This window comes from Pedobacter sp. CFBP9032 (genome assembly GCF_034045265.1).
In the GTDB taxonomy this organism is placed as follows: Bacteria; Bacteroidota; Bacteroidia; order Sphingobacteriales; family Sphingobacteriaceae; genus Pedobacter.
This window is the reverse complement of record NZ_JAXCWE010000009.1, coordinates 1-115,343: the sequence shown is the minus strand read 5'-3', so window position 1 is coordinate 115,343 and position 115,343 is coordinate 1. Positions and strand designations below refer to the sequence as shown.

Genomic DNA, 115,343 nt, shown 5'->3' with positions numbered 1-115,343 from the left:
TCCCGATATTATTTTATTTCCTCGCAGCAATCGTGTTGGATATCAGAACGTATATGAAAAAAATGCGATCGAGGATTTGGGAGTAGGATCCCACTGCCGTTAGATGAAAACTTCATTATGCTCGTTCACACCCAGTAGTTCGAAAATTAATTTACCTAGTCTATTTATCGAATGCTAAAAGAATCTTCTATCTATGAGTTGTTTTTCGCCAATAGAAAAATCATGCTGATAAATTAACAGCTAAAGCTTAGGCAGATTCGTGAGGCGTCCACCTGTAGGCGAAAGATATGAACACAAGGTTTTACTCTCGGCTTTCGAGGGGGGCGTACCCTCTTTACGAGCCTAGGCAGTTAATCCTCTCTTAAAATTTCTGCTATTTCGTTAAAACCTTTCTCTGCAGCTAAATCTGCAGGTAACTTTCCACCTTCCATCCGTAAACCTACTTCTGCACCATGTTCCAGAAGCAGAATAATTAATTCAATATTTCCGAGTTGTGCCGCAGTATGTAATGGAGCCAAACCTGCTTTCTGGCAAACGTTTGGATATGCACCTGCGTCTAAAAGCATTTTTGTAATCCCTAAATTATTAGCTGCCACAGCAGAGTGAATAGGAAAAACATTAAAGCCATTTTTTGAGGCCAGGTTAACATCAGCACCCTTTAATACAAGAAATCGGGCTAAATCTTCATGTCCGAAGTAACATGCCAAACCAAGTGGCGTGAAACCGTCTTCAGAAAAGGTATTAATGCTTCCGGGATTTTGAAAAATAAGTAACGTAGCGGTATCAAATTTACCCACAGCACAGGCTTCAAACAACGTTAGATCATCTGTAAATTCAAGAATCAAATCAGCAATTTGTTGCTTTTTATAATAGCAGGCTAATAATAATGGTGAAATTTGATGAGACGTATTGGTATTCGCCAGTCTGGGGTTTTCGACTAAAATTTCTTTAACGGCCTGAAAATTTCCCATCTCAATCTGTGCTTCAAGTTGCGCGATGTCCATATTGTAGAATAATCTAATGTAAAAAACCGACTTAAATTAATAAAATATAAGTGATTATCTAATTTCAGAAACTATTTGTTGGTTTTTTTTTGAGGATTGAATGGATATTTACTGTATTATCTTTTTTGGTAAATAAAAATTCCGTTTAGCTTCTCCAAGCTAAACGGAATAAAACCTAAAACAAAATCCGTTTCATGTAAAACGTACAACTTGTGTGCTGTTGAAATAATAGACAGGATTTTTTGTGCAAGGTTTAAGTGGTAATTAATCTTTTATTTAATTTCCTGTGGATTTAAAATCACGATAGATACAACTATATATTTTATATTTGTTCGTTAATCAATATTAGGATAGAAAATGGCGGTAAGGGGAAACCAATTTAAAACCAATACATTCAGAGATAAAGGTGCTGAGAATGCATCCGGCAGGCCATCTTTTAATCGCCAGCCAAAAGAAAAAAGAGATTACTTGCCAAATTTCGATTTGCAGGATGGCCGTGCAATAAAAATTGTGGGATTGTTTTTCGTTATTCTTTCACTTTATTTCTTAATTGCTTTTACCTCCTACTTATTTACCTGGCAAGATGATCAGAGTTATGTAATTGATGCCAATGGTGGCTGGGGCAACTTATTTAAAACATCAGAAGAATTAAAAGATGCTGGCGTAACTACACCTGTTGTGCAAAACTGGTTGGGTAAATTTGGTGCGTTATTATCGCATCAATTTATTTACGAATGGTTTGGCGTTGCATCTTTTCTATTTGTTTTAGCATTTTTTATTATTGGCTACCGCTTATTATTTAAAGTTAAAATTCTTTCGATTTCAAAAACACTCGGTTACAGCTTCTTCTTTTTATTGTTTATTTCTTTAACCTTTGGCTTTGCTCATAGTTTCTGGACAGAATCTCCACATTATGTTGAGGGCGAGTTTGGTTACTGGAGTAATAAATTGTTAGCGGCTCAGATAGGTGCGGCAGGCGTAGCCGGTTTTATTGCTTTTGCTGGTTTAACCATCCTGATTATCGCTTACAACATCGATTTTAAATTTCCTGAACGTAAAGAAAAGGAAGTTTACCTGGATAATGAAACACCAGATTTCGTTAACGAGGTGAGAGAACAATTCGCTAATAAAAGAGAAACAGAAAACGAAAGCTCTTCCCCGATTGAATTTCCTGTTCGCGAAAAGCCACTTGCAGTAAAGGAAAGAAAACAGCAGAACGTAGTGTTACAGCCAAACAGATTTGAGCAGCCAGAGGTCGAAGAGCCATCAACTGCTCCGGTGGTTTTATCGCCAATGGCTACTAATTTACCCATGGCTGTTTCTGCATCAGCGGCTATGCCACTTACTGTAGAGCCGATTATCGAAGAAGAAAACGAGCCTACCTTCACCATAGAAAAAACGGAAGAAGAGAAAAAGTCAGACGATTTAGTGGAGCAATTTGGCAATTACGACGAAAAATTAGACCTGTCTGGTTATCGATATCCAACAGTAGATTTATTAGAGAACTACGGTACCAATAAAATTTCAGTTAATGCAGAAGAACTGGAAGCGAATAAAAATAAAATTGTAGAAACCCTCAATCACTATAATATTGAAATTGATAAGATTAAAGCGACTATCGGTCCAACGGTAACACTTTATGAGATTATCCCTGCACCAGGAGTTCGAATTTCAAAGATCAAAAACTTAGAAGATGATATCGCGCTTTCATTAGCAGCGCTCGGAATCAGGATTATTGCTCCAATGCCAGGGAAAGGAACAATCGGTATCGAAGTTCCCAACCAACACCCTGAAATGGTGCCGATGAGAAGCATTTTAAATACCGAAAAATGGACTTCCAATACCATGGATCTTCCAATTGCTTTAGGGAAAACCATCAGCAACGAAGTATTTATCGCCGACTTGGCCAAAATGCCCCATTTATTGGTTGCAGGGGCAACTGGTCAAGGTAAATCGGTTGGTATCAATGCTATCTTAGTCTCCCTGTTATTCAAAAAACACCCTGCGCAATTAAAGTTTGTATTGGTTGACCCTAAAAAGGTAGAGTTAACGCTGTTCAACAGAATTGAGCGACACTTTTTGGCTAAGCTTCCGGGTGAGGCCGATGCCATTATTACGGATACTAAAAAAGTTGTTAATACCTTAAACTCGCTTTGTATTGAGATGGATCAACGTTATGATTTGTTGAAAGATGCTCAGGTAAGGAATTTGAAGGAATACAATGATAAATTTATTAAGCGAAAACTTAACCCAAATAATGGCCATCGGTTTTTACCATTTATTGTATTGGTAGTAGATGAATTTGCCGATTTAATGATGACGGCTGGTAAAGAGGTAGAAGCGCCGATTGCCCGTTTGGCACAGCTGGCGAGAGCGATTGGAATTCACCTTGTTTTGGCCACTCAGCGTCCTTCTGTTAATATTATTACGGGTACAATTAAAGCCAACTTCCCGGCCAGGCTAGCCTTCAGGGTTTTATCTAAAATTGATTCGCGTACCATTTTAGATAGTGGAGGTGCCGATCAATTGATTGGTAGGGGAGATATGCTTTTATCAACCGGAAGCGACTTGATCAGGCTACAGTGTGCATTTGTCGATACACCAGAGGTGGATCGCATTTCTGAATTTATCGGTAATCAACGTGGCTATGCTGATGCTTATCAATTACCAGAATACATTGATGAAGCTGGTGAAGGAAGTAAGGCAGATTTCGATCCTAATGAAAGAGATAAACACTTTGAAGATGCTGCACGACTAATTGTAATGCATCAGCAAGGTTCTACATCCCTTATCCAGCGGAAATTGAAGTTGGGTTATAACCGTGCAGGTAGAATTATAGATCAGCTGGAGGCTGCCGGTATTGTTGGTCCGTTTGAAGGAAGTAAAGCCCGTGAAGTTTTGTATCCTGATGAATATTCTTTGGAACAATTCTTGAATGATATGAAGAGCAAAGACTAGATTAAACCAAAAGGCAAAAATCTATTCTAACCTTTCAAATAAATTTAAAAAACACGAGATGAAGAAATTAATTTCAGCAGTAATGGTTGTTGTTGCTTTTACAACGTCAACCTATGCTCAAACTGATGCAAAGGCTAAAGCAATTTTAGCAGAGGTAAGTAAAAAATATAAATCATATGATGTTGTTAAAACCGATTTTTCTTTCACTTTAGATAATCCAAAGGCCAAAGTTAAAGAAACACAACAAGGTACATTATACGTTAAAGCCAATTCAAATAAGTACAAAGTGGCCATGACGAATCAGGAATTATTTAGTGATGGTAAAAGCCAATGGACATATCTGAAAAAGGACAAAGAGGTTCAGGTTAGTAATGTAGACAATAGCGGCGAGGGAATTAATCCTGCAAAAATCTTCACTGTTTATGAAAAAGGATTTAAATACATTTATACCGGAGAGCAAAAGGTTGGCGCTAAAACTTATCAGATGATAGACTTAACGCCTGTTGATGCAAAAAAAGCGATCTTCAAGGTTCGTTTAAGTATTGATAAGGCGGCAAAACAAATTGCAAACGTAGTGTTATTTGATAAAAATGGGAATAAATACACTTACAATGTGAAAACTTTTTCACCGAATGTAAAGGTTCCTGAAACAACTTTCGCTTTCGATGCTAAAAAATATCCAGGTGTTGAAGTGGTTGATTTAAGATAAATTAATCATTATAAAATATTTATTAATGGCCCGGCTGCTTCAGTCCGGGCTTTTTTTGTTTTCAAATTTAAGATCTCACCTTAAATCTCTAAAAATTATGATTTAATAGTACTGTATTTTTAGTAAGTCATTTAAAGTACGGGAACGTTTGCATAGAAAAACATTTCTTTAGATACTATATTGTATTCTTATGATTAATTTCACTATTAATATTAACCAAATATAAATCTAATCATGAAAAAAAAATCAGGTATTCTCGTACTCGGGATGGCTATTGCTATGCTGGGATGCAAAAAAGACAACGCTTCCATTGCTGAAGTTGAAAATGGTCAATCTATTGTTCAGTCAAACAAATTAGCTACAAATGCTGCCGCTGCGGTAAGTGCAACCGTAACTACAGAAGCGGCCTTAAAATCTGCCATTTCTAATGCACAACCAGGAGACGTAATTACAGTTAGTGGTACTATTTATTTAACCAGTACGCTTCAGCTACTTAAAAGTGGTAAATCAGGTTCAAAAATTAATTTCACGGGTGGTATACTGGATTGTTCTAATGTATCTGGTGCGAACTGGGGCGTTAAAGTGAACGGAAGCTACTGGAACATCACTAACATGACCATCAGAAATGCACCAGACTGTGGTATCGTTTTCCAAACTGGAGGTTACAATTATGTAAATAACGTAACCACTTATGGCAATAAAGATTCAGGGCTTCAAATTTACAATGGCGGCCACCACAACAGCATTAACAATTCTACTTCTTATGATAACTATGATGTTGCCAACGGTGGTGAAAACGCAGATGGATATGCCTGTAAATTATCTGCAGGTGCAGGTAATAGTTTCAATTCATGCAATGCTTATCACAATTCTGATGATGGTTGGGATTTATACGGACAGCCTTCTACAGTGGTAATTAACAATTGCACCGCTTCCAATAACGGTTATGGTTCTAACGGCGATGGGAATGGTTTTAAATTGGGTAGTGCCGGACAAAATGTTACACATACCGTTACCAATTGCAAATCCAACAACAACAAAGGAAGTGGTTATGATGGAAATGGAAATATGGGGCATATCACCACAACAGGTAGTGGTGGTTCTGGTAATGTGAAAGGACTTTTTAACCGCATTTTCTAATTATATCATATCTTGATACAAAAGGTTCAGCTGGAAACGGCTGAACCTTTTGTATTTACCTGTTGTTGATAGGTGTAGGCTGTGAAAATATTTTAGCCTTAATATTTCTTTTAGTAAAACTAATCTTCATTTTTTTAAACGGTATTTATGAATGCTGCGCAGATTTCTCTAAGTTTGTTCTAATGTCGTTGCCTTTAACAAATCATACTTTGGAGAAATTGGAACTACTGCTTTTAGCCATGGGTTTTAAGGTTAGGTACGAAAAAGGAAATTTTAAAACAGGTTCTTGTTTGTTGGAGCACAACAAAATTATCGTCGTTAATAAGTTTTCCAGTTTGGAAGGTAAAATTGCTGCTTTGGTAGACCTGGTGAAGCAAACCAATCCAGATGAGAATATGCTTGATGAAAAACAGCGTCAGTTCTTTCATTCGTTACAACAAACTAAATTATTTTGATGGTTATAAACTACTTGGATTACGCATTTAAAAAGGAAAGTTTAAAAGGATGAAGGTTACTTTTTTAGGTACCGGTACTTCTCAAGGTGTTCCGGTGATTTCTTGTAATTGCGAGGTTTGCCAGTCTGATGATAGGCGTAACAATCGTTTGAGAACTTCAATACTGGTAGAGCTTGCCGACAAAATTCTTGTAGTGGATAGTGGTCCTGATTTTCGGTATCAGCTACTGCGTGAAAAGGTAAAGGATTTAGATGCGGTACTTTTTACCCATGAACATAAAGATCATATTGCAGGGCTGGATGACATACGGCCGTTTAATTATTTGCGCCAAAAGGTGATCGATGTTTATGCTACCGAACGGGTACAAACGGCATTGAAACGGGAATTTTATTATATTTTTGCCGACACTAAATATTTTGGTTTACCACAGATCAACTTACACACTGTAAATAATGGGGAAAACTTCGAAATAGGAGCAAATACCATTATTCCTTTCGAGGTGATGCATCATCTGCTACCTATTACGGGCTATCGGATTGGTGATTTCACGTATATTACAGATGCTAAAACCATTCCCGATCATTCTTTTGAAAAAATAAAGGGTTCTAAAATATTAGTCATCAATGCCTTGCAAAAGGAGCCACATATTTCTCATTTTACATTGGATGAAGCGATTGCATTTGCTGAAAAAATCGGTGCAGAAACCACTTACTTAACACATATCAGTCATAATTTAGGCTTGCACGAAGAGGTAGAGAAAGGTCTCCCTGCTAATATCAGACTGGCTTACGATGGCTTGAAAATAGAATTGTAAAATTGCTATTTCCAAACTCTAAAATTAAACTATATTTGCATCATAAACCTAGGGGGCAATCCCGATAGCTATCGGGATGGTAGACACCTTCGGGAATGATTAAGTAGTAAATACCCAGGTGGCGATCCCGATAGCTATCGGGATGGTGGACGCCTTAGGGAATGATTAAGTAGTAAATACCCAGGTGGCGAAATTGGTAGACGCACCAGCTTGAGGGGCTGGCGCCTGTATGGGTGTGGGAGTTCGAATCTCCTCTTGGGTACTCAAGCAGATTGAGTGTTTTTTAAAATGCTTAATCTGTTTTTTATTTTATAGTAAGCTTTTAGTCTGTTAAATAACTAAAAAAGGAATAGGCAAATGACTAATACTTAATGACGATTTTTATTTCCTGTAGCTCGATACTCAGGCAGCGATATCAGTCTATGGGAGAATTTCAAAAATAAACTCATCTAGTATTAGGCTTTTCATCTGAGCACGGCTTAACTATCGATTGCACCAATATAATCATGTGTTATATAGTGCCAGCCTATAGGATCGCCATTGTCTATCGCAAGTTTTGCTGAAAGAAAAGGCTGCATCACATCTGCTGGACTGGTTCCATGGTAATCAACCGGATAAAACCTGGAAATTTTGGCAGCAATCATTTCTGCTAGAATGGCTAAGTTTTCTCCAGTTGATGATGCCATAAAAACAAAATTATCATTTTCAATTAATGGAATATGAGGTTGTCCGTTGAGTTTAACGATACATGAATCATTTGATATAATCATATCCGGTAAGCTAAAAGGTCCGAATCCTTTGACTCCAATATTCTTTTGAAGGAAAGCATATAATTTATTTCTCAGGGACTTTTCATTTTTTAATCCATAATAACCGAAAACTACGCGCGTTGGATTGTTAAATTGAGTTAACAGCTCGTGAAATATAAATTCATTTTGTAGATCTAATTTCGATGCATCTTCATAACTGTTAAGCCATATTCTAGTGGATATTGAAAAAATTTTTCTAAACTCCAACCAACAAGAGCTATCCAGACCATTAACATTTCTATCAAATTCCTGAATTTCTTTCAAATGACTATAGGCTTCTCTAAGATCATTTGTAAAAAATCTCTTTTTAATTTCAAAGATCATGAGGACATCAGATACAGAATAAACGTGCTGCTCCTTCGAGCCGGGCACTTTTTCTCCTTCACCCTTTACCAACATGCAGTCGATCTGACCAGACAATTTAAAATCCTTATTACCTATAAAGCCTGTTACAACCCTTAAATCAGAATCCGGTGGGAGAGTGGCATCAATGCTATTCAATAATGCTGCTTCATATTGGTCACCGATACTGGGCCGATGCTCCATTTTATATTTAAACTTGCCAATCTTTTGAACTTCAAAAGCTAGTACTTCTTCAATGATTTCTTTAATGCTTGTAACCTTCATGAGCGATAATTTATTTTTGGGGTAAGGATAGAGGTTGTTATTGGACTTTTGTATGCTGAGCTTTGGCTTTTAAATTACTTAATAGCCAATTTGAGTAATATCTTAAAAATGGCAATAACTCATTCGCTTGGAATCTGGCAACCTCATATCCCGCACCCTTCTCTTCATCATAAAAGATGATCTCATTGATCAACAACTCTTCAGAATGCGATTCGACTTTAATCATAAAGTGGGCTGCCAAATGGCGAAGCGCAATAATCAATTCTTTAATATAGGTAAAATCCGGATTGATGAGCACGGCATTTAATCCCATATCCTGTTTTATTTTTGATAATAACCTTTCATTAGGAATAGCATCTATCGTTTTTTCCTTTGGAAGAACAATAAGCCTGGTAAGGCAATTAATTAGTAAAGTATAATTGTACTGCTCATTAAAAGCAAATTTATGCTAAATACTTTCATACTGTTCGATCAGTGACATTGTTCTTTCGACAAATTCATATTCCAAATCTTTATAATAACCCATTGTCTTTTTTTAGACGCAAGGTAAGAAAATAAAATTGTGCGATCATAGAGTGAATGCTAAATTATAGATGTACAATCTTTGAGGTATAGATAATTACCATGCGGATGTTTCACAGGAATATCTCATTATTCCGCAGGCTTTGGTTTTTTATGAGCGTCCAATTTTCCCATCAAAATTGGGGCAAGCGGTAATTGGGTTAACAGTTTACAATTTGTATCTTTCTTACCAATGTTTACTAAGTTTTATATTTTAGTTATATAGTCTTTTTAGCTCATTATCCCTGTGGTATTTTATATATTTGCAGTCAATTAATCAAATGCGTGCGATTTTTACTAGTTACAGCGTTTCTCTAATATGATAAAATGCAATTCTCATGTTTCAAGTGGAAGATATCATAATGCATTGGCACAGATATTTGGACCCTCTCTTTTGAAGAAAATAACTAGTCAAGAGTATGAGTTGCAACTTAAGAACCTTTTGAAGCAAAGCAATTTATATGATCCTCTCAAACCATGGAGTTTACTGGATGGCCTGTCTGATACTTATAACTATTTAAAAAAATTCTATAGATGTGAATACATTTATAAAAATGAGATCGCCAATCAGTTACTGTTAAAATATCATAATGATAATTCTGCAACGATGCTCAAAGAGGTTAATTCGCATTCTTGCATTGCTGATGTAATAATCATAAATGGTTCTACGGTAGCATATGAAATTAAAACTGAGCTAGACAATTTTGAAAGACTTCCGAATCAAGTAGCATCATTTTCGAAAATATACGATCAACTGAACGTGGTAACTCACTATAAAGCGATTCCATCTTTGGAAGCTTTTTTACCCGAAAATGTAGGTATAATGTATTTAGATGACAAAGGTATTATCAAGAGCTACAAACCAGCTGAATCAAATGTCGAATTGTTTGATCCAACTGTTTCCTCTCTTACATTACGTCAATCAGAACTTATGATCGCTTATAATAAGTATGAAGGACCAATGCCTAGAATGGGAACTGCTCTCATACATAGGTATTGCATTAACTGGTATCAAAAACTGGATTTAACAATTTCTCGTAGAATTTTTGCTGAATCCCTAAAGGCGAGAAGACCTTCAGATCACCAGTTTGAAACGATGATGCAATGCCCTCCATCTTTGCGGTCGTTAATGCTGGGCGTAAATTTTTCAAAAAAAAATTGTAATGATATAAAAGAGAAAATACTTACATTGGTGTAGACCAAATTAACGTTCGTATGTATTTTCCTTTTTTAAGAGGTAAACAATTTGAGCTAGAAGCAATAATTGAATTACCCAACCATGTATTTAACAATACAATTCCAATTATTGAACCAGTAAATCTGCCAAAACGCAGCTTGTACAGTCAAATTTGTCAAAGAAATTTTCCAGTCATTTTGATCATCAACCCGTATCATCCACAAGGGAGTAGAAAATCAATGGATGAAATTCAGTCTCTGATTGATGATAAGCTAACCAATCAATTAAACGTAATCGTTGGATTTTTGATCGATGGAAGATTCAGTTTAACCGATTTCCAATTATTCATAAATTCGAACCCAAATCTTAGTAAAGCAGTTATCTTCAGAAGCAATCCTGTGAGAAATGATCTGCCGGCAATTCAAGCTGAGTTACGGCAGAATCCAGTTCGGTATCTTATTTTTGACGGTAACAAAACCACTCAAAGCACTAAAAACGTTTTCGCATTTCATAATGATCATGTATTATTATATGATGGATTTCAAAGACAAGATAAAAATTTGAACTACCCTGTTGCAAGCGCCTTTGATTCAATATTTGATACATGGAGAATTGCTGGCTTAGCAGGTTGTGGAGATTACGTTACAATAGGCGATTACTTCATGCCAGGAGGAGGTCAAGTGCGTGTAGTTACTATACATATAACCGTAAATACTGAAAACGGCCTCGAGGTAATACATTTCTCCTCTACAGTAAATGCAGGTGTATCTGGACTAGCAGCTGAGAAGGTGGTAGAGGCGATAGATCTTCTGGTTCATTCCCCTTCTGTAAGACCTCTTCAATCAGTTGGTTTAGAAATATTGCGCTCTTTCCATGCATCTGGACACAACCCGCAGTTAGGTGCATTGAAGAAGGCTTCTATTATGCATCATATTGAACTTATGTCCTCAATAATCTAAGTGTATATTTTTTTTTGCTATTCCCTCAACACAATTAAGTTGGATATTCACTTTGTTATACCAGGTTTTTTTTGCGTGAGTTCAACAGAAGTAGCCGAAATATATTACCATTCTGTCCGTAGGGTTGAGCGTAAGGAGACTGCGAATATCGGAGAAACCAAGTTGAGTTTAGAAACTCAACACTATGCCATAATCCGTGGAGTCGCTGTGCTTAACTCTACGAACAGATAGGTTTTTTTTATTCCTATTGATTTGGAACTTTAGTAAAATGATTATTGCGATAATTAATTTATTGAGTTTTGAAAGCGGGATTGGTGAAATGAGAAAAACTAATTCGGTAAATTCAAGTTATTCAGTTAGATAGTTTACTGTCGCTTTCATAAGATGGATTGTCATTTAATTTTATTTAACAGTTTTTATTCATTTTTTAATTATTTTTAAATTAGATTTGTCAACCAATTAATGAAGGAGTTTACCCACATAGCTAAATTTTATTCCATTCCTTGCTATTTCAACCAGCAAACAATGGAAGTCAAAGGCACGAATTTTTTCTACGATAAATTGATTGATATAAGAATATTTATAGAAGACATTTTTCCATCTGAGAATGGATATAAAATAGAAGTTGTTAGAGCAATTTAAAACATTATCATCCAAAAGGTGTTGTATTTAAAAAGAAAAGGCCAGCACTGACCAAGCGCCGACCAATCTTTCAAATTAAATGTCCAGTTTAATTTGGCCTATAAAGCCACCTCGAAACGGAATACTCCGCCTTTTGGATGATAGATACGTTTCCCTTTTCGGGTAATGTATCTAGTATAAATCACCTTATAAGCTTTTCCATCTTTGTATATGATTTCTTCATTCATTATTGCGTCCTCCTTTCTAGCAACTTAGATTTTGGACAAGCCACTTTTAAAACCCTTCTCGATTTGGTCTAAATGTTCTGTTCAATCGAGCAACCAGAACAAAAATCCTTCTGCTCCTTCCGTTTTCATGTTTTTTTTGTTTAAATTTTGATCAGTTGACGCAAATCAATGTAAATCATTGTAATAAAATGGAAACCAAATATAAAGATTAACTTATACATTTTAATAACCACTCTTTTAATGTTGAAAACTTGCAGTATTATTAATACGTAAAATTTATTTATTTAAAATTTTCATATGTAGAAAATAGTAATTATGCGGTTTTTATTTTTCTAGCTTTTGCTATACTGCTTTATACATAATCAGCAACCAACTTCTGAATGAGCGAGAGGCTTATCCAAATTTGACCTATCACATCGGTATCCCCTTTTAGTCAATATTAAGCCCTAACCTCCGCAAGGGCTTAATTTGTATATTTATTTTACTCACTCAAAACTTCCACTCCCATCTGCAACATAACTGTAAATCACTATATATTCGGTTCCGTTCTTTTGAAAAAGCCCAATAGGAATATCACCTTTTTCGAAGTAGGCCGATTTACTTTTGAATGGAATACCGCAATGAATGGTATTGGGTTCTATTTGATGATAAACGACATCGTTTCTGTTGTTTGCAATGGCGATTAATGCTGATAAATTTTTGCTTGATCCTTTTTGGTTGTATTTTGGATGATGCGGGTGCTGATTGGCTAATACCCAGGCGCCGGGCGTCATCGGTTTATAAAATTTGTCCAAGGGGATATCGAACCTGCGTGGCGAAAAATAAGAAGCTATTGTTCCATTGGTGGTGATGGCTCCGGTTTCTATAAAGAAATGACTTATTTTAATCCAATGCCTGGTGAGCTGATAAACGTATTCCCGGATGGAATTTTGCCCGTCTTCTAAAAATTCTGCCCATCCGGTATAGCGAGGCAAAGTCATCATGATTTCAGAAATATTACCATCAATATGATGTAAGGTTGCCTTTACCGCACAAATGGCAGGTAATACATTAGTGTTGGCTGATTCAGCTGCAACCTGAGCAGGGAGCTGTGTGTTTGGGTTTTTACTTTTGGTAGTTCGCATAACCGTAAAATAAAGTATCCTGGTCGCTGCGAACTACCAAATAACTCTTCACAGAGAAATTGAAAATGTGGGGCTACCACTCGACCAGGAATATTGTTAAAGAAATTTAATTGATTTTAGCTCTGTGTTTAAGTGAATGATGATATTAATTAGTAATTCGCATAAGCAATTTAGAAATAATATCTCAAAACAAAAAGAAAAATCTTAATTATTTAATTTGGTTTATCATCAGCGTTTAAGGTAGCTTCGGTTATCTTCTTTTGTTGCTGTAATTTCTTCATGTGGGTCAATACTCCAATCAATTATCTCACCGGCATAAGTTTCATTATACAGTTTGGATTCTTTTTCAATATTAACGACTCATCGATTGTTTTCTTTAAATTTGAAGTATGACCAATTATATCGAAGAAATCAGAGGTATATTAGCTGCAGCCAGACAAAAAGCTTACACAGCTGTGAACGCGGCAATGGTGGAGGCATATTGGCTGATCGGAAAACGTATTGTTGAGCAAGAACAGCATGGTGAAGAAAGAGCTGTTTATGGTGAAGGTATTTTGAAAGAACTTTCCAAAGCTTTGACAACTGAATTTGGGAAAGGTTTTTCATACTCCAACTTGCGTAATTTTCGCCAATTTTACCTCACCTACCGTGATAATGAGATTTGCTACACACTGTGTAGCAAATTGACATGGAGCCATAATCGGTTAATAATGAGGGTTGAAAATGAGGCTGCAAGAGGATTTTATTTAAACGAAGCTGCAGAACAGAATTGGAGTGTTCGAACGCTGGAACGTAATATTAACACTTTCTACTACCACAGGCTTTTATCTTCGAATGATAAGGCTATAAATCAGGTAGATAGTAAAATATTAGAAACACAAATACCTGAAGATTTTATTAAAGACCCCTACATCTTTGAGTTTCTAAATATAGCGCAACCCGCAACTGCAAATGAGTCGGAAATTGAAACAGCATTAATAGAGAATTTACAACAGTTTTTACTTGAACTGGGAAAAGGATTCTCTTTTATTGGCAGGCAATTTCGAATCAGTACAGAGATAGACCATTTTTATATTGATTTGGTGTTTTATAATTATTTGCTTAAATGTTTCGTGCTAATTGATTTAAAAGCTGGGAAACTTACCCATCAGCATGTGGGGCAAATGGATATGTATAGACGGATGTTTGATGACCTAAAGAAACCAGAAGGAGATAATCCAACAATAGGTATTATTCTTTGTACAGAAAAAAGTGAAACAGTAGTTAAGTATTCCGTGATCAACGATAATCCGAGACTCTTTGCAACTAAATACATGCCTTATCTACCTACGGAAGAAGAACTGATTGCAGAAATAGAACGGGAAAAGTTAAAACTAAACCTTTTTAATAGTTAATAATTACAACATTTACCCAATAATAGCATGGTTAAAGAAAACCGCCGTATCGGAGATAGACGGTTTTCTGTTGTTGTGTCACCGTACCCTATATATACCCAATATTATTCGGTTACCTTTAGGGAATCGATAAGGTTGTCCTTAAAGCCAAAATTGAAATTCAGCTTTACCGGACTTCCCGGAAAGGTGCCCGAAACATTTGCTGTCAGTATACCGCTTAAACCAGTCTGCTCGAAGTTGAGCGGTTCCAGCTCAGATTTATAGGCATCCATTGCATGTTGAATCCATTGATGGATTTCTTGTTTGCCATTATGGGTTTTCCCCTCGTCATGAACGATGGCAGACTCGGTGAAACAATCCGCGAAAGCCTTGCTATCGTAATTGTGCTGCGTTTCTATGAAACGAGATACTACTTGTGGTAATTCCATGATTATATGATTAAGTTGTTAAATAGTCGGTACCGTTCCGCCATCAATGACGAAGTTTGTCCCTGTTAAGTAATTGGCTCTTGGCGAGACCAGAAAGCCAACCAATTCGGCCACTTCCTCTGGTTGGGCCGGCCTGCCGAAAGGTATCCCTCCCAGTGCATCCATTACACTTTGCTGAGCCTGCTCTATGGTGCTATTTGAATTTCTGGCAATTTCACCCAGCCAGGCTTCCGATGCTGTAGTATTTATCCATCCGGGGGAAACAGTTAGCACACGTACACCTTTTGGCGTAACCTCATTTGATAAACTTTTACTGTAATTAATCAGGGCTGCTTTTGAAGCTGCGTAGGGCAATGTGGAATCGTAAAGTGGCAATTTGCCCTGGATGGAAGCAATGTGAATGATAACACCATCTTTACGATCGATCATCTGTGGTAAAAATCCCTTGTCAAGTCTTACTGGGGCAAGTAGATTAGCTTGCAAGGTAGATATCCAATCTTCATTACTCAATGATGAAAATCCACCGGCTGGCGTGGTTGAACTGCCAAGGTTGTTTACCAGGATATCCAGCCTGCCATAGGTTGACAGTACCTCGCTAATTACTTTTTGCGCATCTTCTGATCTGCTCAGGTCTGCAGAAACAAAATAAAGATCCGGATCTGGTTGTTCGGATCTGTTCCTCGCCGTAATGATCACTGTTGCACCAGCTGCCTTTAAACGTTCTGCTATTGCTTTACCGGTACCTTTGGTTCCACCTGTTACAAGGGCGATCTTTCCGGAAAGTTCATTGCTGTAATTGATTTGCTGTGTCATATTTCTAATTTTGACTAAATAGATTTTGTTTACAATACAAATCTAGGGACTGTGAATGTTTAGAAACATAGCCAGATACGGCCGAAATATGTTCAGATTTCCTTTCCATATTGATGTAGTATTTCAGATGATATGCTAAATTATTGTTATCTTATGTCAACCTGCTGCAAACAGGAAAAACGCCTGGTTCATAGTTTTATCGGTATTATGAAAAATAAGAAAAAACGTATTGAGGAACTGACCCTTGATCTGCTAAGGTCCCGAATGGATATTAATACCAAATTTAAGGGGCTGTACGTTTTTGATACCGATTCAAAAGAAATGGACACATCCTCAATCTCACCATATCGTGCCGATCATAATTCGATTCACCTGATCACTGAGGGAGAGGTCAATGTAAAGATCAATCTGCTAGAATATACGTTAAGAAAAAATGATCTTGTACTGTTTACAACCAATACTATCCGTCACTTTGGTACGGTTACCCCAGATTGTAAAGCGACCAATCTACTCTTCTCAAATGACTACTTATTGAACTCAGCCATCCCCTCAAAGACCGCAGAGGCTTATGATTACCTTACTGGTATCATTAGCCCGGTGTCCAGGCTTAGCGAAGATCAGGTTGACTTGTTCAAGGGGCAACTCTCCGTACTAGCGCTAAAGATGAAGGACACGAGAGCGAATAAGTTTTATGCGGAGGATATTTTGCGACACCTTTTTTCGGCTATTATTTTCGAGATTGGTGCACTGTATCAATCAGAGGTTCAGCCATACGTGGTATCTGGCAGCCGAAAGGAATATGTCGTACATCAGTTCCTTAAGCTTGTTATGAAGAAATTTAAAGAGGAAAGAAGTGTACAGGCCTACGCTGACATGCTAAATATCACTCCAAAATACCTAACCACTGCTACGCGTGGGCTTACGGGAAAAACCGCAGGAGAACTGATCGATGAAATGCTCATTACCGAGGCAAAGGTACTATTAAATGAGTCCGGGTTGCCGATCGCGCATATCGCTGAATCATTGAACTTTAGTGACCAGTTCGTATTCAGTAAATTTTTCAAGAAACATTGTGGACAAAACCCAAGCAGCTATCGTCGTAATACCTGATCGCATTCAATCGATTAGGTGAACGATAGTCACAAAAAATTATTTAAAGGATTCAATAAATACCTTTAAGTACAGCTTTACCCGAGATAGCGTCTGGTAAAATTTATTCTTGCATCTGCACAAACTACAGGTTAACTGACGCCGTATAGCTATTTTGGGGGCATATTGGTCAAAATAATTACTGGTAGCTGTATGTAGCCAGTTTTATTCTGTGCGCCTCAATACACCTCCCCGGACCGGTGTTTCTCTAGTAAAGGTAAACAGCCGGGGGAGCTTAACTAACAATATATCAATATTTTGCCGCTTATTGGTAATATTCGATCAGAATGACCGTCTTTTGTTTTGTAGATTTAAACATTCAATACTGTAGTTAACGAGAATCTAGTGGCCTCACGCTTCAACGCTTTTGTTCTGAATATAGAAATGTATTGTAATATCTGATGTTTTAAGTATTAACCCATTATAAAAATATTTTTCACGAACAGCCTTTTGACTTCTGAGGGAATTAACTACCCGAAGATGAGTTTGTTCTGTGATAAAATTTAATCAATTTATAAACCTAATCAAACAGAAACTAAAATGAAGAAACAAATTTTATTATTCCTGATCATTGTATCGTTATCAGGCTGTAAAGATGAATTTAACTCCATTCAGCCCGCTCGGTTAACCAACCCACAAAAGCAGGCTAAAACAGCCGCGGTTGCAGCTGCTGCGCCGGATGTTTATATTCCACAGGAACTAAGCTCAAATGATTTTAATAATTCGGCTAGCACATGGAGTTGGTCAAGATCCCGCTCTTCCGATCACTTTATTGTTTTCTGGGCAAAAGGCTATGGCACTAACGACCCAAATTCAACTGCCGTGCCAGCCACATACCGGGTAAACATTACTGATCTGCTGACCAAAGCAGAAGGCTTTTTTCAGTTAAATATAACTGAATTAGGTTTTGCTAATTTAGCTACATCCAAGCTAAGTAAATATAAGATGATGATCTTTATAAATTATCAAACGGAATGGCTGGCTACCGGTGCTGGCTATGATAATGTTATTGGTGCCCTGTGGGTTAGCCCGGCTACCATGCAGCCGGTTGGTCATGTAATCGGTCATGAGATCGGCCATTGTTTCCAATACCAGGTTTTTGCTGATCAGGGTGTTGGCGGGTTCCGGTATGGATTTGGCGGTAATGGCGGTAACGGCTTTTGGGAGCAAACTGCAAATTTCCAGGGATTCCAGAGCTATCCGTCGACGGTTTTTACCGCATATGACTTTACTGTTTATAAGGATAACTACCATCGCCATGTTCACCATGAATGGTACCGTTATGCCAGTTACTTTATCCTCTACTATTGGGAATTTAAAAGAGGGCGCGATTTTATCGGAAAATTATGGCGCGAGTCTCGCCAACCGGAAGATCCTATTCAAGCATACATGAGGCTCAATGGTATTAATGTGGCTACTTTTAATGGAGAAATATATGATCAGGCGGTAAGATTTGTTACCTGGGATATCCCTTCACTCCGGTCTTACGGGACCAATTACCATGGCGCCCAAACTTGGAATTACACAATGCTGACTGACGGAAGCTACCAGGTAGCATACGATCATGCCCCGGGTACTACCGGTTACAATGTTATCCCTTTAACCGTTCCGGCCGCAGGCACAGTTGTGTCGACCGTTTTTACGGGTATGGTTAATGCGCCTGGGTATAATCATGTAGCAAATCCGGCAAGAGCAGGTTGGCGCCATGGATATGTTGCGATTTTAAATACAGGAGAACGCAGGTATAGCGGCATGTGGACCAACAACGCTACTAGCAGCTTTACCGTGCCAGCTGGTACAGTAAAATTATGGTATGTAGTGACTGGAGCCCCGACTACCTATGCACCACATCCATGGGATGAAAACGAAGCCAATGATGACCAATGGCCTTTCAAAGTAAAATTCACGAACAGTTCCGTGTTGTAAGACATCGCAAAATAATACATTGCATTAAATTAAGATTGGGCCGTCTCAAGCTTGTTGAGGCGGCTTTTTTACATTAGCCTGGCTGCCATTCTATTTACAATCAAAAAGATAGACAACATGTCTGAAATCAAACAAGTAATCACTCACGCGGCCATACGTGTTGCCCGGGTAGGCAATAGTCCGGATGAATATTTGCTACTGCCTGATCTCATTAATGAACCAATAACCGATCCCGGTAATTTCCGTGACGCCGAGGGACGCATCAGGCGTTAGGCACCAACCGGCAGTTGCTTAAGATATCTTTGTGTAAGGAAAATAAGCCTGTTTGAAAAGGGACAGTCTTATTTTTTATCTAAAATAAATTGTCGGTAGTTTTTTACGTCAAATTGGTATCCCATATATGTCAGCGTTCAAAGTATTCAGTACAGCGGCTCTTATTTTGCTTTTTCCCGAATAAAAATATAATCAACACTTTTTCCATTACCTGAAATCACCGCCTTTATATGATTGCCGTTTCGGATATAGGTTATTTTTTTAGGAAAGTCATGTTCTGGGTTTTCACAGGTAAAGCCATTTTTGTTTAATGCAGTTAATTTAAAATAAACAGGTTTCTCATCTTCAGCAAGGGTCACTTTGTAAAAAATATCACTGTCCATAACTATGAATTCCAGGTTTTCAATAAAAATGACCTCTTTACCTTTTAAAGTAACACCTTTGCCGCTCAACTTTAAATCAGAAACCCTTTCCCAGGTTTCATAACCGGATTGCCCTGCTTTTGCATTGGTTCGTGCCCATTTTCCAGTTAGCCATTCCAGTTTTTTAAATTTCTGTTTGTTATGGTCCTGTGCAATGGCAGCATTCACTACTAATAACATGGAAATCATAAAGATTAGTTTTTTAGCTTTCATTTTTTTTAATCAAAAATAAGGTTGCTTAACTTTTCAATATTGTACAAATCCGACCTATTTAGTTATTTTTTCAAAAAGAAGTTTGCCATATTTTTTTCCTCGAAAAAGTAGGATGAGGGATCTTCGCCGGTAAAGGATTTGAAATTGCGAATAAAATGCGATTGATCGTAATATCCGGCCAGGTAAACAATGTTTGCCCAGGAATTTTTTTTTGATTTGATCAATTGAAAAATATGATTGAACCGTATAATCCGGGCATAGTATTTTGGAGAAAGGCCAATATATTTTTTAAATAAGCGTTCTAGTTGCCGTTCGCCAATTCCGGCCGATGCGGCCATTTCAGCAACATTAGCCATTCCATTTGAATTCAAGATAAGTTCAAGCGGTTTTTTTATTGGATTTACTAAAGCAGTATGAATAAGTATGGTAAAGTAATCGTCTAAAACTTTTTTAATAATCGACTCTTTTTTATTCTCCCCATTATTGCATATTGCCAATATCTTTTCTTTTAATTGTTTAAGTGCTACGTGTGGAAAGGAATCCAGGTCGACAATTTTATCCACATACTGATCCATACTCAAACCAAACAACTGGGTTAATGCTGCGGGTTTTAATTTAATGGCTATAGAGCCTGTAGTACCTGTGTTTTGAAGGTAAAAAAAAGTTCTGAGTTGCCCCGCTAATAAATTTGGCGATTGCAGATTCCATTCTTCATTAATTTTAGATTCATAAATGTCTCTATAATTAAAAATAATCTCTGTAAAACCATCGGGTATGATTTTCTCAACTATTGGCAGTGTGTTGTCACTGTACATCATCCAATAACACTCAATAAATTCGTCTAAATCAGGATGAGGCGTAATTTTGGTGAATTCCATTCGACTGGTTTTAAATGGTAAGATAGATCTTTTTTAAAATAAAAACCATTAGCTTTAATGGATAAGCTCAAAGGATTGGTCATTTTTGATCAATCTTCTTTCTATTAATGTATTCTCTTCTGTTATAAATCATATCCAGAATACCCTGGTTTTTAAATAAAGATTGCCAATTTATAGGCTAATCATCATTTTGATGCAGGTATTTTTTTTAAAATATTACCATCCGAATCCCTAAATTGGCTTGAGGTTTTTTAAAAATCACTTAACGCCAATCCATTACTAAAATAACGTATGAATTTATCTAACATTCAATCTCCCGGTGTTTACATCAACGAGCTTAGTGCTTTCCCTAATTCAGTAGTTCCAATTGCAACCGCTGTGCCCGCATTTATTGGTTACACACCTCAGGCCATGTATGAGGGAAGGTCTTATGCCAATGTAGCGCAAAAGATCAGCTCATTTTCAGATTTTAAGGCTTTCTATTGTTATCCTGATCCGCCGGCCCCGGCGAGTCCGGCGAAACAGTATAGTCCCGAATATTATGTTGTGCAGCAGCAATCAAAGCCAGTTGATCCGGACTATTTAATCATTGATGGCAATGACTATGCTATTCTTCCTGATCCCAATACCATTTATTACCTCTATAACAGCATTAAAATGTTTTATGATAATGGTGGTGGCGATGCTTATATCGTTTCTGTGGGTACTTATGGGCCGCCATCCAAAAGTCCTCTGCCTTTAGGTGCGCCTTTGGTCAATCCTAATGTGAAACTGGCTGATTTAACTGCCGGGCTACAATTGTTACTGAATGAGCAGGAGCCAACCATGTACATCTGCCCTGAGGCAACTTTATTATCTATAACGGATAATGGTACGCTAATGGAAGCTATGCTGCTTCAGTGTACAAAAATGCAAACGGCTATGGCTTTGTTTGATGTGATTGGCGGTAGAAATCCTGATCCAATTTTATATACACAGGATATACAGACTTTTAGAAATAATATCGGAGTGGTGGGACTTGATTACGGGGCTGCTTATTATCCGTTTATCGGTACCACTACTATGCAGGTATCAGATATAGATTATACAAACCTGTTTGGTGGAGATGCGAAACAATTGGCACCACTTTTAAATCCTACCAATCATCCAAATGCTGCGGCAGCACAAATTTTGGTCAATATAAATAATCCTTCAGCTACGCCTTTAACCGTAACACAATATCATAATGCCTTGCTAAACGCGAGCAAAACTTATACTGAAATTATTAATCAGGTATTAACTATAGCAAATGTTTTGCCCCCTAGTGGTGCAATGGCTGGTGTAATTACGACCACTGATAACCAGATAGGGCCATGGCAGGCACCTGCTAATACGAGTATTGTAGGTGCATCATCACTGCCCATCAATTTATCTGAAAGTCAGCAAGGCAACTTAAACATGGATGCTGTTTCGGGTAAATCCATTAATGCCATTCGCTTTTTTAATGGCATAGGTATTTTAGTTTGGGGTGCACGTACACTGGAAGGCAATAGCCAGGATTGGAAATACATCAATGTGCGGCGGACCATGACATTCCTGGAACAATCGTGCAAATTGGCCTGCCATGCATACGTCTTTCAACCCAATGATAAAAATACCTGGGAAGCGGTAAAATCGATGATTAGTAGTTTCCTCACTTCAGTATGGAAAGAGGGTGGATTAATGGGCGCAACACCTGCTGATGCATTTTCTGTAGCCTGTGGTATGGGTACCACCATGACTGTAAATGGTGTGCTGAATGGCATCATGACTGTGGTGGTAAGAGTAGCCCTTGTTCGTCCGGCAGAGTTTATTGTATTAACCTTCCAGCAGGAAATGACAATAGCAGATTAGTGTTTAGTCAACACAATTATTTTTCACTTTAAAAATATAAGATTATGGCAGATGATGGCAGTAAACAAGGCTCAACCTGGCCAATGCCCAAGTTTAGGTTTGAAGTAGACTTTGGTACAGCATTAAAAGGTGTGGCTTTTCAGGAAGTTTCCGGAATGGATGTAGAAACTCAAATTATCGAATACCGCGCAAGTAATAGTCCGCTTTTTTCTACGGAAAAAATGCCTGGTATTTCCAAATATGGTAATGTGACGATGAAAAGAGGCATTTTCGTTAACGACAATACCTTTTGGAACTGGCATGCAGATATTAAGATGAATACCATTAAAAGGGTAACCATCTTAATTAAGTTGCTGGATGAAGTTGGCAAGGTAACCATGCAGTGGACACTAAGCAATGCATGGCCCGCCAAAGTTACCGGTACCGATATAAAATCTGACGGCAATGAGGTAGCGATTGACACCATTGAAATTGCCTACGAACAAATAAGCACTACCAATGGCAAATAAACAATATGCGGCATGTTTTATTTTGAACTTTCTTTTAAAAGAGAAAATGCCGCCGCTCAGGAAGTAAGCGGTATTGTTAAGGATTTGAATGTAGAAGAAGTAGTATGTAGTGGCGAACATTAACTTCAATCCAAAACAGAAATGATTAAAAGAAAAACGCATGAATTTATGATCAACCAACCGGAAGAAATGTTTAAAGGAAGCATTCCTGTCAAAAATGCGGGTCTGGTATTAATTAACCAATACATTCCTATACTTTTTGAACGCTTAAACCTTATAGACGATAAAAAAGTATTCGAGCCTGAAAAGCAGGCTGCGGCTGTTCATTATCTTCAGTTTTTAGCATGGGGCCAGATGGAGACTAATGAACCAGATCTGGTGCTGAATAAAATATTATGTGGCATCCCGCTTCTCGAACCCATTACAAATCAAACAATCATCAGCCCTGCTGATAAAGAAATGATGATGCAACTGCTGCAGGCCTCGATTGAGTATTGGACAGCCATTGGATCAAGTTCTATTGATGGTTTTAGGGCCAACTGGCTCATCAGGGATGGCTTGTTAGGCGAGCAAGATGATCGCTGGGAACTATATATTGAGAAACGGACATATGATATCCTCATTAATCAATCACCATTTAGTTTTTCGATAATCAAATATCCCTGGATGACTAAACCGCTATACGTACAATGGCCTTACTAAGTCAATTGATTATCAGAATGTTAAGTTAAAATATGCAAAGAAAAAACGACAGTGGTTGAGCTTGTTGCGCTAAACCCATCAAGTAAATTACAGTAGAATTTTAACACCATGGATGTCATAAAATAGCTTCCTATTGAATTGGATAGTATCTCGGAACTTGTGATAATACCCAAGCTCTTATTTACGCAACACATAGGTTTGATAAAATTTGCAACAATGATACAGTAGAAAAACAAAAATCATCCATAAGAGATAAACTGCTATAAGTGTGTAACCATAATTTGATAATTCATTTCCTTTTACATATGATTTAGGGGTAATAACCATAGCGGATAAAGGTTGATTGATGAAGAAAAGCCCCACCATAGCGGCGAGGTGAATCATCAAAGTACTTAACAAATAGGTAAACAGTGGGGAAGAACCAAACGTAACGAAGAAGTTTGTCAGTCTATTTCGGACACCTTCAATATAGTGAAGAAAGATAAACATCGGTCCCAATGTAATCAAAACAAAATCTGTAGATGCAGGATACTTCGTTACACTAAAAAAGGAAAGCATAGTTTTTTCAAAGGTTTCCTGTTTAGACCATGGCTGGAGATCTCCGTAAAGATTGATCCTGCGGAGGATAAAGAATAAACTTGTTAGCACAATACCTGCTGTTAAAAGCCATTTTTTTTGATAAAGATGCCCAATGGCATAGCCTAAACTGAGTATGGCAAACCACGGGATAATGGTGTAATTTATAATAAAAAGCCTTTCTCCTGCTGGAATGTATTTTTGCTGATGGAATACCGACCATAAAATCGTTGTTGATGATTGACCAGTTAATACAAACCCATCTAATAAATGGTGGCCGATTAAAACCAGCATACTAAACACGATCAGTAACTTTTTAGGCATGAACTGAAGAAAAGCCAATAAGAAAATACTTGAACCTAATGCTCCGATAATAAACAGACCAATGGTGCGGTATTGTAAATCAAATGTCCAGAAAAAGTTATTAATCACCAGTTCAATCGCAATCAGCAGGAAGGCTAACAATAGCAGGTTATAAAAAATCTGTTGACTGGATTTACGCCGACTCCATTGAAACAGGTAAGTGCCTGTGATGAAAAATACAACTGGGGCAAAAAAGTGAGAAATAAAGCGGGTAAAAAAGAGGATAGGGGTAGTATTTTCCAAATCGCCTGGATTGGTATTCCAATAATGAAAGAAAAGCCGGGTATGATCTAAAATTGCAATGGTAAGCAAGATTCCGAGTATCAATTGCTTGCTATAACTTTCAGTGTCAAACGGTTTTTTAGATATAATCTGGTTCTTCATTAGCTATTTTTAAGTTAAACTTGATTTAAAAGAGGCTCACAATTACCACATACATAGATAATATGGTTGGAGAGATATGCCATTGGTGAGCCTCTTATTTTTATTTTTTAGAATTTAAAAGTCAGGCTGGCGAGGAAGTTTACCGGTTTCTGCGGACGAGAATAAAAACCATCAGAGATCCAGTATTTTTCATCCAGAATGTTGTTTGCTTTAAAGCTGACGCGGTATTTCGGCCTGTTGAAGAAAACTGTAGCATCAATAACGGTGTATTTTGGCAATACGAAGGTATTTGCTGCATTCGAAAAGGTATCGTCTACATAGATGGCGCCTGCACCGAAGCCTAAACCTTTCGCACCGCCATTTAATAGGGTATAACCTAACCAGATGTTGGCAACATTTTTTGGCGTTCCAACGCCACGTTTGCCTGTTAATGCCGGACTGCCATCTTTATATTTATTGTCATTATAGCCGTAGCCCGATACGAAATTGAATCCAGGGAAAGGATTACCAATAAATTCGATTTCTATTCCTTTACTTTCCTGTGTGCCATCTTGTACCGTAAAATTTTGATTGTTGATTGTAGTAACCCTGGTGATATTTTTAACCGAAATATCATAATAGCTAATGGTAGCGTTTAACTTTTTATTCATCAGATCCAGCTTTATTCCACCTTCCCACTGGTTGGCTTGCTGCGGTTCAAAGACAGAAATGGAACCATCCGGCTGTGTGGTGTTTGCAACGTTTCTAAAGCCATTCATATAGTTCCCGAAAATGGCTACCTTATCCTTTATGGGTTGATAAACTATACCCAGCTTAGGCGAAAAAGCAGTTTGATTATAATTACCTGCTTTCACCTGGGTCAGGTTGTTTATCGTACCCTCATTCATAAATCGATCTGCACGTAAACTAAACATTGCCATCAGGTTATCCGTAAAATTTACCACATCAGAAAAGTAAGCGCTGTAGGTATTTTGCTTGTTTAAACTTTGTGGTGTACTAATTGTACCCAGTCTATTCTCTACCTGTTGCAGGCGAATATCTCTTACAGGCGTATTGAGTGTAATGGTATCCAGTTGCAAAGCGGTAAATTTAAAGTTCCTGAATTGAGTCATATAATCCAGTCCAACCACCAGTCTGTTTCTTAAAGTCCCGATTTTAAAATCCCCTGTAAAATTTTGCTGAATTTCTTTTCTTCCGGATTTTTCTGGCGAAAAGACACTGATGGCCCTGGCAATAGTAGTATTGGTTAACCAGGTCTGGTTGAAATAAAGGAGATCATTATATTCCCCATTGCTGAATGAATAATTGGTTTGTGACGTCCAGTTGTCAGAAATTTTATATTCAGCTTGTGCATAAACATTATTCGAAAGCTGGTTTCCAACAAATGAGTTATCAATTAACGAACGCTTATAATCAATTGCTAATTGATCATAACTTGTTGCAGTTACCCTGCTTCCGGTAGCCCAGGCCGTAGATGAGGTGCCTTTATAAGTTTGTAAATCTGCATCAAGCCTAAAAATCAAGCGGTCATTTACCTGGTAGGAAATACTTGGCGCTACTGCATAAGTTGTTCCAAGTCCCTGATCCTGAAATGAGTTTTCCTTTTGCGTAGCAAAATTCATTCGGAAAAGCAACGTTTTATCCTTATTCACTGGCGTATTAATGTCTGCCGTTAACCTGCTTAAATCAAAACTTCCCTGCACGTAAGAAATTTCACCCCCGAAGGTATCGTAAGGTTTTTTAGTCACATAGTTTACCAATCCACCGAAAGAAGTCATTGCCGCACCAAAAAGCGTTGCTGATGGCCCTTTGATGGCTTCCACACGGTCAACCATAGATAAATCAATTCCCGTTCTTAGAAAGGTAGCCATACCATTTCTAAAGTTTTCGCTGGTTTGAAACCCCCTGGAGAAAAAAGCGGGCATTCCTGCGCCAGTTTTAGCAGGAGCTGCACCTGGAATATTGCGGAATGATTCCTCCAGGGTAAGTGCCATTTGCTCCTTTATTAATTCTTTATCCACTACAGAATACACCTGCGGATTCTCCAAATTTTTCAGCGGTAACCTGGAAACGTATCTGCTTTCTTTCCTGGATGATACATTATATTTATCCCCAACAATCAGCACCTCATTTAAATCTTTAGCGGTTGATGAAAAGGAGAAGTCTGCGGTAATGTTTTCTCCTGACTGAAGTACAATGGTCTTCAGTTGTGGCTGCTGACCAACAAAACTCACCTTAAGCATATAGGTTCCCGGAGCCAGATTTTTAAATTGGTAAACTCCGGATTTGTCGACACTTACATCTGTTAATCCTTCCAACGAAACCGTAGCAAATTCTGCAGGTTTTTTGTCACTGGTGGTAATTTTTCCAGAAATAGATCCATTTTCCTGCCTGCTGTATTTAGCCATTGCAGCTGAGGAAGTGATACACAGTATAAAGACTGCGGTAATTAAAGACCAAAAGTTTAAACATAGACTCGTCCTAGCCGAACGAGCGGGGTAAAATTGTTTCATAATATTCATGTCTGGTTTATATATAATTGTGTTTATTCTTTTTGGTTGCCCGGATCCTTGGGGTTGGAAGTTCCGTGTTGGTAGGGGTAGATTGGATTCTTCATATTTCCAATGTAAGGGAGGTCTTGAAATGGATTCGCCCGGTTTCGCAACTGGCGATTGTTATTAAGTTGGAGCCTGTTCAGTGCATCAGGACTAAACTCCTTGACGAAAAGATCATATTTTTGATAGTCTTCATTAAATTTGGGGTGTTCTTTTTGATAATCAAGAATGCAATCTGCAACCAGCTTCCAAAACTCATTTTCGCTGAAGTCACCATGCTCCACCAGAATGGCTGAGATAAATCTAAAAATGGAATCAAAAATTTGTGTAAACAGTGGCAAAGTTTTAGCAGCCTCATGAACGGTTACCGATAACCTTAAGGCGGCCTCAGGAACAGGATGTATAGTATTGAGTAAGGAAACTTCTTCACCAATATCTTTCATAATCGCTCGAACAGGAATGTGGTTTTCCAGTACCATAATCAGGTTTTCACCATGTGGCATAAAGACCATATCCCACTTATAGAAGCAGTGAAGCAGCGGACTTAAATAACAAGCAAAGTAAGCCTTCAGCCAATCTGAGGTGCTTAAACCGGAAGCGTGGATAAGCGTAGGCAGATACGCATTCCCATTATTATCAATATGGAGCAATGCGGCCATTGTAATTAATCGCTGGTTTTCCTTTAATTTGCTTACCGGACTTTCCCTCCATAAACAAGCGAGCATTTTTTTGTAGTGGCTATCTTCGTTTATAGCAGCTTCATAATATTGATGGGCGAAACTTACACTGGCTATTTCCCTCAAGATAAGGAACTTTTTTTCCTGCAGGTAGCTATCATTTTCTACCAAATTGTAAATCCACTCATTTATGGGCGGATTAGTCTTCATAAACTTTGGAGACAATCCACGGATGTAGCCCATGTTAAGCACGGAGAGCGCCGTTTTTACATAAAATTTCTGTGGATTACTTACATTGAAAAATGTTCTGATAGATTGCTGTGGCAGGTATTGATCATTGCTATAGCCAAGGCAAACCAACTGTTTTGTGGCAATATCAGCAGCGAAAATGTTCGCCAGCTTATTAAACCATTGCCATGGATGCACAGGGATGAAGAAGTACTCTTCCGGATTCAGTTTTTTATTGATTAAAATATTATTGAAAAGCTGTAAGTTTTCTGATCCGAGTTCCTGCAAAATTACCTGCTCATAATCCAGTGTAGAAATGGCGGTGAATATTGCAGTATTGCTGTGGCCAGCCAGCCAAACCAATGAAAAAGGTTCGGCTGTTTCTGGTGCATATTCCCGGTAATCGCTGGCATCAAAACCAATTCTGCCATTGTTTGCGATGAAACGTGGATGCCCGGTCATGGTCGATTCTGTTTGCTGATACCCGGATGTCAGCAAGTCTTCGGAGGTTGGTTTGCCGTAAAAGTTGAGGTAAGCACTTCCACTTAATGTGCTACAAACCTCTTCCAGGTAAACGGGGAATGATTCATCCGGGATGCCAAGCTCATCTTTAAATTCAATTAAGAAACTCAGGGCATCAATTTCTGCAGGGATGCTCGCTACATATTTTTCCAGCGAATCCGTATCAATATACCAGTGGTTTAGCGCAAGAATTTTAGCACGGAAGGTGTAAGCAATTTCCGCTGTTTTATCCCGCAAAACATAGTAATTCCAGTTATTTTCTTCAGCAGTATGCTCAGGGGAGATAATGCGCTCATGAGCAAATTCTGCAATTATTTTTCGAAGGTGAAGTCTGTTTATGTGATCCCAAACTGGTTTTTCGAGGTGCAAAGCAACTTGGGTAGGCGTAACCATTGTTTGTATGTTCATGTTTTTGAGATTTAAGGTAAATAGGTGGGTTTTGAATGGTTATTTCTGTGAGAGGTTGATCTGGTAAGCAGCTAACGGATTTTTCAGGAGACCAGCAAACTTTTGGTTTTTAAATGGATCAGCTCCATCAAGCATTTTCTGGCTATTCTGCATCTGCAGTCGGTTGGAACAGGTTTTGATGATTTCTGTAGCAAACAGATCATATTTGCGATATTTTTCTTCAAGTTCGGGGTATTCGCATTGGTATTCGGTAATGCAATCTGCTACCAAACTCCAAAACTGTTCTTCTGGAAAGGCTACATGCTCAACCAGAATATGGTTTAGAAAGCGGAAGAACGAATCAAAAATCTGCGTAAAAATAGATAGGATTTTAAGGTCTTCCGGAACGGGAATAATGATCCTCTTTACAATTTCCGGCAATTCTTTTTGCTGATTAACTACAGCAACCTCTTCGCCAATATCTTTCATGATTGATCTTACCGGAACATTATCCTTAAATACTAGTATCAGGTTTTCGCCATGTGGCATAAAACGCATATCATGATAATAAAAACAATGTAAAAGCGGGCTCAGATAGCATTGCAGGTAACTTTCCAGCCATTGCCTGGTATCCAGGGGAGAACTTTTAATTAGTTCCGGTAACAGTGCGTTTCCATGGACATCAACATGCAATAACGCAGCCATCGTCATTAAACGTTCACCGGGTGCTATTTTACCCATCGGGCTTTCCCGCCAAAGTGTAGACAGCATTTTTTTATAGGGGCTATCCACTTTAATCGCTTTTTCGATGTGATGATTTGTATAACCTACGGTGGCAATTTCTTTTAAAACGGTGAAGCCTTTTTTCTGCAAATAAGCATCATTCGTCACAATGTCTGATACCCATTCATTAATGGCTGGTGTGGTACGCATGAAATAGGGCGACAAGCCCCTCATAAAGCCCATATTCAGAATAGAAAGTGCAGATTTTACATAATATCTACTGGTATCGCTAACGTTAAAAAATGTGCGTACAGATTGTTGGGGCAGATAATGGTCTTTGCTATAGCCCAGGCAAACTAGTCTTGCAGCTGCAATATCAGGAGCAAAAAGGTGAATTAATTTGTTGAACCACTGCCATGGATGGATCGGGAAGAAGAGGTAGGATTTAGGATCTAAGCCTTTCTTAAGTAGTTCATCGTTAAAGAGCTGAGTGGTTTCTTCATCTAGTTCTTGCTTTAAAAGTTGTTGATAAGTGAGCGGAGAAATGCTCGTAAATTCTGTACAATCTACCTGTCCGGCTACCCAAATCAGCGCAAGTGGGGCTGCTGCTTCAGGACTGTAATTTTGGTAATCTATGGCATCAAAACCTATCCTGGCACTATTGGCAATAAAACAAGGATGCCCGGCAATCATTGCATGTTCCGTATCGGCATAACTTGCTGCGGTTAGATCTTTAGCCGTCAATTTTGTATTTGCATGCATATAAGCGCTACCGTAAAGGCAGCTGATGATTTCCTCCAGATAGGTTGGCAGATTAACTTCTGTAAAGCCGAGCACTTTTTTAAATTCTATGATAAAAGCGATGGCATCTAGCGCTACAATTTTCGTATCAACGATTTTCGTGACAGAATCGGTATCAATATGCCAATGGTCTAATCCGAGTACTTGCGCCAGAAATTGATATTCTTTTTCTCCATCGGCAGTGGCCAAAGTATAAAGTCCCCATGCGCCATGAATACGCTTCAGTTTTGGAACAAGTAATAATTCATGCGCAAATTCACAAAGCATTTTTCGCACTTGCAAACGGTTTACTTTCTCCCATATTTCGGGTTCCAAATGGGCAATGGCAGTTTCGGGCGATAACTGATTATTTATGGAGCTATTGGTATTAGGTTGTGTTTTCATAGGTTGAATTTGATAGGATTATTGTGCGGTGATTACTTTGCCATAATGATCTTCCATAATTAAAAATGGATTTTCGGGGTGTGCAAGCGATTGCATATGAATTAAACTGCTTTTACTCATCATGCGAAGCATCTGTCTGCGTTCGCAGGATACAATCTCTCCATCAACAGCCCGAACACCTGCCTGGAAAGCGGTACGGCCATGGGCACATAAATGATTGTTTACAAAAATCAAATCTCCGGCATTGGGAATAAACTGATCATAGATGAGCAATTTTGCCTTGGCCCAAAACTGTTTTAAAATGCTTAATGCTTCAGGTGTCTGATCGGCTTGTTCATTATAAATTTGTTCTGCAGCATCAAACCGGATGAAAGGGCGTTTGGCATTTCCGTATAAAATAGAGGTGGTTTCCTGTTCTCCCTGCGCCTCTTCGATATCAAAATTGGCGTCCTTAGGGCATTTATAGATGGTTCTGAAAAGTTCTTTCATCAGCTCATCAGGTTCTCCATGCGAGCGGATAGAATATAAAGTAGAATTTACCTGCTCTTCATTTCTGAGGTATAAAAAACTTAAAAAATCTGCCGGATGATATAAAAAAGCATCTTCGGTGTGTACAAAAAGATCCGTTTTTGAACCTGCCCCAGTCTGCGAAAAGCACATGTTTTCTTCGGGAATGATTGCATGCAGAATGCCTCCTCCTTTACGTTGAACATAGTATTGAACAGGCTTGGAAGGAACCGCACCATGAAGCAGGGTGGATATAAATCCGTATAAATTTAATTTGCGATCATCAGATTCTTTCCAGGATGCCGGAGTAGGGCCTAAAGCATCCTGATCTACATCAACCAGACCTATAAAAACAATAGCGCCATATTGACTGCTGGAAAAATCATTGCTGAGGTTACTAAGTAAAGCGGCAATTCGCTCGGGCAATAATGCATAAGCATTCTGGTGTAGGGAGGTGATATATGCTGGCGACTCATAGTGCTCAAATTCTTTCTGCAACTGCATGGCAGAACTCTTAATAATGGCACGTTCGATGGGCAAAACCTCAATAATCAAGGGAACCATTGGAGGCAATTGCCGGGTTAATTCTTCGTTTTTCAATTCCATTTTAGTAGGTTTTTTAGGTAGAGGTTAAAGGTATTTGGTTAAGCTAGGTACTGGTAATGAAAAGGTAATGTTTAAGTAAGTGTTTGATAATTAGCGTTCTAAATTTTCAAAAAAATGATTTTTAAAATAATTATTGTTTTAATCAACAGAACATTTACATTTGCTATTATCTTTAATTAGTCTAAATAAGCATTGGCATTGGCAAATCTATTTTTATTTAGTTTAAATACCAACTAATTTTTCTTATTTATTTTTTACCGTTTAAAAATCCTTCATCTACCATGAGAAAAGAGATTAATTTTACCGAAACGGAACTGGTCCGAGATAGCGGAGTGGTTACCCATTACATTCAAAAAAGACAAAGCATTTACGCCGATCAATATCTGGGTGGTACCATCCCTGAGGCGGAGTTGTTAGAAATTCTCACCAACGCAACCCGGGCGCCCACGCATAAAATGACCGAGCCTTGGCGTTTTGTGGTGTTAACTGATAGTCAATTGCTTAAGTATGGCAGGTATATGAGTTCCTATTACGAGCATTTGTATCAGGATATACCAGATGCAGAAAAAAAGCTGGCGAAGTACAGTTACCTAAAAGATTATCCGCTCAAAGCAGCCTGCATGGTCGCAATTATTTTTATAAAAAGCAGGAAGATAAATATTCCAGAGTGGGAAGAACTGGCAGCGATATCTTGTGCAGTACAGAATATGGCTATTAGTGCCACTTCATTTAACATCGCTTCTTACTGGGCAACTGGTGGATCTGCTATAGATTATGTGAAAACACTTGGCTTAGCCGAAAATGAACAGTCGCTGGGCCTGTTTTTTATGGGGTATACCGATCTTTCCAGTATGCCTGTAAAGAAAAAACGAACACCAATTGATCAGAAAGTAACCTGGCGATCTTAACCTAAAACCAACCTCCATACCATGAAAAATATACCTTATTCAGATCTGACCGCAGATCAGACTTTAACTGTTATGGCCCAGCCATCCGGTTTTCCAGACCTGTTTCATCAACAATCTGCAGATTCCTATAGTCAGGCCATAGACCAGGCCAAGGCTATGGTACTCAAATTTCTTGATCAACAGCAAAAACCCTTCAGTGGCATTACGCCACATCAATTGGGTGAACAGTTTAAAAAGATAGCGTTCGATGTTCCCCTGGCTGATTATGACGCACTTTTTCAGGAAGTTCAGGAATTGTATGTAGACCATGCTACTGCCTTTCACCTTCCTAATTACATCGCACACCTTAATTGCCCGGTGGTAATCCCCGCACTTGCGGCAGAGGTATTAATCAGTGCAATCAATTCCTCGCAGGATACCTGGGATCAAAGTGCTGGCGGAACGCTGATGGAACGTAGGTTAATTGACTGGACGGCTGAGCAGATTGGATTCAGCGAGCAGGCAGATGGCGTTTTTACTGGTGGTGGCTCTCAAAGTAACCTCATGGGTTTGCTACTGGCGCGAGATTGTTTTGCACAAAACAGGCTTAACCATAATATAAAAGTGAGTGGAAATCCTCCGGAAGCCAACCGTTTCAGGGTTTTTGTTTCGGATAAATCTCATTTCAGTAACCTGAAAAATGCCTCACTTCTTGGTTTGGGAGAGCAGGGGGTGATTCAGGTCGAAACCGATAATCGCTTTAGGATGAAGGCTGATGCTCTTGAAAAAGCAATTGAGAAGGAGCGAGAAAGAGGGAATATTCCTTTCGCCATTGTCGCTACAGCCGGAAGCACCGACTTTGGTAATGTTGATCCATTGGAAGCCATCAGCGCTCTAGCTGCAAAATACAAGATTTGGATGCATGTAGATGCGGCATATGGTTGCGGTTTATTACTTACAGATCAGCACAGGCATTTATTAGCAGGGATAGAAAAAGCAGATTCCGTTACCATAGATTACCACAAGTCATTTTTTCAACCCATCAGCAGCAGTGCATTTATTGTTCGCGATAAGACCTCGCTGGAGATCATCAGACATCATGCAGATTATTTAAATCCGAAAGAACAGAATTACGAGGAATATCCTGCGCAGATTAACAAGTCCATTACGCAAAGTACCAGGCGATTCGATGCTTTGAAATTATGGTTTACCTTAAGGTTGCTGGGAAGAAACAAACTTGGTGAATACATGGATACGGTAATTGCCACGGCGAGGGCGGCCGCTAGCCTCATTAACCTAGATCCTGAACTGGAATTACTCAGCAGCTCTGACATTAGTGTGCTGGTTTTCAGGTGCAAGCCAGGTAACCTGCCGCAGGTAAATCTTTGTGCCTTAAATCAATACATCAAAAAGAAGATGTTTCACTCGGGTGAGGTATTGGTAGCCAGTACCAAAGTAGATGGAATTTTTTACCTGAAGTTTACCATTTTCAATCCGATTACTACTATCCATGATATTCAGCATATTCTAAGCATTATCAAAACTTATGGAGCAGCATATTCCGAACAATAATCAGCCAGTTGCTGATGTGGAAAGTCAGATTTTTACGGCCATTGTGAATCAATACTGCCTTGAATTTGGAAGTTCGACCAGGTACATGGGGATTCCAAAATGCCATGAAGTATTGGCAAAAGCGATCAAAAAAAGCAAACTGGATTCGCACCTCAAAATTAGTTTTCCAGCAAATAAGGCGGAAGTATTTATCCCGCTAGTGTATTTCAGTGCAATTGGAAACCATATCTTTCAATTTCCGGGATTTGCAATTGATGTGGAAAAGGATGAATTGGCGGAAATTGAAGTTATTCAGTTTTTAGATTTAGCAACCGCTGAAATTCAAAATCTTTATCCGGAATGGTCGCCAATAGACCAGACCATGTTATCATCGCATACTTTAACTTTTGCAAGAAAAAAAATCATTTTTCGAGATTCGCTGGAAGCACAGTTTGCTCCTGCTATTAAAAGGTTTAAATCGAAACTAACAGGAGACAAATCGTTTTCTGAAGATCTGGTAATGCCCTTGATTCATCAATATTTGAAAGAAATAACTGACTGGTCGTTACCTCTATATAAACTAGATGAGGTCTTTCAGCTGGTCAGTCTTTTAGGTAGGCATAAAATTATGGAGGAGCAGGAGTTATTGAAGTGTGTTTACATTCAGTTAAAATCTATTGCGCAACAAGAACAAAATGAGGCTATTGAAAAACTACTTCATCAGCGGCGTTTAGCGATTAAAGGAGAACTTTTTAAATGCTCACATAACTATGTACGATCAATTTTTAATCCGTTACAGCGCTATTTTTACAGTACTAAACTGCTTGATCCACCATCAACAGCGTATGTTTTTTATCGATATTTTGATCAGGAAAAGGTAGCGATCAAAATCCGGCCGTTTGATCTGGAAAAAGATCTTCCAATGGTTCATCAATGGTTCCATTCAGACCACGCCAAGGCCATCTGGAAAATGGACTGGTCTTTAAAAGAATTGGAACATTTTTATCGAACGCTATTGGCAGAAGGAATTTCTCACAGCTACATCGGCGAAGTGAATGGAGAAGCAACCTTCAATTTCGAAGTTTATTGGGCTACGAGCGATATGCTGGGCGATTATTACGACGTTTTGCCTTCAGATTATGGCACCCATTTATTCATAGCTCCAACAGATAAGCAAAAGAAATTTCCATCGCTCATTACACGAAGTATTGTAGAATGGCTTTTTATGCAACCAGAGGTAGGCAGGCTGGTAGGAGAAGGGTCGATCGAATCCCGGGCGGCGCTCATGAATAAGGTACAGGTAGGTTTTAAACTCCAGCACATTATCGAGATGCCACATAAAAAAGCATACCTCAATTTCTGCTTACGGGAGTGGTATTGGGAAAAATTTCCGCAGCATGATTATCATTTACCTCAATTATCTATCTATGAAAACAACTAAAATTTACGATATCATCGGGATCGGGATTGGCCCTTTTAACCTCGGCCTTGCCGCCTTATCGGCACCGGTAGCAGATCTTGATACGCTTTTCCTTGATCAGTCGGATGAGTTTAATTGGCATCCGGGCTTAATGCTTGATGAGGTAACGCTACAGGTTCCTTTTATGGCCGACCTGGTTACCATGGCCGATCCGGCGAGTCCGTATAGTTTTTTAAACTACATGAAACACAGTGGTCGCCTGTATAAGTTTTATATCCGGGAGAATTTCTTTATTTTCAGAAAGGAGTATAATGCCTATTGCAAGTGGGTATTAGGGCAATTGAACAATTGTTTATACGCTAAAAAAGTGGTTTCGGTAACTTATAAAAATGGTGTTTATCAGGTAACCGCACAAGACACCCATTCTGGCGAAACCCATACCTGGCAAACTTACAAATTGGTTTTAGGTACAGGTACCAGTCCTTACATTCCAACAGTGATTAAGAAGAAGTTGCTTAAAGATGTCATTCACACTTCTCAATACCTTAACCATAAGGAAAACCTCGTTAAAAAGGAATCGATTACTATTATAGGTTCCGGGCAAAGTGCTGCCGAGATTTTTCAGGATTTACTCCCCGAGGTTAAAAAGGGTATGAAATTAAATTGGTTCACCAGGTCTGAACGTTTTTTTCCGCTGGAAAATCATACCAAGTTAACACTCGAACTCACTTCACCAGATTACATTGATTATTTTCATAATCTGCCCGAAGTACAGCGTAAAGATGTGCTATCTCGTCAGCATATTTTATTCAAGGGCATCAATGCAGAGTTGATTAATCAAATTTACAACAGTTTGTATGCCATGAACATCAGTGATGATCAACTCAAGGTAGTATTGATGGCCAATAGCAAGCTGAATGATATCTGCCAGGAAGAAGATGAATCTTATCTGCTAAATTTTTCACAGGTAGAGCAGCAGAACAGTTTCGAGATCAATACGGATTATGTGATCCTTGCCACAGGCTATAAATATGTAGAACCAGATTTTTTAACTGGAATTTCTCACCGGATCAGGCGCCTGGAGGATGGAAATTATGATGTATACAGAAATTATACCATTGATGAAGCAGGTAATGAAATATTTGTTCAGAATGCAGAATTGCACACTCATGGAATTTCCACACCGGATTTAGGAATGGGTGCCTACCGGAATTCGCAAATCATCAATCAAATTGCGGGAAGAACAGTTTACGAGGTAGAGCAGCGAATTGCATTTCAATCTTTCAGTACCTCAGATCTTCCGGTTCACCTCAAATCAATTGTTGATTTAACCCTTTAAACCTTAAAATGTGTTACTTAGAATCCGCTATTTATTTGATTTATTTCGAATAGCCCTGCAAGGGACTGAAAAAAACTTCACCTCAGGAAGTGTAAACAGGGCAACTTTCCTGCTCGCTGTGCCCACCATGCTGGAGTTGAGTATGGAATCACTTTTCGTACTGGTTGACCTGCTTTTTGTGAGTAGCCTTGGGGAAGGGGCGATTACTGTGGTAGGCATCACCAACTCGGTTATTATTTTGATTCAATCGGTTGCTACAGGCCTCAGCATCGCTGCAACAGCAGTAATTTCCAGGCGGGTAGGAGAGCAGAAACCTAAAAGTGCAGGCCTTGCAGCGATGCAGGTAATTTACCTGGGCATAATTTTATCCTTGATTTGCAGTGGCATTGCTTTAATTTTTAATCAGCAGATTATGCAGTTTGCGGGTGCTTCAGATAGCCTGGTGGCCTACGGAAATGTATTTTCTAAAACCATGTTCGCTGGTCTCCTATTTATGATTATGCGTATCCTCATCAATGGCATATTTCGCGGCTCCGGAGATGCCTCAATGGCCATGAGGACGTTAGCATTTTCAAACGTTCTTAATGGTTGTTTATGTGCAATTCTCATTTTTGGTTTGGGGCCGATTCCTGCTTTTGGTTTACTCGGTGCTGCTATTGCCATGGTTACGGCCAATGTATTTAGTGTATCCTACCAGGTATGGTACTTAATTAAAGGCAATAAGCGTATCATCATCTCCAGGAAACAATTAATGATGGTTCCTTCGGTAATGAAAAAACTGATAAAACTTGCAGCTGCTGGTATGGTGCAATATCTTGTTCCATCTTCCAGCAGGTTTATTATGATTGTAATTGTAGCCAAGCTTGGTGAAAGCGTGCTGGCTGGTTATATCATTGCTAACCGGATTATCATGTTTAGCGTATTGCCAGCATACGGAATCGCAAATGCTGCTGGTGTGCTCACCGGGCAGAATCTTGGTGCTAAACAGCCAGATAGGGCAGAAGCTTCGATCTGGAAAACAGGCATATTCAATATGTGCTATTTGGGAAGCATCGCGATTTTTTTGCTGTTTTATTCCAAATCTGTTGCCAGTTTTTTTACCCATGAAACAGCGGTGTTAACTTATGCTTCAGAATACCTTCAATACATGTCAGTAGCCTTCTTTTTCTTTGGCTATACCATGGTAATCTCCAGGGCACTCAACGCTGCAGGAAACGTAAATATCGTCACCGCACTCTATATCCTGATGTTTTACATTATTCAGCTGCCGCTCTCTTACCTGCTCGGAATTTATTTCCAATGGGGTCCGAAAGGTATTTTTCTGGCCATTCTCATTTCGGAGATTGTGCTTTCCTGCAGCTGTGTAACTGTTTTTAAAATGGGGAAATGGAAAACCGTTAAAATATAACCCTCAACTTAAAAACCTTCAAAGACTATTTATATGAACAACATAGAAAAATTGAAACAAGCATTTTCAGAAGCACTGGCAATCCCGGTTGACCAGGTGACGGAAGATTTAAAGTACCAGGGCATTGCAGAATGGGACTCTGTATCGCATCTGTTTCTGGTTGAAGCAATAGAAACCGCATTTAACCTCACCATTGCAATTGAGGATGTGCTGGAAATGTCAAGCTTTATGAATGTAAAACAAGTGCTGACCAAACATCACATCTCTTTTAACTGATCCGATCTATGGAAAATATATCCCGGCTTTACGAACTGATATTAAGTAACAGTAACTTAAGATACATTGATCCGCTAACAGGCATTTCCCGTACACCCAAAGATTTTCATGAGTCTTTAGCGATAGATAAAACTTCCGGGCTGGTATTTCTTTACCTGGATAACCAGCTGAAATCTGTTGAGGTTTTGCTTAACTTTTTAAGGAGTGATTTTACAATCGCTTTGTTAAGTCCAGCTTTAAATGAAGATTATAAAACCAACCTGGAGCAACATTATCAACCCTATTATGTTTATGATCCGTTACGGGCAGTAATTGCGGGTTGTTTTTCTACTGATGCAGGGCCTGAACATCAGTTATTTAAGCAAACGGCAACGGTCAAAACTCAGGTACATGCGCAGATAAAGTTGCTAATCAATACTTCAGGGAGCACCGGTTCTCCAAAATTTGTGAAGCTCTCTGAGCAAAATATAGTGAGCAATGCCTTATCTATTATAGATTATTTGCCTATTCATCCAGCTGATGTTACCCCACTTAATCTGCCACTTTATTATTCTTATGGTTTCTCGGTTTTCACCAGTAATTCACTTGCTGGCGGTAGCATCATTTGTACCAATAGCACCATTATGGAAAAGGAATTTTGGAACGAACTGGAGCAGTTTCAATATACCTCACTTGCCGGAGTTCCTTATGTTTATGAGCTGTTGAAACGCATTGGGTTTCTAGAAAAAAAATACCCGTCATTGCGTTATTTAACCCAGGCGGGAGGACGGTTGAATGATTCAATTTTAGCAGTCTTCGGGCAATATGCAGTTGATCATAAAATCGCTTTCTTTTCCATGTACGGCCAAACAGAAGCCACGGCAAGAATTTCTTATTTACCACCAGAATATTTGTTGGATAAATTAGGGTCGATCGGGAAGCCAATAAAAGAAGGGAAACTAGATATCGACCCGGAGTCTGGCGAATTGAGGTATTATGGCCCGAACATTTATGGCGGATATGCGACAAAAGCGGAAGATTTGTTGATGTATCAACAGGAGAGCGTCTTACATACTGGCGATATTGCGAGGACAGATGGGGATGGCTTTTTTTACATCACGGGTAGGAGTAAACGGTTCATTAAGCTATTTGGGGTACGAATAAACCTGGATGAAATTGAGCAGATTTTGAGTGAGCAGTTCGATGGTATAAGATTCATTTGCATCGCGGAGGAGGATAAGCATATAATTATTGCCTATACAGATGCAGGGATTGATGAAAAGGCCGTGAGGCAATTACTTTATGAGCAGGTAAAAATTCATCCGGCATGTGTAAAAACTAAGCTTCTGGATAGTATTCCACTAACGTTAAACGGGAAGGTAGATTATATAACACTAAAGGATGGATTATTGGTGTAATGTAATTTGGTTGTAGTGAATTTTCAGCTTTTACACCTTAATACCTAATCGGCTATTAAGGTATAAAAGCTGATTCTTTTTAAACCAGACGTGTTTAAAGTTGTTGGAATATTGCAAATTATTACCAGATTTGCCATCAGAAAATAACAAATAAATGAGCGTAATAGCACTGACACTGGGAAACTACACCGTAAATAAAAGTAAAAAATTTTCTTTAATTGATTCTTCGTCAACAGGATCGGGGGCAAAGGTAGCCATTCAACCTTTCTTGGTTACCACGAAGAAGGACGTGATTTTGTTAGACACAGGAATTAATTTAGATCAGGGCGGATTACCCCCGGTTTGTCAACGCTTAACGGATGAAGGTATTGATCCGGAACAGGTTACGAAAGTCCTTATTTCCCATTTGCATAAAGATCACATTGATGGTATCGGGTATTTTTCAGACGGAGAATTTATTAGTAGTTTTCCTAATGCGACCATTTATATACAGCAACGTGAGTTAGATTTTGCCCTTGCGCAAGAGGGAAATCCTTCTTATCGGCCAGAAATGCTGGAACAGCTAGCTTTGCTGCCTAATGTTGTTTTGCTTAATGATGATCAAGGCAACATCACAGATGAAATTTCATATGAGGTTTCTGGTGGACATACGCCCAACCATCAGGTATTTTGGATTAAGGAAAACGGGGAAACGATATTTTATGGCGCAGATAATTTACCGCAAAGAAATTACCTGAAATTTCAGGTGGCTTTTAAAAATGATTTTGATGGGAGAAAAGCACTCGAAGCACGGCAAAAATGGGAAGAAGAAGGAAAGGAACAGCAATGGACGGTGCTGCTCTATCATGATATGGAAAACGCGACCATCAGGTTTTAATAACCGCGTTTTCTTACTTTGTGTTCAATCGCATCAAGTAGTACCTGAGGATTTTTTAGTCTGTTTCTTCCAGATTCTCGAAAAAGAGATAACGTTCTTTAGTAGCATCCGTTTCTGCGCTACTGTTTCTTCCTATCTTTAAGAACTGAGCCTGTTTTCCTTCGTTATATTTTGGCCAGTTGGTGAGTCGAATTTCATCTATCCCTGGTCCGTTCGGATTTGCATTTTTAATAAAATTGACGAAATAGCTTTGCATTTGCTTCGATACCTCATAATCTTCAGGTTTCCAGTCGTAATTATCCTGAACATCAAGGTTGCCGAGCGCGTATTCAATTTCAGAAGCGTGGAATGACGTACCTGCTATTATTCTATTAACAAGTTTTTTAATCAATACCTGAAAGGCATTTCCTTCCCTTATGGTGCGTTGATTAAGGCCGGGGTGAGGATGAGCGAACAAATATCTGTAAACAGGGGCAGTTTTTTGCTTTGCATGCAGCTCAGCAAGTTTCCAGCTGCTGTAATTAATCAGCCTGTCGCTCATGAACTCACTAGATGCCTTGTTAACATCTGCATTTGTTGCTGCAGGGTAAAGCGCCAGAACATCTGCTGCCTTGTCTTTGTAAATTCGCTCAACAGCAGCTTTATAATTTTTGGTGTTAATGCGGCGAAGCCTGAATAACGTTACTGCCGGTACTTCCTGGGCATTCCAGCCAATTAATAAGGGAACATTTGCCTGCTTTGCGGATATAAATGTCTTTTCAGGGGTTTCTGTCAGGAAATAGCCATCAACAACTGGTTTAAAACGACGTGGATTACCTTTTTCTACTAATTTCAATAGTTTTTCTGCAGGCATTGACCGCATTTCTTCAATGGAGCTTGATTTTGCAAAACTGGTTAACTCAATTCCGAGTTCTTCTGATTTTTTTAACGGCAGAACCAAGGCACGAACATCAATTAAAGAACCACTCTCTGCAATTGCAGCGGTAAATAACCCGCGCGAAAGCGGTGATACCATATGGGCGCTTACAGATTGTGCACCGACAGATTCTCCTCCAATGGTTACGCGGTTCGGATCGCCACCAAACTGACTGATGTTCTTTTTGATCCAAGCTAAAGCAGCTACCTGATCTAATAGGCCATAATTTCCAGAACCACCATAGCCAGATTCTTTGCTGAGTTCAGGGTGCGACATAAACCCGAAAACACCCAGCCGATAATTGATAGATACATAAACCACGCCTTGTTTTGCCATACTTGCCCCATCATAAGCAGGTTGTGAACCATCGCCATGAATAAAAGAACCGCCGTGGATAAATACATAAACAGGGCGTTTTTCCTGATTTGATTTAGCTGAAGTCCATACGTTTAAATAGAGACAATCTTCGTTCATTTCCTTTGATCGAAACTCATATAAAAGATTGGATTCCTGAACGGGACGTGGTCCAAAATCATCTGCATTTCTAACGCCTTTCCAGGGCAAGGGAGGTTGAGGCGCCTTCCAGCGCAGTTTTCCTATCGGTGCAGCTGCATAAGGAATTCCACGAAAAGACAAAACCCCATCATTAGTAACCGATCCTGCTACCCGTCCGCCGGTTATGGTAACCTGTTTTGATTTCAATAATCTTTTTTCATTATTGGCAAGTGCGAAATTTGTGCTGATGAAAATGAAACTGAGCGTAAGCAGGAAGAAATTCCTTAGATATTTAAACATTAAAGACTAATAATTTGTTGGTTGACAATGATCTGATTAATAAGGTGGTATTTGGCATTAATTATAAATGTGGAACGCTAACTGTTTAATTCTATTGTAATTGATTTTATTTTTTAACTTAAATAGTTAGAATATATAGTTAAGCCACAACACATCATCCTCAATTTGCTTTACTTTTTTAAGTTTCATTAAGGTTGCGTCGTTTGTCTTATCCTTTAAATCAATCTCAAAAATGGATGAGGTCTCCGTTCCACCATCTGCAATAGGCAGCAATAATTGGTGAAGTTCATCGATTAGTCCAGCCTGTAAAAAGCTCCCATTAATCCGGGCACCGCCTTCCAGCATCAGTTTTTCTATTCCGAACAAGCTACGCAGTTTATTTAACGCAACGGTTAAATCAATTTCATTTTTTCCAGCGAAAATATAGGATACGCCAATATCCTGAAGATGTGCCAAATAGCCGTCTTTTACTTGTTCTGTTAAAATCGTAATAACATGATCTCCCTGCATGGTAGATTCGGCCCAGCCAAGCTTAGCCTTTCCATCTAAAGCAATGGCAAACCTTCCGGAATCATCATGTTTTCCTACATAATCATTGCGATCCATAGGAGGCTGGTCATCTTTTATAACTGGCTTTGCAAAATCGGTAAAGTCTTTTTCCATCGAGGTACGCCCCACTATCCAGGCTTTAATTCCAATTTCTTCATGGATTTGTTCAAATTTCCCTCTCAGGATTTCCATTTTTTCACTGTTGCCCCATTTTTCTCCGAGAATTTTTCCATCAACAGAAGTCATCATTAGGCAGGTTACATATGGGCGTTCTTCTTTCATATCTATTTTGGATTAGATTAAGTTTAACAAAAAATAGAACAGGCTTGTTTGTGATTTATGGAAGGGCTTCATTATTAATACCAGAAAAGATCTTTATAAAATTAGCTGAAAAATTATTTAACAAATGTTAAAGGTGGATAGCGGAGGATTATATAAGTTTGGAAACTGAATTTAATAACATGGAGCATATCACAATTACTGCAGCTACGGTTGAAAGTATTAGTACAATTCAACAAATTGGCAAGGAAACTTTTTACGAAACTTTCTCAGGGAGCAACACAAAAGAGGATATGCAAAAATATCTTGATGAGAATTTCAGTGATGAAAAAGTTAAAAGTGAACTAAATAATGATGGATCCATGTTTTTCGTTGCATGGGAGGGAAGTTTGCCGGTAGGTTATTTAAAAGTGAATGTAGGCGCTGCACAAACGGAAGATCAGGGAAATAGGGCTTTAGAAATCGAACGGATTTATGTCAAATCAAGTCACCACGGTAAAAAGGTTGGCCAAATGCTTTACGAGCTGGCCGTGGTTACTGCCGAACAATTAAAGAAAGATACCATCTGGCTAGGCGTTTGGGAAGAAAACCCAAGGGCAATCAGGTTTTATGAAAAGAATGGCTTCATCGCTTTTGATCGGCACATTTTTAAAATGGGTGATGATGAGCAAACTGATATTATGATGCGTAAAACGTTATCATCTTAAATTCAATAATATTCCTAACATATTTATAACTGGTTTTGGCATCAGGATACAAGCTTTGAATCTGGCCTTGGCGTTCTTCGCGAAATCCTTTGCGTTCTTTACGGTTAACTAAAACTCAATTCTTAAGCTTCTTGTCTTAATATATTATATTCTTGGTTGTAGCGCCTTGCTATGAATTAAATCTTCTTTTTTCGAAAATTTTAGTTCGAGTAAGCTCATCGCGACTTACCTAGTCTTCATGTATTAGCAATAGTTACAAACCATTTTAACGCTATTATCCTATCAATCGCGTCGCTCCATGTCAACCTGCTTTGCGTCCTTCGCGAAAACCTTTGCCCTCTTTGCGGTTAACTAAAACTCAATTCTTACGCCTCTTATCTTAATAGCAGAATCCACTTTTTCCAACCTGAAGTTCAACTTCATTATAACTTCATAAATCTGTAGTTATTTCGTATCAGTATTAATCAAATAGGGTATGCTAATCTACAGAAGGCCACGGTTCAAAAACACCGGGGTCGTCTTAAATTAATTTCCCTCAAATTAATCAGATAGATAAAAATCAGATAAACTATTCAAAAAAACACAATGAAAAGAAATGTAATGTGCCTCGCTTTGAGTGCTTTGCTTTACGTAACAGGTTGTACTTCAAAAAAAGAGGAAAAAGAAGAAGTAGTTACTTATGCGGTTACTTCACCATTAAAAATCGATACATCTTTTACTAAAGAGTATGTTTCGCAGATTAAATCGGTAAGGAACATCGAAATCCGCGGACAGGAAAAAGGTTATTTACAAAATATTTATGTAGATGAAGGTCAGCATGTGCACGCCGGACAGGTATTATTCAGAATTATGCCAAAAATGCTTCAGGCAGAATTATTGAAAGCGCAGGCAGAGACTAAATCTGCTGAAATAGAACTTCAAAATACAAAATTGCTAACCGATAAAAACGTCGTTTCTAAAAACGAGTTAGCAATGGCAAAAGCTAAATTGCAGTCGGCCAATGCCGAAACTGCGATGGCTAAAATGCATTTGGGTTTTACCGAAATCAGGGCGCCATTTGATGGTACCATTGATAGAATTCCTTTAAAACTAGGAAGTATGGTAGAAGAAGGTGCTTTGTTAACGAGCTTATCTGATAATAGCCAGGTTTTCTCTTACTTCAATGTTTCTGAACCAGAATATTTAAATTATCAATCAGCTGTAAAAGCAAAAGGCCAACAAGAAGTGAGTTTGCTTCTGGCAAATGGCGAATTGCTGAAAGCTAAAGGTAAAGTAGAGCTCATTGAAAGTGAATTTGATAGTGAAACCGGAAACATTGCTTTCAGGGCACGCTTCAACAATGCCGATAATTTACTGAGAAATGGTGAAACCGGAAAAATTCAAATGCTTGTTCCCTTGAAAAATGCATTGGTGATTCCTCAAAAAGCAACTTACGAAATTCAGGATAAAACTTATGTTTTCGTGGTTGACAATAGAAACAAGGTGCATTCCAGAGCCATTACCATTAAAGGAGAATTGCCCGATTTATATATTATTGGCGATGGTTTAACGCTTGGTGATAAAATCGTGCTGGAAGGAGTACAAAAAGTTAAGGAGGATGATAAGATCAGCTTTAAGTTTCAGAAACCGCAAGATGTGCTCAACACATTAAGATTGAAAACAGAGTAATTACACCTCAAAACTTATTTTATGTTTAGCAAGTTCATACAAAGGCCCGTCCTTTCTATCGTTATATCGCTGGTTATTGTGTTTTTGGGAGTCTTAGCAATAAGTTATCTTCCCGTTACACAATTCCCTTCTATTTCACCACCGAAGGTTAATATCGTTGCAGAATATCCTGGTGCAAACAACGAGTTATTAATTAAATCTGTTGTTATTCCACTGGAGCGTGCCCTTAACGGCGTACCAGGGATGAAATATATTGCCTCAGATGCAGGTAATGATGGTGAAGCCTCCATTAAAGTGGTTTTTAACCTGGGTACAGATCCTAATCAGGCCACCTTAAACGTTCAGAACCGTGTTGCTGCGGTAACTAATAAGCTTCCTCCTTTGGTGATTCGCGAAGGGGTGAAAATCAGTCGTGAAGAATCCAGCATGTTGATGTACATCAACTTGTATAGTAAGGATCCTAAAATGAACCAGAATTTCCTTTACAATTTTGCCGATATCAACCTGCTTTCAGAATTGAAGAGGATTGATGGGGTGGGTTTCGCAGATATTCTTGGCGACAGGGATTATGCCATGAGGATTTGGTTAAAACCAGATCGCATGCAGGCTTATAAAATTTCTGTTGATGAAGTAATGAAATCGCTTGATGAGCAAAGTTTAGAAGCTTCACCGGGTAAAACAGGTGAAAGTTCTGGAAAAAGATCTCAGGCATTTGAGTATGTATTAAAATATTCTGGCCGTTTCAATACCAAAGAAGGATATGAAAATATTATTGTCAGGTCTAATCCAAATGGAGAGTTATTGCGACTGAAAGACGTAGCTGATGTAGATTTTAGTAGTTCTGCATATAATTTATACTCTACTTTAAATGGAAAAGCATCTGCAGCAATCGTGTTAAAACAATCTTACGGTAGTAATGCAAGCCAGGTTATTAAAGATGTAAAGGCTAAAATGGCCGAGATTAAGGGAAGTTCTTTCCCGAAAGGCTTAGATTACGAGGTGAGTTATGATGTTTCTAAGTTTTTGGATGCATCTATAGAAAAGGTAGTTCACACCCTGGTAGAGGCATTTATTCTGGTAGGTTTAGTGGTGTTCCTGTTTCTTGGTGACTGGCGCTCCACTTTAATTCCTGCAATTGCCGTTCCGGTATCTTTAATTGGAACGTTTGTTTTTATGCAGTTCTTTGGGATAACGCTCAACCTGATTACGCTCTTCGCTTTGGTATTGGCCATTGGTGTGGTAGTGGATGATGCTATTGTGGTAATTGAGGCGGTACATGCTAAGATGGAACTCGATCCAAAACTTTCCGTAATCAAAGCCACGCAAGAGGCAATGAAAGAAATTGGCGGGGCAATTATTGCGATTACCTTTTTAATGGCATCGGTATTTATTCCGGTAGCATTTATGTCTGGCCCCGTGGGGATTTTCTACAGGCAGTTCTCTATTACCATGGCAACAGCAATTATCCTTTCGGGTATTGTGGCGCTAACACTTACACCAGCTTTGTGTGCCATCATGTTGAAAAACAGCCATGGCCATCCTAAAAAGAAAAGTATTGTAGATAAATTCCTAGATAGTTTTAACCGTGGTTTTGCAAAACTTTCTGGTAGGTACGAATGGGCGTTAAGCAAAGTGGTGAGCCGAAGGCTGCTTACCTTCGTGGTGCTGATCGTATTTTGTTTAGGGATTTGGGGATTAAGTGGAAGTGTGCCATCTGGTTTTATTCCGAATGAAGATCAGGGAATGGTTTATGCCATTATTCAAACACCTCCGGGATCTACGTTAGAACGTACCGATCAGATTGCTGAAAAACTTCAGAGAATGTGTGAAGGTATTGATGGCGTTAAATCAGTTTCCTCATTAGCGGGTTATGAAATTCTATCAGAAGGTACTGGTTCAAACTCTGGTACGTGTTTAATCAATCTGAAAGACTGGGATGAACGTAAAGAGTCTGCGCAGGAAATTATCAACGAACTGGAAGCAAAATCCAAATTAATTCCCGGCGCAACCATCGAATTTTTCCAGCCGCCAGCAGTACCTGGTTATGGTGCAGCAGGAGGTTTTGAGCTTCGTCTTTTAGATAAGGCAGGTAGTGGCGACTATAAAAAAATGGAAACGGTGGGCAACGATTTTGTGAAAGAGCTGAATAAACGTAAAGAATTATCATCTGTATTTACGTTCTATAGTGCGAGTTTTCCGCAATACATGCTCAAAATAGACAATGATATTGCGCAGCAAAAAGGCGTAACTATTGATAATGCAATGAACACACTTTCTACTTTTGTAGGAAGTAATTATGAAACCAGTTTTATTAAATACGACAGGCAATATAAAGTGATTGTGCAAGCCTTGCCTCAATACAGGGCTTTGCCAGAAGACATCCTGAAGCTTTATGTTAAGAATGATCGCGATGAAATGGTTCCGTTTGCTGCCTTTATGAAGATGGAAAAGGTTTATGGCTTGTCAGAAATTACCCGTCATAACATGTACAATGCTTCAGAAATTAGTGGGCAAGCTGCACCTGGATATAGTTCCGGTGAAGCCATTAAAGCCATTACTGAAGTTGCTGCTAAAACTTTGCCTAGAGGTTTCGGAATTGATTGGGCAGGGATTTCGAAAGATGAGGTTTCCAGGGGAAATGAAGCTATTTATATCTTCCTGATTTGTCTGGCATTCGTTTACCTGGTGCTTGCAGCACAATACGAGAGTTTTATTCTCCCGCTTTCGGTAATCTTATCTCTGCCAGCAGGTATTTTCGGAGCATTTTTATTCTTGAAATTATTAGGCTTGGAAAATAACATCTATGCGCAGGTGGCGATGGTGATGCTGATTGGTTTACTTGGAAAAAATGCCGTGTTGATTGTGGAGTTTGCCACGCAGCGGCATAGTCAGGGCGCATCTGTTTTAAAAGCCGCCATGGAAGGTGCGTCTGTTCGTTTCAGGCCAATTTTAATGACCTCATTCGCTTTCATTGCAGGTTTGATTCCATTAATGATCGCTTCTGGCCCGGGTAAAATAGGAAACAGAACTATTGGTTCTGCTGCGGCAGGCGGTATGCTTTTCGGTACCGTTTTCGGAGTATTAATTATTCCGGGTTTGTATTTCATCTTCGGTAAAATTGCTGAAAGATATAAACTGATTAAAATTGAAGAGGAACATCCATTAACTGAAGAAATCGAAGACAATGTTTAAGAAAAGCATCTATAAATACCTTGGTTTAGCTGTAATATGCGCTGCATATACCGCTTGTAAGTTGCCAGAGGTTGCACAACGTGCTGAAAATAAAAATTTACCTGCGGGCTTTAGTGATGCTCAGGATACCCTGAACAGCGCTAAAATCCAGTGGAAATCTTTTTTTACCGATCCTGATTTGGTGAGCCTGATTGATACAGCGCTTAAAAATAATCAGGAATTAAATATCACTTTACAGGATATTGAAATAGCCAGGAATGAAATCAAAACCAGAAAAGGCGAACTCTTACCCACGTTAGGTTATGGGGTTGGTGCAGGAATAGATAAGGTAGGGCGATATACCAGCTCTGGTGCAGGTGATGCATCTACAGAAATCACGCCGGGGAAAGGTGTGCCTGAAATATTACCAGATTATAGATTTGGTTTACAGGCCAATTGGGAGGCAGATATCTGGCATAAATTGCGCAATTCCAAGAAAGCAGCCGTAAGCCATTATCTTTCTACTATTGAAGGAAAAAATTTCGTAATTACCAATTTAGTGGCCGAAGTTGCCAATTCCTACTACGAGTTACTGGCGCTTGATAACCAAATGGATATCGTGAAGAAAAACATCCAAATCCAGAGCGATGCATTGGAATTGATGAAAATTCAGAAAGAAGCTACCCGTGTAACTGAACTTGCGGTAAGGAAATTTCAAGCGGAGGTGCTCAGCACAAAGAGCCTGCAATTTGATATTCAACAAAACATCACAGAAGAAGAAAATAAGATCAACTTCTTGTTAGGGCGTTATCCGCAACCGATTGTTAGAGATGGAAGTACATTTACAGAATTGGTACCGGCTACCGTACAATCTGGTATTCCATCCCAATTATTGGCTAACAGGCCAGATATTAAGCAGGCAGAACTTGAGCTGGCAGCCGCTAAATTAGATGTTAAAGTAGCGAAGGCACAATTCTATCCTTCTCTGGGTATTTCGGCTACAGTAGGTTACCAGGCATTTAATCCAAGCTACCTGTTAAAAACACCAGAATCTTTAATCTATTCACTGGCAGGAGATCTGGCCGGACCGCTGATTAATAAAAATGCCATAAAAGCAGCATATTTAACGGCCAACGCGAAACAACTGCAAGCGGTGTACGATTATGAAAAAACAATTTTGAATGGTTATATTGAAGTAGCCAATGAAATGTCAAATATTAATAATCTGCAGAAAAGTTATGATTTGAAAAGTCAGCAGGTGAAAGCACTAAAAGAATCAATAGAGATTTCCAATGCTTTATTCAGATCATCCAGAGCTGATTATTTTGAAGTATTGATGACCCAACGTGATGCTTTACAAGCAAGGTTGGAATTAATCGAAACCAAAAAGCAACAGTTAAATGCTGTGGTAAACATTTATCATGCGCTTGGCGGCGGCTGGAATTAATCTTTTTTTAAGTTTTTAGCGAACTTTGGCGGTCTTCAACTAGTTTTGAAGGCCGTTTTTTGTTGGCTAAGCTTAATCTAGTCTTAGCGTGAGGGCAAGACTAGAATAAGATTAGGTATCAGGTTTATTTTGCTTTCGCTTTGATGTATAAATACGTAATTCGAAAAAAAACGAAACTATTTGATCAATTTATTTTGATTATAAAGTTTATCACTTAGTTTTGTATGACTAACCAAATACAATTTATGAGCAATGTATCTAATCCGAACCCAGAGCATATGGACGATAGGATGGAATCAGACCATAATCAACTTCATGAAATTAATCGTTCTTCTCCAAAACGTAAGTTTGAAGGTTGGCCAATTTTATGGATACTACTCGTGCTCTCGATTATTTCAGCAATTATTTGGTATACAGAATCAGCCGCAGATTTATTGAACTGGATCGAAAAAAAATAGAAATGGATGTCAATTAAAATAAATTGACCAAATATATTTTACCCGAAAGTAGTAGTAAATAGAAAAGATTGTTGAGAGCGCTAATTTAAGTTCTTAAAAGTGGCAATCAGAATTTTTCATCATCGCTTGGAATCTGCTCTGCAGAGAAATAGCAATATAACATCAGTGCGAAAGATACAATGTAGAATGCTGCTGTGATCAATAGGAATGTGCTCATAGTATAAATGTTTTGGTTAGGTTATTATAACATTAAGTTATCGTCAATTATTTTACTAAACGTATAAAAAAAAATGAATTAAGTCAATACTGTGGAAAACTATTTTAATTAATTTCTGTCAAGCGTTTCTTTACTCGAATTTCACGATTACCTGTCAAACCTACATTTCTCTTTTTTGACCATTAATTCTTATCTTTAATAAAGTTTTATGTGTTGATAGTTAGTGCTTTAATTATTTTATTCATATCAATTTTGTATTCGAGTAATAGCCAATTATTTTTATATTAGTAGGTGTTTTTATAAATCAGATTAATTTTCATTTTGTAAATATTGACGATGAAAAGCGTATTACCGGGTGAAGAACAGGATGGTGAATGTCTGAGTAAGCCTGGATAATCTAATTAAAAATGAAATCGAACCGTTAAACTCGATTATTTTGAAGTTTTCTACTACAGCATAGGATTGAAGGCCATTTATTTTACAAGGGAATTAAAAAGATGGAAGCACAATAAGATTCTACAATCTGGAAGATAGTGAAATGAAAAAGCTTTTACTCGAAATTTTATAATAACCGGCTCTTTTTGGATGAGAAAGGAAACGGTCATTAATTTAAATAGCCATATTATTAAATCATTAACAAATCTCATATTATGAAAATTGTAACTATTATTATTCGCGTGTTGTTAGGAGCAATGTACCTCTTTGCTTCCATTTCGTATTTCTTCAAAATAATGCCTGCAGAAATGCCAGCCATGACTGCCGATCAAACCAAGTTTATGACTGGTGTAACGGCATCGGTTTATCTCATGCCACTTATTAAGAGTACAGAACTGGTTGCTGGTCTTTTGCTGCTCATCGGTAGAACTGCGCCCCTGGCCGCATTGCTTATTTTTCCAGTCACGCTAAATATTTTTCTCTACCATGCTTTTCTGGGTCCAAAAGAATTGCCTATGGTAGCGGTAATGCTTATTTTTAATGTTTTCCTATTTTTTGCCTACCGCCAAAAATATCTGCCCATACTTGCAAAGTAAAACTCGGGGTAAACAAATTACTTTTTCTTTTCAGTTTGCATACAAACGGCAATTCACTATCTTTAAAAACTAACTATAAATAAAATATGAGAAAGTTTCCATTATTAATGCTGCTATTGGTAGCCATGTCGTTTTCAGTATTTGCGCAGAACAAAGATGCAATTGTTGGTAAATGGCTTAATCCATCTGGAGAAGGACAAATTGAAATCTATAAAAAAGGTGATAAATTTTTCGGCAAACTGGCCTGGATGAAAGAACCTAATTTGAATGGAAAACCGAAATTGGATGTTAAAAATCCAAATGCCACTTTACAAAAACGATCCCTTTTAAACTTAGAGTTGCTAAAGGACTTCGTTTATGATGATGGCAAGTGGACCGACGGAACAATCTATGATCCCAAAAGTGGAAAAACCTATAGCTGTAACATGACAATGAAAGGTAATGATATATTAAATGTAAGGGGATATGTGGGGATATCATTATTAGGCAGATCTGAAACCTTTAAGCGAGTTAAATAAGAAAATGAAAAAAATAATCTGGTGCCTGCTAATGGCACCTTTTTTTTGCGCTGCACAATCGTTTAGCCTAAAGCCATTAAATGAAAATACTAAAGCCAGTTTACGAGGTTTAAGCGTTGTTTCTAACCAGGTTATTTGGGCCAGCGGAAGCAATGGATCAGTAGGGAAAACCCTTGATGGTGGTTTAACCTGGCAATGGATGAAACCAAAAGGCTATGAGCAGTTGGACTTCAGAGATATCGAAGCCTTTGACCAGCAACATGCTATCATAGTAAATGCTGGCTCGCCTGCCTATGTGCTGAAAACTATTGATGGTGGCACCACCTGGACCGAGCACTATAAAAATATAGATTCCGCTATCTTTTTAGATGGATTGGGGTTTTGGGATCAAAACAGCGGGATAATTTTTGGCGATCCCATTCAGGGTAAAATGCAGTTATTGAAAACCACAAACGCAGGTACTACCTGGCAAAATATATCTTCAAATCTCAGGCAATCACTAGCAGATGGTGAGGCTGGTTTCGCTGCCAGTGGTACAACCATTAAAACTTTGCCTGGTGGGAAAGTTTGGATTTCCAGTGGTGGAACCACATCAAATATTTACTATTCTGCTGATTATGGCGAAAGCTGGAACGTTTTCAAATGCCCGATCTGGCAAGGGGAAAGCACTACAGGACCTTTCTCAATTGATTTTTATGATGCCAAAAATGGTGTTGTGGTTGGTGGAAATTATGTAAAGGATAAAGCCAATGATAACAATGTTTGGCTCACCAGTAATGGAGGGAAAACCTGGACTAAGCCTGTTACGCCTGTTGCAGGTTTTAGATCTGGTGTTGCCTATATTAATAAGAATATGGTTGTTGCTACGGGTACATCCGGTACGGATGTTTCAACAGATGGTGGGCGAAACTGGAAACATATAGGTGACCAAAGTTTCAATGCTGTACAGCAGGCAAAAAAGGGAAACAGAATCTTTCTTGCCGGAGAAAAAGGACGTGTTTTTGAATTACTTATCAACAAATAAATATTCTCAAATAAGCGTAACAGTTTTTCGAAACATACATCTAAACCAAATGAAAATAAATATTTGCAAATTGTCTGGATTAATCAATACAAACCAGAATATTTCGTTTTCTTTGTTTTACTAAATATAATTATACTAACGTTCTATGGATTTTTTGCACACTGTTTTAGGTGATGACATTCAAGCTTCTCTCCTTATTATTTTAAACTTAATCGTAATTGAAAGTTTGCTTTCGGTCGATAATGCTGCAGTTTTGGCTACAATGGTTATGGATTTGCCTAAAGACCAGCGAGACAAAGCACTAAAATATGGTATTATTGGCGCTTACGTTTTCCGGGGAATTTGTTTATTTCTGGCGGCTTGGCTGGTAAAGATCTGGTGGTTAAAACCACTCGGCGGTCTTTATCTGATTTATCTGGCTTTTGATTACTTCTGGAAGAAAAATGCAAAAAAGAATGAAGAAGAGGAGGAAGTGGATAAAAGTAAAAGCTGGATTTATAAATCGACTGTTGGATTAGTTGGCACCTTTTGGGCAACTGTTGCCTTGGTAGAGGTAATGGATCTTGCTTTCTCTATTGATAACGTTTTCGCCGCTGTAGCATTTACGGATAATATTTACCTGATTTATATCGGTGTGTTTGTAGGCATCCTGGCGATGCGTTTTGTAGCACAGGCTTTTGTTAAGCTAATGGAGAAATTTACCTTCCTGGAAACAGTAGCATTTATCGTAATTGGTGTTTTAGGGATCAAATTAACTTCATCACTGTTTACCCACTTCAACCCGGAATCGCCAATTTCTCATGCCATTGAAGGAGAAAAAACAGATTTATTCGTTTCCATATTTACCGTTGCAATCTTCATTTTGCCTGTGTTAACGTCATGGCTGTTTAACTATCCTAAGAAAACCAAAACTGAACTTGAAGTGATAGATAAAGCCGACGAAGTTTTAAATAAGTCTTAATCAGTTCTGGTGATTTGTCTATAATAATCTTACATACAATAATTCTGAAAGCTACGTTTAATCTGTAATATTAGGATTTTGAAAATGGCAAAAAGAAAATCTACCGTGAATGAACTTTTACAAACATTATTCTTTTGATCTTTGGTTAACCTTAATTAAGTCAAATCCTGCCTTTAAAACAGAACGGACACGATATTTCCATCAAAACCTGAATTCAAAAAAGAAGAGTATAGAGGAGGTTGGTGTTATTTTCAGGCAGGTAGATTTAATGGTGAATGCCATTAATGAAAAAACAGGCAAAAACGTAGATGCTGATGAAATGTACCTGATGGTGATAAGCATCATCAATGATTATGATTTTAACTTCGGCGATGTTGATCTGGACGAGTTATATCAGAAAATGGAGGTTTTGTTGCTTAACCACATGCCGTTAATTTATTGCGACAGTTGCTTAAATGTATTGTCGGCAATAAAAAGTTCGGGAACAACAACAACAAATATTTTAAGTAATACGGGTTTTATTAAAGGTAAAACGCTTCGGGAAGTGCTTAATCACCTCGGAATTGATGCTTTTATCGATTTCCAATTATATTCTGACGAAGTAAGGATGTCTAAACCAAATGCGGTTTTCTTTCAATTGATGATTGATAATATTGATCGGGAAAGACATCAGGAACTGGCATTGCAGGAAATCATTCATGTGGGCGATAACCCGGTGGCAGACATCCGCGGAGCGCAAATGATGGGGATCAACAGCATGCTAATCCATTCCAACAATCTATCTATCTCAAATCTACTCTCATGATACCATATACCTATTCACTTCATAAAATTGACAACACCACCAACTTTGGCTTCGATCCTGATGATTACAGCCGTTTCAAATTTGGCGATGATTTAGTCGCCCGGTCTTTTGGAAAAGATCTGGCAGATGGCTTTATTAAATACTACCTGGCAGATAATCGCATTGCAGATCAGATTGTAGTCATCTCCAGTCCTTATAGCTTCATTCCAACTGCAACCTTTGCCATGAAAAACTATTTCGTGTCGCAACTTAACCGCTGGTTGGTAGAGAATGGAGGGCTCACCGTTCAGGAATCTAAAGTTCACCGCACCATAACGTACAAGGAAGATTATGGCGAGTTGAGTGCAGAAGAGCGCATGAATTTAATTGGTAATGATTCTTTCCACATCGACAAGGACTTTTTAGAAGGTAAAACACTCTTGTTTTTAGATGATATTAGAATTACCGGCAGTCACGAACGGATGATTTTAAAAATGGCTAAAGAATATGGTCTGAGAAATGAAATGCACATGCTTTATTTTGCCGAACTGGTAAATAAAGACATCCATCCAAATGTGGAGAATTTTCTAAATTACCACCAGGTAAAAACTATTTTTGATTTAGAACAAATTATTAGTAACGGTTATTTTTGTTTTAATACCAGGGTGGTGAAATATATTTTAAATACAGCATCTACCAGTTTTTCGATCTTTTTAGAGCGGATGGATCATGATTTTATTCATCAGCTTTACGATTTGGCATTGGGAAACAGCTATCATTTGATGGATGCTTACGCTGATAATTTACAACTTATTAAAAGTTACATAAAAGACAATACTTATAAATTAATATAACATGGCTATAAACTTGCAAAAAGGGCAGAGAGAAAATATCGATGCGCCAAAATTTACCATAGGTTTAGGTTGGGATACCAACAACTCATCAATAGGCTCTGCCTTTGATTTAGATGCTTCCATTTTTATTTTAAATGACCAGAAGAAATTAATCTCTGATGAGAATTTTGTTTTCTATAATAATTTAATTTCTCCTGATGGCAGTGTGGAACATACAGGCGATAATTTAACTGGCGATGGTGATGGTGACGATGAACAAATTAAAGTTGATTTAACCAAGGCTGATCCAAAAGTAAGCGAAATCTGCATAGTAGTGACCATTCATGATGCGGAGAGCAGAAGACAAAATTTTGGGCAGGTAAGAAACTCGTTTGTGCGGATTTTTGATGCCGTAACCGACGAAGTGATTTTGAAATATGAACTCGAAGAAGATTTTTCTATCGAAACAGCAGTAGAATTTGGAAGAATCTACAAACGTGAAGGCAAATGGAAATTTGAAGCAGTTGGAATGGGGATGAAAGGTGGTTTACAAGATTATTTAAATAAATATCAATAATATTATGGCAATCAATCTTCAAAAAGGCCAACGCATCAGCCTTGAAAAAAGCAACGGAAGTAAACTACAAAATGTTTGTGTAGGTATTAACTGGGGCGCAATAGAGAAAAAAGGATTATTTGGTTTCGGATCATCAAAGGAAGCGGTAGATTTGGATGGCAGTTGCGCATTATATAATGAAAATAAGCAACTTTTAGAGGTGGTTTACTTTGGTAACCTAAAATCTAAAAACGGTTCTGTTAAACACAGTGGTGATGATTTAACCGGCGATATGGGTGGAGATGATGGCTTGGATAATGAAGTCATCACGCTTGATTTTTCTCAACTGGAAGGCAATGTAGCTTATGTTGCATTTGTATTGAACAGCTTTAGAGGCCATGATTTTGGAACTATTCCATTTGCTTCCATCCGCATTTACGAAGGTACAACCAAGCAGGTAACAGAAGTTTTTGCCAAATATGATATTGCAAACAGTTCTAACTTTGCAGGTCACGTTTCGATGGTAATGGGTGTGTTTTATAAGAAAAATGGCGAATGGAAATTTAATGCCATTGGTGAGCCTACAAAAGACAAAAAGCTGGAAGATACAGTGAAAACGGTTACTCAAAATTATTTATAAGCCTGGCTTAACCAATATAAAACTATGGAAACCAACCCTAACGTTACTCAGGATTTAACACCAGTGAAACTGGACAAAGACGGAAATGTAAGCCTGGATAAGATAAGTCCGCAGGAAAGTGTAAAATATGCTGAACTCGGTAAATCGCTGGAGCCATCTGATGTCAATTCTATTTTAAATTATGGAAGTGATGCGCAAAACTCTATGGAGAAGTACAGTAATGATTTTTTATCATCTGTAAGAACCTATAACAGTGGCGAGGTTGGGGGCTTGATTAACGAATTATTATCGGAGCTGAATTATATCGACATTTCGGAGTTGGAGCAAAGTGCCTTCAAGAATTTTATTTCGAAGATTCCTTTTTTGAAATCGCTGGTGGTAGATGTAAAAAAGCTTTTCCAGAAGTATGATGTGGTGGTGAATAACATTGATAAAATTACCAACAAAATCAAGGCTGGCAGGTTAAATTCCATTAAAGATAATAGTTCACTTCAAACCATGTTCGATAGCAATGTGAGTTATATCCATCAAATGGAAGAACTGATTATTGCAGGGCAGTTGAAGTACAATGAATTGGCGCTAAAACTGGCTGAAATGGAAGGTAGACCTGCAGATTACCAGGATTATGAAATTGCCGATTTAAGAGATTTCATCAGTCGTTTAGATAAGCGCCTGGCAGATATGAAAATTGTACGTTTCATTATGTTGCAATCGCTGGCACAAATTCGGGTGGTGCAAAATAACAATACTTCTATTGCAGAAAAAGCGCAATCTATTGTGTCAACTACCATTCCGGTATGGAAAAACCAATTAACCATTGCGGTTGCATTGCAAAGGCAAAAAGCCAATGTAGAAATGCAGAAGAAAATTTCTGATACCACCAACACCATTCTTCAGAAAAATGCAGAGATGCTGAAACAGAACAGTATCGATGTGGCTAAGGAGAATGAAAAAACCGTTGTATCTTTGGAAACGCTGAAAATGACTACCTCTTCACTAATTGCAACGCTGAATGAGGTAAAACAAATTCATGAAGCAGGTGCGCAAAGCAGAAAAGTGTTGGATGGAGAGTTAAAAACTTTAGAAGCAGAGCTGAAAAAGAACGTAACCCGGGTGAGTTAAATTAAAGCATGGATGATTACCGTTTAAATATTTTAAAAAAATCGAGCACCGAAATCAACCGTTTACAGTTGCTTTCGGTGTTTTTTGATGGGGAGATTATCTATAAAATATTTTTGCGTAGCCAGGTCATTCATCAACTATTCGCCAACAACGAAGAGCTGGAGATTGATAAGCTTGATCTTTTTCATGTGCAGTTTACCGAAAGTGTAATTGCGCTGCTACGGAAGATCAAAAAAAGTAATGAAAAAAACGTGAGCCTGATTTACGATGAAATTGATTTAAACGAAGAATTAATTAATAAAATTTCGGGCTCAGTGGTTAACCAGCAGCAATTTGGGCTGGATAAGCAAAAGCAGTCATTAAAAATTAATCAATCTTTGAGGAGGTTGTTTTCCGTTTTATCTGATCTCAGTACTGACTTTCCCTTCTCCAAAAACATAAATGTCTTCAGTTCCAAATACGCCAACGATTTTTATTTTGATCTAAATGCCGATCAATTTGCTACGCTGATTGATTTTAGCACGAAGCAGGTTTACACCAATATAAACGCCATTATAGAACGCAAACTGATGGGTTTGCTTTGTAAACATGAGTTTAAAACACAGTTTGCATTTGGATTAAAGGCTGGTGAAATGGTAATTGAAGTGTATCGGTTTCTGGATGTGGATAAACATTTCCTTTTTTATCCCGGTAGAAACTTGTTCCTGTTCTGTGATTTATCTATCCTAAATGGTATCGAAAAGGAAAATAATCTCTCAGAAAAGGAGCGCATTGTGCAAGAGTTGGCGTATAAAAACGATAAGCTTAAAAGCAATGCAGCCATGCTTAAGGTAGCCATTCCAGCAGAGATTGTTTCTCTACTGGAAGATAGCTATACCAAAATTTCAGATATCAACTTCTTAAATCACCTCAATAATTTTGATGTACAATCGAACATCTTAAAAGCCATGCTTAAAACTGAATTGTTTTAACTAGCGACTCAAAGTAGCCAGCTTATTCTTAAATAGACCCATTGTCCGGCTCCAGGCTAGTTTAGCTGCCACTTCGTTGTACCTTGTCGGCGATGTATTGTTATTAAAAGCGTGGTTAACACCGTCATAAATATAAATTTTATAATCCTTGTCATTTTCCTTCAAAGCTTTTTCATAAGCGGGTATACCAGCGTTAATGCGTTCATCAAGACCGCCATAATGCAACATTAAGCTTGCTTTAATTTTAGATACCTCTGCAGCGCTTGCCTGCGCACCGTAATAAGCAACGGCTGCCTGTAATTTAGGGTCGTTAACAGCAAGTTTACTGGCCATTCCGCCGCCCCAGCAGAAACCCATACAAGCTACTTTACCGTTTGCATCTTTTCTATTGCGCAGATATTCAAGCCCTTTTAAATAGTTTTGCAAATTCTTTTCAGGGTCAAGTTTGCCAATCAGTTCACGTCCTTTATCTTCATCAGCTGGCGTGCCACCTAAAGGCGAAAGTGCATCTACACCTAAAGCAATAAAGCCTTCAGCTGCAACCCGTTTGGTGATATCAATGATGTGCGGATTCAAACCTCTGTTTTCATGAATAACCAAAACACAACCTAACTTTTTATTGGTTTTAGGCTTCGCCAGCACAGCTTTCATCTCTCCATCCACACCAGGATAAGTGATGTTTTCGACGATGATTTCATCGCTGGTAAAAGATGCGGCAGCAGCATAATTGTTTTCGAGCAAGGGCAGGATCGTCATTGCCATTGCGGTTCCACCAGCCAGCAAGGCCAGTTTCTTCATAAAATCTTTTCTATTCAGCTGACTATGGGTATATTCATCGTAAAGGGTAATTATTTTTTGATCCATCGGAATATTTTTGATTAATGACAAGATAAACATCATGTTTGAGCTTTTAAGCCTGATTGCCTAAAAGTTACAATATAAGGCTTCCCATTTTTGTATTAATTCAATTCTATGTTTGGTAAATTTTGGGGTAAGAAATGGGTTTGACCAGTCATCAAAATGATCATAAAAAAACTTGAGGAAAAAGATGTGAAAGCAGATGCCAAGGTAAGGGATTGCTTCCAGCTCATCTCGTGTAAGTGGTCTGATATCCTGGTAAGCTTTTAAAAAGATTTCGAAATCAAGATCAGCCTGTTCTTTTGTAATGGCGTTATTTAGCTGATGAAAAAAATAGTGATTTAAAAAAGACATCAGGTCGTTAATCAGATAGCCATGGCCCGCAAAGTCGAAATCAAAGAAAGTGATTTCTCCAGCCTCGTCGAAGTGAAAGTTTTTAGGAAACAAATCATAATGGCAATAGCCAGTTGAAAATGAATTTGTGTCGAAAGACTCAAACTTTTTCATCACTCGCCTGGAGATTTCTTTAAGGTAACTTAGCTCGTCTGACATACCCTTGAGATGAGGTTCCAGCGTTGCCAGGGGATCAAGTAGCGTAGTTTGAAAATTAAAGAATAGCCTTGGGTACACGAGTTTAACTCTCGAAGTAGTTTGATGAAGCTTTGCTGTATTTCTTCCAAGTGTAATCAGTTGCGTTTTGTTCAGGTTGTGCACAACTTTTCCCTGAGCAAAAGAAAATAATACACCATTTCTAACTCCTTCTGCTGCTTTAAATTGCTGAATATATTGGTTATAACGATCTTTTATCGGATAGGCAACACTATTGCCATCGGCCTTTAGGGCATTTAATAATTCCACTTCAGCTTTAATCTCTTCCAGCTTCCTATGGGCATTTCTATATATTTTGAAGATGTATTTATCTGCATCATTTTCTAGCAAATAAGTATCACTCACGTTTCTAATTAATAAACGGCATCGAAAATCAGCAGGTAACTGGTAAGCGTCTGATAGGTAGGTCTGTAACGCAGGGGAAGAAAGTGTAGAGTATTGCGCAGGAAAAATAGCTGGGTTCATGAGATCGGGAATAGGAGTTAAAGATAACGATTTAAAAAATATAGTCATTATTAAAGACTACCTTATCGCCTTAAGGCATGCTGCTTTCTGAAGTTAGATCTATTCTGTTGGAAAAAATATTTGATTGCCTACAATACGCTTGTATGCTTCTACTGTATTGTAAATGCCTTCAAAGTCGAAACTAAAGCTGCCGTTTTTGGCCGCCATTGTTGTCTTAAAATTTCTATTAGCCCTCAGATCATTTTCTGCATCAGGCGCATGCTAGCCACTCGAAGTAAATGTCCACTGGGTGATGTGTTGTGGCTCAGCCGAAATACCCAGACTTTTTCGATTGGTGCACGAACTACTGTTTCCACTTTTATTGGTGACGTATTTTTCATCACCTTGTTAGGTTTGATTAAGATAAATACAAGCCACGCGATCAAAAAATACAAGATAAATAATGGATAAAAATAAAATGAATCGCAGATTTATTTGATGAACCAGGTTGGTATTAAATGAAAAAACAAATAATCGAAAATTAACTTTGAGATTACACTCAACCCGTAGACTTAACATATTTTTGGTGCTTCCGCGGATGATAGTTTAGAAAGCGGAAACCAACATTTAAACAAAAGATGAAGTATCTAGTAAAAGAAATAAGTGATGGAAATTGTGACATCACTTTATTGCCTGAAGATCTAAATGATCGGAATTTGTTAACAGAGACAACAAGGCTCACCGATAGAGATTACGAAAAAACAATTCAATTTCATTATGAGCATGCATTAAAGGCCAAGGTTCACAGCAATGCAGCTTTTGTATCTTTAAATGAAGATGAAAGCAATTATCCTAAACGGGTAAACGTAAACTACCAGATTATTTATAGTTAATAATCGTGAGAAAAAAGCAGTATCAGCATCGATACTGCTTTTTTTGCTTTAAGGTGAAGTTGTTCTCTGTTTACTATTTATTGAAACATTCAGATTTACATGTTGTTGTTTGTATAATCAATAAGAAACGTATGAACAATAACCAGGAGAATACATCGCCATTAGATGATGTGAAAGAAAGAAAAGATCAGGAGCAATTGAGTCAGGAAGCCTTAGGTAATGCCGAAGCAGCCCAGACTGAAGATTTGTCTGATGATAACGATTTGTTAAGTACGCCCGTAATTACTGGTACAGGTGGTAACCCCGCTGCTGCGACACCAAATTCGCTGATTGTTCATGAAGATGAAAGTGGAGAAAAGCGTTACGAAGAAGGTGAATCAACTACAGAGAAGGAATAATTCAGTTTAAAAAAAGCATTATGGCAGAAGTTAAATTTCAAAATGACGGGGCAGAGCCTGATGAATTTAATTTGTTCGATCAGGATAAAAAGATTGGAGAAATGATCGTGGAAACCATTGGTGATAACCTTAAAGTTTACCACACAGAAGTAGATGATGATCAGGCAGGGAAAGGTTATGCAAAGAAGTTACTCGATGCCATGGCTGATTATGCCCGGTCAAATCAATTGAAGGTGATCCCGCTGTGCAGCTATGTGGCGCTTCAATTTAAGCGCCATCCTGATGAATACGAGGATATTTGGAATAAATCGGTTAAGCCGGAGTTTTAGGAATTTTAAGCTCCGGAATTAATATAATATACTATACAAAAATTAAAGGTCAAAGGATTTCTATACTGAAATGATGATCGCTCAATAACTACGTTTCATTTATAAGAATTTATGCTGCAGCGTACAGATATATCATCATCCATTTTATCTTTAGCTACCCAACGTGGTGTTGAAAAAACCATCTGTCCCTCCGAAATTGCAAGGATGTTATTTCCTGATGATTGGCCCGATCACATGAAAGATATAGTCAATGTAGCTATTGATTTGCATCATCAAGGCAAAGTGATAATCACACAAAAGGGAATGCCTGTCGATGTGAATCACATCAAAGGACCGATTCGCATTAAAATTATCTGACTTAATTACTTAATCTTAACGTCTTTATAACCACGCTAAGTTTTATCTGGTGGATCTGTTAATGCCATTAAATTGGCATGCATAAATTTTCCATTGGTGAGAACCAATCTATAGCTGGAAAGCCATATAACCATCTCTCAGGTGGATTTATCAAACAATTGTCTTTGTATATAAATCAAAGCAAATGTCTCTGGTCAAGTTTAGCACACTTCCTTGCTTCCTGGACTCAAGATATTCAAAGAAGACTGTAAAATTTCAGTATTGAATTGGATAAGGCTGGCTTAAATACTTTAATAATTAAGAATCATTTATATTAATGGGAGGCAGGTGTTTTGTTGTATGAGATTTAATATAAGTTTTTTGTTAAAATTATACTTTTTATCTATATTTATCATACAAAACAAACTGATTTAATCACTAATAACACTCTCACTAAATGGAAAATTATCTCCATGGTCTGCTTGATGAAAGCGCAGATCCCGTTATTCAAAAGTATCTGGAATACATTCGTACTCAAATTCCAGACCCCAAGAAGAAGAAAAAGGTATTAATTATTGGCGCGGGTATGGCGGGTATGGTTGCCGGAGCCATGTTAAAACAGGTAGGGCATGAAATCACCATTGCCGAAGCAAATACCCGAGTGGGTGGTCGTATCAAAACGTTCAGAAATACTGTAGAAAAAAAGTATTTTGAAGATGACTCGCTGTATTGCGAAGCTGGTGCCATGCGCATCCCGAGCATACACCTCATGGTAATGGAATATATTAAGCAGCTAGAATTAAAAACCGAGCCATTTTACTATGTTTCAGTAAATAAAGAACAGGCGATAGCTTACAAAAACGGTACCCGTAAAGATTTACCGGAACAAGAAAGAAAATCGCTGTTGTTTGTAAATTACCGTAGGGTAATTCAGAGCGAATATTATAAAAAAGAGGTAGATGTGAATAAGCTACTGGATTATCATTTAGAAACCAGTAGCAATAATTTTGAGAACCAGCGTGCTGATCAGTTGCTTGGTACGCTGCTTAATCCACTGAAAGCATTCCTGGCTCAAAATCCTGAAAAAAACTGGCCTATCCTGATCGAACGCTACGGCAATTATTCAATGATGCGCTTTTTAATGGAGTCTCTGTATTCGCAAAATGCGATAGAAATGATTGCAGTACTGCAAAATTTAGAGTCACGTTTGGCCTATGATTTTATCCAGAGTTTCATAGAATCCAATGTGATTAAGGATGATACGCAGTTTGTACAGATTATTGATGGTACAGACAGGCTGACCACTAAATTTTTCGAAAAACATCAACTACATCAGAATACTTATTTCAACTGCCATGTAACCAAACTTTGGATAAACGAACAAACCGGCAAGGTTAAAATAACTACCGACAGGGAAAAGGATCATCAGACGAAACATCCTGAAAAGGATGAATATGCAGTTCATAGCCACAGGGTTGATAGCATGGAATTTGATGAAGTGATTGTAACGATTCCTTTTTCTGCATTCCGGATGGTTCATGTGTGGCCAAAATTCAGCCAGGAAAAGCGTAGAGCTATTCGAGAATTACATTATGATTCTGCCACTAAGGTACTGCTCGAATTTAAAGAGCGCTGGTGGGAAAAAGCACCTTATGGCATTATTGGCGGCGGTACAATTACCGATCTTTCCAACAGGTTTGTTTATTATCCCAGTCAGGATATTGGCAAAGATGGACATGGATTAATACTGGCATCCTACTGCTGGTCGGATGAGGCAAGTCGCTGGGATTCCATGACTGATATCGACAGGTACAATGTTGCATTAGATAATGTTGCCGTTATCCACGCACCTCAAGACCTGGCAGAACAAAAGCGGATCAAGAGTTTAGCGGTACTGCGGGTTACTCATCATGAAGAAAAGAAAGACCAGAGCAATAATGCAGATCCCGGTAATATCATCGGCGGAGCTACGCAAAGCTGGATGCAAGATCCTTATGCTTTTGGCGAAGCAGCCATCTTCAATCCTGGTCAGTTGCATTTACTACAAAAACATATTGTTAAGACAGAATGGGATGGGAAGGCACATTTTGCCGGAGAACACGCTTCACTGAAACATGCGTGGATAGAAGGTGCCATAGAATCAGGAATACGTGCCGCGCTTGAGGTAAACGAAACACCTGTTTATCTCAATGAAATTAAAGAATCGGCTGCTAAAGAAGATGCTATGATAGTTAATCCAATAGCTGCAAACCTTAACTCATAAATGCGATGGAAACTTTAACAGATATGACTGTTGCCAAGTATTTAGTATTGCGGCTTAAGGAACTTGGCCTAACCCATTTATTTGGTATAGCGGGCAATTATTCGGCGCCATTTTTAAATACTATTGATGAGGATGAAGGCATAGATAAAATACAGATTATAGGCGATACGAATGAAATTAATGCAGGCCATTGCGCCGATGCGTACGCCAGGCTTAAGGGCTTTGCTGCTGTGGCGGTAACTTATGGCGTTGGTGCTTTTACCTTGCTCAACGCAACAGCAGGTTCTTATGTAGAACATTGCCCTGTACTGGTTATAAACGGTTCTCCCACCAATGCCGATCAAATGAAAAGTATTGGTGAAGGACTCCTGGCCTCGCATATGACTGGCGACATGTATAGCAACATTAACATATACCGCCATGTTACTGTTGCGGCAGAACTGGTGATGAGTAGTGTAGATGCACCATATAAAATTGATGCCGTACTAATGGCTTGCCTTATTTATGGCAGGCCGGTTTACCTGGAAGTTTTTGAAGATGTATGGCGGATGCCCTGCGAAGCACCTAAGCATAAACTGGTTTTTAATGGCGCTAACAGTTGCACGCAAAATGCGGTGGAGGCTGCAAAGAAAACGGTAGAACTGATTAAGGAATTTGGCGCACCAATTTTTTGGGCAGGGGAGGAAATTCAGCGGAAAGGCTTACAGGAAGAATTTTTAAAATTAGTGGAAGAAACGAAGATTGAGTTTACCACTTCTATCTTGGGCAAATCTGTGGTTTCAGAAAACAACCGATATTTTCGTGGAGTTTTTAACGGCAATGCCTCGCCTAAAGATGTGCAGGAGCGGTTTAAGAAGGCGGGTGTTAAAATTGGCCTCGGTGCCTGGACAACCGGTAAAAACCTTGGCGGTTTTAATATTTGGGGTGAGCATACTGTCTTGGCGAATCATTCATCTGTACGGATAGGCGCACAGTTCGAACCTAACGTATCACTTGGCGATTTCATGAGCGAATTACGCAAGCAACTCAAAGGCGTAGTATTCAAACCTCATCACATGTATAGCAGTGATCAAAAGGTAGCCGATTCAGCCTTTGTTGTTGAGCCGAAGCAAAACGAAGGTGATTTGCCAATTACCTATGACAGCTTTTTTGGACGGATGAATAAATACATTACCAAAGATCATATTGTAGTTTCTGATTCCGGCTTTGCCTTATTAGGCGCACAAGGCCTGCGGATTAAAGAACCTAATGGTTTTGTAGCACAGGCTTCGTGGCTTTCTATCGGTTATTCTGTACCAGCAGCCGTAGGCATAAAATGTGCCATGCCAGATAAGCAAGTTATTGTTTTTGTTGGCGATGGTGCTTTCCAGGAAACTTGTCAGGCCATTAGCAATCAGGCCAGGCTAGGCCATAACACCATTGTATTTGTATTAGATAATACCATTTACGGTATTGAACAAATGCTGACCAATCCAAACCCATTCAGACCGGCTGATAAAAAGATAAATTACCCGATTAAAGATATGAATGAGGTCTACCCTTATAATAAAATGCACCAATGGAAATATGCAAAATTAGCAGATGTGTTTGGCGGCAAGGGTTTCGAAGTGTCAACCATGACAGCGCTGGAAGATGTTCTCCAAAAACTGGATGACAAAGACACTAATTTTATTGTGCATGTTCATTTACCAGAGGTTGATATTCCGGAAGCTATTGCCTATAAAAACGACCGGCCTGGCGAAGATGAAATTCTACATAAGGACTGGTCATTGTGCGGGTAATATGTTAAGCGATTAGGGTTGGAAAAACAATAATCTAACCAATTAACCTCCTTTAGCTTTGCGTCAGTATCTTTAGACCCATCCTTAGGATACTGACGCTTTTTCAAATGTATATAGTAAACCATATCTCTTTACTAGGAGTAATAGAGATTATTCTTAATACCAAATGGATACCCCTCCATAAATTAGAAAAACTGAATTTCATTCAGCTGCAAACACTAATAAACTTCTAAAATTTCATAAAATGATGATCAACTTGCGAAGTTTGGGTGGCCTTTGTAAGGGGATTACTTCGAAATTTTTTAGTGTACAGCGTTTTGAACTTTTGTAAGTTGATAAATACTTATTTTAAATAGTTTCAAGATTAATAAATATCTTTAAATGAACAGAACGTTGTTTCCAGGTTGAGGAAATTTTACTTCAGTTGGGTAATAATTTCCTCATTACGGGGAGTCTGATGAGGCCGAAGATTCGTGTTTCCTGTCTTAATTGACTTTTAACGTTATGGCTCGAATGTTGGCTATTGGTTGTTGATATTGTCTGTTGTAAAGGCATATCAGTAAGCCAAAATATTAACGTTCGTGATGCTAACCTCTACACACCTTGTAAGATTTTTATCTTTCATCTTTTCTCTTTTTTATATCGTCGTTTCTTCCGCGCAATCTGTACCTAATGCCGATGCTTCAGCCGTGCGAAACTTCGCTGTAAATGCATTTGCGCAATTAGATCAAAATAATCACTATACGGATTTTCTAACACCAAATGATTTAAATGAATTACCAGTTGGTTTAAAGCATACAATTAATAACATCACTTATAAAATCTCCATCAGTAGCGCCGTTTTTCATCCAACCTATGCAGAATTAACGGTTTATGCGAAGGTGGAAATACCACAAAGCCCGGGTGTATTATTTTTTGGAATCAGTGGATTGAAACTATCATATGAAGGAGGAATAGTTGGAGATGCTAAATTAGCTTTGCTTGGTGATGTACCCATAGATTTTAATGGTGGTAACGGCAAGGTTATCTTAAAAGGTGGCCTGGATCTGGCCAATGGACAGGCCTTAGACGGACTTACCTATGTCACCATAGACTGTAAGGGTTTTAAGGAAATGGGACTGGCTGCAGAGGTGGTGTTTCCAAGAAGTCTGCTAATTCCCTGTGCTGAAAATGGCGACCAGTTAACGGATCTAAGTAAAGAGGTTACTGGTTCATTCAAAACCGTTGTCTCCGATTGGAACGATATCCTGGTGAATATCAACCTGCCTAAATTCCAGATTGCCAAATTAAAGGATGTAGTTTTTACAGTTGCAAACGCCACTTTTGATTTTAGCGACAAGCGAAACAGCCCAAATGTTTTGTTTCCAGCTGGCTATGAAGCGCAATATATGAGTTATCCAAGCTCTGGAATGTGGCGGGGAATCTATATTCAGAATCTGGATGTGATGCTGCCGAAGGCTTTTGCCAAAAAGAACAGTAAAGAACGCATCAGCTTTGGCTCCAACAACCTGATTATAGATAACAATGGCGTAAGCGGAAGTTTTTATGGTAAAAATATACTACCCTATAATGAAGGTTCTGCGTCTGGATGGAAGTTTTCGGTAGATGAATTCAATATTGATCTGGAAGCGAATAAATTGGTTGGTGCAGGATTTAAAGGAAATATTGGCTTACCCATAAGTGAAAAGGATACCGATGCCTTGAGATATGAAGCTGTAATTACAGGTGATAATAAATACTGGCTTACGGTTGCGCCAAAAGATAAATTGGATTTTAACCTATGGCAGGCGAAGGTTACCCTTGAGAAAAATTCATATGTAAAGCTACTGGTAGAAGATGATAGGTTTTTACCGGAAGCAAATCTGTATGGAAGGTTGGATATCATGGCGAGAACCAGACCTGGAGATTCAACAACCAAGCCCCTTGCTAACTTTAAGGGAATTGCATTTAAGGGCCTGCGCTTAAAAACGGTTTCGCCTTATTTAACGGTAGAATATTTTGGGTATGAAGGGGAATTGAGTGTAGCCAATTTTCCTGTTTCTGTTGATAGTATTGCACTTACTTCTACCCAGATGGAAACCAGCCTTTCATTTGGTCTTAAGGTTACTTTGATGGATGCGGGCTTTAAAGCAGACACCCGATTAAACTTTACCTCCTCATTTGAGCAGCAGGATGGATTGCAGAAATGGAAATTCAAAAAACTTGGATTGAGCGCTATTAAGCTCAACCACGTAAACATTGGTGGGGCTAGTTTAGATGGAGAACTTAATCTATTAGATAATGATCCGGTTTATGGAGATGGTTTCGGGGGAGGGATAAGCGCAAAATTTGAGTCACTGGCCCTTGAGGTTCGGGTTAGGGCTATTTTTGGAAGAAAAGATTTTAGATATTGGTTTGTAGATGGAAAAGCAAGTTTCGGAACTGGTGTTCCTGTACTTCCACCGGTTCCATTTAATATTAAAGGATTTGTTGGCGGGATCTATTACCGCATGAGTAAAATTAGCCAGAACGCCAGTTCAGATTCAAAAAGCTTAATGCCAGAATATAAACCTGATAAAGCAATGGGTTTGGGTGTGAAAGCAGGTTTATTATTCAACGTGGCTAGTGATATGGTTGTGGATGGGATGGTTGAATTTGAAATGGCTTTCAACCGTAATGGAGGGTTAAATTATATCGGGTTGTTTGGAAGCGCAAAATTTATGGGTAAAATACCTGTGGTTGATGATGCACTGAATAAGGCTGCAGGAGTATTACAAGGTGTTCAGGATAATATCGCGGCCCAGTTGGAAGGACTATCGGATGCATTAAAAATTGAAAAGTTAGCTAAGTTACAAACCTTAAAAACTAACGACCCACAACAGGCAGCACGGGCTGTATCAAATAAAGTCGATTTTTCTGAAGGATTTGCAGCCTACCTGGGGATTAGCTATGATTTTCAAGCCAGAACTTTCCATGCCAATTTTGACATTTATATTAACGCCGCAAAAGGACTTTTAAGAGGAGTTGGCGCGAATAATCGTGCGGGCTATGCGGTAATGCATTTTGCTCCAAAAGATTGGTATATCTATATGGGTACACCAACCGATCCTGTAGGAATTCAATTCGGCATTGGCAGTTTTAGCCTAAAAACTGAAAGTTATTTTATGATTGGTACCAAAATACCAGGCTCGCCGGCACCTCCACACGAGGTAGCAGATATTTTGGGCGTGGATATGCGGCAGCTCGATTATATGAGAGATGTTAATGCATTGGGAGATGGAAAAGGGTTTGCCCTTGGCTCCAGATTATCAATAAGTACTGGCGATATTTCCTTCCTTATTTTATATGCCAATTTCAAGGCAGGTGTAGGTTTTGATTTAATGCTAAAAGAATACCCTGATGCGCATTGCGAGGGAAGTTCTGAACCGATTGGGATACATGGCTGGTATGCCAATGCGCAGGCCTATGCTTATTTGCAAGGAGAGTTGGGGGTTAAGGTAAACCTCTGGTTCCTCAAAACCCGGATTCCAATCATCAAAGCGGGGGTAGCCGCCTTATTGCAGGCAAAACTGCCTAATCCATCATGGTTTAGAGGATATATTGGCGTGCAGTATAATGTACTGGGTGGTTTAATTAAGGGAAGAGCAAACTTCAAGGTACAGCTTGGTGATGAATGTAAAATTGTAAACGGGGGGCAGGAAAATCCTGTTGGCATCAATGTAATTGCCGATATGTCGCCAAAAACGCCTGATGGTATAGATGTTTTTGCCGCCCCTCAGGTTGCGCTTAATTTTCCTGTTGAACGTGATATCCCCATTATAGATGAAAGCGGGAGTAAAACTTTCCGTATTAAACTAGAAAAATTTGAATTGACCGAAAATGGAAAACCAATTTCTGGTAAACTCGAATGGAATGCAGGGAAGGATGCCGTATCTTTTCTATCTACAGAAATATTGCCCCCAAATACCGCCATAAAAGCCTATGCTAGAGTAAGTTTTGTGCAATTAGTTGGTGGTAACTGGCAAACTGTTTATATGGATGGCAAAAAAGCAGTGGAGGAAAAAAGTATTGATTTTAAAACCGGAACCGCGCCAGAAAGTATTCCGCTTACCAACATAGATTACAGCTGGCCTGTGGTAGACCAACGGAATTTTTATAAATCAGAGAGCAATACAGGCTATGTGCAATTGAAACGTGGACAGACGTATTTGTTTAATCTGCCTGGTTTTACACAGAATATGACCTTCAAAAAGGAAAACGGTACTGCGGTGCCTGTAACCTATCAATATATTTCAGAGAACCAGCAGCTTAAATTTGATATTCCGCAGGTAGACGTAAATAGTAACTATAGTTTTGAACTGGTTAGTAAATCTCAGGGTACAACTAGTGGCACTACTTCAAATACCCAGACAAAAACCACTGCAGAGGGAGATGTAACCGAAATCACCAACAAGCAGGCGCAAGACATCATCCGTGCAGACGGTGGAAAAGTATTACTCGGCTACAATTTCCATAGCAGTGCATTTGGCACCTTTAAGGAAAAGGTAGATGGAATAAATGGCGTGCAGGATCTTTTCGGCAAAGTTTCATCTGATGTAATTGATCTTAGAAAAACAGTTGCCCCATATGAGGCATTTGATTTAGCCGAGATTTCTGGAACGGCTTATACCAATAGCAAGCCTTTATTACAACCAGTAGCCCTTTTAGATAATGCTTATTATGTGCAGGATATCCATCCACTTAACTATGAAAAATATCCTTTAGCAGGCGATATCACTTTAAGTAGGGATACCATAGAACTTGGGCTGGCACCCACAAAGGCATTGCCTATACTACTCAGCTACCAAACCAATGTTGAACAGGGCAATTTCAATACCCAGTTTGTAAACCAGCGGATGCCTTACATCTATGATCTGCCCCGCATTTATAAATCAGATTTTCAAGAACTGCAAAGCCAGGTCGTGAATCGTTTCCTGGGAACACCATTACAAAAGCAGTATGAATGGTTAATCAATGGGCATTTCCCTTTCATGCGGGAAGGGAACTATAAGGTACAGTATAGGTTTATCCTGCCAGATGGAAAAGCTGGTACCACTGCAATTGTGAACTACAATAACCCAATAAAATAAGCCGAATACATCAAAATAAGAAAAGATGAGGATTAAGCACTCTATATACACCATTTACTTTTTAGTTTTTTGTTTCCTCCCAACAATTGCGCAACAAAAAAACAAACAAAATCAAAAGCCAAAATCACAAATCATGGTGATGGCCCGTGTATCAAAAAAAGATAACCTGATTAATATACGCTGGGGCACCAGTGATGCACAAGCCTGGAAACTCAGCAATAAATACGGCTTTAATGTAGAACGATTTACCATTTTACGCGATAAAAAAATGCTAGCACAACCCGAGCGGAAATTGATTGCAAAGGCATTAAAACCAAAACCACTGGCAGAATGGGAAAAGTTGGCCAGTGCCGATAATTTCGCAGCCGTTATTGTTCAGGCCATTTATGGGGACAAATTTGAGATGAGCGGAACGGCATCAAATGGGGTAGCCAACATCATGGCGCAATCACAAGATCTTGATCAGCGTTTCGGTTTTTCGCTTTATGCAGCAGATATGAGCTTCGCCGGTGCGAAAATGGCAGGTTGGGGTTACACGGATACGAATATCAAAAGCAACGAAAAGTATTTTTACCGCATTAAATCAGCGATACCTCCGGGTCTTTTAAAAATCGATTCAGCGGGTGCCTACATTGGAGTGGACGACTACGAACCCCTGCCCAAAATAGAAGAAGTGGCCACCAATTTTGGCGATAAAAGTGTAGTAATAAGCTGGGATTACGCCCGTTTGAGGAATTTTTATAATGCTTACTATATCGAGAAATCGATAGACGGTGGAGCAACCTTTAAAAAAGTAAGTGAATTGCCTATTACCAACTTAAATGAAAAAGAAGGGGCGGGTGCTAACCGAATGTATTATATCGATTCACTTAATAACAACCTTACGAAATATCAATACCGCATTGCAGGGATCAACCCGTTTGGCGAACTAAGCCCCTATACTGATATAGCAGAGGGAAAGGGTAAAAGCCTGTTGGCATTTGTGCCCAATATCAAAAATAACAGCATTGATGATAAAGGCGTATTGCAAATGCAATGGGAATTTGACGAAGCAGGCAATAACCAAATCAGCGGTTTTATCCTGAACAAAGCCACAAAGTCTGAAGGACCATATCTGGAAGTGATAAAAAATATCTCACCCGAGAGTAGGAACCTGAGTTACGATAAACTCGATGGCTCCAATTATTTTACCATTACGGCTGTGGGAAAAGAAAGTGAGGCAAGAACCTCGTATCCTGTTTTGGTGCAACCAATAGATTCTGTTCCACCTGCCATACCAAGCGGCCTTGTTGCAAAAATAGATACTACAGGTAAAGTAACTCTACAATGGGATGCCAATAAAGAGGCTGATTTACTCGGGTACAAGATATTCAGGGCCTTAAGCAAGGGAGAAGAGGCGGTACCATTAATAGATTCTGTATGGTATGTAAACAGCTATAAAGATGTGTTGAGCCTAAAGATGACAAATAAAAAGGCTTGGTATGGAGTAAGCGCCATAGATAAACGCTTTAACCAGTCAAAAATATCCGAACTGGTTGAATTGAAGAAACCAGCTGTAATTCCACCGTCGCCGGCAGTGATTACCAAATATAAAACTGCAGGAGATAAAGTGATGCTGAACTGGGTAAATAGTAGCGATAGTGATGTGGTGAGCCACACCATTCTTAGGCGTACCCATCCGGATAGTGCCTGGGTAACGGTTAAAACTTTTACGGATACCACCAATAGTTTTACGGATGAAAAGCTCAAAGCAGAACAAAACTATCAGTATGTAATTGAGGTGAAAAATGAAGGCAATCTTAAAACAAGATCTGAAATTCTGATGATTCAAACTGCTGCTTTAGCAACTGGCAAATTAATATTGACCAGATTATATGCCTATCCACATCCAGATGAACATCGAATAGAAATAGTATGGGATGATAAACTGGATAATGTAAAAAGCTATCAAATATACAAAGCACAAACTGGCGCTAGTTTAAGCCTTTGGAAGGTTTTAAGTGCAAAAGAGAAAGGACTGTTTGATACAGCGCCAACGATAAATACGAGTTATGAATATGGAGTGATAGCAGTCCTACAGAGTGGTGCATATAGTGAAATGAAAACGGTAACGATAAAATATTAGATGATGAAGAAAATTATACTTTTTATTTTGTTTATAGGTTTGGCCGTAGATGGAATTGCGCAACAATATGTTTTTGAATATGACGTGAGCTTTAAATTTACAAATAATGGTAATAGAAGACGTTATATGCTACATATGCTCTATAACACCAAGAATAATTCTAATACAAAAGAGATCAACGATTTTTCAATGGATAATGAAGAAGATGGCCGAAGGGTGACCGGAAGTATCTCAATTCCAGTTAGTGAAGGCCCGATAAATGACCTATTTATTAATACAGATCGTGAAGTAAAGTTTGTTTTTTGGAATAACGATTGTGGAAATAGAAGTTCTCTATTTCTATTAGGTGGAAATGGAGATCAAAACTGTTTTGATTTAACGAATCGAGATAATGATTGGAAATGTCTAAATTATAATAGCAAGATTATTCAGCATAAATTAGTGATGTATGCTAAGGCAAACGTTTCTAGTCCTGGCAACAATGACTATTTATTGCCATCTGATGATAAAATCAATTTGCAGGCAACTTCAGGTTTCCCTGCCAGTGTTTATAAATGGCAGTTTAGGAAAGATAATGATGCGACATGGCAAGATCTTCCATCTCAGTTCCAAAATCAGCAATCCATAAATTTTAGCGCTAAAGAACTGATTGGTGGAAGTGCGGATAATTTAGTCGGTCATAATATTTTTTTTCGACTAAATCTAGGTTGCAATAAATTCACTGACCCAATAACATTGAATGTGCGGAACTCCGCGCCTCATATCAATTCCATCACTGCTTTACCGAACAATTGTTTTGGCGAATCGAACGGAGGCTTTAAGGTTTATTTTGACAGGGCTTTAATTTCAGGAGAATCACTTAATTTAGTTATCACAGAAACTACAACAGGTGATATCCAGAATGTTTCAAATGTTACAAGCCTGGAAGATGGTAATGTAGTTACCACTCCATTAAACTTCCCGCCAGGAAACTATAAAATAGAACTCATTAATACTTATAATGGCACTGCTGGTTATTCTGATGCGTCAAATCATACGGGTACTGCGAGTTTTACCGGGCCTGATGCTGTAGATTTTTCTACCAGTAAAAGTGATATTTTATGCCGCGACGGGAAAGACGGAACCATTACCATAAATGCCAGTGGTGGTAATGGAGGTTATCAGGTTTTGTATAAGAAACAGGAGGAAGCAGTTTATACCGAAACTACTTTTGCCACTGCAGGGCAGCACACCATAAATGGATTGGATGTTGGTACTTATAAAGTCCGTGTGCTAGATCAGAACGGATGTTATAAAAAAGACAGCAATGGCAATGAAGTCATTTCCACCGTGGTAATCAATCAGCCTGATGAGGCTTTGAAGATTGACAACAAACAAGTTACGCATCCTACGGCTTTTGGTGCAACTGATGGGAAGGCTGAAGCAATAATTACCGGAGGAACACCTAACTCCGGGAATTACAATGTACAATGGACAGATGCTACAGGCAATGTCTTGTCAAATTTTACCAATATCAATAACCCGTTTAAGACCACCTTAAACAATGCCGGTGATGGAAAATATATTTTAAGAGTAACAGACAACAACCACAATCTTGCAAAAAGTGAAAATGCAAAAGGTTGTATCGCAATAGATACTTTCACACTGACGCAGCCTAAGCCGCTAAGTGTAGTGATCGAAAAACAAAAAAATATTGATTGTAATGGTAATCAAAACGGTGAACTCTATGCTAAAGTAAGAGGTGGAGTTCAAATATCCGGACAAAAATATGTTTACCAATGGTTAAAAGAAGTTGATGGAACATTTACCACCTTAACACAAACGGATAGCATACTCACTGCTGTAGGTGCAAGTGTTTACAAGGTCAACGTTAAAGATAATAATCAGGTTTCCACCACTTCCGAACCTTTTGCACTCACAGAACCTTCAGCACTGAATTTTAAGGTAAGTAAAAGAGATATCTATTGTTATGATGGAGCTGACGGAATAATTTCAATTAACGCGACAGGTGGAAATGGCGCTTACAAGCTTTTATATAAAAACCAGACTGATGTAAATTATACTACTGTTGCGTTTTCATCCGCCGATCAACATCAGCTCACGAACCTGGATATTGGCACCTATACCATTAGGGTAGCGGATAGCATCGGTTGCTATCAAAAAGATGCAAACGGAGCTGAGGTTATCCAAACCATAACCATTACTCAACCGGCGGGGCCATTAAAAATCGATGCAAGGAATATCGTTAACCCAACCGCTTTTGGCTCTAATGACGGCCGTGCAGAAATCAGTATTTCAGGCGGCACATCAACCGCTGGTAGTTATAATGTTCAATGGACAGATACAAATGGAACCCCACTTTCTAATGTGATCAATACCACCAATCCTTTTAAAACAGTTTTAAATAATGCCGCAGATGGCAAGTACATTTTGAGGGTAACAGATAGCAATTATGCCTTGGCACAAACCGCAAATGCCTCAAGTTGTATGCTGATGGATACCATTACATTAAAACAACCACCACCGCTAAAAGTAGAAATTGAAGAGTTGAAATACATTTCTTGCAAAGGCGATGCTGATGGAAAACTTTATGCCAAGGCAGCAGGCGGTATCGTTATACCAGGATTGAAATATAAATACGAATGGTTTAAACAGACAAATGGGACTTATACTCCATTAATGCAAACCGATAGCACTTTCATAAATGCCAATGCTGGGAGTTATAAAGTGAAAATTACCGATCAGAACAATATCACTAAAGAATCTATCCCTTTTAACTTAACAGAACCTGTTGCACTTGCGGTAACCGTTTCTTCTACACAATTAATTTGCAGCGGCGATAGCAACGGCACAGCAAATCTTACTGTAATAGGCGGAACATTACCTTACCATATTGAATGGAGCACTGGGGATACCACCACCAATATCAAAAACCTAACTGATGGAAACTATCTTGTTTTTGTTACCGACGCCCATGGTTGCCAAATTCAGACACAGGTAAATGTAACTGCCCCAAATGCATTGCTAATTACTGCTGATCTTGTTAAAAATCCAACGTGTTTTGGCAGTGATGATGGAGCCATTAATCATACTGTAACTGGCGGGATACCACCTTACGAATACTTGTGGAGTAATGGCGCAACTACCCAAAACCTAAGCAATCTTCATGCTGGCACTTATACCTTAACGGTTTCAGAAAGTAAGGGCTGTAGTAAAACCATCACCTATATCCTAACGCAACCCGAAGCCGTTAAGATAGATTTAGGTCCAGATATTACCCTTTGTGTAGATCAGGCACATGAGGCAGATGCCACCATTCCAAATGGCGCTGTTTACAAATGGACAAGTAATTACGGCTTCGCAGCCAATACCGCTAAAGTAAGTTTAAGTACATCGGGTATTTATTATGCGGAGGCTTTTACCGATAAAGGCTGTGTGGGCAGAGATACCATTGAAATCAAAAAGAGTACCGCTGTAATTGCATCAGAATTTGTAGTCACCACACAAACCTTTAAGAACGAAACCATCCATTTGGTAAATATTAGTAGTCCGAAACCGCAGAAGGTAGAATGGTTAATTCCAGGCAATGCTAACATTAAGGTGCTTTCCAAAACTGATGATGACCTGCAACTGAGTTTTTCGGCAATTGGCACCTATAGCATCGGACTAAAAGCTACGGTAGGCGATTGCTTTAAGATTTTTACCAAGCAAGTTACCGTAATTGAGGGTACTTCCTTCAACGACCCTGGGACAGTGAAAGATCCGTTTATTAAATCTTTCATCATTGCGCCGAATCCCAGCAATGGAAATTTTAATGCAAAAATTGAGCTTCAGGAAATTACAAAAATTAAGTTACGCTTACTAAATACCATTACTGGTCAATTGATTGATACCCGGGAGGAGAGTGGGAACAGCAGTTACAATCTGCCCTATTCCTTAACACTTTCGACAGGGATTTACGTAATGGTTTTGGAAACGCCAAAAGGAAATATGGTTTACAAGGTGGTGATACAGTAAAGCTGAAAGCGAAAAAGTGCGAAGTCGAGAGTCCAGAGCGCTGAACCCATCCAATACGTCGCTATTGGGAGGCGTGGTTGTGAAGCGAGCCGAGGCCACTGCATTTATAAAAGCTATGAGGGGAAATTTCCCGCTGAGGGATGCCTGCAAGGCGGGGTGGTCATATCAAACAATAATGGTTGGCAAAAAAGTAAAAAATGAGTGTTAATCATACTCGCTATAAGATATATAAAATGAGTATAAAAAATAAAAGTAGGGTAGGATCTGGAAATCACTTGATAAGTCGTCATTGTGAGGCTTTGGCAAAAGCGAGCCAGCCTGTGCCGGGTTTATCTCGATATGGCGACCTATTCTGGCGGAAAAATTTCAGTTCTTTAGTCTTTCTGCTTTGGTCTTTAGTCTCTAAGACCCAAAACCTTATACCCTCTATCTTCCGCATAAAAGCGCTACGTCTTGCTTTATTCTTTCTGCTTTTCGCTTTCGGCTCAAAAGCCCAAATCTATCCGGTGCAGGTGAGTCCCGTGCTGTTGCCGCCCTACTCCTTGAATACGAGTGATTACTATAACGGCACTACCGAACGGCTGGCTGTAGTACTGACTAATACCGATCTCCAGAAACCTGTGTTAAACGTGCGCCTGCGCATGTACATTGAAGGGCAGAATGCCAAATTGCAGAGCAGAGATGGGGTTTATTATCCCACCATTACACTCGATGCGGGTATTCCACAGCGCCTAAGTTTGGGCGATCTGGCACCCTATTTCAATATCGATAACCTCAACTTCTCCGGCATAACCCGGGCCATGTATGCCCAGAACGGCAAGCTGCCCGAGGGCTTTTATTCCTTCTGTTTTGAAGTGATAGAGGTTAATACAGGTCAGGTGCTTAGTAGGAAAAGCTGTAGCATGGCTTATATCACGCTTTCAGATCCGCCACTGTTAAACCTGCCATTAAAGGGCGAAAGCATAGCCAGCAGAGCCGTCCAGAACATCATTTTCCAGTGGACACCAAGGAATCTGGGTAGCCCGAACGGCGCCTTTAATACGGAATATGAATTTACATTAAAAGAGCTTTGGGATACAGGCATTGCACCCGAGGCTGCTTTTGAGAGTACACAACCCCTTTGCCAGGTTACCGTTAGGCCAACCACCTTATTGATGGGGCCTGCTGAACCCCAGCTGATTCCGGGCAAGCGCTATGCCTGGCGGGTAAGGGCGGTAAGCACTTCGCCAACGGGCGAGCAGGCCGACAGTTATAGGAATAACGGTTTTAGCGAAATCTACTGGTTTACCTACCAAAGCGATTGTAAACCGCCACTCGCCATTAATTCGAGTGTAAGCAGTGGGCGGGCGACTATTAACTGGACAGCCGATCCATCAAACGGAGGCATTCCTGCAGGTGGTTATACCCTGCAATACCGTGAACGCAGTTTAAGCGGCTCGAAATGGTACAGCGTAAATACGCTGGAAAATAGGGCTATGCTTTACGATCTTAAGCCCGGAAGCACTTACGAATACCGTGTGGGCAGTAGTTGCGTAGCGGGTAACATCGGCATCGGGATAGATCAGGCAACATACTCAGATATGCTTACACTTGAAATCAACGGCAACCCGAAAGATACCGCTACGGTAAACTGTGGGATGATCAGTCCGGAGATTTCGATTACCAATCGAACACCCATACAGGCGTTAAACCAGGGCGATTTAATTATGGCAGGTGGTTTTCCGGTAAAGCTGACCAAGGTAACCGGTGGTGGAAGTTTCAGCGGTGAGGGGTATGTTACCATCCCCATGCTGGGGCAGCTAAATGTTAAGGTTCGTTTTAGCGGCATACAGGTAAACACCGAAAGACAGCTGTTTGGAGGGGTGATTGAGACGACTTATGACCCGAATGAGAAACAGATTGCCGATACCAGACAGATAGCGGAAGACTTAACAACACTTATTAATGAGATTGCGAATCTGATCAAAAATAGAAAGGATTTTACTGACCAATATACAGGAACAGAAGAAAACAAAAAGGCAGCTGAAATCCTGGGAAAAGATGAAAACGAAATCTATAATGAGATTTTAAAAAGTCCTTACCTAACAGACGAAGAGAAAACGGCATTAAAAGCCGAGCAAACCGCTATTGGAGATGCCTATACTGGTCTCTCGGGCGATGGCTGTGATGGGAACACTGTTACGCCCAAAAAAGGCCCAAATATAGATTTTCTGAATTTTGACGATTATTCGAAATGTAAGGAAATACTAGCCAGGGCTACAAAAATCAAGGAATACGCAGATAAGGCAAAGGAAAGGAAAACAGCGAGTAAAAAACTTGCTGAAGCAGTAGACTACGATAAGCTGGTTAAATGGTTAATTGATAACAAAGGAAAAGTTGTGGCTTATGATTATACCAATTTTATAAGCAAGGAATCCATTTCCTCTACCTCTAGTTTAGGCCTTGTAACCTTAATCCCAATTGATAAATCTTATAGTGCCAATGTTGATGGTATTCAAAAAACATTTCACTTAAAGGGGAATTTATCTGTTAAAAAAGGGAATGTAGACTTAAGTGCAAACGATAAAGTTTATTCATCGATAAGCATTCTGCCAGACCTGGATAAGATACAATATACCTTAAACTACAATTACGAAAATAGTGATGAACGTGCCATCCGTTTGGAAACAAACAATACCGAAGAGATGGAGTATCTCTTTATTGCGCAGGGTTTTTCTTATACAGAACCGTACAAAAAAACCGTAACCGATAAGTTTATTAGTGAACTAAAACTTGTCGGTGCCGATTGTGACAACATTGATTATCTGTATGAAAACATACCAAGTTTTGTAACACCAATTATAACCGACGAGCAGAAATGGACAAGTTTAAAATCACTTCTAAACTGTCGGGTAGATAAAGTTGGTACCGATGAGGGCAAGGCAATAAATAATTTGATAAAGGGAATATCAACCGCTTATCTAAAGGACAAAATTAACACTGAAACCGCGACCTTAATGGCGGTTTATGCAAAATTGAAAATGGTTGATAAGTTGTCGTTTGCCACGGCAGTAACCAAAAAAATAAGCGAAACCTGGACAGGAAATGAAGAATTATCTACCGTTTATCCCCAGGAAACAAAAATTCTGGGCAATGAGAACGGGCAGTATAAAATCTCTTGTTTCGGCATAACAAATAATGACCTAACTTTTGGTTTTGCTTACTTTTATCTCTGCAGGGGATTATACAGTGATACGCCCTGCAATGGCGATGCACCTGGCAACAAGTTATTCAGATTTGAAGACCACTGTGTAAACCTGTTTACCCTGAACGGTACTGCACCGATAATTCTCGAAAGTAATGGAGAGAAAATTATCCTGCCCGCATTTATTGCAGGGCAGATTATGCAGACTGCTAAAGAAGATAAAATTGACGAGCTTCGTTCTTTTTATGCAGGTTTGCTACTGCCCGAGCTTATTGTAAAACCATCTACTTTAAGAGGATGGAGCAGGTTTTTAAAAGGGGATGGAATTGTAGTAGAGAATGTTGTTGGTAAGAAAGTATTAGGTGCTATTGTGAAAAATGGCAATAAAATTGAATACATAAATCCGGCAGGTAAATTAGTCAAATGGGAAGAACAATTAGAACAAGGTATAATATCCTCAATTGCTTCTAAGAAAGCGAATGCAAATGATTTGGGAGGTGTCGCTGAAGCTAAAGCTGCAGAGTTAGTTCAATCCAGAAAGAAAATAGAAGGCTTTAACCAATTATTTAAGAATTCAAAAAATCAAACAGTTGCTGAGTTGGATATTATAACTGCTGATGAAATAATAGAGGTTAAAAGAAATATTTCTTTGGCAAAAAATAAATTTACACTAGATGAACAAGCTGCGTATGTCGCAAAACCAAATAATGAAAATTTTATAAACCCATATAATAGGAGAAAAATTCTTTATGTTGAAGAGCCATTACCATGCAATAGCGCTGGAGAATTATTTCAATCAGATAAACAATATATTAGTGAACTAAAAGACAATGGAATTGACTTTGCCAATTCGTTGCGAGAACTTCTAAATTTATTAAAATAATGGCATACATTCAGTTTTTATCAGAGAAATTAAGTACCAAGGAAGAAATTTTTATGGGTATAATGCGGAGTGCTTATCATATAAATAATTTAGAAGCCATTTTTTTTCAAGGACATAACCAAGAAATAAATTTAAGTAAAATTTATATTGATGACAATAAACGGTTAGATGAAAATATAAATTTTCTGAGACAAGATATCGATACGTATCATAAATACTTAAAATATTCTGATGAAGAAAACCCTTGTGTAGTTTTAAATATTGTTAAAGGAAAAAGATTAATATCTCTTTTTTCAACTGATAAGGTTCGATGTAAAAGATTGTTATTTGAATTCGCCAGAGAATATCTAAAATTACATCCCGAAAATTATTTGCTAATAGACCAAAATAAATTGTATGATTTAAAAGCAATAAATACCCAATCTGACTACTAGTCATTTATAAGTTTCGCAGGAAGCAAAAGCAGCTTTTGATTATGCCGAAAAAACAATTAATCTATTTAAATAATTTATGGAAAAGAAAAGATTGGTTAAATGCAGCTAAAATTCTATTTGAACTACCTAATTCAAAAGTCTTATTTCCTAATTGTGAAGATGCTTTTTTAGATGTAAAGGATATTTATTTTGATGAGTTGAATGCGGATTTGGGTGGTGAAAGATATATATTTTCCCCCAAAGTGTAATAAGTATGAGGCAATTTTAATTAGGGCAAAGACAGTTAATTGTGTGTCAAATGTGGATAATAATTCTTAAAGGATAAGTGTTTTTAAAATTAATATAAAACAGTAAAGCGCTTCGGTATGGGGACCTTGGTTTCAAAATTGATCTAATTCGCCCTGGCGGAAGACTTAAACCTGAATGGGATGATAATATAATCATTGGAACAGAGCAACAGGCATATCACCCGCTAGCCCACGCCTATAGCGTGTGAATAATAGGTTAGAATAATAAAAGAAACAAGTATAAAAAATGGGCTTTGAAGTTGAATATTTATGATGTCTTTATAGTTGTACGTCCGACACCCGTCAGCCAACATTGGAGTATTATATACATCAAGAGATGAATACTTTAGCGAGGGCCTTGTCTGTATAAAATGCAATTTCGAGTATTTATTGCTGATACATTGATAAGCGCTAGTAAGTCAAAGTTAATATAGGCAATTGCCTAAAATTTAAGAAAACAAACAATCATCCCTGATTGTAAAAAGTACTAAACAACCCCTATATGTTTAGTCGAAAAATAAAATCATTGCACATCCCAAAGGCAATGGAATAACAATAACCTATAAAAGCAAACATCCCTAAGCTTATAGGTAAACACAGCAGGCGCTGTTTAAATGCTAAAGGGATTAATGAAAAGTAGAAAAAATGGATTAATATTAATGGCATTGCTTTTAGCGGTGGTGCCCCTTTATGCCCAAACCATTTCAGGCATACAGACGGATGGGAGCAGGCAAAACAATATTGTAACAGCAGTTCCTTTCCTTTCTATAGTACCGCAGGCCAGGGCGGGTGCCATGGGCAATGCCGGGGTAGCGGTTGATGCGGATGCAAATGCTTCAGCCATGAACGTGTCGGCTCTCGCATTTTTACCTGTCGGCAGTTCAGGAGCGTCGGTATCTTATAGTCCATGGTTAAAAAGTCTGGTACCGGATATGAGCCTGGCCTACCTGAGTGGATATCTCCGTTTGGATGACAGAAATACCATTGCCGCTTCCTTTCGCTATTTTTCATTAGGTGCAGTACAGTTCACGGATAACTATTTTCAAAATTTGGGTACCTACAATCCAAATGAGCTCGCCTTCGATGTAAGTTATACCCGAAGTTTCGGGCCAGATTTTGCAATGGGCAGCACGCTTCGTTTTATCTATAGCAATCTTTACAGCGGGCAGTTTGCCACCGGATCGCAGGTACAGGCAGGCAAGGCTATTGCCGCCGATGTGTCAGGTCTTTATAAAAAAGAAACGGTACTTTTTGGCCAATCCGCAATATGGTCTGCCGGAATAAACCTTTCCAATATTGGTACCAAGGTCAGTTACAATACTGGTGGCGCAGCTTATTTTCTACCGGCCAATTTTAAGTTAGGTACAGCAGCTACTTTGCTACCAGACAATGACAACAGGTTCGTTATTGCAATAGACCTCAATAAACTTATGGCTCCAACCCAGCCTATTTATGACGGGAACGGAAAAATATCAAAAGGGGTTGATCCGAACCGTTCAGTTCCCGCTGGTATTTTTGGCTCATTCGCCGATGCGCCCGGTGGAATTGGAGAAGAATTTAAGGAAGTAGGTGTTTCAACTGGAATTGAGTACAGTTACCAGGAAAAATTTGCCTTACGGGCTGGTTATAACTATCAAAATCCAAATAAGGGAAACAGCCGGTATCTAACCCTGGGTGCCGGTTTTAAATACCATGTTTTTAAAATAGACTTTGCCTACCTGCTAGGCAGCACGCAAAAAAGTCCTATGGCAAATACTTTAAGATTTAGTCTGCAGGCCAGCTTTGGCGCGGAAGATAAAATGAAGAAAAACTAATCAATTAAATAATAAACAGTTAAAAATCAGAAAGCAAAATGAAAACAATCAAAAGCACAATTATGATGTTCGTTGCCCTATTCAGCTTAGTGAGCTGTAAAAAGGATGAAGTTGTTGTACAAACTACAGCACAAAAAATTCAAGTTAAATGGGGTATTGGTACAGCAATAAATACCGAGAACGTTCCACCATCTGCAAAAACAACTTCAAGCTATAAAGGAATATCTACTGACTATTTTGACTTCAGAACAGATGGTAAGGTCTACATCAAGCAAGGTACAAATCCTGAAGAAGTTATGGATTATACAATTGAAAGTGATACTCAGATTCTTATAGGCGATATGACGTTTTCGATCCAAAAATTGGATGACCATAATCTTACACTGTATTTTAAAAAGCTTTTCAAGGATGGGGTAAGCTATACAGAAACTACCCTTAGCCTTACAAAATAAGCTAAGGAAATGTATCTGAATTAGATCTCAGATGCATTTTCTTATCGTTAATTGAAATCAATTTCAAGTGCTCTACAAATATGAAAATAAATTATTACGTCTTATCCTTGATCTCCTTCGGCATTTTTATGGGTTGTAAGAAAGAAACCATTACCGAAGCCAAAGCGGGATTCAATTACGAGATCATCAATCAAAATTTCACGGTTCCGGTTAAGGTAAGTTTTGTAAATACCAGTACGGGTGCACAAAACTACGAATGGACTTTTGAGGGCGGTAGTCCGAATGTTTCTAATAAAAAAGACCCTGGGATTATACAGTTCGACCGTGCTGGTACATATAAAGTAAAACTCCGAGCCTGGAATGAGGATAATGAAAGCGTTAAAGAAGTGAGCATACAGTTGGATAGTGCGGTAACCGTAGATTTTGACCCGGTTATCCAAACCAATGAATTTTCTCCAGTACAAGTCAAACTGAATAACAAAACGATCGGGGCTAGTACTTATAGCTGGGTATTTGAGGGTGGTTTACCTGCTAGCTCCACCGAGCAACAACCAGCTCTTGTTAATTTTGTAGATACAGGTTACCACAACATTATCCTTACAGTAAGCAATGGAAGGGAAAGTTTCTCCAAGACGAAAAAAATTCATGTAGCAGCTTCACTATCGCCATCTTTTGATATTGTTCCCTCGTTTGAAGATAACGATAACGAAGTATCCTTAAATGCAACCTTAAAAAATGGAACCGTTAGCGGTTTAACCTATACCTGGACAACTTCGGGAGGAACGATTGATCATTCAACGGCCGAAAATCCAAACATACATTTTGACAACGCAGGTACCTATACGGTTACGCTTACGGCGGGGAATGGGAAAGAAAGTAAACAGGTTACGCAGACCATCGCGGTACTGCCAAATAAAAATTTAAGAACTTTTACCGATTTGAAACTCGGGGTTAATACCGCTCATAGTACTATCGGTAGTTTCTTTTCTACGAGTTTACGTAAAACCTTTAAAGCTGGGGATGACCTTTCCACAGATGGAAAATATATAGATGTGGTTTACTTTGGTTTAAACCAGAATTTCACCTACAATAAATTCCTTCCACCAGATTCTGCTTCAGCATATACCTTTAATGCCATACCACAGGCAATGAAAAGCAAGGTAATCAATACGCAGGAAAACTGTGGTTGTGGCGATGTAATGAGCAGTTCCGATTTTGATGCCATCACCAATGGGGCTACCTTTCAGAATTACGCCATTAATCCCTCCGCTGCGGGTAAAAAACAATTTACCAATATAGCTATACCTAGAATTATCCTTTACCAAACTGCTGATGGTCGAAAGGGAGCCATCAAAATCAAACAATATGTATCCAACGCTACTCAATCTTATATCGTGGTGGATATTAAAGTGCAAAAAACGCCTTAAAAATATAAATGCGCTATGATCAAATTTTTAAAAAATTATTTTAGACCAAAAGAGAAGAACATCACTTTAGCTATTAAATTAAATAACTGCAAACATCCTGGTTTTTCTACTTTTTGTTTTAAGGTATTGCTCTCTCTGGTCTTTTTGTTTTCAGCTTTCAGCCTGAAAGCACAGAATATCAATTTAGAAAGTTTAAAGGGGATAGGTAAAGCAAAACCCATTCGCATAAATGGTGGTATAAATGCAAATAGTGTAATGTTCGCAGGAGACGGGCCCACCACACGTGATCCATTTACTTATTTTTTACAAGGAAATGTGAATGCCAATCTTTTCGGACAGATCAATCTGCCATTTTCATTTAACCTGACCAATAGCGGGCACGGTTTCAGCTATCCTACCTTACCTAATCGATTAAGTCTAAATCCCACCTTTAAGTGGATATCTGGGCATATTGGAGATGTGGCAATGACGTTTTCACCTTATACGTTAAATGGTCATCAATTTAGAGGAATAGGTTTTGACATTACTCCAGATGGGCAATGGAAATTAAGTGCTATGTATGGTAGATTGAATAAAGCTGTTGAGTATAACCCATTGGTTAATCAAACGCAGCCCGGATATAAAAGGATAGGGTACGGCGCCAAGGTTAGTTATGAAAAAGCAAGTTATATGCTGGGGTTAACCATGTTTAAGGCTGAAGATGAATTAAATTCATTGTCCAATAAGCCAGATAGTCTGATGATATATCCCAAACAAAACCTGGTAATGAGTTGGGAAGCGAAAGTTAAACCCCTAAAAGGGTTAGAACTTTCTACAGAATTTGCTACAAGCAGTATAACTAAAGATCTTCGGGATACAACTACAAGGCACAATAAAGCCAATACCTTTTTAAGCCGAATTTCAACTGTCAACGGCTCTACAGTATATTATAATGCGTTTAAAACACAAATGAATTATACCTATCAAAAAAGTACACTAGGCGTGGGTTATGAGCGGGTTGATCCAGGTTATGAAACCTTAGGTGCCTATTATTTTAACAGCGATTTGGAGAATATAACGGTAAACCTATCGCAGGTATTTTTAAAGGATAAGGCCAATATTGCAGTTAATGTTGGTTTCCAGCGCGATGATCTTGACCATAGCAAAGCATCAGGTACCAGGCGTTTTGTAGGCTCCGCGAATATAGGCTACAATCCAAATGAGAAGATACAAACCACGGCAAGTTATTCTAATTTTCAAACCTATATGAATATGAGGCCGAAGTTTGATTATATTAATCAGTCATCTCAATTCCAGAATATCGATACCCTTAACTATGTACAGATTTCACAAAATGCCAATGCAAATATTAATTGGATGACTCAAAAGAATGAAAAGCAAACCCAGGCCCTAAATTTGAACATGAGTTTTCAGGACGCTACAGATCAACAGGGTGGAATTATAGCTAATGGAAACGCTTCTCAATTTTACAATCTGGCCGCCGCTTACAATGTAGTATTGATTAAACAAGGAATTGGAATTACGCTAGCATACAATACCAGTTATAACACCATTGGAAAAAATGATTTCTTAACAATGGGTCCAACACTTTCAGTAAATGCGAAACTGTTTAAGAAGACACTAAATACGAGTCTTTCCACTTCCTATAACCTGAGCAATTCGATGGGGGTAAGGCAGAGTAGCGTGCTGAATATCAGGGCTAATGCATCTTATGTAATGTTGAAGAAGCATAACCTCAATTTTAGTTTGATGAGTCAGAATAGGAATATGAGGGTAAAGGGCAAAACAAATGATTTGACTACAACTTTAGGTTATGGCTATAGTTTTCGATAGTAGAGAAAGATAGATCTGGAAATAAGAAAGGAAAATAGAAAAAGTCAAATCTGTACATATACAAAATAATTAATTTCTCTTAAAACAGAAAGCCCTGATTTTTATCAAGGCGTTTATTTTCGGTTTTTTTGAAGTACTCCTAACGGTACAGAAATACAAACATTTTTATGAAGATTTAGAGGTGATATTACTTTTGATTGCCTATGGATGGGCTTTTGCAATATGGCAACGGTACGAATATCCGAATGTTTTGAATATCTAAAAAATCGGAGATTTGCAAAACATACCAAATTGGTATTTTTGTCTATAGCATTGAATAATCATGGCAAAAAATACATCTATATTATTGGGAGACTATTTTGACAGTTTTATAAATAAACAGCTAGAAACCGGAAGATTCTCATCCGCGAGTGAGGTAGTTCGGGCCGCCTCAAAGATGTTCGAATATTCGGAAACCAAAAAAGCTGAACTTGTCAAGGAATTGAAGAAAGGTGAAAAATCTGGCTTTGTGAAAAGCTTTGATAAGAAAGACTTTCTAGAGTCTTTGCATCAAAAACACTCTACAGACAATGGAGTATAAAATTAGTAACGAAGCACTTAAAGACCTCGAAAACATCTGGATTTATACTTTTGAGAATTGGTTTATTGAACAGACAGATAGGTATTTTTGGCTTGTTGATGAATGAAATCGAGTATATCTTAGAAAATCCACAATCAGGAGAGGATAACAATCATATAAGAGACGGATATTTTCGGGCTCGCGTAAAGTCTCATTTTATATTCTATAAGTTAAACTTAAAAGCTAGTCTAGTGGAAATTATTAGAGTTTTACATCAACAAATGGATATAAACGAGAGGCTTGATGATTAGATTTCATATGGCAACTATATAGATTGTGCTTAATTCATTCTAATTGCTATAGAAGAATAATTCTGTCCTCCACAAAAAAGCCAATCGGTTAGGATTGGCTTTTAGTCTCGATTTTTTTTTGAAGTACTCGGGGCGGGAATCGAACCCGCACGCCTTTGAAAGCACAGGATTTTAAGTCCTGCGTGTCTACCAGTTCCACCACCCGAGCATTAGTCTATTCCGATATCCGGAAAGATTAATCTTTAAAAAAAAATGCTTTCTGGTAGGAAAACATTTGGAGCGAAAGACGAGATTCGAACTCGCGACCCCGACCTTGGCAAGGTCGTGCTCTACCAACTGAGCTACTTTCGCATAATTAATACAATCGCTGTATTCCCTTTGGGGTTGCAAATATAGGAATATAAATATCAGATGCAAAACTAAATGAAAATTTTTTTTGATCCCTTTAATAAGCCTTCTTTAGTTTATCCTTTTGTGATTCGAAAATTAATTAGCTGCGATTTTTTAAAATGTAAAATTCCGCTCGATTCTGCAATTTTTAATGATTCTACATCTTCGCAATAAATAAAAAGCCCTGATTCTAATTGGCTTTTATTTCGATTTTTTTTGAACTACTCCCACCGTTACAGCTATACAAATATCTTCATGAGGATTTAAAGGCAATAATGCAGTTCGTCGCATAGAAGTGTTCTTTTGGCAATATGGCAACGTTACAAATATCCAAACGTATTTAATAGGTTTATCGAGAATTTAACTAATTTGTTTAAGATATAAACCTGCGAAAAGTAGCTCAGTTCCTGAAATCTTATAGATAACAATCAAACTATCTATTTTATGAAAATCCAATTTCTCAATCACAGATAACTTAAGTCAAAAACTCGTAACATAAAAATATTTCCTTTACGAATTAACGATTTCCAAACCAGCTATTCGCTCGAAATGTTTTTTGTTTAGCGTAGCAATCTTTAGCTGATTCCCCAACGCGGTAGCTCCAATTAATAAATCTGGCAATTCAATTAATTTGGAAGTTTGTTTCAGTTGTTTATAAATGCTTATTGCTTGATCATTTGACTTTTTATCAAAAGGTAAGATCGTAACCCTTGAAAAGAAATCATCCCAAAAGTGAATCTGTTCAGGGGTAGCCCCAATCATGATTTCGAATTCAGTGATTACCGATACCGCAAATAGGTTATATTTTGAAGTAAGTTGAAAAAACGCCGTTTTCTCTTTGTTTTTCTTTCTTTATAGATCAATAAGTATTGAAGTATCAAGGCAAATTATTTCATTCTCCATACGTTGAAATGCTTCCTGTCAATCTTATGTTGTTTATACTGATCTGAACCCATATTATGTGCATTTAGTAGGAAACTCTGAAAATCTGAAAGCTCAGCCGTCGCTTTTTCTTGAATAAATCCCTCATTTAATGCAGTTTTTAGCTGATTAATCTTTGCGGCAGGTAATTTTTTAATTGCGTCCAAAAGCTGCTCATACCCAATGTCTACTGTAACTTCCATATGCTATTTAACATTACGTTATCAAAGTTACATATTATCAAATTTAAAGACAAAATAAGAGGATGTTAAATAGTAGCAACATTGAAATAGAAATTCGTACTAGTCAAACTCGCTTCAAAATTCTCTTATAAAATCTACTTGCAATTTAAGAGAAGGTAATAAAATACTTGTATTTTCCCTTTCCGCTTGATCCCCAATTTAATTATCGATTAACCAAAATAGCTATAACTAAAAAAACCTTCCATTTCTGAAAGGTTTTACTTCGATTTTGAATTTGTACTCGGGGCGGGAATCGAACCCGCACGCCTTTGAAAGCACAGGATTTTAAGTCCTGCGTGTCTACCAGTTCCACCACCCGAGCATTAGCCTTTTTCCGAAATCCATCGGTAGGTTAACCTTTTAAAATAAATGCCTCCTGGTAAGAAGGCATTTAGAGCGAAAGACGAGATTCGAACTCGCGACCCCGACCTTGGCAAGGTCGTGCTCTACCAACTGAGCTACTTTCGCATGAACAAAACCGATATGCTGTTTCGTTTTGGTGATGCAAATATAGACAGATTTCTATTTCTGTCAAGGGATTTTTTATTAAAAATTTAATATTTAGTTTAAATTGCTGGCTTTCAGTGCAAGTAAAATTAAATCAATTTCAAATCCGCGACCCTGCAGATAGGTTGTAAGCTTCATTTTTCTTTTTAAAGGGTTAGATTCTGATAGCGCATTCGCTTTTTTAATGGCCAGATTTTCCAAAGTCTGCATATAATCATCATCATCTAAACTATACAAAGCCTTTTGCAGAATTCTATCTGGAACACCCTTCAGTTTTAAACCTTGTTTGATTTTTACGCGACCCCATTTATTAATGTTGAATTTACCCGAAGCATATGATTTAGCAAAACGCTCTTCGTTTAAAAAGTTGTTTACAATCAATTCAGATAGAATCTCTTCCAGCTCATCCCCGCGCATTCCCCATTCTACCAATTTATATCGAACTTCCTTTTGCGAACGTTCCTGGTAGACACAAAAATTTTCTGCTTTGGCTAGTGCCTGTTTTTTGTCTAATATTGCTGTCTCTTGTTTGCCGCTTTTCATAATTAATTGATGAAATTCGTAAAAATAATAGCGATTGAAGTATTTTTTTGAATATAAATAATAATGCAAAACCCAATTTATACCATTTCAACCATTGCGGAAATTCTTCAGGCTGATGCCAAATTAGTCTTAAGCCAGGCTATAATTCAATATTTGATTGTTGATAGCCGATCGGTGCTGGTGGCAGAAAATTCATTGTTTTTTGCATTGACTTCTCACCGGAATGGGCATGCGTTTATTGAAGATGCTTATAAGAAACAGATTAGAAATTTTGTAATAACCGAAGAAAAATATATTGCCTTATATCCTGATTGTAATTTTATCCTTGTTGATGACGCGCTTAAAGCCCTACAAGAACTTGCTACCACTCATCAACATCATTTTAACTTAAAAAAGATTGGCATAACAGGCAGTAATGGAAAAACCATAGTAAAAGAATGGTTATATCAGCTGCTGGCGGTAGATTTTAATATTATCCGGAGTCCGAAAAGTTATAATTCTCAAATCGGGGTGCCACTTTCTGTTTGGCAAATCAATGCCGATCATAGCCTTGGAATCTTTGAAGCGGGTATTTCCGCTACAAACGAGATGGAAACGCTTGCAGAAATCATCCAGCCGCAAATTGGCATCCTGACTAATATTGGAGAAGCACATGCAGAAGGTTTCGCCTCTAAAGAAGAAAAACTAGCTGAAAAACTTAAACTTTTTGCAACCTGCGAATTATTTATTTATTCTCCGGATTATGTTACCGGAATTGATTTTTCAGCATTACCAGGTCAAAGAAAATTTAGTTGGAGCAGTACCCAAAGGGCAGATCTTCGAATTATTGCAATAGAACCTCTTGAAGGAAATTGTCATTTGCGGGCGATTCATCAGGATCAGGAAATTACTTGTCTTCTTCCATTTAAAGATAAAGCTTCTATCGAAAATGGCATTATTTGCTGGGCTACTTTGCTGGCTTTAGGTTATGACTCAGAACAGGCCAGTTTACGTCTTGATAAGTTGAGTCATGTAAGTATGCGCCTCGAACTTAAAAACGGCATTAATCAATGTTCTATTATTGATGATTCTTACAGTGCCGATATCTCTTCGCTGGCCATCGCTTTAGATTTTCTCAATCAACAAAATCAGCATGCTAAAAAAACTGTTATCCTTTCTGAGTTATTTGAAACAGGGAAAGACGATATAGTTTTATATACCGAAATAGCCGACTTGCTTGCACAAAAGAAAGTAAATCGACTGATTGGAATCGGAGCGAACCTTGCTCAATATGAGGTGCTTTTTCAATGTGAAACACAATTCTTTGATAATACAGATGCTTTTATTCATGATTTTCCAGGTTTGCAATTTAGCCATGAAACGATTTTAGTAAAAGGAGCCAGGCGTTTTGAATTTGCAAGAATCAGCAAAATTCTAACCCAGAAAATACACGATACCATATTGGAGATCGACTTAAATGCAATGGTAGGTAACCTACAATTTTACCGATCGAAGATTAAGCCAGGTGTTAAAATCATGGCCATGGTAAAGGCCTTTTCTTATGGAAGCGGAAGTTTCGAAATTGCCAATTTGCTGCAATTTCATAAAGTTGATTATCTGGCAGTGGCTTATGCTGATGAAGGGATTGCTTTGCGTAAGGCTGGAATCACCTTGCCTATTATGGTGATGAGTCCCGAAGAATCTGCTTTTGAAGCGATTGTAAATCACCATTTGGAACCTGAGATTTATAGCCTTGAAATCTTGAAAAGCTTTTTAAACGCGCTTCCTGAAGAGATTACAAATTATCCTGTGCACTTAAAGATTGATAGTGGAATGCATCGCTTAGGTTTTGATCATGATGAAATTGATAAATTAACTGAGTTGCTAAAAGATGCTCAAAAGGTAAAAATTCAAAGTATATTTTCGCATTTGGTTGCAAGTGGTGAAGCAGAGCATGATGGTTTTACCCAGCAACAGATGAATAAGTTTAAAATTATCGCTAACAAATTAATCAATTTTTTGGGTTACCAACCTATACTTCATATTGCCAATACTTCGGGAATTAGTCGCTGGCCAGACGGGCAAATGGACATGGTTCGGTTGGGAATTGGTTTGTACGGTTTCGATGCTGGACTTTTAAATAACCGCGGATTGCAAACCACAATGGTTTTAAAAACCACGGTTACCCAAGTTAAAACCATAGATGCCGGCGAAACTGTAGGTTACAGCAGGCAAGGGGTGATGCCAAATGGTGGTAAAATTGCGACCGTAAAAATCGGCTATGCAGATGGTTACCGTCGTGATTTCGGAAACGGGGTAGGTAAAATGCTTATTAATGGTCATTTAGTTCCAACCATCGGTTCTATCTGTATGGACATGACCATACTGGATATTACTGGTTTGGATGTAAGCGCTGGTGATGAAGCGATCGTATTTAATAAAGAACGTACCATTATGCAGCTGGCGGATGATATCCATACCATTCCTTATGAAATCTTAACCGCTATATCACAGCGGGTTAAGCGCGTGTATTTTTATGAATAAGTCAGTTCATTTGTCATGGAGTCAATAACTCATTCGTCTGAACACACTTTATAGCCATGTTAACCAATGACTATTCAACTCGTAACTTGCAAACCAATGGCTGGTGGCTATTGAATTTTCAGATCAATAAACTAATAAACCTTTAACTAACAACTATTGAACATTTTTAAATAAGTTTGCAGCATGAACAAAATCGGGAGAGCAATATTAAACTATTTGATAAAAGGTTTATTAATTGTAGTACCCATTGCAGTGAGCATTTTTATTGTGGTTTGGGCGGTAACCACTGTAGATAGCTGGTTGAATGTCAATAATATACTAGGGGTAAATCCCCGTACAGGTGAGAGCAGAAATATTCCAGGCTTAGGACTTCTTACCGTTTTAACCATTATTTTGCTCGCTGGAATCTTTGTGACCAATTTGGTTACTGAGCCCATGTATAATTGGTTTCAGCGGATGATGAAACGACTGCCGCTCCTCAACTTTATATATTCCTCCATTAAAGATCTTACAGAGGCTTTTGTTGGCGATGAAAAGAAATTTAATCACCCGGTATTGGTTGAGGTAGAAGGTGGATTAAAGAAAATTGGCTTCTTAACCCAGAATGATCTCCATAAACTTGATCTGCCGGATGATGTAGCCGTTTATTTTCCCCTATCATATTCCTTTGCAGGCCAACTTTGTATTGTAAAACGAGATAAGGTTACAGATTTAAATATGAGCGCAGCTGATGCAATGAAATTAGTAGTGAGCGGGGGAGTAAGCGGACTTTAAGACTATAGTGTCAAGTTTTCCCGAACTCAATTCAGATCTTTTACAAGATTGGTTTTAACCAGGCGCGCCCACTTCACTTGACTCAACGTATTCAGAAACGAATCTAAAATCATTCAATTAATATCAACATCAAATTGTTGTTCAACAGGTAAGCATTTTAAACTTAAAAAATACTTCTGCTGGTGGAGAGCATTACCATAATGATAATAAATAGATAGAGAATCCGGGTGTAATATTCCCGGATAAAAAGTCCGGCTACAACTACCAGATCATCGTCAATATTGTTGTGAATGAGGCCTCCGCCAGATGATGAATTATAGATAACCTGCTTATTTTTATGGTTATTAACAGACCATCTGCTTGCCCAGCTATTTTGATAACTCCAATCGAATTCCTCTCCTGAAGTACAAAAAATCTTCGCTTTAAAGTTTATCCAATCATAACGGATAACGGCCAAAACCTCATTTTTCTGATTGAATATTTTAGTTTCCGGATTGGAATAGCCCTCACTTTTTAACCAGTAAATACCCTCTTGTGTGGTGGCTATCGCAGAATTTTTAAAAGAGCTGAAATTGATTGAAAACTTAAGAAATGTACTCTCCCATACCTGATAATTACTATCAAATAAACCTTTTCTCCAATTTAATATTTTCTCCATCACTTCCTGGTTTTCTTTTAGACTGCCGAATAAACGAATCGTTACAGGAAATGTTGTAAATAAAAAAAGTGCCCACGGTTAGAGCACTTTCTTTATAATGATTTACATTTTGAATGATTGAATGAGAGAATATTACTTCAACATGATTTCAATTTTGAAGGATTGAATGAGAGAATATTTCAATATCCAAATCCTCAAATTCTTAATCCTGTTCTTTAATCTATTTAAAAATTAGGTTTCAATACATACTTATCGTAGAACCTGAAAATGTGTTCTGCTGCTTCTTCTGCTGTATCTACCAGTCTAAATAAATTCAGATCCTCTTCATGGATATTGTGTTCCTTCTGCAACATGGTGCCTTTAATCCAGTCAATTAAACCACTCCAGTAATCTTTACCCAAAAGCACAATAGGGAAACGTGCGATTTTACCAGTTTGAATTAAAGTTAAGGCCTCGAAAAGTTCATCCATGGTACCAAAGCCACCAGGTAGCACAACAAACCCCTGACTGTATTTCATAAACATCACTTTGCGCACAAAAAAGTAATCGAACTCTAATAATTTATTATGATCAATGTATTTATTATGGAACTGCTCAAACGGCAATTCGATATTTAAACCCACAGATTTACCGCCATTGTTGTATGCGCCTTTGTTACCAGCTTCCATAATACCGGGCCCACCGCCGGTAATTACACCATAACCGCGATCAGTTAAAAGTTTGCCGCATTGCTCGGCCAGTTGATAATATCTATTTGTTTCTGCAGTACGTGCTGAGCCATAAATGGTTACGCAGGGACCGATTTTCGCTAACTTTTCAAAACCGTCGACAAATTCGGCCATTATTTTAAAAATTTGCCAGGAATCTGTTACTTTAATTTCTTGCCAATCTTTATTTTCAAAGGCACTTCTAATTTTTTCTTCACTCGTCATATGTACTGTATGCTATATATTAAAATTTGGTTTGTGCATCAGTTTTTTTGCTGATAAAAAGCAAACCTATAAATGTGATTAAACCATTAATTAAAATCAATTCAACACTAAAAACGTAACCGCCTAATAATTTGGTGGAGTACGTTGAAAGCAAGTAACATAAAAAAGGCGATAATATGCAAACTATCGGCACTAATTTATCATGCAAACCGCGTTTTTTTACAAACAATCCAAAACTATATAATCCAAGAAGCGGTCCGTAAGTGTAAGAGGCAATGGTGAAAATTAAACTCACTACTGATGAACTATTTAAAGCGTTGATTACGATAATTACCAAAAACATCAGGATAGAGAATGCAACGTGTACAGTGTGGCGTTTTTTTACCGCATCTTTAGCATTTACATTTTCTGCCTTATTCATGCCTAAAAAATCAACACAAAACGAAGTGGTAAGTGCTGTTAGTGCCGAATCGGTTGTCGCAAAGGTGGCTGCAGTTAAACCCAGCATAAATATAATAGCTGGTATCGCACCTAAATTATTCAACGCAATTTCAGGAAAAAGTAAGTCTGTTCTCGGTTTTCCACTAAAGTGATCCAATGGAATATCAATGCCGTTCTTTGCTGCGAAAATATACAATAATGCACCAACACTTAAAAAGAATACATTCAGAATTACGAATACTCCCGTAAAGGTAAACATGTTTTTTTGTGCTTCTTTTATTGTACCCATACTCAGGTTTTTCTGCATCAAATCCTGGTCTAAACCCGTCATGGCAATGGTTACAAATATGCCACCGATAAATTGTTTGCTGAAATAAAACTTGTTGGTTAAAAACTCATCTAAAAAGAAAATCTTTGAATAACTGCTGCTTTTAATGGTTTCAAAAGCCTGCGGGATGTCGAAGTTCAGACTACTACAAATGAAATAAATAGTTAAAAATACCGACAAGACAAGGAAAAACGTTTGCAGGGTATCGGTAATAATGATGGTTTTTAATCCACCTTTAAAAGTATAAGACCAGATCAATGCTAAGGAAATTAATACAGTAAGCCAAAAGGGAATGCCGTAATTATCGAAAATGAATCGCTGCAAAACAATCACTACCAGGTATAGTCTGGTGGCGGAGCCCAATGTTCTGCTCAATAGGAAAATCGATGCTGCAGTCTTATAACTAAAATACCCTAAACGTTGTTCTATATAGCTGTAAATAGAAGTTAGCCTCATTCTGTAATAGAGCGGCAACAGCACTGTTGCAATTATGATAAAGCCGACAGCATTACCTAAAACAAACTGAAAATATTGAAACTGGTTTCCGGCGGGGGCACCAACTTCTCCTGGAACGGAAATAAATGTTACGCCAGAAAGTGCCGTTCCAATCATCCCAAAGGCTACAAGATACCATTTAGAGTTCCTATTGGCGATAAAAAATGAGGCATTATCCGATGAACCTTTAGATGTTACAAATGAAATGATGATCAGCAATAAAAAGTACCCAATTAGGAAGCATAAAAGTATAGTTGGCGACATATTTTTGTTTTAAGCAGCTAAATGTAAGAAATTAATGTTAGTTGTTTTGGTGGTTAGATGGTTAGTTTTTTCAGTACCGTCACAAAATAACTAAAAAACAAAAGCACTAAAAAACCAAACAACTATTTCATATTTTTGTGCCATGAATTTTTCATCCAAACTGCTTGAAGATGCAGTAAACGAATTCTCTAAATTACCTGGTGTGGGACAAAAAACGGCTTTACGTTTGGTGTTACATCTTTTAAATAAAGAACAGGAGGAAGTGAACCAGTTTGGCAATACTTTTATAAAGCTTAAACAACAGATCAAACACTGCAGCATTTGTCATAATATTTCAGATTTTGCAGTTTGCGAAATCTGCACATCATTGAAGCGTGATAAAGAAACCATTTGTGTGGTAGAAGATACCCGTGATGTAATGGCGATTGAAAATACCGGACAGTACTTTGGTGTTTATCATGTATTAGGTGGATTAATTTCTCCGATGGATGGAATTGGGCCTACTGATCTGTTCATTGATGGATTAGTTTCCAGAGTGGCAGCCGGCGGAATCAAAGAAATTATTCTTGCCCTTAGTCCGAACATGGAGGGCGATACCACACTTTTCTATCTCTATAAACGCTTAAAAGAATATAACGTTCCGGTAACTACCATTGCGCGCGGAATTGCTTTTGGAGGTGAATTAGAATATACTGATGAAATTACGCTTGGTCGTTCGATCATCACCCGCGTACCCTATGAGACAGCCATGATGAAATAGTTTAGGAGTTTAGAGTCTGAAGTCGAAAGTCTCGAGTCGGAAGTCCCAAATAAATAATACAATAGAAATGAACAGGTACCCAATCCTGATACCTGATACTTACTACTTAATACTCACTACTTAATACCCACTACTAAGCATTCCCTCTTGATACCTGATCCTCACTACTTAATCCCCACCACCAAGCATCCCCCCCTCGATACTCACTACTCAATACTAAAAACAAGACACAAAAAAATGAAACTCAAAAATAAAGTCATCATCATTACTGGTGCATCCAGCGGAATAGGTAAAGCCTGTGCGGAGGAATTTGCTAAACGAGGAGCAAATTTAGTTTTGGCTGCCCGTCAATATGTAACACTTTGCGAAATTACTGCCGATTTAGAAAAACGATACGGGATTAGGGCAGTTGCTGTTCAGGCTGACGTAAGTAAAGAGGCAGATTGCGAATTGATCATTAAGCAAACCTTAGTCTCTTTTCAAAAGATTGATGTTTTAGTAAATAATGCTGGATTATCGATGCGTGCTTTATTTAATGATGTGGATCTGTCCGTGTTGAAAAACCTGATGGATGTAAATTTCTGGGGAACCGTTTATTGTACTAAATATGCTTTGCCAGAGATATTAAAGACTAAAGGCTCTATAGTAGGCGTTTCATCTATTGCAGGTTACAGAGGTTTGCCGGGAAGAACAGGTTATTCAGCTTCGAAGTTCGCCATGAATGGTTTCATCGAATCATTGCGAACAGAATTACTAAATACTGGCGTAAATGTACTATTGGCTTGCCCGGGATTTACGGCATCTAACATTCGCGTTACTGCATTGTCTAAAGATGGTGTTGCACATGGCGAAACCAGTATGGATGAAGGTAAAATGATGTCATCAGAAGAAGTGGCCAGCCGAATTGCTAACGGAATCGAACAGCGTAAACGGACGTTAATCATGACAGGTCAAGGTAAATTGGCGGTTTGGATGAATAAGTTGTTCCCAGCTTTCGTAGATAAAAAGGTATTCGATTTGCTCGCTAAAGAGAAGAATCCGTTAATTGGAAGGTAAGCTAAAAGAAAATAGACCAAAGCGGAAAGGTTAAAGACTAAAGCTAAAAGCCCAGAGAGGTAGAACCAAAGTTGAATATCGAATTACTTTTTTATTTCTGCTGCACGCTTATCAAATGAAGCATGCGGTTGTAAACGGTTTATTGACTTTAAGCAACCAGTCTTGCTACTTGATACCCGCTACTTGATACTCAATACTTGCTACTCACTACCTGCTACTCACTACTCCCAAACCCAAAAATCCACAATCTTCACAATTCCGTTTATTTTGATAGAAAAATTATTTGTATGCTTAAAAAACTCGCTTTAGTAATGCTCTTGTTTCAAGCCATAATATCTTCTGCTCAAGTAAAAACGGCTAAAAATATTAATTACGCAGGGAATACTGAGATCAAAAATACGCTAAACATCTTTTATAAAAACGATGGAGTAGCAGATAAACCGGTGTTGGTTTTTATTCATGGAGGATCATGGAGCAGCGGAAAGAAGGAAACATATTGGTGGTTAGGCAGAAATTTCGCCAGAAAAGGAATCGTTACGGTAATTATAAATTATCCCCTGGCGCCTGATGCGCGATACGGCAAAATGGCAGAAGATTGTGCTTTAGCTTTAAAATGGGTGCAAGGGAACATCAGCACTTACCAGGCAAGTGCGGAGAAGATTTTCGTAATGGGGCATTCGGCGGGTGCGCATTTAAGCGAGCTGATTAACGCCGATCCGCAGTATTTCAAAAAAGTAGGCCTCAAAAATCCGATTAAAGGTGTAATTCTGAACGATCCATTTGGCCTTGATCTGTTTGAATACCTCACTACAGCAGAAAAGGACCATTTTTATTACGACTTCATGAGGACATTTACCACGAAACCAGACGTTTGGAAAATCGCTTCCCCTATGCATTATGCCGGAAATATTAAAAATCCACATTTACTTTTCTATGGTGAGAAAACCTATAGAGCCATCAAAATTCAAACACCCATACTGTACGAAAAATTGAAGGCAAATCATGTGCCTGTAGTGATGAAGGAAATTAAAGGCAAAAGCCATGTACCTATGATCAGTCAAATGATATTTGGTGGGAATGACTTGTATCAGGAGATTGTGGAATTTATTCAGAAAACAATTTCAGATAAAAAGCAATGATCCACAATTAAAGCGATTCTTATGGCTTTGAATGTTACCTTTAAATAAGCAGAACAAGATTCCACATCTTACCTGAGTCAATCAATTGCGAATAAAAAACACCTGATGAATGCATCAAACAAGTGGAAAATGGGCAAACAGTTAAAATAGCTGTTGTTGATTTATGGAAATAGAATTTACGCTGGGTGTTCAGAAGCAACTTAGGGAATGGAAAAAATCAATTAATTTAGTTTCATTTGACGTTCTTAAATGGGTGCAGTGAGAGATCAAACACCCGCTTTTTCTATCTCATCTAATTTACTATAATCCAGAACCAATTTACCTGCTGTGTTATGGTAATGCATCAGTTCGAATTTCGAGTTCCATTCAATATCTTCATCCTGATAACTGGTTCTGGCATGAATTGTTTGCGCAAAAGTATCATCAAAAGCTTTTAAAATAAGCACAATTTCCACTTCAGCAACCTTTAATTCTTCTATCGTTTTCTCAAATAATAAACTGTCTTCTGTAATGGGATGAACGATTGTCCAGTTGAGCGGCAGTATACTAATTTTGCTTCGTTCTAATTCCAGCGGATAGAAACTACGTTTAAGTTTTCCGTCAATAGTTTCATTATAGGTCATAAACATTTGTGCTTCAATATCTATCAATGAATTTTTGCGAAGATTAACCAGTCTGCACATCAAACCCGTATGGTTTTGATAAGGCGCAATCACCATTTTTTTACTGAAGGAGACTTTAGAAGTTGGCCTGCTGAAACGACCGTAAAGAAGACCCGTGGCAAGTGCAAAAGCCAATAACCCCAACATACTTTCGAAAGCGGCTAGCACACTGGTGATGAAACCTTGCGGAGAAATATGGCCGTAACCTACTGTAGAGATGGTTTGTGCAGAAAAGAAAAAGGCATCAAAAAACTGATCCCGAAGCGTAATGCCTTTTGCACCATTAAGATTTTCGATTCCAATTACATTATAGGCGATAGCGAAAAGTGTGTTTACAATTAAGTAAGTAATTAAAATGATCAGAAAAAAACGAGGCCAGCTCATGCTCACTAACCGGGTGTAAGTATCGTCGAATTTAAACCATGGTAAGCCCGTTCGCTCAACATTCGCCGTGCCATCAGTATTTAAAACGCGCTGATTTTTGATCACGGGAGTGGAGCCGAAACCCAAATCATCATTAAACTGTACTTTTCTTCGAAAGAAAGCCATATATTTTTAGAAAGATTTTGGAATTATAAAAAAGTATATCAATATTTGTTCTATACAAACATGATAATTAAAAACTTAAATAACAATTGGTGGTGGCATAACGAAATTCGTTAGGCAAATTCTATTGTTATATATTTTAAAATATTTTATACACAACGAAGAGGATTGCCCAAAAAGCAATCCTTTTTTTTTGCAATTTTTTGTAGGAGAGAACCGATCAGCATGAAAAGGATATTAAACCATTTATTTGAGAATAAGAGTTTTAGTAGGGAAGAGGCAAAAAATATCCTCATTTCCATTACTCAGGGTGAATTTAACGATTCGCAGATTGCGGCTTTTATTACGGCCTATGCCATGCGAAATATTACTGTTGATGAATTGAAGGGGTTTCGCGATGCCATGTTGGATTTGGGCATAAAAGCAGACTTTTCTGATTTTGAACTAATTGATCTTTGCGGTACCGGAGGTGATGGGAAAGACACCTTCAATATTTCTACGCTTTCGTCTTTTGTAGTTGCAGGAGCCGGTTATCATGTAGCGAAACATGGCAATTATGGCGTGTCTTCTGGTTGTGGATCTTCCAACGTAATGGAGTATTTAGGCTATTCTTTTACCAATAATCAGGATTTGTTAAAGCGAAATTTGGATCATGCAGGCATTTGTTTTCTACATGCTCCCCTATTTAACCCGGCAATGAAGATTGTAGCGCCAATTCGCAAAGATTTGGGCATTAAAACGTTCTTCAATATGTTAGGGCCTATGGTGAATCCGTCGCAGCCAAAGTATCAGATGGTTGGTGTTTTCAGTCTGGAACTGGCTAGGTTATACAACTATCTGTACCAGGATACCACAAAAAGTTATACGATCGTGCATGCCTTAGAAGGTTATGATGAGATCTCCTTAACCTGCGATGTTAAAACTTTTAATAATAAGGGCGAAAGCATTTTAACACTAACTGATATGGGATTTGAAAAGGTTTCTTCAACTGATATTAAAGGTGGCGACACGGTAGAATCTTCTGCAAAAATATTTATAGATGTGCTGAATGGAGCGGCTACAGATATTCAGAACAATGTAGTGCTATGTAATTCTGCCCTTGCTATTAAAACCATCAAGCCTACGGCATCTTTCGCCGATTGTTTTTATGAAGCTGAAGAATCTTTAATAAGCAAAAAGGCATTAGAAAGTTTTAAAAAGCTAGTGGCCTAATGAACAAGTTTAAATTAAAAGTTTGCGGAATGAAGCTGGCGGCCAATATCGCTGCGGTTGCTGCATTAAGACCTGATTACTTAGGTTTTATTTTTTATGATAAATCGCCAAGGTTAATTAGTGATGTTTCTGCAGAATTAATTAAATACATCCCTGCAGAAATTAAAACGGTTGGCGTTTTTGTGGATGAGGAATTGGACGTTGTGAAGAAAAAAATAAATCTATATCAGCTTAAAGCTGTTCAGTTACATGGAAGTGAATCGCCAGGGTATTGTGCAGCGTTACAATCAATATCTGGTGAAATAGAAGTGATTAAGGCTTTTGGTATTGATGAGGATTTTGATTTTAATGTGCTGAAAGAATATATGGATGCAGTTGATTTCTTCTTGTTCGATACGAAAACAAAAGCACATGGTGGTTCGGGAAAAACCTTTGATTGGAAGATGCTGGATGATTATAAATTGGATAAGCCATATTTTTTAAGTGGCGGGATTGATCTGCAGCATGCAGCAGCAATAAAGCAGATAAAAGATTCAAAACTGTATGCACTCGATATTAATAGCAGGTTTGAAGTTGAGCCTGGTGTAAAGGATGTAGAAAAGGTTAAGGCGTTTATAAATATATTGTCCTAGCCAGAAGGGCGTCTTCTTTTTGATGTCAAGAAGAAACAAAAACATCGGCTGAAAATTTTTGTATTAAAGTTTCTGCTTTGGCATTAGTAGTGCAATCTCCAAAATTTGTTAGGCCGGATTGAAGCGCTACGTGGATGAAGCGGTAAGGCTTGGTTGGATTGGAATAGCATAAAGAATAAAAACATAAGCCATGACTTCATTCATGGGAAATAAGAGTTGGTTTAAACTAGCGGATTTGATAAAAATATTATGAAATACAAAGTAAACGAAAAAGGATATTACGGAGATTTTGGTGGGGCTTATATCCCGGAGATGCTCTATCCGAACGTAGAGGAATTGCGTCAGAATTATTTAAAGATTATTGACGATGCCGATTTTCAGAAAGAATTTCATCAATTAATGAAAGATTATGTTGGTCGCCCTTCGCCATTATATCTGGCTAAAAGATATTCTGAGAAGTATGGCGCTAATATTTTCTTAAAACGAGAAGATTTAAACCATACAGGTGCGCATAAGATCAACAATACAATCGGGCAAATTCTTCTTGCCGAAAAGCTTGGTAAAAAGAGGATTATTGCAGAAACTGGTGCTGGTCAGCATGGTGTAGCAACTGCTACGGTTTGTGCTTTGAGAAACCTTGAATGTGTAATTTACATGGGTGAGGTGGATATTGAGCGTCAGGCGCCAAATGTAGCTCGCATGAAAATGCTGGGTGCCAAGGTTGTGCCTGCAAGCTCTGGTAGTAAAACGTTAAAAGATGCCACTAACGAAGCCATGCGAGATTGGATTAATAATCCGGTAGATACGCATTATATTATTGGTTCTGTGGTTGGTCCGCATCCTTACCCTGATATGGTGGCGATTTTCCAATCCATCATTTCAGAAGAAACTAAAAAACAATTATTAGCACAAACAGGAAGCGACCAACCTGATTATGTTTTAGCCTGTGTAGGTGGTGGAAGTAATGCTATGGGCATGTTCTATCATTTTATGGATGATGAAAATGTAAAACTAATTGCTGTTGAAGCAGCGGGTAAAGGTGTTTCCAGTGGACTTTCTGCAGCCACAACCTATCTAGGTAAAGAAGGTGTATTACATGGTAGCCGAAGTATCTTAATGCAAACAGAAGATGGGCAGGTGGTAGAACCCCATTCGGTTTCTGCCGGATTGGATTATCCGGGTATTGGTCCGCAACATGCACATTTATTCAAAACCGGTCGCGGGAAATATGTTTCGATTACAGATGAAGAAAGTTTAGATGCCGGATTATTGCTTACTCAATTGGAAGGGATTATTCCTGCCATCGAAAGTGCACATGCCTTAGCTTATTTAGAGAAAATGGAATTTAAGGGCGGCGAAAATGTAGTAATTTGCTTGTCGGGTAGAGGAGACAAGGATTTAGACACTTATATTAAATATTTTAATTTATAAGATAAGAAAATAGAGAATAGAAAAATGGGAATTAGTTTTGCCTGCAATCTATTTTCTACTTTCCATTTGCCATTTCCATTTAAAATTATGAACAGAATTAAACAACTCTTCGAATCGAAGAAAAATATATTATCCATTTATTATACTGCTGGTTATCCAAACATGGGCGATACCATGCTGATTGCCGAAGCGCTGGAAAAATCTGGCGCAGATATGCTGGAGATTGGCTTCCCTTATTCAGATCCTGTGGCCGATGGTCCGGTAATCCAGGCCAGTAGCAAACAATCTCTAGACCAGGGCATGACCCTGAAAATACTTTTTGAGCAACTGAAAGATCTCCGTAAAAACGTCACTATTCCGGTGTTATTAATGGGCTATGTGAATCCGGTTTTACAGTTTGGGGTAGAAAATTTCTGTAAGGCCTGTGCAGAAGTAGGTGTTGACGGCTGTATTGTGCCAGATTTGCCAATGGTAGAATATGAAGAGTTTTATCAGAGTTATTTTGAAGAACATAATTTAAGCAATGTGTTTTTGATTACGCCACAAACGGCCGATGAACGCATCCATAAAATTGACGGTTTAACAAATGGTTTTATTTATTTATTGTCTTCATCTGCAACCACAGGGAAAAATCTGGAGGTGGGCAATACTACCGAAACTTATTTCGGCAGAATAAAAGACATGAATTTGAAGAACCCAACCATGATTGGCTTTGGAATCAGTGATAAACAGACTTTCGATAAGGCTTGTGCTTATGCCAATGGCGCAATTATCGGTACAGCTTTCGTCAAAGCAATTGAAAATGGTAATATTGAGGAAAGCGTAAATACGTTTATGAAAAAATTTAAATCAGAGGATTTCTAACCGCAATTCTATATTTTTTTTGTAAAATAAGTAAGTAAATACTAGTCGTAGCGTCTCGCTACGACTTTTTGCATTAGGTGTTCTTCATCAAGCGAAACAGCTCTTTTTAAAGCATCTCTTTGATAAAATCGCTATTTCGGTCGGTGAGAAATATGACCGATAGCATATAATTGCTAATCTTAGTATTTCGTTATCACTTTTTGCATTAAAATGATCTTTGGCCAAAATCCTCAGTAGATTTAACAGCAGTTATCCTTAACGGATGAGCATTAACCGTCGTCCTTCAAAAGTTCATTCAGAATTCAAATGTAAACTAAAATCAAAAAAAATAATTGCAGAAATTTCTTGCTCAAAACTATCTTCAAGGCTCTTTTAACGCCATTAATTTTTATCTGACAATTTTATGATTGTCAATTTCTAAATTGATTCTACATTTGCTTAACGGTGTTAGATTATTTATCACCCTATATTCCAAGTCATGGGAAGCAAAGAAAGAATATTACGATTAAAAGATGAAACCAGAACCAAAATTCTGGATGCTGCCTTAAAGATAGTTCAAACTGAAGGTTGGCAGGCATTGAGTATGCGTAAAATTGCTGACCAGATTGAATATACTGCTCCAATCATTTACGAATACTTCTCCAATAAAGAAGGAATCCTGCTGGAACTTACCAGGAAGGGTTACGAGATATTAGGAAAAGATATTCGTGAGGCTAGAGATAAACATGAATCTGCCGAAGATAAAATGGAAGCCATGTGGATCGCCTACTGGAACTTCGCTTTTGCAAATAAAGAATTTTATCAGTTAATGTATGGAGTAGATATGGTTTGCTGCAATGTTAAAAGCTCAATGCACGAGGCGGAAACCGTAGGAACGATGCTTGGAGATGCTATTGAGGCATTGTACAAGAAACAGCCAGTATGTGAAAACGATATTTGCACCAAGTATTATACCTATTGGTCGATCATTCATGGATTAATCTCAATTAATCTGGTGCGTCCAAATGGAAGAACAACAGACGAACTAAACCAACAAATTTTAAAAGACGCCATTAAGGGAATTACCTTATCCATTAATAGCTAAAATTTTTTTACCCGCTATTTAACAGTGTTAAATAGTTTATAGGCTTTAATATCCACAATAATTTTTAATCATATGAATGCTATCCATCGCTTGTTTATCTTACTTAACAGTGTTAAATCATTTAATAAAGTTAAGTTCCTGTTAATTGTCCCTACATTATCTATTCTTCTGGTCAGCTGTAAATCCAAGCCAGATCAGGCTGCTGCTGCACCACCGCCACCGGTATTGCCCGTGAGCTTAGTTAGTGAAAGCGCGCAAACTACTTACATCGACTATCCGGCTGCTATTCAGGGTGCGGTAGATATTGATGTTCGGCCGCAGGTGAGCGGTTACCTGCAAAGTGTTTTAGTTAATGAAGGTGCTTATGTTACGGTAGGACAAACGCTTTTCAAAATCAACGATAACCCATATCGTGAGGCTTTAAATAATGCAAAAGCCAGTTTACATGCTGCAGAAGCAGCCATTTTAAACGCTCAGTTAGAAGTAGATAAGTTAACCCCTTTAGTACAGAACAAGGTGGTTTCAGATTTCCAGCTCAAAACAGCAAAAACAGCTTACAAAATTGCTCAGGCCAATGCAGAGCAAGCTAGGGCAAGTGTAGCATCTGCCCAAATAAATTTGGGTTATACCAATGTTAAGGCCACAGTAAGCGGTTATATCGGTCGAATTCCGAAAAAACAAGGTAGTTTGGTTTCTCCTGCAGATCAGGCAGCTTTAACTCAACTCTCTGATATCCATGAAGTACACGTTTATTTCTCTTTGGCTGAAAATGATTTTAACAGCTTCAATGCAAATTATCCGGGTAAAACCCCTGCAGATCGCATCAGCCATTTGCCGGCAGTAGAATTGCTTTTATCTGATAACAGCGCCTATCCGGTTAAAGGAAAAATAGACATGATTGATGGTCAGTTTGATAAAAATACAGGCGCTATTACCCTAAGAGCAACTTTTAAAAATGCCAATGGTATTTTACGTTCTGGAAACACAGGTAAAATTCGTTTAGGCTTACCACACCCTGATGCAATTTTAATTCCTCAGGTTGCTACCATAGAAATGCAGGATAAAGTATTTGTATTTATGGTAAACAAGGGTAACAAGGTAAGTAAAATGCCAATTACGGTAATCGGTAAAAGCGGTAGCAACTACCTTATTAAAGACGGCGTAAAATCTGGCGATCAGATTGTGTTAAGTGGTTTAGATCGTTTGCAGGAAGGACAAGTAATTCAACCTGAAAAGGCATCAGACAAAGCTGCTCAATTATAATAGGAAGCTTGAAGATAAAAGCTGAAAGGTAAAAGCTCAAAGACAAAAGCTGAATGACGAGAGCCGTAAGGTAAAGGTTGAAAGACAAAGGCTTAAGGCTAAAAAAATAAAGCGGAAAGGCTAAAGCTTAAAGTAAAGAAAGAAAATAATAAAATAAAAAATGTTCAAGATATTTATACAAAGGCCCGTACTGGCTACCGTAATCTCCATTTTATTGGTGATACTTGGGGTACTTGGCCTTACCAAACTGCCTCTACAACAATTCCCGGATATTGCACCACCATCAGTGTTAGTTACCGCGATTTATCCGGGTGCCAATGCCGAAACGGTTTTGCGTTCTGTTGCACCATCATTAGAAGAATCTATAAATGGGGTAGAAAACATGACTTATATGAGTTCTACTGCCAGTAACGACGGATCTTTGGCCATTACTGTTTTCTTTAAACTGGGCACCAATGCCGATCAGGCGGCGGTAAATGTTCAAAACCGTGTGGCACAGGCTACCAGTCAATTGCCAGCCGAGGTTGTTCAGCAAGGAGTTACCACTGCTAAACAACAAAACAGTTTTATTATGGCTATTGGTCTATATACGGAAGATGAATCTAAATACGATCAGACTTTTGTGGCGAATTATGCACAGATAAATATTATTCCGGAAATTAAAAGGATTCCAGGGGTAGGTTCTGCTGCAATTTTTGGTGGCTCGAAAGATTATTCGATGCGTGTATGGTTAAATCCTACGCAAATGTCTACCTATAAAGTTTCGCCTAATGAGGTAATGAAAGCCATCCAGGATAAAAGTTTGGAGGCTGCACCTGGTAAGTTTGGCGAGAAAAGTAAAGAGGTTTTTGAATATGTAATTAAGTACAAAGGGAAGTTAACCAAACCAGAAGAATATGAAAATATAGCTATACGCGCCAATGCCGATGGTTCTATTTTGCACCTTAAGGATGTGGCAAGAGTAGAATTGGGTGCTTATTCTTATAACAGTATTACCCGGTTAAACGGTAAAAAAGGAATCGTAATCGGGATTATCCAGTTGGCTGGATCAAACTCGAACGATATTCAGGTATCGCTTAACAAACTGATGGCAAAAGCCGAGAAAAGTTTCCCGGTAGGAATCAAAAAGAACATCTTTTATAGTACAAAGGTTGCTTTGGATCAATCAATAGAACAGGTGGAACATACTTTGGTTGAAGCTTTCTTATTGGTTTTCATCGTGGTATTCATCTTCCTGCAAGATTTCAGATCGACATTAATTCCTGCTATTGCCGTTCCAGTAGCCATATTAGGAACGTTTTTCTTCATGCAATTATTCGGATTTTCCATTAACCTTTTAACCTTATTTGCTTTAATTCTAGCGATTGGAATTGTAGTGGATGATGCGATTGTGGTGGTGGAGGCCGTGCACGCCAAAATGGAGCACAAACATTTATCGCCAAAAGCAGCCACGCATGAGGCCATGCACGAAATTACCGGGGCCATTATTTCCATTACCCTGGTTATGGCCGCTGTGTTCTTACCCGTTGGTTTTATGGAAGGTTCTACAGGGGTTTTCTATCGCCAGTTTGCCTTTACTATGGCTATTGCGATTGTAATTTCAGCGGTAAATGCGCTAACATTAAGCCCGGCTTTGGCGGCTTTATTTTTGAAAGATAATCATGCGGCACATGCTGATCAGCCAGAAGTGAAAAAGGGTTTTAAAGAGAAGTTTTTTAACGGATTTAACACCAGTTTCAACTCGCTAACCAACCGATATGTAGGGGGCTTAAAGTTTCTGGTTCGCCACAAATGGTTAAGTATGGGTGGATTAGCCTTAATTACTTTGGTTACTATTTTTATGGTAAAAACCACCCCGGCAGGATTTATCCCGACAGAAGATCAAGGCTTTATTGCCATTGCGGTAAATACCCCATCCGGAACTTCGTTAGATGGTACGCAGAAAGTAATGACTGAAGCTGAATCGGTGTTAAGTAAGTTAGATGCATCCAGGGATGTGACTGCCGTATCGGGTTTCAACTTGTTAACAAATTCTACCAGTCCGTCATCAGCTGTTGTTTTTGTATTGCTAAAGCCGAATGAAGAGCGAGGTTCAATTAAGAATATCGATGAAATTATGAACCAGGTTCGTGGCAAATTAGGTGCAATATCTGGCGGAAGTTTCTTCGTATTTAGTTTTCCAACTGTTCCGGGTTTTAGTAATGTAGAAGCTTTGGATATGGTTTTGCAAGATAAAACGGGTGGCAAGCTTGATAAATTTAGTGGCATCTCTCAGCAATTTATTGGAGAGTTAATGAAGCGTCCGGAAATTGCCGTAGCCTTTACCAGTTTTAAGGCCGATTATCCGCAATTGCAACTGGATATTAATGATGAGAAAGCGGATCAATTGGGGGTTAACGTAAAAGATATCCTGCAAAGTATGCAAACTTATTTTGGGAGTGTGCAGGCATCAGATTTTAACCGCTTTGGTAAATATTACCGCGTGGTGGTTCAGGCAGATGTACAGGATCGTGCAGATCCGTCAGCTATAGATCGCGTGTTTGTAAAAAGCAATCGTGGCGAAATGGTGCCAATTAATACCTTGGTAAAACTAACGCGAATTTATGGATCAGAAACGGCATCGCGGTATAATTTATTCAACTCTATTTCAATAAATGCCATTCCTAAACCGGGCTTTAGTTCTGGTGATGCTATTAAAGCAATTGAAGAAGTGGCCGAGAAGCAGCTGCCAGATGGTTACAGCTATGAGTTCTCCGGGCAAACACGTGAAGAAATCTCTTCTGGTGGGCAATCTACCGTGATTTTCTTGCTCTGCCTGGTATTCATTTACTTCCTGCTTTCTGCACAGTATGAAAGTTATATCTTGCCATTTGCAGTACTATTATCTATCCCTGCCGGAATATTTGGCGTATTTGTAGCGATTGGGTTAACTGGAATTGTGAATAATATTTATGTGCAGGTAGCCTTGATTATGTTGATTGGTTTGCTGGCCAAAAATGCGATTCTGATCGTGGAATTCGCCATTCAGCGAAGAAAAGCCGGACAACCTTTAGTTGCTGCTGCATTAGAGGCAGCCAAGTTAAGGTTGCGCCCAATTATCATGACATCGCTTGCTTTTGTGGTTGGTTTGATCCCAATGATGGGTGCTACAGGCCCATCGGCACAAGGTAACCATTCCATTAGTATTGGTGCTGCCGGCGGGATGATCTCTGGTGTAATATTAGGCCTGTTTATCATTCCTGTCTTATTTGTGATCTTCCAGGCTTTACAAGAAAAAATTTCTAAATCAAATGAGGTTGTTCACCATGAAGAACCTGTAAAAAATATAGCTTATGAAACGGTTTAATCTTTTAAGCATCGTGCTTTTTGCAATAATCTGGAGCGGATGTTCAATTTCTCAAAACCTGGCTTTGCCAGGTGGTTTGGCACCTCAAATGTTTAGAAACTTGGTGCCACAAGACTCTTCCAGTATCGGTAATTTGCCTTTGAAGAGCTTTATTAATGACCCTACGGTCCAAAATTTAATTGACACTGCCTTGGTTCGCAATTACGATATGCAAATCGCATTGAAAAATATTGATGCTGCTGAAGTATTATTTAAACAATCTAAACTGGGTTATTTACCAGAATTGAAGTTGCAGGTTACGGGGAGTTCAAGTCGCCCGTCTGACAATAGTTTAAACGGCCTAAGTTTAAACCAATTTACGGGATCTACCCATATCGAAGATTATAATGCTAACCTTGGTGTACTTTGGGAAGCAGATATCTGGGGTAAAATCCGCAATCAGAAAGCTGGCGCTTTAGCCAGTTTTTTGCAAACCGGAGAGGCAAGGAAAGCAATTCAAACCCGTTTAGTGGCCAATGTTGCACAGGGTTATTACAATTTACTCATGCTTGATGCACAACTGGACATTGCAAGGAAAAACCTGATGCTGAATGATAGTACCTTAAGGATAATCAGATTACAGTTTGATGCCGGTCAGGTAACTTCTTTGGCCATACAACAAGCTGAAGCACAACAATTAAATGCGGCAGGTTTAATTCCACGCCTGGAGCAAAATGTGGCCTTGCAGGAAAATGCCTTGAGTGTATTAATCGGGACATTACCTAAGTCGATTATTCGCCTTAGCAAGTTAGACCAAATGACCATTCCGAAAGATTTAAATGCTGGCTTTCCTTCTGCTTTATTAAGCAGGAGGCCTGATATTAAATCAGCTGAATTGGCTTTAGATGTAGCGAATGCAAAGGTTGGCGTGGCAAAAGCGAATTTATACCCTTCATTGGTGATAACGGCCAGTGGCGGTATCAACTCATTTAAGGCAAGTAATTGGTTCAGTATGCCTGCATCTTTATTCGGGATAGTTTCTGGCGGAATTACACAGCCTATTTTTCAGAGAGGTCAATTAAAATCTAGTTTAGCTTTAGCGAAAATAGACAGAGAGAAAACGGTCATTCAATTTCGCCAATCGGTAATTACTGCGGTAGGGGAGGTTTCGGATGAGTTAACCAAGGTTGAGAAATTAAAAACGCAATACAGCATTGCTGAAAAAAGAGCACAGACTTTACAACAGGCTTCAAGAAATGCAAGTTTGTTATTTAAAAGTGGTATGGCAAATTATTTAGAGGTGATTACGGCGCAGGGTAATTTATTGCAAAGTGAACTCGAGCTTACTTCGATTAAAACCGAGCAGTTGAATGCTGTGGTTGGTTTGTATCGGTCGTTAGGTGGTGGTTGGAATTAAAGGGTTGCTTAATTAGTAAAACTTCGGTTGGTGATTTATCAACCGAAGTTTTTTTATACCTCATTCCACGAACGGTGGGTTAAGCGATCGTCATCCTGAACTTGATTCAGGACCTATGGTATGGTGTTTTTTTAATTGTTAACTGCGAAAAGTTCTTATGACACGCCCTTCGGGGAAGGTGCCGCTAGGCAGATAGGGGGTTTCCCGCTGCGCTTGGCTTGCCTCGGCTGGCCGCCGAAGGGCTCTTACTTTTTTGCTTGATCAAAAAAGTAACAAAAAAATCAAGGCT

At 38.4% G+C, this 115,343-nt stretch carries 92 protein-coding genes, 5 tRNA genes and 2 pseudogenes (1 of these 99 running past the window's edge); 70 read left to right on the top strand and 29 right to left on the bottom strand.

Annotated features, from left to right (window positions below):
- A protein-coding gene (locus SOM16_RS16460; protein ID WP_320465089.1) for a PspC domain-containing protein crosses the window boundary here: on the top strand, window positions 1-86 show its 3' portion. Its footprint begins 133 nt before the window's first position; only the last 86 of its 219 coding nucleotides appear in the window; its start codon lies off the left edge, out of view; the stop codon is at window positions 84-86.
- A gap of 264 nt (window positions 87-350) precedes the next feature.
- On the opposite strand, the gene SOM16_RS16455 is transcribed toward SOM16_RS16460, so the two are convergent.
- On the bottom strand, window positions 351-1,004 hold the full coding sequence (locus tag SOM16_RS16455; RefSeq protein ID WP_320465088.1) for an ankyrin repeat domain-containing protein: 654 nt from the start codon (window positions 1,002-1,004) through the stop codon (window positions 351-353).
- 357 nt (window positions 1,005-1,361) lie between these two features.
- On the opposite strand from SOM16_RS16455, the gene SOM16_RS16450 reads away from it, so the two are divergent.
- The 6 genes from SOM16_RS16450 to SOM16_RS16425 all read left to right on the top strand — a co-directional run bounded on the left by SOM16_RS16450 (window position 1,362) and on the right by SOM16_RS16425 (window position 7,342).
- The gene (locus SOM16_RS16450; protein ID WP_320465087.1) at window positions 1,362-3,962 is read left to right on the top strand and encodes a DNA translocase FtsK; all 2,601 of its coding nucleotides are present in this window, start codon (window positions 1,362-1,364) and stop codon (window positions 3,960-3,962) included.
- 58 nt (window positions 3,963-4,020) lie between these two features.
- Window positions 4,021-4,671, top strand: a complete 651-nt coding sequence (locus tag SOM16_RS16445) for an outer membrane lipoprotein carrier protein LolA (RefSeq protein ID WP_320465086.1) — start codon at window positions 4,021-4,023, stop codon at window positions 4,669-4,671.
- Window positions 4,672-4,905: 234 nt separating this feature from the next.
- Window positions 4,906-5,811 (top strand): right-handed parallel beta-helix repeat-containing protein, encoded by a 906-nt coding sequence (locus SOM16_RS16440; protein ID WP_320465085.1) that lies wholly within the window; start codon window positions 4,906-4,908, stop codon window positions 5,809-5,811.
- A gap of 182 nt (window positions 5,812-5,993) precedes the next feature.
- A complete protein-coding gene (locus SOM16_RS16435; protein ID WP_320465084.1) occupies window positions 5,994-6,266 on the top strand; it encodes a hypothetical protein in 273 nt (90 codons plus the stop codon).
- Window positions 6,267-6,315: 49 nt separating this feature from the next.
- Window positions 6,316-7,080, top strand: coding sequence for an MBL fold metallo-hydrolase (locus tag SOM16_RS16430; RefSeq protein ID WP_320465083.1), 765 nt, complete (start codon window positions 6,316-6,318; stop codon window positions 7,078-7,080).
- A gap of 178 nt (window positions 7,081-7,258) precedes the next feature.
- A tRNA-Leu gene (locus SOM16_RS16425) sits at window positions 7,259-7,342 on the top strand.
- A 217-nt stretch (window positions 7,343-7,559) separates the two neighbouring features.
- Here SOM16_RS16425 and SOM16_RS16420 read toward each other — a convergent pair.
- Window positions 7,560-8,516 (bottom strand): DUF6602 domain-containing protein, encoded by a 957-nt coding sequence (locus SOM16_RS16420; RefSeq protein ID WP_320465082.1) that lies wholly within the window; start codon window positions 8,514-8,516, stop codon window positions 7,560-7,562.
- 37 nt (window positions 8,517-8,553) lie between these two features.
- A pseudogene (locus SOM16_RS16415) lies at window positions 8,554-8,937 on the bottom strand (HEPN family nuclease); the annotation flags it as partial.
- Between the two features lie 507 nt (window positions 8,938-9,444).
- On the opposite strand from SOM16_RS16415, the gene SOM16_RS16410 reads away from it, so the two are divergent.
- Both SOM16_RS16410 and SOM16_RS16405 read left to right on the top strand, forming a co-directional pair.
- On the top strand, window positions 9,445-10,275 hold the full coding sequence (locus SOM16_RS16410) for a sce7726 family protein (RefSeq protein WP_320465081.1): 831 nt from the start codon (window positions 9,445-9,447) through the stop codon (window positions 10,273-10,275).
- A 17-nt stretch (window positions 10,276-10,292) separates the two neighbouring features.
- Window positions 10,293-11,213 (top strand): sce7725 family protein, encoded by a 921-nt coding sequence (locus SOM16_RS16405; RefSeq protein WP_320465080.1) that lies wholly within the window; start codon window positions 10,293-10,295, stop codon window positions 11,211-11,213.
- Between the two features lie 740 nt (window positions 11,214-11,953).
- On the opposite strand, the gene SOM16_RS16400 is transcribed toward SOM16_RS16405, so the two are convergent.
- Together SOM16_RS16400 and SOM16_RS16395 are read right to left on the bottom strand one after the other, a co-directional pair.
- Window positions 11,954-12,082: a hypothetical protein gene (locus SOM16_RS16400; protein ID WP_320465079.1), complete on the bottom strand. Its 129-nt coding sequence runs from the start codon at window positions 12,080-12,082 to the stop codon at window positions 11,954-11,956.
- A 485-nt stretch (window positions 12,083-12,567) separates the two neighbouring features.
- Window positions 12,568-13,206, bottom strand: a complete 639-nt coding sequence (locus tag SOM16_RS16395) for a hypothetical protein (protein ID WP_320465078.1) — start codon at window positions 13,204-13,206, stop codon at window positions 12,568-12,570.
- A 389-nt stretch (window positions 13,207-13,595) separates the two neighbouring features.
- Between SOM16_RS16395 and SOM16_RS16390 the strand changes: the two genes are divergently transcribed.
- Window positions 13,596-14,600: a PDDEXK nuclease domain-containing protein gene (locus tag SOM16_RS16390; protein WP_320465077.1), complete on the top strand. Its 1,005-nt coding sequence runs from the start codon at window positions 13,596-13,598 to the stop codon at window positions 14,598-14,600.
- A 104-nt stretch (window positions 14,601-14,704) separates the two neighbouring features.
- Here the strand turns inward: SOM16_RS16390 and SOM16_RS16385 are convergent, their stop codons facing one another.
- Window positions 14,705-15,028 (bottom strand): nuclear transport factor 2 family protein, encoded by a 324-nt coding sequence (locus tag SOM16_RS16385; protein WP_320465076.1) that lies wholly within the window; start codon window positions 15,026-15,028, stop codon window positions 14,705-14,707.
- An 18-nt stretch (window positions 15,029-15,046) separates the two neighbouring features.
- The gene (locus tag SOM16_RS16380) at window positions 15,047-15,841 is read right to left on the bottom strand and encodes an SDR family oxidoreductase (protein WP_320465075.1); all 795 of its coding nucleotides are present in this window, start codon (window positions 15,839-15,841) and stop codon (window positions 15,047-15,049) included.
- Window positions 15,842-16,048: 207 nt separating this feature from the next.
- Here SOM16_RS16380 and SOM16_RS16375 point away from each other — a divergent pair, with 207 nt between their 5' ends.
- From SOM16_RS16375 to SOM16_RS23260, 3 genes are all read left to right on the top strand, one after another.
- Complete coding sequence (locus tag SOM16_RS16375) at window positions 16,049-16,951, top strand: AraC family transcriptional regulator (RefSeq protein ID WP_320465074.1); 903 nt, start codon at window positions 16,049-16,051, stop codon at window positions 16,949-16,951.
- Window positions 16,952-17,530: 579 nt separating this feature from the next.
- On the top strand, window positions 17,531-18,916 hold the full coding sequence (locus SOM16_RS16370; protein WP_320465073.1) for a DUF6055 domain-containing protein: 1,386 nt from the start codon (window positions 17,531-17,533) through the stop codon (window positions 18,914-18,916).
- 117 nt (window positions 18,917-19,033) lie between these two features.
- Entirely contained in the window at window positions 19,034-19,189 is a 156-nt protein-coding gene (locus SOM16_RS23260; protein WP_414692269.1) for a LodA/GoxA family CTQ-dependent oxidase, read from the top strand.
- Window positions 19,190-19,350: 161 nt separating this feature from the next.
- Here SOM16_RS23260 and SOM16_RS16365 read toward each other — a convergent pair whose 3' ends face one another.
- On the bottom strand, window positions 19,351-19,824 hold the full coding sequence (locus tag SOM16_RS16365) for a DUF6265 family protein (protein ID WP_320465072.1): 474 nt from the start codon (window positions 19,822-19,824) through the stop codon (window positions 19,351-19,353).
- Between the two features lie 62 nt (window positions 19,825-19,886).
- On the bottom strand, window positions 19,887-20,702 hold the full coding sequence (locus SOM16_RS16360) for a helix-turn-helix domain-containing protein (RefSeq protein WP_320465071.1): 816 nt from the start codon (window positions 20,700-20,702) through the stop codon (window positions 19,887-19,889).
- A 291-nt stretch (window positions 20,703-20,993) separates the two neighbouring features.
- Here SOM16_RS16360 and SOM16_RS16355 point away from each other — a divergent pair, with 291 nt between their 5' ends.
- The 3 genes from SOM16_RS16355 (at window position 20,994) to SOM16_RS16345 (ending at window position 23,785) form a co-directional block, all read left to right on the top strand.
- A complete protein-coding gene (locus SOM16_RS16355; RefSeq protein ID WP_320465070.1) occupies window positions 20,994-22,574 on the top strand; it encodes a phage tail sheath family protein in 1,581 nt (526 codons plus the stop codon).
- A gap of 44 nt (window positions 22,575-22,618) precedes the next feature.
- Window positions 22,619-23,083 carry a phage tail protein gene (locus SOM16_RS16350; RefSeq protein ID WP_320465069.1) on the top strand — a complete coding sequence of 155 codons (465 nt, stop codon included), beginning with the start codon at window positions 22,619-22,621 and terminating at the stop codon, window positions 23,081-23,083.
- Window positions 23,084-23,224: 141 nt separating this feature from the next.
- Window positions 23,225-23,785, top strand: coding sequence for a contractile injection system tape measure protein (locus SOM16_RS16345; protein WP_320465068.1), 561 nt, complete (start codon window positions 23,225-23,227; stop codon window positions 23,783-23,785).
- 177 nt (window positions 23,786-23,962) lie between these two features.
- Here SOM16_RS16345 and SOM16_RS16340 read toward each other — a convergent pair whose 3' ends face one another.
- The 5 genes from SOM16_RS16340 to SOM16_RS16320 all read right to left on the bottom strand — a co-directional run bounded on the left by SOM16_RS16340 (window position 23,963) and on the right by SOM16_RS16320 (window position 32,498).
- Window positions 23,963-25,108 (bottom strand): hypothetical protein, encoded by a 1,146-nt coding sequence (locus SOM16_RS16340; RefSeq protein WP_320465067.1) that lies wholly within the window; start codon window positions 25,106-25,108, stop codon window positions 23,963-23,965.
- 107 nt (window positions 25,109-25,215) lie between these two features.
- A complete protein-coding gene (locus SOM16_RS16335) occupies window positions 25,216-27,621 on the bottom strand; it encodes a TonB-dependent receptor (protein ID WP_320465066.1) in 2,406 nt (801 codons plus the stop codon).
- A 32-nt stretch (window positions 27,622-27,653) separates the two neighbouring features.
- Window positions 27,654-29,498, bottom strand: a complete 1,845-nt coding sequence (locus SOM16_RS16330) for an IucA/IucC family siderophore biosynthesis protein (RefSeq protein ID WP_320465065.1) — start codon at window positions 29,496-29,498, stop codon at window positions 27,654-27,656.
- A gap of 39 nt (window positions 29,499-29,537) precedes the next feature.
- The gene (locus SOM16_RS16325) at window positions 29,538-31,385 is read right to left on the bottom strand and encodes an IucA/IucC family siderophore biosynthesis protein (protein WP_320465064.1); all 1,848 of its coding nucleotides are present in this window, start codon (window positions 31,383-31,385) and stop codon (window positions 29,538-29,540) included.
- A gap of 18 nt (window positions 31,386-31,403) precedes the next feature.
- Window positions 31,404-32,498: a hypothetical protein gene (locus SOM16_RS16320; RefSeq protein WP_320465063.1), complete on the bottom strand. Its 1,095-nt coding sequence runs from the start codon at window positions 32,496-32,498 to the stop codon at window positions 31,404-31,406.
- A gap of 281 nt (window positions 32,499-32,779) precedes the next feature.
- Here SOM16_RS16320 and SOM16_RS16315 point away from each other — a divergent pair, with 281 nt between their 5' ends.
- The 8 genes from SOM16_RS16315 (at window position 32,780) to SOM16_RS16280 (ending at window position 41,653) form a co-directional block, all read left to right on the top strand.
- Window positions 32,780-33,406, top strand: coding sequence for a nitroreductase (locus SOM16_RS16315; RefSeq protein ID WP_320465062.1), 627 nt, complete (start codon window positions 32,780-32,782; stop codon window positions 33,404-33,406).
- A 21-nt stretch (window positions 33,407-33,427) separates the two neighbouring features.
- A complete protein-coding gene (locus SOM16_RS16310) occupies window positions 33,428-34,957 on the top strand; it encodes an aspartate aminotransferase family protein (protein WP_320465061.1) in 1,530 nt (509 codons plus the stop codon).
- Complete coding sequence (locus SOM16_RS16305) at window positions 34,932-36,377, top strand: GNAT family N-acetyltransferase (protein WP_320465060.1); 1,446 nt, start codon at window positions 34,932-34,934, stop codon at window positions 36,375-36,377. The genes SOM16_RS16310 and SOM16_RS16305 overlap by 26 nt, the downstream gene beginning before the upstream one ends.
- On the top strand, window positions 36,364-37,695 hold the full coding sequence (locus SOM16_RS16300; RefSeq protein WP_320465059.1) for a lysine N(6)-hydroxylase/L-ornithine N(5)-oxygenase family protein: 1,332 nt from the start codon (window positions 36,364-36,366) through the stop codon (window positions 37,693-37,695). The genes SOM16_RS16305 and SOM16_RS16300 overlap by 14 nt, the downstream gene beginning before the upstream one ends.
- A gap of 10 nt (window positions 37,696-37,705) precedes the next feature.
- Complete coding sequence (locus SOM16_RS16295) at window positions 37,706-39,103, top strand: MATE family efflux transporter (protein ID WP_320465058.1); 1,398 nt, start codon at window positions 37,706-37,708, stop codon at window positions 39,101-39,103.
- 33 nt (window positions 39,104-39,136) lie between these two features.
- Window positions 39,137-39,379, top strand: coding sequence for an acyl carrier protein (locus SOM16_RS16290; protein ID WP_320465057.1), 243 nt, complete (start codon window positions 39,137-39,139; stop codon window positions 39,377-39,379).
- Window positions 39,380-39,387: 8 nt separating this feature from the next.
- On the top strand, window positions 39,388-40,776 hold the full coding sequence (locus SOM16_RS16285; protein ID WP_320465056.1) for an AMP-binding protein: 1,389 nt from the start codon (window positions 39,388-39,390) through the stop codon (window positions 40,774-40,776).
- A gap of 154 nt (window positions 40,777-40,930) precedes the next feature.
- Entirely contained in the window at window positions 40,931-41,653 is a 723-nt protein-coding gene (locus tag SOM16_RS16280; protein WP_320465055.1) for an MBL fold metallo-hydrolase, read from the top strand.
- Window positions 41,654-41,708: 55 nt separating this feature from the next.
- On the opposite strand, the gene SOM16_RS16275 is transcribed toward SOM16_RS16280, so the two are convergent.
- Window positions 41,709-43,364: a carboxylesterase/lipase family protein gene (locus SOM16_RS16275; protein ID WP_320465054.1), complete on the bottom strand. Its 1,656-nt coding sequence runs from the start codon at window positions 43,362-43,364 to the stop codon at window positions 41,709-41,711.
- A gap of 126 nt (window positions 43,365-43,490) precedes the next feature.
- A complete protein-coding gene (locus SOM16_RS16270; RefSeq protein ID WP_320465053.1) occupies window positions 43,491-44,195 on the bottom strand; it encodes a RibD family protein in 705 nt (234 codons plus the stop codon).
- A gap of 179 nt (window positions 44,196-44,374) precedes the next feature.
- Between SOM16_RS16270 and SOM16_RS16265 the strand changes: the two genes are divergently transcribed.
- The 15 genes from SOM16_RS16265 (at window position 44,375) to SOM16_RS16195 (ending at window position 60,300) form a co-directional block, all read left to right on the top strand.
- Window positions 44,375-44,899 (top strand): GNAT family N-acetyltransferase, encoded by a 525-nt coding sequence (locus SOM16_RS16265; RefSeq protein ID WP_320465052.1) that lies wholly within the window; start codon window positions 44,375-44,377, stop codon window positions 44,897-44,899.
- Between the two features lie 585 nt (window positions 44,900-45,484).
- Entirely contained in the window at window positions 45,485-46,567 is a 1,083-nt protein-coding gene (locus SOM16_RS16260) for an efflux RND transporter periplasmic adaptor subunit (protein ID WP_320465051.1), read from the top strand.
- A gap of 21 nt (window positions 46,568-46,588) precedes the next feature.
- Window positions 46,589-49,759, top strand: a complete 3,171-nt coding sequence (locus SOM16_RS16255) for an efflux RND transporter permease subunit (RefSeq protein ID WP_320465050.1) — start codon at window positions 46,589-46,591, stop codon at window positions 49,757-49,759.
- Window positions 49,752-51,185 carry a TolC family protein gene (locus SOM16_RS16250; RefSeq protein ID WP_320465049.1) on the top strand — a complete coding sequence of 478 codons (1,434 nt, stop codon included), beginning with the start codon at window positions 49,752-49,754 and terminating at the stop codon, window positions 51,183-51,185. The genes SOM16_RS16255 and SOM16_RS16250 overlap by 8 nt, the downstream gene beginning before the upstream one ends.
- A gap of 224 nt (window positions 51,186-51,409) precedes the next feature.
- Complete coding sequence (locus tag SOM16_RS16245; RefSeq protein ID WP_320465048.1) at window positions 51,410-51,643, top strand: hypothetical protein; 234 nt, start codon at window positions 51,410-51,412, stop codon at window positions 51,641-51,643.
- 867 nt (window positions 51,644-52,510) lie between these two features.
- Window positions 52,511-52,891: a DoxX family membrane protein gene (locus tag SOM16_RS16240; RefSeq protein WP_320465047.1), complete on the top strand. Its 381-nt coding sequence runs from the start codon at window positions 52,511-52,513 to the stop codon at window positions 52,889-52,891.
- 86 nt (window positions 52,892-52,977) lie between these two features.
- Window positions 52,978-53,409: a DUF2147 domain-containing protein gene (locus tag SOM16_RS16235; protein ID WP_320465046.1), complete on the top strand. Its 432-nt coding sequence runs from the start codon at window positions 52,978-52,980 to the stop codon at window positions 53,407-53,409.
- Between the two features lie 4 nt (window positions 53,410-53,413).
- Window positions 53,414-54,433, top strand: a complete 1,020-nt coding sequence (locus tag SOM16_RS16230) for an oxidoreductase (protein WP_320465045.1) — start codon at window positions 53,414-53,416, stop codon at window positions 54,431-54,433.
- A gap of 145 nt (window positions 54,434-54,578) precedes the next feature.
- Window positions 54,579-55,394 carry a TerC family protein gene (locus SOM16_RS16225; protein ID WP_320465044.1) on the top strand — a complete coding sequence of 272 codons (816 nt, stop codon included), beginning with the start codon at window positions 54,579-54,581 and terminating at the stop codon, window positions 55,392-55,394.
- A 109-nt stretch (window positions 55,395-55,503) separates the two neighbouring features.
- The gene (locus tag SOM16_RS16220; protein WP_320465043.1) at window positions 55,504-56,199 is read left to right on the top strand and encodes an HAD family hydrolase; all 696 of its coding nucleotides are present in this window, start codon (window positions 55,504-55,506) and stop codon (window positions 56,197-56,199) included.
- Window positions 56,196-57,032, top strand: coding sequence for a phosphoribosyltransferase family protein (locus SOM16_RS16215; RefSeq protein WP_320465042.1), 837 nt, complete (start codon window positions 56,196-56,198; stop codon window positions 57,030-57,032). Before SOM16_RS16220 ends, SOM16_RS16215 begins: the two co-directional genes overlap by 4 nt.
- Before the next feature lies 1 nt (window position 57,033).
- Complete coding sequence (locus SOM16_RS16210) at window positions 57,034-57,588, top strand: TerD family protein (protein ID WP_320465041.1); 555 nt, start codon at window positions 57,034-57,036, stop codon at window positions 57,586-57,588.
- 4 nt (window positions 57,589-57,592) lie between these two features.
- Window positions 57,593-58,207, top strand: coding sequence for a TerD family protein (locus tag SOM16_RS16205; RefSeq protein ID WP_320465040.1), 615 nt, complete (start codon window positions 57,593-57,595; stop codon window positions 58,205-58,207).
- 24 nt (window positions 58,208-58,231) lie between these two features.
- On the top strand, window positions 58,232-59,329 hold the full coding sequence (locus SOM16_RS16200) for a toxic anion resistance protein (RefSeq protein WP_320465039.1): 1,098 nt from the start codon (window positions 58,232-58,234) through the stop codon (window positions 59,327-59,329).
- 8 nt (window positions 59,330-59,337) lie between these two features.
- Window positions 59,338-60,300, top strand: coding sequence for a hypothetical protein (locus SOM16_RS16195; protein WP_320465038.1), 963 nt, complete (start codon window positions 59,338-59,340; stop codon window positions 60,298-60,300).
- Here SOM16_RS16195 and SOM16_RS16190 read toward each other — a convergent pair whose 3' ends face one another.
- Together SOM16_RS16190 and SOM16_RS16185 are read right to left on the bottom strand one after the other, a co-directional pair.
- A complete protein-coding gene (locus SOM16_RS16190; RefSeq protein ID WP_320465037.1) occupies window positions 60,301-61,164 on the bottom strand; it encodes a dienelactone hydrolase family protein in 864 nt (287 codons plus the stop codon). It lies immediately after the preceding gene.
- 60 nt (window positions 61,165-61,224) lie between these two features.
- Window positions 61,225-62,280, bottom strand: coding sequence for a phosphotransferase enzyme family protein (locus tag SOM16_RS16185; protein ID WP_320465036.1), 1,056 nt, complete (start codon window positions 62,278-62,280; stop codon window positions 61,225-61,227).
- A gap of 569 nt (window positions 62,281-62,849) precedes the next feature.
- On the opposite strand from SOM16_RS16185, the gene SOM16_RS16180 reads away from it, so the two are divergent.
- From SOM16_RS16180 to SOM16_RS23255, 18 genes are all read left to right on the top strand, one after another.
- Window positions 62,850-63,104 carry a hypothetical protein gene (locus SOM16_RS16180; RefSeq protein WP_320465035.1) on the top strand — a complete coding sequence of 85 codons (255 nt, stop codon included), beginning with the start codon at window positions 62,850-62,852 and terminating at the stop codon, window positions 63,102-63,104.
- A 131-nt stretch (window positions 63,105-63,235) separates the two neighbouring features.
- Window positions 63,236-63,502, top strand: a complete 267-nt coding sequence (locus SOM16_RS16175) for a hypothetical protein (RefSeq protein WP_320465034.1) — start codon at window positions 63,236-63,238, stop codon at window positions 63,500-63,502.
- Between the two features lie 20 nt (window positions 63,503-63,522).
- Window positions 63,523-63,831, top strand: a complete 309-nt coding sequence (locus tag SOM16_RS16170; RefSeq protein WP_320465033.1) for a GNAT family N-acetyltransferase — start codon at window positions 63,523-63,525, stop codon at window positions 63,829-63,831.
- Between the two features lie 111 nt (window positions 63,832-63,942).
- Window positions 63,943-64,188, top strand: a complete 246-nt coding sequence (locus SOM16_RS16165) for a DUF3253 domain-containing protein (protein WP_320465032.1) — start codon at window positions 63,943-63,945, stop codon at window positions 64,186-64,188.
- A gap of 436 nt (window positions 64,189-64,624) precedes the next feature.
- Entirely contained in the window at window positions 64,625-66,430 is a 1,806-nt protein-coding gene (locus SOM16_RS16160; protein ID WP_320465031.1) for a flavin monoamine oxidase family protein, read from the top strand.
- 5 nt (window positions 66,431-66,435) lie between these two features.
- Complete coding sequence (locus SOM16_RS16155) at window positions 66,436-68,211, top strand: alpha-keto acid decarboxylase family protein (protein WP_320465030.1); 1,776 nt, start codon at window positions 66,436-66,438, stop codon at window positions 68,209-68,211.
- Window positions 68,212-68,795: 584 nt separating this feature from the next.
- Entirely contained in the window at window positions 68,796-73,319 is a 4,524-nt protein-coding gene (locus SOM16_RS16150; RefSeq protein ID WP_320465029.1) for a hypothetical protein, read from the top strand.
- Between the two features lie 139 nt (window positions 73,320-73,458).
- On the top strand, window positions 73,459-75,444 hold the full coding sequence (locus SOM16_RS16145; RefSeq protein ID WP_320465028.1) for a hypothetical protein: 1,986 nt from the start codon (window positions 73,459-73,461) through the stop codon (window positions 75,442-75,444).
- On the top strand, window positions 75,445-79,461 hold the full coding sequence (locus SOM16_RS16140; RefSeq protein ID WP_320465027.1) for a T9SS type A sorting domain-containing protein: 4,017 nt from the start codon (window positions 75,445-75,447) through the stop codon (window positions 79,459-79,461).
- A gap of 233 nt (window positions 79,462-79,694) precedes the next feature.
- Window positions 79,695-83,528 (top strand): fibronectin type III domain-containing protein, encoded by a 3,834-nt coding sequence (locus SOM16_RS16135; RefSeq protein ID WP_320465026.1) that lies wholly within the window; start codon window positions 79,695-79,697, stop codon window positions 83,526-83,528.
- Window positions 83,528-83,962 carry a hypothetical protein gene (locus SOM16_RS16130; protein ID WP_320465025.1) on the top strand — a complete coding sequence of 145 codons (435 nt, stop codon included), beginning with the start codon at window positions 83,528-83,530 and terminating at the stop codon, window positions 83,960-83,962. The genes SOM16_RS16135 and SOM16_RS16130 overlap by 1 nt, the downstream gene beginning before the upstream one ends.
- 41 nt (window positions 83,963-84,003) lie before the next feature.
- The gene (locus SOM16_RS16125; protein ID WP_320465024.1) at window positions 84,004-84,210 is read left to right on the top strand and encodes a hypothetical protein; all 207 of its coding nucleotides are present in this window, start codon (window positions 84,004-84,006) and stop codon (window positions 84,208-84,210) included.
- A gap of 668 nt (window positions 84,211-84,878) precedes the next feature.
- A complete protein-coding gene (gene porV / locus SOM16_RS16120; RefSeq protein WP_320465023.1) occupies window positions 84,879-86,063 on the top strand; it encodes a type IX secretion system outer membrane channel protein PorV in 1,185 nt (394 codons plus the stop codon).
- A 38-nt stretch (window positions 86,064-86,101) separates the two neighbouring features.
- The gene (locus SOM16_RS16115) at window positions 86,102-86,515 is read left to right on the top strand and encodes a hypothetical protein (protein ID WP_320465022.1); all 414 of its coding nucleotides are present in this window, start codon (window positions 86,102-86,104) and stop codon (window positions 86,513-86,515) included.
- A gap of 80 nt (window positions 86,516-86,595) precedes the next feature.
- The gene (locus SOM16_RS16110) at window positions 86,596-87,942 is read left to right on the top strand and encodes a PKD domain-containing protein (RefSeq protein ID WP_320465021.1); all 1,347 of its coding nucleotides are present in this window, start codon (window positions 86,596-86,598) and stop codon (window positions 87,940-87,942) included.
- A 15-nt stretch (window positions 87,943-87,957) separates the two neighbouring features.
- Window positions 87,958-89,775: a hypothetical protein gene (locus SOM16_RS16105; RefSeq protein ID WP_320465020.1), complete on the top strand. Its 1,818-nt coding sequence runs from the start codon at window positions 87,958-87,960 to the stop codon at window positions 89,773-89,775.
- Window positions 89,776-90,097: 322 nt separating this feature from the next.
- On the top strand, window positions 90,098-90,355 hold the full coding sequence (locus SOM16_RS16100) for a type II toxin-antitoxin system ParD family antitoxin (RefSeq protein ID WP_320465019.1): 258 nt from the start codon (window positions 90,098-90,100) through the stop codon (window positions 90,353-90,355).
- Window positions 90,356-90,453: 98 nt separating this feature from the next.
- On the top strand, window positions 90,454-90,645 hold the full coding sequence (locus SOM16_RS23255; protein WP_414692268.1) for a type II toxin-antitoxin system RelE/ParE family toxin: 192 nt from the start codon (window positions 90,454-90,456) through the stop codon (window positions 90,643-90,645).
- Between the two features lie 124 nt (window positions 90,646-90,769).
- Here the strand turns inward: SOM16_RS23255 and SOM16_RS16090 are convergent.
- The 7 genes and pseudogenes from SOM16_RS16090 to SOM16_RS16060 form a co-directional block, all read right to left on the bottom strand.
- A tRNA-Leu gene (locus SOM16_RS16090) sits at window positions 90,770-90,853 on the bottom strand.
- A 67-nt stretch (window positions 90,854-90,920) separates the two neighbouring features.
- Window positions 90,921-90,996, bottom strand: a tRNA-Gly gene (locus SOM16_RS16085).
- A gap of 549 nt (window positions 90,997-91,545) precedes the next feature.
- A pseudogene (locus tag SOM16_RS16080) lies at window positions 91,546-91,845 on the bottom strand (type II toxin-antitoxin system VapC family toxin); the annotation flags it as partial.
- A 77-nt stretch (window positions 91,846-91,922) separates the two neighbouring features.
- A complete protein-coding gene (locus SOM16_RS16075) occupies window positions 91,923-92,159 on the bottom strand; it encodes a hypothetical protein (protein WP_320465017.1) in 237 nt (78 codons plus the stop codon).
- A gap of 277 nt (window positions 92,160-92,436) precedes the next feature.
- Window positions 92,437-92,520, bottom strand: a tRNA-Leu gene (locus tag SOM16_RS16070).
- Between the two features lie 73 nt (window positions 92,521-92,593).
- Window positions 92,594-92,666: transfer RNA gene (locus SOM16_RS16065), tRNA-Gly, on the bottom strand.
- A 93-nt stretch (window positions 92,667-92,759) separates the two neighbouring features.
- Window positions 92,760-93,248 carry a regulatory protein RecX gene (locus tag SOM16_RS16060; protein ID WP_320465016.1) on the bottom strand — a complete coding sequence of 163 codons (489 nt, stop codon included), beginning with the start codon at window positions 93,246-93,248 and terminating at the stop codon, window positions 92,760-92,762.
- A gap of 63 nt (window positions 93,249-93,311) precedes the next feature.
- Here SOM16_RS16060 and SOM16_RS16055 point away from each other — a divergent pair, with 63 nt between their 5' ends.
- Together SOM16_RS16055 and SOM16_RS16050 are read left to right on the top strand one after the other, a co-directional pair.
- On the top strand, window positions 93,312-95,771 hold the full coding sequence (locus SOM16_RS16055) for a bifunctional UDP-N-acetylmuramoyl-tripeptide:D-alanyl-D-alanine ligase/alanine racemase (RefSeq protein ID WP_320465015.1): 2,460 nt from the start codon (window positions 93,312-93,314) through the stop codon (window positions 95,769-95,771).
- Between the two features lie 183 nt (window positions 95,772-95,954).
- A complete protein-coding gene (locus SOM16_RS16050; RefSeq protein ID WP_320465014.1) occupies window positions 95,955-96,545 on the top strand; it encodes a DUF502 domain-containing protein in 591 nt (196 codons plus the stop codon).
- A gap of 163 nt (window positions 96,546-96,708) precedes the next feature.
- Here SOM16_RS16050 and SOM16_RS16045 read toward each other — a convergent pair whose 3' ends face one another.
- From SOM16_RS16045 to SOM16_RS16035, 3 genes are all read right to left on the bottom strand, one after another.
- On the bottom strand, window positions 96,709-97,203 hold the full coding sequence (locus tag SOM16_RS16045; protein ID WP_320465013.1) for a hypothetical protein: 495 nt from the start codon (window positions 97,201-97,203) through the stop codon (window positions 96,709-96,711).
- Window positions 97,204-97,427: 224 nt separating this feature from the next.
- Window positions 97,428-98,135 carry a TIGR00730 family Rossman fold protein gene (locus SOM16_RS16040; protein ID WP_154282857.1) on the bottom strand — a complete coding sequence of 236 codons (708 nt, stop codon included), beginning with the start codon at window positions 98,133-98,135 and terminating at the stop codon, window positions 97,428-97,430.
- Window positions 98,136-98,154: 19 nt separating this feature from the next.
- The gene (locus tag SOM16_RS16035; RefSeq protein ID WP_320465012.1) at window positions 98,155-99,663 is read right to left on the bottom strand and encodes a sodium:solute symporter; all 1,509 of its coding nucleotides are present in this window, start codon (window positions 99,661-99,663) and stop codon (window positions 98,155-98,157) included.
- 142 nt (window positions 99,664-99,805) lie between these two features.
- On the opposite strand from SOM16_RS16035, the gene recR reads away from it, so the two are divergent.
- From recR to SOM16_RS16020, 3 genes are all read left to right on the top strand, one after another.
- On the top strand, window positions 99,806-100,423 hold the full coding sequence (recR, locus tag SOM16_RS16030; RefSeq protein ID WP_320465011.1) for a recombination mediator RecR: 618 nt from the start codon (window positions 99,806-99,808) through the stop codon (window positions 100,421-100,423).
- Between the two features lie 237 nt (window positions 100,424-100,660).
- A complete protein-coding gene (locus SOM16_RS16025; protein ID WP_320465010.1) occupies window positions 100,661-101,479 on the top strand; it encodes an SDR family oxidoreductase in 819 nt (272 codons plus the stop codon).
- 287 nt (window positions 101,480-101,766) lie between these two features.
- Entirely contained in the window at window positions 101,767-102,618 is an 852-nt protein-coding gene (locus SOM16_RS16020) for an alpha/beta hydrolase (protein ID WP_320465009.1), read from the top strand.
- A gap of 266 nt (window positions 102,619-102,884) precedes the next feature.
- On the opposite strand, the gene SOM16_RS16015 is transcribed toward SOM16_RS16020, so the two are convergent.
- A complete protein-coding gene (locus tag SOM16_RS16015) occupies window positions 102,885-103,829 on the bottom strand; it encodes an ion channel (RefSeq protein ID WP_320465008.1) in 945 nt (314 codons plus the stop codon).
- 222 nt (window positions 103,830-104,051) lie between these two features.
- On the opposite strand from SOM16_RS16015, the gene trpD reads away from it, so the two are divergent.
- The 8 genes from trpD to SOM16_RS15975 all read left to right on the top strand — a co-directional run bounded on the left by trpD (window position 104,052) and on the right by SOM16_RS15975 (window position 115,054).
- Window positions 104,052-105,038, top strand: coding sequence for an anthranilate phosphoribosyltransferase (trpD, locus tag SOM16_RS16010; protein ID WP_320465007.1), 987 nt, complete (start codon window positions 104,052-104,054; stop codon window positions 105,036-105,038).
- Window positions 105,038-105,670 carry a phosphoribosylanthranilate isomerase gene (locus SOM16_RS16005; protein WP_320465006.1) on the top strand — a complete coding sequence of 211 codons (633 nt, stop codon included), beginning with the start codon at window positions 105,038-105,040 and terminating at the stop codon, window positions 105,668-105,670. The genes trpD and SOM16_RS16005 overlap by 1 nt, the downstream gene beginning before the upstream one ends.
- A 249-nt stretch (window positions 105,671-105,919) precedes the next feature.
- Complete coding sequence (gene trpB / locus SOM16_RS16000) at window positions 105,920-107,101, top strand: tryptophan synthase subunit beta (protein ID WP_320465005.1); 1,182 nt, start codon at window positions 105,920-105,922, stop codon at window positions 107,099-107,101.
- A gap of 87 nt (window positions 107,102-107,188) precedes the next feature.
- Window positions 107,189-107,965, top strand: a complete 777-nt coding sequence (trpA, locus tag SOM16_RS15995; protein ID WP_320465004.1) for a tryptophan synthase subunit alpha — start codon at window positions 107,189-107,191, stop codon at window positions 107,963-107,965.
- A gap of 478 nt (window positions 107,966-108,443) precedes the next feature.
- Complete coding sequence (locus tag SOM16_RS15990; RefSeq protein ID WP_320465003.1) at window positions 108,444-109,049, top strand: TetR/AcrR family transcriptional regulator; 606 nt, start codon at window positions 108,444-108,446, stop codon at window positions 109,047-109,049.
- 72 nt (window positions 109,050-109,121) lie between these two features.
- Window positions 109,122-110,312: an efflux RND transporter periplasmic adaptor subunit gene (locus SOM16_RS15985; RefSeq protein ID WP_320465002.1), complete on the top strand. Its 1,191-nt coding sequence runs from the start codon at window positions 109,122-109,124 to the stop codon at window positions 110,310-110,312.
- Between the two features lie 160 nt (window positions 110,313-110,472).
- Window positions 110,473-113,658, top strand: coding sequence for an efflux RND transporter permease subunit (locus tag SOM16_RS15980; protein WP_320465001.1), 3,186 nt, complete (start codon window positions 110,473-110,475; stop codon window positions 113,656-113,658).
- Complete coding sequence (locus SOM16_RS15975; RefSeq protein WP_320465000.1) at window positions 113,645-115,054, top strand: TolC family protein; 1,410 nt, start codon at window positions 113,645-113,647, stop codon at window positions 115,052-115,054. Before SOM16_RS15980 ends, SOM16_RS15975 begins: the two co-directional genes overlap by 14 nt.
- Window positions 115,055-115,343 lie beyond the last annotated feature (289 nt).

What these genes read in the sequence shown, in the direction of transcription:
- SOM16_RS16255 (WP_320465050.1), top strand. Translation starts at nt 46,589, where the DNA reads ATGTTTAGCAAGTTCATACAAAGGCCCGTCCTTTCTATCGTTATATCG.
- SOM16_RS16370 (WP_320465073.1), top strand. Translation starts at nt 17,531, where the DNA reads ATGAAGAAACAAATTTTATTATTCCTGATCATTGTATCGTTATCAGGC.
- SOM16_RS16035 (WP_320465012.1), bottom strand. Translation starts at nt 99,663, where the DNA reads ATGTCGCCAACTATACTTTTATGCTTCCTAATTGGGTACTTTTTATTG.
- SOM16_RS16280 (WP_320465055.1), top strand. Translation starts at nt 40,931, where the DNA reads ATGAGCGTAATAGCACTGACACTGGGAAACTACACCGTAAATAAAAGT.
- SOM16_RS16315 (WP_320465062.1), top strand. Translation starts at nt 32,780, where the DNA reads ATGAGAAAAGAGATTAATTTTACCGAAACGGAACTGGTCCGAGATAGC.
- SOM16_RS16125 (WP_320465024.1), top strand. Translation starts at nt 84,004, where the DNA reads ATGCCGAAAAAACAATTAATCTATTTAAATAATTTATGGAAAAGAAAA.
- SOM16_RS16055 (WP_320465015.1), top strand. Translation starts at nt 93,312, where the DNA reads ATGCAAAACCCAATTTATACCATTTCAACCATTGCGGAAATTCTTCAG.
- SOM16_RS16105 (WP_320465020.1), top strand. Translation starts at nt 87,958, where the DNA reads ATGATCAAATTTTTAAAAAATTATTTTAGACCAAAAGAGAAGAACATC.
- SOM16_RS16235 (WP_320465046.1), top strand. Translation starts at nt 52,978, where the DNA reads ATGAGAAAGTTTCCATTATTAATGCTGCTATTGGTAGCCATGTCGTTT.
- SOM16_RS16385 (WP_320465076.1), bottom strand. Translation starts at nt 15,028, where the DNA reads ATGGAATTACCACAAGTAGTATCTCGTTTCATAGAAACGCAGCACAAT.
- SOM16_RS16100 (WP_320465019.1), top strand. Translation starts at nt 90,098, where the DNA reads ATGGCAAAAAATACATCTATATTATTGGGAGACTATTTTGACAGTTTT.
- SOM16_RS16300 (WP_320465059.1), top strand. Translation starts at nt 36,364, where the DNA reads ATGAAAACAACTAAAATTTACGATATCATCGGGATCGGGATTGGCCCT.
- SOM16_RS16360 (WP_320465071.1), bottom strand. Translation starts at nt 20,702, where the DNA reads ATGGAATTCACCAAAATTACGCCTCATCCTGATTTAGACGAATTTATT.
- SOM16_RS16445 (WP_320465086.1), top strand. Translation starts at nt 4,021, where the DNA reads ATGAAGAAATTAATTTCAGCAGTAATGGTTGTTGTTGCTTTTACAACG.
- SOM16_RS16275 (WP_320465054.1), bottom strand. Translation starts at nt 43,364, where the DNA reads ATGTTTAAATATCTAAGGAATTTCTTCCTGCTTACGCTCAGTTTCATT.
- SOM16_RS16390 (WP_320465077.1), top strand. Translation starts at nt 13,596, where the DNA reads ATGACCAATTATATCGAAGAAATCAGAGGTATATTAGCTGCAGCCAGA.
- SOM16_RS16435 (WP_320465084.1), top strand. Translation starts at nt 5,994, where the DNA reads ATGTCGTTGCCTTTAACAAATCATACTTTGGAGAAATTGGAACTACTG.
- SOM16_RS16215 (WP_320465042.1), top strand. Translation starts at nt 56,196, where the DNA reads ATGATACCATATACCTATTCACTTCATAAAATTGACAACACCACCAAC.
- SOM16_RS16180 (WP_320465035.1), top strand. Translation starts at nt 62,850, where the DNA reads ATGAAGTATCTAGTAAAAGAAATAAGTGATGGAAATTGTGACATCACT.
- SOM16_RS16110 (WP_320465021.1), top strand. Translation starts at nt 86,596, where the DNA reads ATGAAAATAAATTATTACGTCTTATCCTTGATCTCCTTCGGCATTTTT.
- SOM16_RS16345 (WP_320465068.1), top strand. Translation starts at nt 23,225, where the DNA reads ATGATTAAAAGAAAAACGCATGAATTTATGATCAACCAACCGGAAGAA.
- SOM16_RS16145 (WP_320465028.1), top strand. Translation starts at nt 73,459, where the DNA reads ATGGCCCGTGTATCAAAAAAAGATAACCTGATTAATATACGCTGGGGC.
- SOM16_RS16115 (WP_320465022.1), top strand. Translation starts at nt 86,102, where the DNA reads ATGAAAACAATCAAAAGCACAATTATGATGTTCGTTGCCCTATTCAGC.
- SOM16_RS16040 (WP_154282857.1), bottom strand. Translation starts at nt 98,135, where the DNA reads ATGACGAGTGAAGAAAAAATTAGAAGTGCCTTTGAAAATAAAGATTGG.
- SOM16_RS16455 (WP_320465088.1), bottom strand. Translation starts at nt 1,004, where the DNA reads ATGGACATCGCGCAACTTGAAGCACAGATTGAGATGGGAAATTTTCAG.
- SOM16_RS15990 (WP_320465003.1), top strand. Translation starts at nt 108,444, where the DNA reads ATGGGAAGCAAAGAAAGAATATTACGATTAAAAGATGAAACCAGAACC.
- porV (WP_320465023.1), top strand. Translation starts at nt 84,879, where the DNA reads ATGAAAAGTAGAAAAAATGGATTAATATTAATGGCATTGCTTTTAGCG.
- SOM16_RS16190 (WP_320465037.1), bottom strand. Translation starts at nt 61,164, where the DNA reads ATGGATCAAAAAATAATTACCCTTTACGATGAATATACCCATAGTCAG.
- SOM16_RS16225 (WP_320465044.1), top strand. Translation starts at nt 54,579, where the DNA reads ATGGATTTTTTGCACACTGTTTTAGGTGATGACATTCAAGCTTCTCTC.
- SOM16_RS16245 (WP_320465048.1), top strand. Translation starts at nt 51,410, where the DNA reads ATGACTAACCAAATACAATTTATGAGCAATGTATCTAATCCGAACCCA.
- SOM16_RS16005 (WP_320465006.1), top strand. Translation starts at nt 105,038, where the DNA reads ATGAACAAGTTTAAATTAAAAGTTTGCGGAATGAAGCTGGCGGCCAAT.
- SOM16_RS16060 (WP_320465016.1), bottom strand. Translation starts at nt 93,248, where the DNA reads ATGAAAAGCGGCAAACAAGAGACAGCAATATTAGACAAAAAACAGGCA.
- SOM16_RS16450 (WP_320465087.1), top strand. Translation starts at nt 1,362, where the DNA reads ATGGCGGTAAGGGGAAACCAATTTAAAACCAATACATTCAGAGATAAA.
- SOM16_RS16405 (WP_320465080.1), top strand. Translation starts at nt 10,293, where the DNA reads ATGTATTTTCCTTTTTTAAGAGGTAAACAATTTGAGCTAGAAGCAATA.
- SOM16_RS16350 (WP_320465069.1), top strand. Translation starts at nt 22,619, where the DNA reads ATGGCAGATGATGGCAGTAAACAAGGCTCAACCTGGCCAATGCCCAAG.
- recR (WP_320465011.1), top strand. Translation starts at nt 99,806, where the DNA reads ATGAATTTTTCATCCAAACTGCTTGAAGATGCAGTAAACGAATTCTCT.
- SOM16_RS16165 (WP_320465032.1), top strand. Translation starts at nt 63,943, where the DNA reads ATGCTGCAGCGTACAGATATATCATCATCCATTTTATCTTTAGCTACC.
- SOM16_RS16290 (WP_320465057.1), top strand. Translation starts at nt 39,137, where the DNA reads ATGAACAACATAGAAAAATTGAAACAAGCATTTTCAGAAGCACTGGCA.
- SOM16_RS16310 (WP_320465061.1), top strand. Translation starts at nt 33,428, where the DNA reads ATGAAAAATATACCTTATTCAGATCTGACCGCAGATCAGACTTTAACT.
- SOM16_RS16335 (WP_320465066.1), bottom strand. Translation starts at nt 27,621, where the DNA reads ATGAAACAATTTTACCCCGCTCGTTCGGCTAGGACGAGTCTATGTTTA.
- SOM16_RS16375 (WP_320465074.1), top strand. Translation starts at nt 16,049, where the DNA reads ATGAAAAATAAGAAAAAACGTATTGAGGAACTGACCCTTGATCTGCTA.
- trpB (WP_320465005.1), top strand. Translation starts at nt 105,920, where the DNA reads ATGAAATACAAAGTAAACGAAAAAGGATATTACGGAGATTTTGGTGGG.
- SOM16_RS16420 (WP_320465082.1), bottom strand. Translation starts at nt 8,516, where the DNA reads ATGAAGGTTACAAGCATTAAAGAAATCATTGAAGAAGTACTAGCTTTT.
- SOM16_RS16380 (WP_320465075.1), bottom strand. Translation starts at nt 15,841, where the DNA reads ATGACACAGCAAATCAATTACAGCAATGAACTTTCCGGAAAGATCGCC.
- SOM16_RS16395 (WP_320465078.1), bottom strand. Translation starts at nt 13,206, where the DNA reads ATGCGAACTACCAAAAGTAAAAACCCAAACACACAGCTCCCTGCTCAG.
- SOM16_RS16195 (WP_320465038.1), top strand. Translation starts at nt 59,338, where the DNA reads ATGGATGATTACCGTTTAAATATTTTAAAAAAATCGAGCACCGAAATC.
- SOM16_RS16440 (WP_320465085.1), top strand. Translation starts at nt 4,906, where the DNA reads ATGAAAAAAAAATCAGGTATTCTCGTACTCGGGATGGCTATTGCTATG.
- SOM16_RS16365 (WP_320465072.1), bottom strand. Translation starts at nt 19,824, where the DNA reads ATGAAAGCTAAAAAACTAATCTTTATGATTTCCATGTTATTAGTAGTG.
- trpD (WP_320465007.1), top strand. Translation starts at nt 104,052, where the DNA reads ATGAAAAGGATATTAAACCATTTATTTGAGAATAAGAGTTTTAGTAGG.
- SOM16_RS16250 (WP_320465049.1), top strand. Translation starts at nt 49,752, where the DNA reads ATGTTTAAGAAAAGCATCTATAAATACCTTGGTTTAGCTGTAATATGC.
- SOM16_RS16050 (WP_320465014.1), top strand. Translation starts at nt 95,955, where the DNA reads ATGAACAAAATCGGGAGAGCAATATTAAACTATTTGATAAAAGGTTTA.
- SOM16_RS16020 (WP_320465009.1), top strand. Translation starts at nt 101,767, where the DNA reads ATGCTTAAAAAACTCGCTTTAGTAATGCTCTTGTTTCAAGCCATAATA.
- SOM16_RS16230 (WP_320465045.1), top strand. Translation starts at nt 53,414, where the DNA reads ATGAAAAAAATAATCTGGTGCCTGCTAATGGCACCTTTTTTTTGCGCT.
- SOM16_RS16220 (WP_320465043.1), top strand. Translation starts at nt 55,504, where the DNA reads ATGAACTTTTACAAACATTATTCTTTTGATCTTTGGTTAACCTTAATT.
- SOM16_RS16265 (WP_320465052.1), top strand. Translation starts at nt 44,375, where the DNA reads ATGGAGCATATCACAATTACTGCAGCTACGGTTGAAAGTATTAGTACA.
- SOM16_RS16130 (WP_320465025.1), top strand. Translation starts at nt 83,528, where the DNA reads ATGGCATACATTCAGTTTTTATCAGAGAAATTAAGTACCAAGGAAGAA.
- SOM16_RS16135 (WP_320465026.1), top strand. Translation starts at nt 79,695, where the DNA reads ATGAGTATAAAAAATAAAAGTAGGGTAGGATCTGGAAATCACTTGATA.
- SOM16_RS16185 (WP_320465036.1), bottom strand. Translation starts at nt 62,280, where the DNA reads ATGACTATATTTTTTAAATCGTTATCTTTAACTCCTATTCCCGATCTC.
- trpA (WP_320465004.1), top strand. Translation starts at nt 107,189, where the DNA reads ATGAACAGAATTAAACAACTCTTCGAATCGAAGAAAAATATATTATCC.
- SOM16_RS16325 (WP_320465064.1), bottom strand. Translation starts at nt 31,385, where the DNA reads ATGAAAACACAACCTAATACCAATAGCTCCATAAATAATCAGTTATCG.
- SOM16_RS16330 (WP_320465065.1), bottom strand. Translation starts at nt 29,498, where the DNA reads ATGAACATACAAACAATGGTTACGCCTACCCAAGTTGCTTTGCACCTC.
- SOM16_RS16140 (WP_320465027.1), top strand. Translation starts at nt 75,445, where the DNA reads ATGATGAAGAAAATTATACTTTTTATTTTGTTTATAGGTTTGGCCGTA.
- SOM16_RS15975 (WP_320465000.1), top strand. Translation starts at nt 113,645, where the DNA reads ATGAAACGGTTTAATCTTTTAAGCATCGTGCTTTTTGCAATAATCTGG.
- SOM16_RS16200 (WP_320465039.1), top strand. Translation starts at nt 58,232, where the DNA reads ATGGAAACCAACCCTAACGTTACTCAGGATTTAACACCAGTGAAACTG.
- SOM16_RS16240 (WP_320465047.1), top strand. Translation starts at nt 52,511, where the DNA reads ATGAAAATTGTAACTATTATTATTCGCGTGTTGTTAGGAGCAATGTAC.
- SOM16_RS16260 (WP_320465051.1), top strand. Translation starts at nt 45,485, where the DNA reads ATGAAAAGAAATGTAATGTGCCTCGCTTTGAGTGCTTTGCTTTACGTA.
- SOM16_RS16320 (WP_320465063.1), bottom strand. Translation starts at nt 32,498, where the DNA reads ATGGAATTGAAAAACGAAGAATTAACCCGGCAATTGCCTCCAATGGTT.
- SOM16_RS16285 (WP_320465056.1), top strand. Translation starts at nt 39,388, where the DNA reads ATGGAAAATATATCCCGGCTTTACGAACTGATATTAAGTAACAGTAAC.
- SOM16_RS16025 (WP_320465010.1), top strand. Translation starts at nt 100,661, where the DNA reads ATGAAACTCAAAAATAAAGTCATCATCATTACTGGTGCATCCAGCGGA.
- SOM16_RS16015 (WP_320465008.1), bottom strand. Translation starts at nt 103,829, where the DNA reads ATGGCTTTCTTTCGAAGAAAAGTACAGTTTAATGATGATTTGGGTTTC.
- SOM16_RS16210 (WP_320465041.1), top strand. Translation starts at nt 57,034, where the DNA reads ATGGCTATAAACTTGCAAAAAGGGCAGAGAGAAAATATCGATGCGCCA.
- SOM16_RS23260 (WP_414692269.1), top strand. Translation starts at nt 19,034, where the DNA reads ATGTCTGAAATCAAACAAGTAATCACTCACGCGGCCATACGTGTTGCC.
- SOM16_RS16150 (WP_320465029.1), top strand. Translation starts at nt 68,796, where the DNA reads ATGCTAACCTCTACACACCTTGTAAGATTTTTATCTTTCATCTTTTCT.
- SOM16_RS16160 (WP_320465031.1), top strand. Translation starts at nt 64,625, where the DNA reads ATGGAAAATTATCTCCATGGTCTGCTTGATGAAAGCGCAGATCCCGTT.
- SOM16_RS15980 (WP_320465001.1), top strand. Translation starts at nt 110,473, where the DNA reads ATGTTCAAGATATTTATACAAAGGCCCGTACTGGCTACCGTAATCTCC.
- SOM16_RS16175 (WP_320465034.1), top strand. Translation starts at nt 63,236, where the DNA reads ATGAACAATAACCAGGAGAATACATCGCCATTAGATGATGTGAAAGAA.
- SOM16_RS16155 (WP_320465030.1), top strand. Translation starts at nt 66,436, where the DNA reads ATGGAAACTTTAACAGATATGACTGTTGCCAAGTATTTAGTATTGCGG.
- SOM16_RS16430 (WP_320465083.1), top strand. Translation starts at nt 6,316, where the DNA reads ATGAAGGTTACTTTTTTAGGTACCGGTACTTCTCAAGGTGTTCCGGTG.
- SOM16_RS16075 (WP_320465017.1), bottom strand. Translation starts at nt 92,159, where the DNA reads ATGGAAGTTACAGTAGACATTGGGTATGAGCAGCTTTTGGACGCAATT.
- SOM16_RS16205 (WP_320465040.1), top strand. Translation starts at nt 57,593, where the DNA reads ATGGCAATCAATCTTCAAAAAGGCCAACGCATCAGCCTTGAAAAAAGC.
- SOM16_RS16270 (WP_320465053.1), bottom strand. Translation starts at nt 44,195, where the DNA reads ATGAAAGAAGAACGCCCATATGTAACCTGCCTAATGATGACTTCTGTT.
- SOM16_RS15985 (WP_320465002.1), top strand. Translation starts at nt 109,122, where the DNA reads ATGAATGCTATCCATCGCTTGTTTATCTTACTTAACAGTGTTAAATCA.
- SOM16_RS16400 (WP_320465079.1), bottom strand. Translation starts at nt 12,082, where the DNA reads ATGAATGAAGAAATCATATACAAAGATGGAAAAGCTTATAAGGTGATT.
- SOM16_RS16170 (WP_320465033.1), top strand. Translation starts at nt 63,523, where the DNA reads ATGGCAGAAGTTAAATTTCAAAATGACGGGGCAGAGCCTGATGAATTT.
- SOM16_RS16305 (WP_320465060.1), top strand. Translation starts at nt 34,932, where the DNA reads ATGGAGCAGCATATTCCGAACAATAATCAGCCAGTTGCTGATGTGGAA.
- SOM16_RS16340 (WP_320465067.1), bottom strand. Translation starts at nt 25,108, where the DNA reads ATGAAGAACCAGATTATATCTAAAAAACCGTTTGACACTGAAAGTTAT.
- SOM16_RS16355 (WP_320465070.1), top strand. Translation starts at nt 20,994, where the DNA reads ATGAATTTATCTAACATTCAATCTCCCGGTGTTTACATCAACGAGCTT.
- SOM16_RS16045 (WP_320465013.1), bottom strand. Translation starts at nt 97,203, where the DNA reads ATGGAGAAAATATTAAATTGGAGAAAAGGTTTATTTGATAGTAATTAT.
- SOM16_RS23255 (WP_414692268.1), top strand. Translation starts at nt 90,454, where the DNA reads ATGAATGAAATCGAGTATATCTTAGAAAATCCACAATCAGGAGAGGAT.